Here is a 110,239-nt window from a genome sequence, read left to right as displayed (position 1 = left end):
GGGACGTGATCGGCCGCACCGCCAGCCACATGCGGGCGGGTGCGGACGTGCCCGGGCGCATCACGCGCCTGCCCGGCGGTGTCGCGATGAACATCGCCATGACGCTTAAACGCTTTGGCCTGACTCCTGCCCTGCTGACCGTCATTGGACGCGACACGGACGGCGAGGCGCTGGTGGCCGAGGCGCAGGCCATGGGCCTGATCTGCGACCACATCTACCGCTCTGACGATCTGCCGACGGACGTCTACATGGCGATCGAGGCCGCGAACGGCCTGATCGCCGCCATCGCCGACGCCCATTCGCTGGAGGCTGCGGGCGACAAAATCCTGCGGCCCCTGTCGGACGGACGGCTGGGATCGACTGACGCCCCCTATGACGGGTGCGTCGCCCTTGACGGCAACCTGACAGAGGATCTGCTGCGCAGCATCGCCACCTCGCCGCTGTTTGCGCGCGCTGACCTGCGTGTGGCCCCCGCGTCCCCCGGCAAGGCGGAGCGGTTGCTGGCCTTGCAGGGTCACCCCTCTGCCACGCTTTACGTGAACCTCGAAGAAGCCGGACTGCTCTGCCAGTCGCATTTCGCTGATAGTGCAACTGCTTGTGCTGCACTGTTAAAGCGCGGGGCGCACCGGGTGCTAGTCACCGACGGTGGCCGCGCCGCGTCAGAGGGCACCGCAGGCGACGTCATCACCGCCCAACCGCCACAGGTCCTCGTCACCCGCGTGACTGGTGCCGGCGACACCTTCATGGCCGCGCATATCGCGTCCGAACGGCAGGGCTTTGATCGTCCCGCCGCCCTCGCGCGCGCCCTCGACGCCGCCGCCACCTACGTATCCGGAGAGACTCCCCTATGATCCCCATGACCTACAGCGCCGAGGTGCAGAGCGCACTAGACGCGGGCACCGCCATCGTGGCGCTGGAAAGCACCATCATCACACACGGCATGCCCTATCCGCAGAACGTGGAAACGGCGCGGCTGGTCGAACAGGACGTGCGTGACGCTGGTGCGACACCCGCGACCATCGCCGTGATCGACGGCATGCTGCATATCGGTCTGGAAGAGGAAGAGTTGACCGCCCTTGGTCAGGCAGAACACGTCGCCAAGCTGTCCCGCGCAGATATCGCCGCCTGCATCGCCATCGGCGGCACCGGGGCCACGACAGTCGCGGCCACGATGATTGCCGCGCATCTGGCGGGCATCGCTGTCTTTGCCACGGGTGGCATCGGCGGCGTCCACCGCGGGGCGGAGCTGTCATTCGACATCAGCGCCGACCTGCACGAGTTGGCACAGACGCCGGTGACGGTTGTGGCTGCGGGCGCAAAGGCGATCCTTGACCTGAACAAGACCTACGAAGTGCTTGAAACCCTTGGCGTTCCCGTCATCGCCTACGGTCAGGACACCCTGCCCGCCTTCTGGTCGCGCGACAGCGGCATGGCAGCGCCCCTGCGCATGGACACCGCCCGCGACATCGCCACGGCGCAGATCGTGCGCAACGTGATGGGCTTGCCCGGCGGGCAACTGGTCTGCAACCCGATCCCGCAGGCGGACGAGATCCCGGCCGACGACCTGTCACGGATGATCGCGCAGGCCCTTGTGGATGCAGAGGCGCAGGGGATCAGCGCCAAGGCCGTGACCCCCTTTCTGCTGGACCGCATCTTTACCCTGACCGACGGCCGGTCCCTGACCGCCAACATCGCGCTCGTGCGCAACAACGCACGTCTGGCCGCCGCGATTGCCATCGAAATGGGCACCGCTGCCGGTTAAGGCCCCCAGCGTGCCGCCCGCGCTTGTGAAGCGGCACGCCGCCGCCTATCTGTGCGGCATCTTCGCACGGACCCGTTCATGAGCCTCGACCCCCATCCCGACGACCACAAGCGCCCGCGCCGCCCCAGCCTGATCGGGCGGCTGCGTAGCAATTTTCTGGCCGGTCTGATCATCATCGCGCCCATCGGGCTGACCTTCTGGCTAATTTATACGGTCGTGGGCTGGATCGACGGCTGGGTCTGGCCCTTCGTCCCGGGCCGTTTTCGCCCCGACGCGCTGGTCAACCGCTGGTTCGGCACCGACGGCGGCCCGCCCATCGCCGTCAACGTGCGCGGCATCGGCGTCGTGATCTTCCTCGTCTTTACCGTGATCGTCGGCTGGCTGGGCAAGGGGTTCATCGGGCGTGCCATCATCCGGTTCGGCGAACACCTGGTCGACCGCACCCCCGTCGTGCGCAGCATCTACAACGGCGTGAAGCAGATCGCCGAGACGGTGTTCAGCCAGCGCGACACCTCCTTCGATCATGCCTGCCTTGTCGAATATCCAAAGGAGGGGATCTGGGCGATCGCCTTCATCTCGACCGCCGCAAAGGGAGAGATCGCGGCCAAGCTGCCGGGCGACGAGGAGATCGCGACCGTGTTCCTGCCTACGACGCCAAACCCCACATCGGGCTTTCTGCTGTTCCTGCCCCGGTCCAAGGTCATCATCCTCGACATGAGCGTGGAGGATGCGGCGAAACTCGTGATTTCGGCGGGCCTCGTCTATCCCAATCCCAAGGATCCGAAACTGCCGCCCGTGACCGCGTGATCGCGGCGGCGCTGACCGGATTTGCGACGGGGTTTTCCCTGATCCTCGCCATCGGCGCGCAGAATGCCTTTGTCTTGCGGCAGGGACTGGCGCAGGCGCATGTGTTCTGGCTGTGCCTGTTCTGTGCCGCCTCCGACGCGGTGCTGATCGCCGCGGGCGTGCTGGGTTTTGGCGCCATCGTCGCCCTGTGGCCTGACCTGCCGCGCGTCATGGCGCTGGCAGGGGCCGCGTTCCTTGCGGTCTATGGGTTGCAACGTCTGATCGCGGCCTGGCGCGGGGATTACGCGTTGCAATTGGGCGGTCAGACCCGGGCACTGTGGCCGACGCTGGCCACCGCCGCCGCCTTTACCTGGCTGAATCCGCATGTCTATCTGGACACACTGGGCCTGATCGGTGCGATTTCGACGGATTTCCATGGGTCGGCGCTGAAGACCGCCTTCGGGGCCGGCGCTGTCCTCGCCTCTTTCGTCTTCTTCTTCAGCCTCGGCTACGGCGCCCGTTTGCTGGGGCCAGTCATGCAATCGGCGCGGGCGTGGCGGGTGCTGGATACGGGAATCGGGCTGGTGATGTGGGCGCTGGCGGTCAAGCTGCTCAGCTGAACATCGCCCGCAGGTCGACGCTGTCGCGCTTGCCCAGATCGGCCTTGTGATCCACCAGAAACGCATCCATCGCCGCGCGCCCCGCCGCTTTCAGCCGCGCGAGGATGATCGGCACCGGAATCGTCTTGGTCGCCACGTTCAGCTCGTTCATCAGCGCATCGTCGTCAACCATGTGGATCAGCACGCGTTTCATCGTGCCGGGCGTAATCTTGTGATCGTCCAGCAGGCGGCGCACGAACTCGACCGCCCGCAATTCGCGCAACAGCGATGTGTTGAACCCGATCTCGTTGATCCGGTTGGCGATGGCCTCGGGCGTTTTCGGCAGGTCGTCGCGGACGATGGGATTGATCCCGACGATCAGGATGTCGTCAGGCAAATCCCTTTCGAACAAAGGAAAAAGTGCGGGGTTGCCGGTATAGCCACCGTCCCAGAACGCCTCCATCCGGCCGGTCACGGGGTCATGGATTTCGACCGCCTGAAACAGCGTCGGCAGACAGGCCGAGGCCAGCAGCGCGTCGTCCGTAATCTCGGTCCCGGAAAAGACGCGGATCTTGCCGGTCCGCACGTTGGTCGCCCCCACGAACAGGCGGGGGCCTGCGTCGCTGCAGACATGTTCGAACCGCAGATCGCCCAGAATCCGTGACAGCGGATTGCGCAGCATCGGCCCGTAAACATAGGGCGAGGTCATCCGCGTCATGCTGTCGAAGGCGCGGTAGCCCGGTGACAGTTCCAGCGCCGCAGCCCATCCCTTGATCGAGGGGGCCAGCGCCGCGAACCAGTCCTGCAGAACCGGCGCATTGACCGCACCGACCTGTTCCCAGAACCAGTCCAGCGTCTCTCGCGCGCCGGTTCGCCCACCCGAAACCAGCCCCGCCTTGAAGGCCGCCGCGTTCATCGCGCCGGCCGAGGTGCCGGAGATCGCCGCGATTTCAATATCATCCTCGTCCAGCAGACGGTCCAGCACGCCCCATGTGAATGCGCCGTGCGCGCCGCCGCCCTGAAGGCCCAGATTGATGCGGATCATGGTCGAACCTCTTCATGCTGCAGGTGCAGCATGATCGCACGAACGGCCCGAGGATGCCAAGGCCGTGCGCCGCCGCCCATTGGCAGGGTCACGATGCTTTGAGAAAAAATCGTCCACTGCCAAAATGGGTCGGACAACCCTGATTCGCAAAAAACCGACTCAGGCCAGCGGGTTGCGGACCGTAATGAAAAAGACCTGAGTCGCCCGCCTCGGTCGTCTGCGGCAGACCCGTCCGATTGACCCTTGCACCGCGATTCGCCCCGCGTTAACCCCTGCAAAACCTCGAAATATCGCCGCAGATCCTGACGTCGGGCCAAAAAAAACCCCGGCACGAAGCCGGGGTATAGTTATTGAGGCAGGTTTCATACAGGCAAGAAACCTATCGAGCAGTGAGTTCTGTATAATCCTTTCCACGCAGGTATCCAAGGCAAAAGTTTGAAAAACCTCGAAACCTTCATTAGCGTCTTTGGAAACAACCGGACCCACAGGGATATCACCGACATGACACACGACCCGCGCAGCCTGTTGCGTCCGCTGACGCTTGCCGCGATCCTTGGCCTGGCCGCAGGTGCGGCATGGGCCGAACCGCAGCACGGCATCGCCATGTACGGTGACCCCGCCCTGCCCGACGGGTTCACCGCCCTGCCCTATGCCAATCCTGACGCGCCCACCGGCGGGCGCATCGTCACGGCAGAGGTCGGCAGCTTTGACAGCCTCAATCCTTATGTCCTGAAAGGCAGCGTGCCATGGCAACTGCGGTTCCTGATCGGCGAAAGCCTGATGGTCCGGTCCCTGGACGAGCCGTTCACCGAATACGGCCAGATCGCGCAATCGGTCGAAACCGGGCCGAACCGCGAATGGGTGGAATACGTGCTGAACCCGCAGGCCAAATTCTCGGACGGCACGCCGGTCACCACCGAAGACGTGATCTGGTCATTCCAGACGCTGGGCACCGAAGGCAACGGCCGCTACCGCGGGTTCTGGGAAAAGGTCGACAAGATCGAGGAAACCGCCCCCGGCACCGTCCGCCTGACCTTCAACACACCCGACCGGGAACTGGTGATGCTGGCAGGCCTGCGGCCGATCCTGAAAAAGGCGCAGTGGAACGGCGTCGATTTCGCGCAAAGCGGCCTCGACATGGTGCCGATCACCACCGGTCCTTACGTCATCGACGATTTCGAGGCGGGGCGTTTCGTCAGCCTGAAACGCAACCCCGACTACTGGGGTGCCGACCTGCCGACGGAAAACGGGTTGCACAACCTCGACGAGGTCCGCATCGAATTCTTCGCCGACGAGACCGCAGCCTTCGAGGCCTTCAAGACCGGAGAGGTCAATTCCAACCGCGAATTCAACGTGGCGCGCTGGGACAGCCAGTACGACTTTCCCGCCGTCCAGTCCGGCGATGTGGTGAAATCCGTGCTGCCGCAGGAACTGCCGTCCGGCATGACCGGCTTCGTGATGAACACCCGCCACGACCAGTTCAAGGACTGGCGGGTCCGCGACGCCATGCTGCACGTCTTCAATTTCGAATTCATCAACGAGGCGATGACCGGCAGCGCGCAGCCGCGCATCACCTCCTACTGGTCGAACTCGCCGCTTGCGATGGACGCGGGTCCCGCCACGGGCCGCGTGGCCGACATGCTGGCCCCCTTTGCCGCCGACCTGATCCCAGGCACGCTGGACGGCTACACCCTGCCCGTGGCCGACGGGACAGAGCGTAACCGCAGCGGCACCCGCGCCGCGCTGAAGCAGATGGAAGCCGCGGGCTGGACCGTGCAGGACGGCGTGATGAAGAACGCGGCGGGCGAACCCTTCACCTTCAACATCCTGCTGCAAAGCGGCGGGTCCGAAAATCAGGCGATCGTCGACATGTTCGTCGAAAGCCTCGGCCGGATCGGCGTGACGCCGTCGGTCGAGGTCACGGACCCCGCCCAATACAAGGCCCGCACCGACGCGCTCGACTTCGACATGACCTACAGCCGCCTCGCCCTGTCGCTGTCCCCGGGGAACGAGCAGTATCTTTATTTCGGATCGCAGAATGCCGACACACCGGGCACGCGCAACCTGATGGGGGTGAAATCGCCCGCCGTCGACACGCTGATCGGCCAATTGCTGACCGCGACCGATCAAGAGGACTTCGTGGCCTCGGTCAAGGCGCTCGACCGGGTGCTGACGGCAGGCCGCTTCTATATCCCGATCTACCAGTGGAACGTCAGCCGCCTCGCCCATGCAAAGCAGCTGAAATACCCAGAGGTGATCCCGGTCTTCGGCGATTCCCCCGGCTGGCAGCCTGACCTGTGGTGGTGGCAGGAGTGAGTCGCCTCCTCATGCTCGCAGCCCTCATCGCCGCAACCGCCTGCACCCCGGCACGCATCGCGGGCAAGACCGCCATTGGCGCCGGCCATCTGGCCTTGGGCGCCGCCGACGTGGTCATCTGACAGGTGCGCACCGTCCCCTTCTTCTGGTCATAAATACTTCGGGGTCCGGGGCAGAGCCCCGGTCCTGCCCCCGCCACCCGTACTGTCATGAAACCGTTACGCATCCGTCATAGCTGCAGCCCATGACCCAGCCCCCACTGCGCGCCCGCCTCATCGCCGAAATCCTTGGCACGACATTCCTGCTGATCGGCGTCGTGGGATCGGGCATCATGGCCGACCGTCTGGCGCAGGGCAACGACGCGGTTGCGCTGCTGGCCAATGCCATCGCGACGGGCTGCATCCTGCATGTCCTGATCACGACCCTTGGCCCCGTCTCTGGCGCGCATTTCAACCCGGCGGTCACCTGGGCCTTCTGGTGGCGGCAAGAGATCACCACCCCGCAGGCCCTGTCATACACCTTCTGCCAGATCATCGGTGCGATTCTCGGCGTCTGGCTGGCGCACCTGATGTTCGCGCTGCCGGTGATCCAGTTTTCCGTCACCGCCCGCTCCGGTCCCGCGCAATGGCTGTCGGAATGCATCGCGACCTTCGGTCTCGTCTTCGTGATCTTTGCGGGCGTCCGGCACAGGCCCGACACGGTGCCGACACTGGTTGCACTTTACATCACCGGGGCCTATTGGTTCACCTCATCGACCAGCTTTGCCAATCCGGCAGTCACGCTGGCCCGCGCCCTGACCGATACCTTCGCGGGCATCAATCCGGCCAATGTGCCGATGTTCATATTTGCGCAATTGTGCGGCACAGGGCTGGCCCTGCTGCTGCTGCCGCATTTGTGGGGACCGGGCGCGGAACAGAAGTGACGATCGGGCCGTTGGTCCCGCAACGAACAACAAAAGGAGATTTCCCATGCAATGGAGAGACGTTTCTCAGAACTGGGCCGCCTACACGCCGCGCATCATGACGCAATGGCCGAACCTGAACGAATCCGAGGTCCTGTCGATTGACGGCGATCAGGATGCCTTCCTCGCCTACCTGTCCAAATCCAAGGGCGAAGACCGCGTCGCCGCTCAGATGGAACTGGCCGACTGGCTGATGGGCGGAGAGCCGATCGACGTCAAGATGGCCGAGCAGAACGACAACGCCAACATCAACGGCAGTGCCGCCAATGTGCCCGCCGGTGAAGACGTGACCGACGACGACGCCAAGTTCGGCGACGACAACAAGACCGCAGCCCCCATCGGCCGCGCTTCCTGATCCGACGACGCACCGCCAAGGGCCTTCGACCTGCGGCGGTGCTTCACCGATCCGATACCCCCCCCAAATGATATTTTCCCGATTCCTGCGCCGCGCGAGGGATTTCCTGTTGCGCTGTGTCATCGCGATCAACTGCGGTGGTGTCATGCCTGCGCGGGCGTGATAGAAGGCCCCCGATCCTGCAATTTGCGCAAACCGGCGCAAATGCATATGGGCCGCTGCACGGGCAAGGTCCACGACAACAACGACGGCGACGCCAAGGGCCGCGCCGCAAACGGGAGACCGCACATGGTCAAGCTTGATATTCTCTCTGATCCGATCTGCCCTTGGTGCTACATCGGAAAGGCAAACCTTTTCAAAGCGCTGGAGGCGGTTCCTGACCATCCTTTCGTGCTGGAATGGCATCCTTTCCAGCTGAACCCGGACATGCCCGCCGCGGGCATGGACCGGCGCAGTTACCTTGAGCAGAAATTCGGCGGCAAGGAGGCGGCAGTCAAGGCCTACGCCCCCGTGGTGGACCGGGCCGAGGCTGCGGGTCTCACGCTGAACCTCGACCGGATCGCGCGCACGCCGAACACGCTGGACGCGCACCGCCTGATCCACTGGGCCGGGATCGAAAAGCAGCAGACGCCGATGGTCGACCTGCTGTTCAACGCTTACTTCGTCGAAGGCCGCGACATTGCGGATCACGAGGTGCTGGCGGATCTCGCCGATGCGGCGGGTCTGGATGCGGCTATCGTGGCCCGCCTGCTGGACAGCGACGCCGACCTGCAGGACATCCGCGACCGTGACGCCCACAGCCGCAAGATGGGCATCAGCGCCGTCCCGACCTTCATTGTGGCCAATCAGCATGCCGTGCCCGGTGCGCAATCGACCGAAATGTGGACCCAGACCATCGCCGACATCATGTCCCAGATGGCCGAGGCGGATTGATTCTGGCGGTCTGCAACGGGCGGAACCCCGCCTGACCGGCCTTTTCAGGCGCGCGCAGGGAACAACTCGCCGCACCACCCGTTGGTCAATGAGTCAAAAAATAAATACTGGAGATTTCCATGCGCCGTTCACTTTTCGCTCTTGCCCCTCTCGCTCTGGTCGCGGCCTGCGCCGGGTCCGGCATGACGCCAGCCGGTGGCATGGCGCCCGTTGGCGGCGCAGGTTCGACGATCGCAGCCACGACCGTAACGATGTCCGACAGCCTGCAATTCACGCCGGCCGCCGTCACGGTTCAGGCGGGCCAGACGGTGCGTTTCCAGAACATCTCGTCCTTCGCGCAGACGGTATCAACCACGGCCGATACCCCGGCTGAAACGAAGGTCGTTCTGCTGCCCGTCGGCGCTGCACCCTTCGATTCGGGCGAAATCGCGCCGAACAGCAGCTACGACCAGACCTTCTCGATCCCCGGCACCTACCGCTACTTCTCGAACGGGCACGCCGAAGAGGGCATGGTCGGCACGGTCAACGTCACTCCGTAAATCGTCTTGGACCAAAGTCGTTTGGGCGGCACCGCAAGGTGCCGCCTTTTTCATTTGGCAGCGGCCAGTTTTGCAGCCAGATCGCGGGCGATGTTGAACGCGCCCTGGATCTTGTCACGCTCGCGCGTCCAGTCCTGCATGACGACGATCTTGTTGTCCTTGACCTTGGCCTGCCCTTTGTAATCCCCGATGAAGTCCACCAATCCCGCGGGATTGGCGAACTTGTCGTTGTGGAACCGGATCGTGCCGCCCTTGGGGCCTGCGTCCAGCTGGCCGATGCCGGCCTTCTTGCACATCGCCTTGATCCGTACGACCAGCAGCAGGGTATTGACCTCTTTGGGCAATTTGCCGAAACGGTCGATCAGTTCGGCGGCAAAGCCTTCCAGTTCCACCTTGGTCGTCAGATCGGACAGACGACGGTAAAGGCCAAGACGCACGTCCAGATCGGGCACGTAGTCTTCGGGGATCAGGACCGGCACGCCCAGATTGATCTGCGGCGACCATTCGCTGTCGTCCTGCAGACCTTCGGCGGCACCTGACCGGATCGCGTTGATCTGATCCTCCAGCATCTGCTGATAGAGCTCGTAGCCGACTTCGCGCATCTGTCCGGATTGTTCCTCGCCCAACAGATTGCCGGCGCCGCGAATGTCGAGGTCTTGCGACGCGAGGGTGAAACCCGCGCCAAGGCTGTCGAGGCTCGCCAGCACACGCAGCCGCTTCTGCGCCGTGTCGGTCAGTTTCTGGCGCGGCATCGTGGTCAGATAGGCATAGGCGCGGGTCTTGGACCGACCCACGCGGCCCCGGATCTGGTAGAGCTGTGCGAGACCGAACATGTCGGCGCGCCAGACGATCATCGTGTTGGCCGTCGGAATATCGAGGCCCGATTCCACGATCGTCGTCGCCATCAGCACGTCATACTTGCCGTCGTAGAAGGCGTTCATCCTGTCGTCGAGCTCGCCCGCCGCCATCTGGCCTGTGGCGGTGATATAGGTGACTTCAGGCACCTCGGTCTTCAGCCAATCCACCATCTCGTCCATGTCGCTGATCCGCGGCACGACAAAGAAGCTCTGACCGCCGCGATAATGCTCACGCAGCAAGGCTTCGCGAATGGTGATCGTGTCGAATTCGCTGACGTAGGTGCGGATCGCAAGGCGGTCGATGGGCGGCGTGCCGATGATGCTCAGGTCGCGAACGCCGGACAGTGACAGCTGCAGGGTGCGCGGGATCGGCGTGGCGGTTAGGGTCAGGACGTGGACATCCGTGCGCAGCGATTTTAGACGTTCCTTGTGCTGCACACCGAATTTCTGTTCCTCGTCAATGACAAGCAGGCCGAGGTTGCGGAATTTGACGGACTTCGCCAGCAGGGCGTGGGTGCCGACGACAATGTCCACGGTGCCGTCGGTCAGACCGGCGCGCGTCGCTGCGGCATCCTTGGCCGACACGAAGCGCGACAGGGGCCGCACGGTGACGGGAAATCCGCGGAAACGCTCTGCAAAGCTTTGATAATGTTGGCGGGCAAGCAAGGTCGTCGGCGCGATGATCGCGACCTGCACGCCGGACAGGGCGGCGACAAAGGCGGCGCGGATTGCGACCTCTGTCTTGCCGAAGCCCACGTCGCCGCAGATCAGCCGGTCCATCGGCTGGCCGCTTTCCAGATCCTGCAGCACGTCGTCGATCGCGGCCAGCTGGTCACCGGTTTCCGAATAGGGAAAGCGCGCAAGGAACTGGTCCCAGATCCCCTCCATCGGCTCTAACACAGGGGCTTTGCGCAGGGCACGCTCTGCCGCGACGCGGATCAGGCGTTCGGCGATCTGGCGGATGCGCTCTTTCAGGCGCGCCTTCTTGGCCTGCCATGCGCCGCCGCCCAGCTTGTCCAGCAGACCCTCTTCGTGGCCATACTTGGACAGCAGTTCGATATTTTCGACCGGCAGATAGAGCTTGCTGCTTTCGGCGTATTCCAGCGCCAGACATTCGTGCGCTGCCCCAAGTGCGGTCACGACCTCCAGCCCGATGAAGCGGCCGACGCCGTGATCGACGTGGACGACCAGATCGCCGGGGCTGAGAGCGTTCGCCTCGGTCAGGAAGTTGTCGGCGCGGCGCTTGCGTTTGGTCTGCCGGATCAGCCGGTCGCCCAGCACGTCCTGTTCGGAAATGACGGTCAGCGTGCCGTTCTCGACCGGCCCTTCAAAGCCCGCATCCAGTGCCCAGACCGCCAGATGCACGCCGCGCTTGCCGACGCGGGACCAGTCGCTGACGGGGATCACCTCGCCGATGCCCTCGTCCTCGATCAGGCCCGTCAGGCGTTCACGCGCCCCTTCGGAGTATGACGCGATGACGACCGGGCCAAGCGCGACCCGTGCCTTCACATGGGCCGCCAAAGCGCCGAAAAGGCTCAGGTTTTCCTGCTGACGTTCCGGCGCGAAATTGCGACCCGGACGCCCGCCCGCATCCGTGACGCCAAGCCCCGTCGCCTGCGGCAGGGGGTGGAACTGGACAACGCGGTGGTCCGCCACAGCGGCATCCCAGGCGGCATCGTCCAGATAGAGCTGCTGCGGCGGGGCCGGTTTATAGACGGAATCCATCCGCCCCTTCTGCGTCAGGGCGTGCATCCGGGTGCTGTACTGATCGGCAATCGATTCCCACCGGGCCAGCCGCTGCGGGCTGGTCTGGTCGTCCAGCGTGACCGTGCAGCGCGGCAGATAGTCGAAGAGGGTCTCAAGATCGTCCTGAAAGAAGCCCAGCCAATGTTCGATGCCCGCATGCTTGCGCCCGGCGCTGACCGCTTCATAGAGCGGATCGTCGGTGCCGGCGGCGCCGAATTCGATGCGATAGCTTTGCCGGAACCGGGTGATTGCGGCCTCGTCGAGGATGACCTCAGACACAGGCGCCAGTTCGATGTCGAGCAGTTTTTCCGTCGTGCGCTGGGTCGCCGCGTCGAACCGGCGGGCCGCGTCCAGCGTGTCGCCGAACAAATCCAGCCGGATCGGGCCGCTTTGCCCCGGCGGGTAGATGTCGATGATCCCGCCGCGCACGGCGTAATCCCCCGCCTCCATCACGTTGGCGGTCTGGCTGAAGCCCATGCGGGTCAGGAATCCGCGCAGGGCGGCCTCGTCGATGCGGTCACCGACGCGGGCGGTAAAGGCGGCCTCTCGCAATGTGGCGCGGGCTGGCACGCGCTGGGTCGCGGCGTTGACCGAGGTCAGCAGCACGAAGCGGTCCGGCATCCCGTGAACCAAGGCCGCCAGCGTGGCCATCCGGGCGGCGGACACATCGGCGTTGGGCGACACCCGGTCGTAGGGCAGGCAGTCCCACGCCGGAAAAGTAAAGACCGGCAGGCCGGGCGCAAAGAACGCAAGCGCCGCCTGCATCGCGGCCAGACGCTTGTCGTCGCGGGCCACGTGCAGAAGGGGCCGCGCAGAGCTTTCCAGCTCCTTGAGGATCAGACGGGCGTCAAAGCCTTCGGGCGCGCCGCTGACGGCGATATGAGAGGGTGTGGCCATGGCCGCTGACCTATCCGCATCGCGGTCCGTGTCAAGCGCCCGCCGCGTCACAACCCGCGCAACGTGCCCAGCAGCTGGAACATGCCGTACATGGCGGTCACGAAAATCGCGACCATGCCGATGATCTGCGTCCACAACCGGTGCCGCATCAGCATGGCATATAGCTGCTCCGGCTCCGGGTCGGCGGCACGGATCCGGCGCGCGCTCGACAGGCTGATCGCGCCGACGATGGACAGCGGCAGTGCCACGAGGAACGTCGCCTGTGCCAACTCGATCCCGTAGACGAACCCCAGCAGCGCCAGCGTCGTCAGGATGAAGCTGACGACACCGATCATGATTGGACCGGTGGTCTGTGCGAGGTTCAGCAGACGGTTCACGTTGATGCGGACCAGATCGACCATGTCGTCCTGTTCCTGCCCGCCGCGCCGGCGCGCCTTGGTGATCAGATCGAAAGGTACGCCCAGCACGTAATAGCTCATCGAGGACCACAGGACCGCCAGCATGATCCAGTACCAGACCGACGAAAAAGACCTCAGGTCGATGACCTGAAAGAGGATGTTGTTCCAGTCCAAACCGCTTGTCTTTCTGTCGTTCCGTTCTGCGGCGGACCCTAGTCGCGCCGCCCGGCAATGCCCAGCCTTGTCGTGCGTGATTTTCCGTGCAAGGTCTGACCTGTGACCAGAAAGGCCCTGCCCCATGAAACCGACCGTCGCCCCCTTCCCCGCCACCCGCCTGCGCCGCCTGCGCGCCATGCCCGCCGTGCGCCGCCTGTCGCGCCAGCACCGGCTGAGCGTGGATGACCTGATCTGGCCGATCTTCGTGATGGCGGGCCGCGATGATGAACACGCCATCCCCTCGATGCCCGGTGTCACGCGCAAGACCGTGGACCGCGCCGTGCAGGCCGCACAAGAGGCGCACAAGCTGGGCATCCCCGCGATGTGCATCTTTCCCTATACGGGCATGGCGGAACGGACCGAGGATTGCGCGCTGGCTTGGTCGCCGGACAACATCAGCAATCAGGCGATCCGCGCCATCAAGGACGCGGTGCCCGACATGGCGATCATGACCGACATCGCGCTGGACCCCTACAACATCAACGGCCACGACGGGTTCGTCGAGGATGGGCGCATCGTCAACGACCGCACGGTCGAAGCGCTGGTCAAGATGGCGCTGGCGCAGGCCGAGGCCGGCGCCGATATCCTTGGTCCGTCTGACATGATGGACGGCCGCATCGGGGCGATGCGGACAGCGCTGGAGGCCGCAGGCCACATCGACGTGGCGATCCTGAGCTATACCGCCAAATACGCGAGCGCGTTCTACGGCCCGTTCCGCGATGCGGTCGGTGCCTCGACGGCGCTGACCGGCGACAAGAACACCTATCAGATGGACCCCGGCAACGCGGACGAGGCGCTGCGGCTGGTCGAGCGCGATCTGATGGAGGGCGCCGACATGGTCATGGTGAAACCCGGCATGCCCTATCTGGATATCTGCAGGCGGGTCAAGGACATGTACGGCGTGCCGACCTATGCCTATCAGGTCAGCGGCGAATACGCGATGCTGCAGGCCGCCATCCAGAACGGCTGGCTGGACGGGCCCAAGGTGATGATGGAAAGCCTGCTCGCCTTCAAACGTGCGGGTTGCGACGGGATCCTGACCTATTTTGCGCCAGAGGCGGCGAAACTGCTGGGCCGGCTGTAACCGGCCCCGCCGTCAGCTGCGCCTGCGCCGGATACCGATCGCGGCAAGGCCGGTCAGACCCATCAGCATGAAAAGTCCTCCCGCCGACAACGGCACGGGGCTTGGGGAGTCCGGCGGCGCACTGCTGGGATAGGTCAGGCCGCTGATCGCGTAGCTGACGTTGCCGTAGGTCGTGTCGAGCGCCACGAAAAGACTGCCCGCAAAGGTGTCGCCCAAGGCGAGCGTGAAGCGCGAGGTGCCCTGGCTCGCCGGATTGGCGGCATCCCACGGGTCGTAGGTGACGCCGAAGGTGCTGTTGTAAAGTCTCTCCTGCGCCGCGGTCGCCGCACTGGATGGGGTAATGTAATAGCCGCCGGTGAACGGCACGAAGCTGTAGTAGAGGGTGCCGCCACCGTTCGCATAGTCACCGCTGCGATAATTGCCGGCAACCGCGAAATCGAAGGTGATCGCGGACGCGCCGGGACGCAGCCCGGTGAATTGCAATACGTCGGTCCGGTCGGCCCCCAGCGCATTGCCACCTGTCACCGTCGTCGTGCCGCTCGCCACGACCGTCGGCGCGGCCCAGATGTCGGAGTAATTGCCGCCATCCTCGCTGAGCGTCGCGGCCGGGGCGGCGTCTGCAAAAACGCTGATCGCGAAGAAAATAAAACCGAAAACTGTCCGAACCGCCATCGCGATGATCCTGTGTATGCATCCGCTGCGACTCGCCCTTCGTCGATTGACGGTCGGCGCGCAGGGATGTGACAGCCTGCCATTGACACGCCAAGCGCAGCCAAATTGTGACCGTTTCAGGACGAACTGCGGAAAGGCTGCACGATCTTCGACCGGCCCGCCACGGTATCCCGGCGCCGTCACGTCTGCGTTTACGCGCTGACTCGCATTTAACGTGTGACAGATTCGCTTGGCATGCCTATAGTTTCACGCACAAAAGGGCGGCAAACGTCCCCACGGCAGTATAGGGCAGACAGCTATGACACATTTGACCAGACGGCACTTTGTGCTGGCAGCCGCGGCCATCCCGCTGGCCGCCTGCGGCAACGGCGTGAATTCGAACGGTGCGGCGACCATCGACGCGCGCGTCGCCTCGACCCTCAGCTTCATGTACGACACCTATCCGGGGACCAAGGATCTGGGCGACAAGGCCGCCGGTGTCCTAGTGATGCCGCTGGTGACCGAGGCGGGGCTGGGTCTTGGCGGATCCTTCGGGCGCGGTGCGTTGCAGATCAACGGATCGACGGTCGATTATTACTCTGCCGCCTCCGGCTCTGCCGGTCTGCAGATCGGGGCGCAGCAATACAGCCACGTGCTGTTCTTCATGACGCAGAACGCGCTGGCGGATTTCCGGTCCTCGATGGGCTGGGCGGCGGGCGCCGATCTGGAATACGTCGCTGCCGATCAGGGCGACGTGCTGCGGGCCGAGACGATCACATCGCTGGCCCCCGTCATCGCGGTCGTCTTTGCCCAATCCGGCCTGCGCATCGGCGCCACGCTGAAAGGCACCAAATACACCCGCATCATCCCGTAGGGTCCGTGCGCGGGTCGCTGCGATGATCCCGATCCTGATTCTGGCTGCCGGGCAATCGCGCCGCATGCGCGGCGCCGACAAACTGGCAGAGGTCGTGGGCGGTCAACCCCTGCTGCGCCGCGTGGCGTCAGAGGCGGCCAGCGTCGCGCCGACCTTCGTGGCCCTGCACCACAACGCCGCGGCGCGTCTGGCGCTGATCGACGGTCTGGCCGTGACTCCCCTGCTGGTGGCCGAGGCGGCAGAGGGGCAGTCAGGCACATTGCGCGGCGCTGTGGCCGGCCTGCCCGCTTGTGACGCGTTTCTGGTCGTGCTGGGCGATCTGCCCGATATCACCGGACAGGATATGGCAGCGGTGATCGCGGCGCGCACGGCACAGCCCGACGCGCTGATCTGGCGCGCTGCCACGCCCGACGGTCGTGCCGGGCATCCCATCCTGTTCGATGCGCGCCTGCGCCCGCAATTCGCCGATCTGACCGGCGACGAGGGTGGTGCGGCGCTGGTCAAGCCGCTGCAGGACAAGACGGTGCTGGTCCGTTTCGACGATGACCGTGCGCGACTGGACCTCGACACGCCGGAGGCCTGGGCGGCCTATCACGCCCGCCACAACTGATATCCCAACATTTACAATCGACTACAGCGCGATCTTCATGCGTCACATGAAAAAAGCGGGCCGCATCAGCGGCCCGCTTTCCTTTGTCCCCGTCACAGCCCCCTGATCGGGGGAGGGCTGCAAAGGTGTTATTTCATCAAAAGCCGGGCTTCGTGCTTTTTCAGCGCCTTGCGGGCGGACTGATAGCCTTCGAGACCTGCTTCGGTCTGCAGCTCGGGGAAGAGTTCGAAGATCTCGTTCCGCTGGCTGTTGCCAAGACCGTTCAGCGAGTAGTCGCCGGGGTGGAAGGTTTCGGTCCAGGCCCCGTTCGACAGCACGACTTCGTGACGCTCGCACATGAAGTGGATGTAGGTCGTCCGCATCACGTCAAGTGTATGGATCCCCTGCGCGCCGGTCATGTGCTTGGCCGCCGCCAGAACCTCGCGCTCTTCAAAGTAAAGCTGCGTCTTCTCGCTTGCGACCAGCACCCGGTGGTTTGGCGACAGCAACATGTCACGTTCCGGCAGACCGTGGCCCAAGGCACCCGCCTTGATCAGGATCGGCTTCATGTGCGGCTTGGCGGCCAGTTCCTTGCCGGTCATCTCTTTCGATCCGACCCAGGCAATTTCCTGGATGCCGTTGTCACGGGTGATGATCCTGTCACCCGGACGCAGATCCTCGACCAGCCGCTCGCCCTTCGGCGTGGCGATCGTGGTGCCCGGCGTAAAGCAGGGTGCCTCGATCTCCTTGAAGGTCGCCGTGGTGCCATCCTTGAAATAGATGGTCCCGGATTCCCGCAGTTCCTCAGTCGCGGTGGCGCCACCGTTGCGCACGATGCGGTCGATCTTGTCCAGCGTCGCCTGATCAAAGTTGAACGTGTCGATATCGCTGTCATCGGGGTCTTCACCACCGATGATCACGTCGCCCGAGGAGGCATCGGTGAAGCGATCGCTGCCCAAGCCGCCGCGCACGATGTCCGCACCGTCACCAGACGACAGCGTATCCTGACCGTCGCCACCATCGAGCGTGTCATTGCCGGCGCCACCGAACAGGGTATCGTTGCCCTGATCGCCATACAGGGTGTCGTTCCCGTCGCCGCCGGACACGATATCGTCGTCGATGCCGCCGTAGATCAGATCGTTGCCGGCACCGCCATCAATGCTGTCGGCATCGTCTCGGCCAAAGATCGTGTCGTTGCCGTTCCCGCCAAAGATCGTATCCTTGTTGTTGTCGGGCAGCTTGTCGACCGGGGTCCCGTTGGCATCGAAATCGACAATGTCGAGCGTGTCGTTGTCCAGACCGCCATAGATCAGGTCGTCGCCGTCGTCGCCGTAAATGATGTCGACGCCTTCACCACCGATGATGGTGTCGTTGCCGTCACCGCCTTCGACGTAGTCATTGTCGGACCCGGTATCGATGAAGTCGTTACCGCTGCCGCCGTAAACGCTGTCGGCATCGTCACCCGTGGTGATCCGGTCATTGCCATCCCCGCCGTAGACGACGTCGCGGTCATCGAACGGATCGGTGTCGGCCTCACCGGCCGGCGCCGGAATGCCGGGATAGGGGTTGTCGAACCGTGCGTCGATGCCGTTTCCGGTGTCGATCACGTCATCGCCGTCGCCGCCGTAAACCATGTCGCTGCCGCGACCGCCCGCGATATTGTCGTTGCCGGCACCGCCGGACAGGACGTCGTCGCCGCCTTCGCCGTTGATCGAATCGTCGCCATCATCGCCAAAGACTGCGTCGTTGCCGGCATTGCCGTTCAGCGTGTCGTTGCCGGCACCGCCATAGAGCGTGTCATTGCCGTCGCCACCGAACTCGGTGTCGTCGCCATTGCCGCCAAAGACCGTGTCGTTGCCCGCGCCACCGCGCAGGGTGTCGTTGCCGTCGTCACCGAAGACGGTGTCGTTGCCGGCCCCCCCGGTGATCGAGTCGTTGCCGGTGCCGCCATAGACTTCGTCATTGCCGTTGCCGGCGTTGATGGTGTCGTTGCCGCCCAGACCGTAGATCAGGTCGTCGTCGACTTCGTCACCCGGCAGGATCGCGTCGTTGCCGTCGATAATGTCGCCGTTGGCGTCGACATAGTCGGGGTTCATCACGTCGTCGCCATTCGTGCCGAACACGGTGCCATCGTTGATGCCGCCGACCTGAAAGGTCACTGTCGCCGTGTCAAAGCCGCCCTTGCCGTCGCTGACGGTGTAGGTGACGCTGGTTTCACGGGTGTCGTTCAGACCCAGATCGTTGAAATCGCCGTTGGCGTTGAAATCGACGTCGCCGTTGGCCTTGATCGTGATCAGGCCGCCGTTGCTGCCCGCAATCGGCGTCCCGACACCGGTGTTCGCCGCACCGACGCCGACAACCGTCAGCGTGTCGCCGTTCGGATCGCTGTCGTTGGCCAGCACGTTGCCGTCGATGTCGCCGCCCAACTCGGTCGATTGGACCGGGAAAGCGTCGTTCATCGCATCGGGTGCGCCGTTGGCGGGTGTGCCGCCTTGGATCTTCTCGATCTCGGTATAGTCGATCACGCCACCGGTCGGGTTGCCCTGCGCATCGGTAAAGATGATGCGCCCGGTAAAGCTGTTGCCGTCGGCATCAGCAACGGGTGCGCCCGTGCCGCCCGGTCCAGTGTTCTGGTAGAACGTGCCGTCCGGCAGAACCAGCGTGTCGAAATCGTTGCCACCGGCACCGCCGTCGACCGTATCGCCAGCACCACCGGTAAAGGTGTCACGATCGTCGCCGCCATAAAGGAAGTCGTTGCCAGCGCCGCCGTCGATCGCATCGTCGCCCGTGCCGCCATAGACATGGTCAAGGCCAGCGCCGCCGTTCATCCGGTCATTGCCCGCATCGCCGTACAGCTTGTCGTCGCCACCGGCACCCAGCACGATATCGTCGCCGTCGCCGCCGTAGGCCACATCGCCGGTCACGCCGGTCTGCGTGTCGCCCAGCCCCTGCTCGCCGTCAGCCCAGCTGCCGGTGTGGATCTCGTCGTTGCCCTTGCCGCCGTAGATGACATCGCGGCCATCTGCGCCTGCATTGAAGGCTTCGCCGGTCTTGCTGCTGGCGCGGCTGTCGTCGTCGCCGGTGATGATGTCATCGCCGTCGCCGCCGATGATCGTATCATCGCCCGCGCCGCCGGCCAGCACGTTCTGGTAGCTGGCAGCCGGACGCGCACCGCTGGCGGCCCCGGTCGAGGTCGCACCGTCACCGCTGGCGTCGATCGTGTCGTTCCCCGTCCCGCCGGTCGCCACGTCGCGCCCCGTCCCGGTGAGGATGCTGTCGTCCCCGCCCTGACCCGCAATGATGTCATCACCGGCGCCACCCACCAGATAGTCTTTGCCGTCCGGTCCGGTATCGCCGTTGCCCGACAGGGCCACCAGCGACACGCTGTCGATGGACGCGCCGTAGTTGTCCAGACGACCGCCGCCGACGAATTCCAGACGGTTGGACCCGTCTCCGGCCCCGCCCGTGACATTGAATTCATAGTGCGACATCGATCCGTCGGTCGGGTTGATCGTGGCCACAATCTGGCCGCCCCATTTGACCGTGATCGTGTTGTCCTGCGTCGTGCCATCGTCGCTGCTGACGTTGTCGCCCGCATCGAACGCCAGCGTGTACGTCGTGCCGGCCGTGACGCCAGCGACGTTTTGGCCGACGACGCTGTTGGACGGCGACGCCGCCATGTCCAGCCAGTTCTTGCCGTCCGTCGGCTTGACGCCACCGCGGTCATCATAGTGGACGTCGATGTCCTTGCCGTTGGTTTCGGTCCACTGCGGGATCGAACCGTGGCCGGTATAATGGCCACCCATGTTCGTGGTGCCGGTCGTATCCTCGAAAGAGCCGTTCTTGATCAGGTTCGGGCCTGTCGGGCCCGCGGTCGTGTTGACGCCGCGGTCACCATAGATGATGTCGTTGCCGTTTCCGCCGTAAACCTTGTCGTCACCGCTGCCGCCGAACAACGTGTCGTTGCCGTCTTCGCCAAAGATGGTGTCGTGACCGGCACCGCCCAGCAGTGTATCGTTGCCAGCGGCACCGGTATCGTCGGGGATCGGCGTGCCAGCGTCGAAATAGACGTCCGTGACGTTGACGCCAGAGTCGTTGTACCCGTCTTGGCTGTGGATGATGACGATCTTGGACACCGGACCGGGGACCGTGACGGTCACCGAATAATTGGCCGATGTGTCGGACTCGTAGCCGCCGTTGCTGTCCGCCGTATCGACACCGAACTTGCCGTCCGTGTCCTTCAGCGTCACCTTGCTGCCACCGGTCAGATCGACGTTGATTTCGTTGCCCTGTGCGTCATAGGCCAGAACCTTTACGACGCCGTCGCCGTCGATGTCGTTGATGTTGAACGACACATTCGACACGGGCTTGTCGAAACCGAGCTTGTATTCAATCTTGTCGCCACTGCTGTCCAATTCGCTGGCCAGAGAGCTGTTGTCCGCCACGGGCGACCCGTCGGCCACGATGCCGGCGATGTTCTGCTTGTCGGTCGTGAAGGTCGTGTCGATGCCGTAGCCGGTCGTCTTGACCACACCGAAGCTTACGTTGACGCTGCCGGTGTTCTGGGTAAAGCTGCCAAGGTGGTCACCATTATCGATGGTGCCGCTGTTGTTGTAATCGTACCAACCCTGCGACTGGTCCGCCGCCTTGTCCCACTCGAAGCTTTCGCGCGTAATGACGGTCTTGGGTGCGCTGCCGCCCTTGTCGCCATAGATGACATCATTGCCGCTGCCGCCGTCAACATAGTCGTTGCCGCTGCCTGCATAGACGTCGTCGTTGCCCTTGCCCGAAAAGATCTTGTCGTCGCCGCCGAGGCCCAGAACGATGTCGTCGTTCACGCCTTCGCCGGCCAGGATCTGGTCGTTGGCATCGATCCGGTCGCCCTGTGGGTCGCCGGAGTAGGCCGTATCGATGATATCCGCGCCACTCGTCCCCTGAACGATTCCGTCAAGAACCGCCTGTCCGCCCGGCGTCGTGGGGGTGTTGTTCTGGCATTCCGGCGGCGTGCAGTCGTAATAGTCGGTCTTGCCCGACTCGCAATATTCGATCTTCAGGCAGTTCTGAATGCTGTTTGGGTATCCGTCATGCCAGGAACCGCCCAGATCGCACCATTTGTAAGAATAGCTGCTCGTCGTCATTATACAGAACTCCAAAACGCCGCAAAAGGCGTCATCCCATGCTTCAACAGCACCGGCAAAAAACCGGCGCGACATAAATTGCAGCGCGACACAGGCCGCATTGCATTCATCTCAGCGTGGGAGAACCCTTCGCCGCAGACACCAAAATTCGCCAACGCGCCTTAGCATCGACCCGACCGCCCCAATCGGCCGGTTTTGCCCCCCAGTTGGGCATGCTCACCAATAGACAGACTCTTGGCCGCGAAAAAGAAAAATATTGGTGAGAATGAGGCAAAACGATCAGTAATTTTCGATCTTCGGGTGATCTTGCTGCATCTGCACAACTCTAAGGCACATCATTGTTGCACATCTGGAAACAATATCCTGCAGAGCACCACGCCTAAACGTTCAAAATCGCCCATAAATCCGTATTTTAGCCGTTGCGTCACAAGATCGCACAGATCAAGGTGTGACACGTTGGTAGTATTTCGAAACAATCGCCCGGACATTCAAAGCTGCCGCGAATTGTGGCGAAATTGGACGAGTTCCGATCGGGTTTGTTGCCGTGTCGTCGACAGGCCGTCTCGATCGCCACCATTGACCGCGTTTTGGCGACACCCGTCCGCGCCAAACCGGAATCGATGGCAAAGACGCGATGTCAAGCAGGACGACCTTGCCACGGCCATGACGCACAGTCTGCAAGTCTCAAAATGTATAATCAGGCGCGATGTCAGGGCATGTCATCACATCGCCTCATGCCGCGCCTACGGACGCGCGCATTGGTACCGGTGGTCGGACTCGAACCGACAAGACCTTGCGATCGGGGGATTTTGAATTCCTTCGACCAGCAGTGTTAACAGCCCCTTAGAAGAATTAGCTCCCAAGACAAGACGTGAACGAAACGGGAAGGTGGGAACTTCGATTCCTAGCCTTTCAAAGCGCTTGATAGGGAAGCATGAGACGGACATTCGCCGCGGCCGGCAATAACGTCCGCTAAGCGGACAAAGTTACATTTCGCTGAAATTGCTTAAATGGCTGCTTTGAAAGACAGCCACAACAAAAACCATCTCTGAATGACGTGTAAATCACTAAGTTAAATTGCGAGGTCCTTGCTCGGCTCACAAGCTCATTCAACGTTCACTTGCATGCTTGTAAACGAAGTCAAAGGCCAAAAACCTTTTTCACCATCGATAATCATTTGTTCTGAAGTTTAGCTCGCGCTGCGCACCTCGACGAACCCCCGTTTCAATTGCGATTCAGTATCCAAAGTTTCCATCGCGTCAAAGAGCACGGCTACGGGAACCCATGTTTGTGGATATTTATAGCCCGCAGTATCCATGATCAGGACCATATCGGTTTCTAGATCTTAAGCTGAAAGCGGTGATATATGCCCGACCCTGTCTTGCCCCAAGACCTCGCGCTGATAATTGACAACAAAATAGTCGCCATCATTCGAAAAGTTTCGCACAATTATTTCTCGAAATTCATCTAGAGTGAAAGAGCCTCCGTGCCGAACTGACGCGACTGCACCATGCGCTTGCAGTAGAGCGCCAAAAGCCTCCAAGGTCATCCCTGTAAATGTAACCTTCCAACGGGACCTGACAGATGATGTATCAGAGTTGAAGAAAGTTGGCTGTGTCACCTGCACATCCATGGCATTCAGAACCGCGACAGCGCTTGCAACGCCGCAGTAGCTCTTAAGCCATTGCGTTTTAAAATTTTCCGCCAATTCGTCAAAATCTGATTTGGCATCAGCATTGACAAAGAGGTTTTGCCCTTGAGGCGAAGCAAAACTAATCAGACTGTCAGGCAACGGCTGCAAGTCGGTTCGCGGGTAAAGCAGGAGGGTGAAAGCAGCAAGACCACAAATGAACGGAAGAATAATTAGCGATAACAAAATTTTCTTTTTCATGCGAGCCCTTCAAGTTCAGACGTAGCTTAATCTTTTCGCGAGGCTACCTCACTTTGATTGGCAAAGCATGAATTGTAAAATGTCATCATTCAAGACTTTGCGATGCGCCGACGCTGAGAAAAATTCGCAGTTCTACATTTCAGCGTAGCCGAAATTCGCTGCGCTGCGGAAAGATGTAGGTCAGGCTCGAACCGGACATTCGCCGCAGGTAGCACGAACGTCCGGTGGGATTCGGGAACGGTTAAACTGCCCAGGGCCGGCACCCAAGACTTACTAATAACGAAGTGGTGCCCCCTGCCGGACGCGTATTAAACGAAAATTGTCCGATACCATGTGGCGCATGTGGTCCCCGCCCATGCGCAATTTGGCGAGGTAGAAGAAGCGGTTACGGGGACTGTGCCCCCCGCTTTTGGGCAAGAACTTGGTAAGTCTATGGATCTGCACCAAAGGGGGCCAAAACATATCTTTCCGCAGTAAACGGTTCAACGCAGCGGATTGCAAATTCGCTTCGCCACGTTGAAATTCCATAACATTATGTGTTCCGTATGGTTGGACAGACCGCGAACAAACACGGAATGTGTGCTGCCGGACTTTCGCAGAGACATCGCTTGAACCGCGTCGGAATGCGAGCGCGGTCAACCCCTCCCAGGCCGCCGACTGACGGCGCCCCTTACAACGAAGTAGTGCTCCCGGCCGGGCCAGCACTTTCGCACGAAGTCCGTTGAAGCGTTGACGCATGTGGCCCCCGCAACGGCCGAATTGGTGGCAGGCGAATCAATAGGTTATAAGCAATGTGGCCCCCGCCCCGCTCCCCCTCATTCTTATCCCGACAGGACTGCGCAAACAGAGCCAATTTAACGCAGTAGTACGGAAGCCGCTCCGATAATGTCGTACGGTCTACTAATGGGTTACATTGAGCTTTGGAAACTTCAGCGGCCGCCCTGAAGAGTGATATTGATGGACATTGCTGTAGGCGAGATTGCTGATGGGAGTCATGGATAGTCTTAACCGGAAGAGCTTCGGGGCTTGCAACAGGCGGACAGACTAAGTCCACTATGGCTCCTTATTGCCGTCAGCATGAGCGCAGACAATCGGGACTAGAAGCGGCCTCAGCCCGTATAAGTATGACCACAGCGAGGATCAAATTTCGCCCGGCGGAATTGTCCTGCCGATTAGAGCGCAGGCAAGCTGATGTTCGACGAACATTTAAACAACTTCTGACGCAGGTCCAAGTTTTTTTGCGTCAGCGTGCCAGTCAGCTCGCCAAAGGTCTGGTCGGAGGTACTCTCCAAGCTAACCGTGCTTCATTGCACGATTAAATCCTGAGGCTGGAGATACTCCTGACGCCATCATTTTACCATTCGTTAACCATTCGCCTCTATTTCAAAATTGAAGTAAATAGGGTAATAAAATGACTGACAAGCGTTGGATCCTGAATGTTCTACACGATCTGCAGCAGTTTTCCCAAAAAAACGACCTCGATGAAATCAGCGAAATTCTATTGGCTGCCACCGCTCAAACGTCCACGGCGCTTGCCAAAATAGAAATATTTAATAGAGATAACGGCGTCAAAATTGGGAATAAATAGTAAACATTACGCATTCTAATAAAATTCAAGAAGTCTCTTCTTTTTAATTTCCAATCCTATTTAGGAGTTATTGGAACTCACGCAGCATAACCCGGCCATCGACTTGAATGGAGGGTTAGCAAAATGTCAAACACCGAGATTTCTTATGTTCTGCATGCTGGCAGCCATGATGAGCACCCAGCTGATCCCGAGATGGAATTTTTTATTGCACAGGATGGTGTCTCACAAATTCACATGTTTTTTGGAGACGCTAATACGAACCTTATCTTGGGCTTTGAAAACATCACGAAGTTCTCGCACGGCCATCACGCGAGAAGTGGCGGAGGAATGGACACTTTCCAGTTTCAAAACCTCGACAACATCAACAACATGATTGTCGGTCGACTGGAGGATTTCGACTTTTCCAGAGACTCCATCCTGATTGAAGGTGAGGTTCTCAATCTAAGCAAACTCCCTTCTAATGTTCGAGTAGTGGAATTCAACGGCGCACACAACGATGCCGGGACAGAACCTCAGCAGTGGCTATCAATCAAGACCAATGGCGGTGAAATCTTCTATGCGCTCGAAGGAGCAAGGGTGGATCTGACCGGAAACGGCGGCGCGAACAACGGCGACCACGAAAGTCATTTCATCATTGCTCCGGTAGATACGTCTAAGCTGAGAACGGTAGCCTACGTCGATCCGGTAAATGTGGTTCCTGCGGGCTACCGCCCGAATGGTGGCGTCATTATCAATGATGATGATGTAAACATCGCTGATGTTTTGCAAATCGTCTACGGTACGGCTTCTGGTGATCTGATCGCAGGCGGTCTTAACGGGGATACCATCAGAGCTGGCGATGGGTTCGATCGTGTTTGGGGCGGCAGCGGGCATGACACAATTTACGGCGAGGTCGGAAATGATGTCCTTTTCGGGAACAATGGAAACGACTCAATCTATGGCGGCTTCGGTGACGACCGTATCCAAGGTAGTTTCGGTAATGATTGGATCGGTGGCGATGATGGCTCGGACATCCTCATGGGCGGCGACGGCGCTGATCGGCTGACGGGCGGTGATGGGAAAGACAGTCTCTATGGTGGCTCAGGGAATGATGTATTGGATGGAGGTAATGACAATGACACGGTTTTTGGCTACGGCGGCTCTGACCTGATCTACGGCCGGTCTGGCGATGACACGATCAGGGCCGGAAAGGAGAATGACCGGATCTTCGGAGGACTCGGCAATGATTTCATTAACGGGCAAAGGGGCGATGATAGTGTGTCCGGCGGTGGTGGGAACGACCAGATTTACGGAGATTTTGGACGTGATTGGCTCTCTGGGGCCGGCGGAAATGATTTCCTGTTCGGGGGAAGCGACAATGATCGATTGTTTGGCGGCGGAGGCAATGATGCCCTTGCCGGCGGCAACGGGGCTGACAGGCTAGTTGGCGGAGCGGGTGCCGATCAGTTGCGAGGAGGCTATGGCGCAGATGTCTTTGTCTCTACTAAGTTAACGGATAGCGGACTGACAAGTTCAACGCGGGACGTCATCCAAGATTTCCAGCGCGGATTGGACAAGATCGATCTTGCGTCGATCGACGCCGACCGGCGGCAGGCAGGCGACCAGAGTTTTGAGTACGTCGGCAATCGGTCGTACGACTTGGATAACCGCGGGGACGTGCGATGGGACAAGGTCAGCGACGGAATCCGGGTGCTCGTCGATATTGATGGTGACGGTCGGGCTGACATGACTATCCACTTGGACGGCCTCACTGGTCTGTCGTTCAACGATTTCATTCTTTGATCTGCCACCAGACCAAAGCGATCCGAGATCAACATTTTCGCATGGTAACAGGAAGTTAAGGATGTCGTCCTAAAACATTCTTACCTCAGACCACTGGTGAGTTTAAATGTCCGCTAGATTTCTTACTTCTGATTCAATATCGATATATAGTGGATGCTTAAAATGTGATGCATTAATATGTACTTACGCAACGAGGGTTGAGACCCGGGATGAGATCGATAGCGCCAACTGCGAAGATCTGCTTTTGCGGCTCGTTTTTTATCCTTCATACGGTAGTGAAGGAATGCCCTGTCAGACTTTCCCTGTTGTCGATGGTTAGTGTATCAAAATAAAATTTGATCCTGCGGTGCTTGCGACGACGCTTCGCAGACCGTCAAGTTTGTCATTCCACAAGCTTTGGCTGCCAAAGTCTCGCATTCCATCCTGCGAACGGTAAATATTGACGACGCGAAAGTTGAATAGTCCCTCTCGCGCAAGGCAAGGAGAGCCCCCCCTCCTAAGGGATAGGTTACAGGTTCAAATCCTGTCGAGGTCACCAAAATTCCCTTTAAAATATGGGCTTTTGCGCCGTGTGATTTTGGAGAGTTGTATCAGGTCTGCAAGAAAATGCAGAACATGACAGCAACATTCAGGATACCCACGTACAAATCCTGTACAGCATGTTCAGGAACCGTTCTTATGCCACGACGCACCAGTGCCACAGCCAACGAGGTCGATCGCAAGTTTCCGATCCGGGTGAAGGTGCGCGTGCCGCCCACCGGCCTTGGCACGATGCTCGTCGAGATGGAGGTGTGGCTGGAGGCAACCTTCGGCGTGAACGGCTTTGGCCAGGGTCCGGCCGTGGCGGCAGGGATGGATGCCGCGGCCTATAATTTCATGTCGATCGATGATGCCCAGGCATTCTTAATGACGTTCCCGATGGTGGATCTGGCCGCGGGGTTCATTCCGCCCAAACCGCTCCACAACGGTTCATACAACTGAGCTTCCCAAGCCTCAGTAACGGGTTCGATTCCCGTTACCAGCTCCACATGATCGACATTGCCCCTCGATCAGTGATCTCTGCCGACCCTACCGCCTCATCCCAGACCGTCTTGATTTCCTGCGACTGTCAGTAGTTATTATCACCTATAGAAATATTCCCTCCAAATGCGTTGTGAACAGAACAGAAAAGTAAGGGCCGTTCGACATCGATGCCGCTCGCAATTTTCGAGTAGTTTCAATGAAAAGCCCATATAGAGACCACGTCAGTCAGTCCCCAGCAAGAGCTGGCCGGAACAATTCCTTCAGACTTATCGCCGTTGTTCTACTGATATGATTATCATCAACATACAGCGGCAGATTGTGAGATACGCCAGAACAGCTTGATGCCGTGCAAAGCGCATCAGCCACATTTATAATATCGGCATCGTATTTGTCGGCAAAATTTTCCAAGATATCATTTGCAAACTCGTAGCGAGCATTGACGGCATCGCGAGAGACAGATGGCGCAGCTTTCCAACCCATAAGCAGGCTGATACCAACAGTCCGCGGCACGTTGACGGCCTGTTCTGGAATACTTGTAACTAAATGAATATCCTTATCACTAATTTCGCCCAGCAGCCTGTCCAACCCATTGCGAACAACGATACGGTTAGTGTCGACTGAAGGGAATTGATGCTCTTTATCAGTCACAAACATATCTGACTTCATATTTTCTCCATACCGAGATGCTTCAAATGCGGAGCTCCATCTTGCAATGAAAAAAACTCCAGCGATTTGTTCGTTAGTCAAAACTGCGTCTGCCGCTGCTTGATAAAACTCATCGCATACGCCATTTTTCTGCAAGGTTCCGAGAAGTGGATAGCATCCGCTGTAGGTGAGGACTAAGCCTGACACACCGGCCTGAGTTGCTGCAGCCGCTAGTCCAGGCATGAATGCATCGGCGAAACTATCACCGATGACCGCAAAACTAGGTACGGAATCCTCAGTACCAATCTGACAGATGTTCCCGTTACCGATCTCTTCCACACTGCGACGGTCACAAGCGTTCCGGTTCGGGTTAATATCTGAGGTGCCCCCCGAAAACTGGACACTGACGTAAGCTCCGATTTGCTGTCTGTTGATCTTCACCACGAAGGAGATCGAAGATGTCGAAACGAAAGCAGCACGCCCCTGAGTTCAAGGCGAAGGTGGCGCTTGAGGCGCTGAAAGGTGAGGCGACGGTGTCGGAGCTGGCGAGCCGGTTCGGCGTGCATCCGACGATGATCAACCAATGGAAACGTGCGCTGCTGGATGGCGCGTCCGGTGTCTTTGAACGCGGCGGCCGCAAGACGCCGGTCATCGATGAAGACCAGGTCAGGGATCTGCATGCCAAGATCGGGGAGCTGGCGGTGGCCAACTCTTTTTTGGAAAGAAAGCTCAAACCTTGGGGCGGGAAGTGAGGCGCAGCATGGTCGAGCGCGACCATCCGGACCTGTCGATTGGCCAGCAGTGCGCGCTGCTACAGGTTTCTCGGTCGTCGTTTTACTATACGCCGCAGGGTGAGACGGAGCAGAACCTCGCGCTGATGCGGCTGATCGACGTGCAATTCCTGGAGACGCCCTTCTTCGGCGTGCGCCAGATGACGTGGCACCTGCGCAACGAGGGACACGCGGTGAACGAAAAGCGCATCCGTCGGCTTATGCGCCTGATTGGTTTGATTCCAATCTACCAGAAACCCAACACCAGCAAGCCGGCGAAGGGGCACAAGACCTATCCCTACCTCTTGCGCGGGCTGCGCGTAGAGCGGCCCAATCAGGTTTGGTGCGTGGACATCACCTACCTGCCGATGCGCAGAGGGTTTCTCTATCTGGTGGCGATCATGGACTGGCACACCCGAAGGGTTCTGGCCCGGCGGATCTCGAACACGCTGGACGCCGACTTCTGCGTCGACGCGCTGAACGAGGCAATCTATCGGTTCGGGCCACCTGACATCATGAACAGCGATCAGGGATCGCAGTTCACATCGTTTGCTTGGACAGACCGCCTGCGGCGGTCGGGCGTCCGTATATCGATGGATGGCAAGGGCCGCTACTTGGACAACATCTTCATCGAGCGCCTGTGGCGCACGCTGAAATACGAGTGCGTCTATCTGCATGTCTGGGAGACCGGGTCTCAGGCCCGCGCGGGTGTCCGGACATGGATGGGGTTCTACAATCACCGCCGCCCGCACAAAGCCCTTGGCGGCCAACCACCGGCCGTAGTCTACTCGCTGAAAGTCGAAGCAACGCAACCCGATCAGCAGGAGCAGATCAGAGCTTAGAAAGCGCCAGATCCTGTCCAAGGGAAGGGGAGCACCTCAAGGTTTGGGTCATCGTAGGTTACCGCGACCCCACCCAATCCAATCGCATCTCGCAGCGCCTTCGCGTTCGCTGGGTCTTTACCAATGGCACTGATGATCCGAAGGACGGCGAGCGCACTTGGGCCAAGAGTGGAAGTATCGACTTCCAGCCATGTTCGCTGCTGCGCCTCGTCTGTAAAAGCAATCAGAATGTTTGGATCGTTTGTCGGTCCAGCGCCGATACCGAGAGTCTTAAGCAGCGTGAAAAGCGTATCAATCGCCGAAGCGGTGGCCGTCGCTTGGGGAGTGCTGACCGGAAGGCTCTCGGTGGCAAAGGTTGCAGCGCTACCAAGCCCGAGGTTCGCCCTCGCGGCGGTCAGATTTGTCAGACCCGCGAAATTGCCGGTTTTCGTCAGCACCAGCGCTTCATCCGAAACCTGAATCGCCAGCGCCGACACGAAATCACGCAAATCCTTCTTCGTCGGCACATAGGCGCCCGACGCCGGATCGCCGATTGGTAGTGGTGCGCCAATCGGTGCATTGGGCTTGCCGTCGCCGGTGTAGCGATTGAAGTCGCGCAGAAAAATCAGTGGGTCGGCCATCTACGGCGCCTCCGGATCAAGGATTTCGATGGATGCGGGATCCGAATAGGCCCCGCCGTTATACTTGACGCGCACGTCGTAGGTATTGCCGATCGTGCGGCCGACGCTCTCGGCCTCGAAGTCGGTTGCGACCATGGCGGACCAGCTACCGCTCGGGGCCAGCCGGATCTGGGCCGCGAACACGAGGTCGGGGCGACTGATATCGGCCACGGTGACGCGAACCCCCTGCCCCGCACCGGCCGCGAACTGGGCGAGTTCCGAGATCACCGGCACCGGGATACCTTCGGTCTCCAGGACGGCTGGTGCTATCGGCGCGTCGCCCTCTTCGGTGATCGCGTCCCAGGCGTTCCAGGCGGGATCGATGCCGACCAGTTCGATCTGGCAGCGCCACTGCAGCACCCCGTTGCCGTCGGCCTCGGCGTAAGTCTTGTGCGAGACCACCTCGCAGACCTCGTCGAAGTCCATGTCGGGGTTCTGCACGCGGATGACGTGGTAGCTCGTGCCGCGCGGGAAGCGGGCCTTGATGCCGACGAGGTTCGTGGTGATCGACAGGCTGAACGGCCGGTTCTGCCGGTAGAGCTCGAGCTTCATCAGCTGCCGCATCTGGCCATGGTCCGGCACCATGTCGGCGTCGAACTGGATCGACCGCTCCGGCTCGGTCAGCAGTGCCGTGATGTCTTCCCAGGGCTGCGCCTCGGTGTCCTGGTAGTCGTGGTCGGCGCTGGTGTAGATCCCCTTCACCACATTGAAGGCATCAAGCTTCTCGGTCCCGTCGATCAGCACGAAGCGGAAGATGTCGTCGGCCGTGATCGTGACGTCCGGTGCGGCATAGACGCCGCCCATGATGCCCACCTTGCCTTCAGCGGTCTGGTAGACCGTCGCGTTGCAGGTGGTCAGCATCCGCGCCAGGACCGACTTCGGCTCCTCGGTCAGGCTGTACGTGCCCCAGAGGCGGTAGAGCGGCCGTGTGCCCCCGGCCCGTCGCACGATCTCGGTGTCGGACAAATCCGCGTGCGCCGACCAGATGCCGGCATCCATGTCGCTGCGCGCGATCCGGAAGCCATCGCCGTTCGATACATAGTCGCCGATGCAGAGCGTCGCGTTGTCGCTGTATCCCGTGGTACCAGTACGAAAGTCGTAGACCCGTGCCCCCCGCGCCGCGATTTGCACATCGGTGTTGGCGCCCTTCGGGAAGGCGCGGTTGAACTTCTCGGCGCCGGGGGCGAGGAACCGCGTGAAGACCGTGGCCTGATCCAGCAGCTTGTGGTCGTCAGTCCAGAGTGTCGGGAACGTCTCCTTCGGCAGCGCATAGTCGCCGCCTTCTGACCCTGCTGACCCGTTCTTGAAGTCGATCAGGACGTTGTTGTCGTAGATGCTGTCGGTGACAAAGCCATCCACGACCGTCACCGGCTTACCGTCCAGCCAGTAGCTGATCAGCCCGTCGAGCCTCCCGTGGTTCATCACGATGATCTGGTAAAGGCCGTTCCCCAGCACCTCCCAGAAGGCCCGCGTGCCGCCCAGCAGGCCCTGACCATAGAGCCGGGTGCGTGGACCGGTCGCTTGGTTGATCGTGGCACGGATCTGCTGCTTCGGAATGCTGGGCTTCGGCGTGAGCGCCCGCAACACGAGCGAGACGGCGAAGGACCGCGCGAGGTTGGCGGCACCCATTCTGATCGCCGTGGCGGCGGCGACGGAGAAGCCGGCCGACGCCGCAAGGTAGGCCGCGCCGTAGGCGATTGCCGAGAAGATCGCCATTATCTGTACCACGCCAGTTCTGCGGGCCGATAGCCGCGCCGCTCAAGGATCCGGGCCGCCGCAGCATGCGTGGGCCCGGTGCTCATCTTGATGCCTTTGCACCCCATGCTGGCCGCCCAAATCTCGAAGGCGGATAGTAGGCGAAGCCCCGATCGGTCCGTTGCGAACCACCCGTGTTCGATGGCCACCAATTCGGGGGTGATGATCGTGGTGCCCACCTCGCCGGCGATGAACCCGCCAGGGCTCACGTAGACGACGCCAGTGGGGCTCTGCATGAGGCGGAGCACATGAGCGCCAGTGTGGGCGACATCGACGCGCTGCGGCCCCTCAACGGCCGCCGTCAGGGCCAGCACCAGCCTCACCACATGCGACACGTCCGCCCCGTCGGCGGCCAGCCTCACACGGTCCAAATCGGGCTGTATCCTGCGTAGAGCGGCATGCGAGCGGCCCCCTTGTCGCCGGGATAGCGGCGCTGGGTATCGCTGTCGGTCCAGAGGCCGTTCGCCGGCGCGTTGCGATTGGTGAACAGGTTGTAGGTCGAAAGCTCGATCGTGCGCAGGTAGGCGGCGTCGCCGTCCCGTTCCGCGCTGTAGGTCATGCGGTCCATCTTGCCGCTGTAGACGGCGAAGGCCGGCATCAGTGGCGACCAGGGCTGCTGGTTCACGTCGATCGGCGTGACGTCGAAGAACTGCTGGTAGATCACGATCGACCGGTCCCGCACCCGGGAGGTGGCTGCCCGCGCCAGCTCCTGCATCTCGCTGGTCGCCCCTTCCAACGTCAGGGTCACACTTTCGGCTGTGGCCATCATCGAGGCCGGGATCTCCGACACGCCGATCAGCGAGCCTACTCCTTGCCAGGTCTGGCCCCCGGTCACCAGATCACCCCAGCCCGTCCAGACGCGGCGCGGTGCGCCCAGGTTAGTCCATGAAGATCAGGTAGTCCGCAGCGATCGGCGCCGTGCGCAGCTTCTCGTCCGGGATCGCGATGATGTCGTCGCGGACGGTCATGGCTTCCCCCCTCTGTGATGATGTCTTTTTGAGGCGCTCCAGCACGCGCTCGAGGCTGGTGATATTTTCGGCCATCGTTCTCACCAAAGCCCGCGTGTTCGCTCTGGTGAGCCTGCCCGTGGCTGAAAGGTTGTACATTTCTTCGCTGTCTGAACGCATCACACCACCTCCCTGAAGTTCACGGTGACCGACTGACGGAATTCGGTCGTGTAGGGCAGAATACCTTCGCCTTCGGTCTCGAACCGCATCCGGCAGACTGGCCGGTCGAGGACGAGGTATGTTCCGCCCGGATAGGCCTGCCGCATGAGCGGCTGGACCCTGACGTGAGCCTTGTCGTTCCCCATATCCACGACACTCATCACGTCATGGCAGCGCTCACCGATGCCAATCCGATGCCCGGGCCGCAGACCGTTGGTGTTGTCGTAATCGACACGGATCTGCCCATCGCGCAGCGCAGCCGCCACATCCAGCGAGGCGTGCTTGATGACGGTCTGGCCGAAGCCCGTGTCGTCGCCAAAGCCCTCCGCCGGCAGGCTCACAGCCGCCGTGCGTGACAGGGCGCGGCCTTGACCGTCCCACGGCAGAACCCGGGACCACGCCGGCACCAGCGTCTCGCCCAGCACACCCTGCATCTGCGCGACGAACCCCTGCAACGCCAGATAAGCCTCCTCGCCGCGGATCCGGAACGTGGCCTCGGCCTTCCAGTGCGCGGAATTGCTGGCGACGCGGGTCGTGGCACCGGAGAGGCCGACGCCACCGCTGGCGCCGCGCCCAACAAGCTCGAACCGCACGGACTGGTAAAGCGCCTGGTGCGGGAAGGTCGCGAAGATCATCCCGCCACCTTCGTGTGGCGCTCGATGATGCCGGGCACTTCCCTGCGAATCGCCTCGTTGCCCTGCTTTACACCGGCCGCCACCATGGCGCGGATCTCCGCATTGCCGGTCGCGCCGTTGACGACGATGTTCTGCGTCATCGATGTCGGCGCATTGCGCTGGTACCGGGTGTGATCGAGGACGGTCTCATTCGGGTGCAGCAGCGAGAGGAAACCGCCGCGTCCGTCCAGACCGCCGGACCGCGACCCGGTACCGGTGCCGCCACCACCTTCGAAGGACGGCAGGTTCAACGCCGCTTTCAGCAGGCTGCCCGGGCCACCCCCTTTGGCCTGGCCTCCGGTGGCGCCCGGGAAGAAGATGGCCGTCGCAAGCTGATCCAGCCCGGATGTCAGCAGGGATTCCGCCATGCGCTGCAACTGGCTGGTGAAGACATCACCCAGATCACCGGAGGTGACGATGGCGCGGGCGATCTCGGCATTCACCGACTGCATGCCCTTGAGCATCGGGCCGAACTTGGCGTCGTTCAGCTTGCCATCGAGGTCGGCCACTGCGCGGGCGTAGGCCTCGGGCGCGTCCTTGAAGTAGCCGAGGGTGTTCAGCTCGGCCAGGTCGCGCAGCTCGTCGTTGTATTTCTCCGTCTCCGTCCGCATCGATGCGATGACCCGTTCGGCCTCGCGCCCCATGCGGTTGCGCTCCTGCTCCGCCTTGCGCTCCGCGTCGGACACCGCCGGGGTGCGTCCGCGACTGCCGCCGCCACCGGTACGCCCGGTCACTTTCGGCGGCGTCGTCAGCCGGATCAGGTTGTCGACGGCGGAGCGGTTCTGCGCCCGTGTGCTGCCATCAGGCGTGACAGACACGCCCATCGCCGCATCTTCCGCCGCCATGGCCGAGGTCGTCCGCGAGATCTCCAGCGCCCGCGACAGAGAGATGCCGAGCCATGCCGCGAGCCGTTCGGCCTCCGAGGCGCCCTGCGCGATACCGCCCGCCATGTCGGCCGAGGCGATGCCGTTCGCCGCATCATAAGCCGCGATCATCGAGACCTTCATGGCATCGGTCTCACCGCCAGCCGCCACGATCTCGATGAACGCATCGCGCTCGGCCGCCGCGCGGGCGCGCGTCACCTGCACGCTGTCTTCGCCGTACTGCGCGATCAGCGCCTGCATCGCGACCTGGGATTCGAGTTCCGCCGAGGTGGCTGAGACCGCAGCGGCGCCGTCCTGGTTCGCCGCTTCGATGGTCCGCAGGCCGATCTCCAGCAGGGTCAGCTCGGCGTTCTGCTGCTGCAGCTCCAGCGTGACCGATTCGTTGGCATCCAGCACCCGCTGTGTCGCGGCCAGAGCCGCATCCGCTGTCTGGGACCGAACGGAATCCGGCAGACCCACTTCCGGCGTCAGGCCCAGCGTGGCCGCGTCGATCTGCGACTGCAGGGCGGCACGGTTGTCGGCGATCTGCTGACGCAGTTGCGCTGCGCGGTTGTTCATCCGCGCCTCTTCGACCCGCAGCAAAGCGCGCTGCGCCTCCAACTCCTGCCCCAGCATCAGGACGGCCTGACTGGAGACGGCGTCCTGCGCTACGCCCCGCGTCCGGACGGCGAGCGCGTAACGGTCCTCGAGGTCCGCGAGCGCCGAGATTGCCGAACGCGCGCCGTCGAGGGTGAGCGCATCGATCTCCTTGGCCGCATCGGCGGTCTCGAACATCATCGGGACCAGCGCGCCGAGGATGGCGGCCACGGCACCGGCTGCCGCCCCGACCACACCGAATCCCCCGAGCAACTGCGGGAGCTGCATCGCCAACGCCCGGCTGGCGGCGGTGCCACCGGCGACCTGCACGAAGAAGTCGCCGACCTGATAGCTCGCGTTCTGCACCTGGAATCCAATCCTCCCGGTCCCGCGCGCCGTGGCCGCCATCATCTGCTCCGTCGCGGCCCCTGTGGTGCGGTACTGCCGCTCCAGCAGTTCCAGTGTGTTCTCGGCCTCGGCGTTGGTGGCAATGCCGAGGCGCTGCGCGCGCTGGACCTTCTGGACGGCGGACTCGTAGCGGATCTGCGCGGCATAGGCCGGATCAACCGCGGCCTTCAGCGACTTGAACTGTGCGGCTTCCCGCCCCAGCGCCGCCGTGAAGGCCTGCGCGCTGCTGCTGGCGCTCTTCTGCTCCGTCTCGATGCCGGCAAAGCTGGCGATGGCCTTCTGCATGTCCGTCGACATCCGGGTCGCATCCTGACCCACAAGACGCAGGTCGGCCCCCATCGCCTTCGCGGACCGGCCGACCGAGACGAACTCGGCGCGCACGGTCTCCCCGCCCTCGGCACTCAGCCGGACGATCGCTCTCTTCTCGACCATGGTCGGTTACCTCAGCTGTTCATTCATCTTGGCGACGGCGACGGTCTCGATCCGCGGCAGCAGGTCTGCGGCAAGGGCGGCCGGCAGGCCCATCGCCCGGGCCAGCGCCAGCGCCGCGGTCATGTCGAAGGCCACGTACCCCGTGGCGGTCTGCCCGCTGACGATCCGCATCTGGCCCTGCAGCGACTGCACGAGGTCCCACATCCGCCGCCCCTCCCAAGTCACCGGTTGCTGGGCGCGGCCTGGGCACTCTTCGCAGAGGCCGTCGCATCCGGCACAGTAGCTGGCGCCGCCGCCGAAGTGCCATTCGGCGAGGGCGCAGAGACGTTTCCCTCCGCGGCCAGGGTCAGGGCCGGCGTGATGTAGGCGTCGCGGAACGCGAGGTAGCACTGGTAGATGTCCATCAGGGCCGCGACGTTCTGCGGCGTGACCGGCGCCGGCTGATCGTCCTCGCCCACGACGCCCTCCCAGTCGGTGATCGCCGCCACGGCGAGGGCCTTGCCGTAGGCCAGCACGAAGGCAGCGTTGCCGATGTCCGCCTCGCCATCGCCCAGATCGATGGTCTCCCGGACCTCCAGCATCAGCCGCGACGAGGGCGGGACCACCTCGACGCGGACACCACCAGCCAGATCGATCCAGGTGGGCGCGCGGTTCAAACGCAGGCGCAGCATCAGTAACCCTCCACCGTGTTGGTCAGAACGGCCGTGCACATCCGGCCAGGTACATCCGCCATGGCCGCCTGCCAGTCGAAGGTCACCTGCACGCCCTTGGGCCCATCGATCGTCACCTTCGGCTTCGGCAGGTAGACCGCATGCGCCGTGAAGGTGAACTTCGCCGAGGCCGAGAGGCTGTATGCGAAGACGAGCTCGCAGGGATCGCCGGCGGTGGCCTGATCGATCAGGACCGTATCGGCGAACCGGCTGGTCAGCCGCCCCGACAGCATGGCCATCGACGGATCGACGCCGTCGATCTTGCCGTCGGCGCGGATGACCTCGACCGGGTCGAGGTTGTTGCCGTAGGCGATATCTGCGGTGATCAGGTTGGCCAGCACCGTGCCGCCCCGCTTGATCTGACCGTTGAAGTTGCCGAACCGCTGGACCGGGATATCCGCTACGCTGCCGGCGTTGGACACCGTCGCCGGCGTCTCGCCCTGCGCAATCAGATCGACCGTCGCCGTCAGCTGGCCACCGCGTGCCATCGTCCAGGACAGCTTGTCGACGACAGCGCCGGTGAACATCGGGAAGTATGGTACCTCCGGCATGGCCTTCTCGATCGAAAGGCTCGGCAGGTCCCAGGCGCCGGACTGGAACGTGTGCACGGCCGGTGGGCCATCGACCGTGACCGGATCGCCGAAGGCGCCCTTCAGCCAGAAGCCGAAGGCTGCAACGTCGATGGGGACCACGATGCTGCCGGAGGTCGTCACCACGTCCTTGATCGGGGCCAGCGGATCGCGACCGTAGCCCAGCAGTTCGTTCTCCAGCAGCGGCTGCTCGGATCCCAGCGTCTCGCTGGCGAAGGGCAACCGCGAGAACCCTGTCGCGGGTGCGGTGCCGTATGTCGTCTCGAAGGCCGCAGCAAGCTGCGACCGCGCGCCTTGGGCACGTGCCATGTCGGTCTCCTTGGAGTGAGGGTCAGGAAAGGGGTGACGTCGTCGTGTAGGTCAAATCAATCTGGACCGTGACGGCCCGGATCGTGGCGGCGCCGTCGATCGGCAACTCATCACCATCGGGTGCTGCGGCCTCGACCCACTCGCAGGCGCCGCCGAGCGTGCAGTCCCCGGTGAGGGCCAGATCGATCTGCACGCCGATCGCATCGAAGAGCGCCGCGCGGTCGGTGTCGGACTGCACGAAGACTTCGGCCAGGGCGGCGTGGGTGTAGGTGTAGGACAGCGGCGACAGCAGGATCTCCGGCTCGCCCGGGTTTCCGTCGCGCAGGATTACGACGCCCGCCGGGGGAATGACCGACGGCAGGACATCGTCCCGCAGCACCTTGACGGATAAATCCGCCTGCAGCCGATCGAAGAGCGCCTGCATCACGGTCTCGCGCTTGCTGGGCATCTCAGTCGCTCCAGTTCTGGATGATCATCGACGGCAGCGCCGCCGCTGCCCGGTTGATCGCCGCGTTGAAGTCCAGCCGCTTGCGCAGCTTCACCTGCGGGACGAGGATGAAGATCGGCACCGTGACGCGGGCCTTCCCGGTCTTTGATCGAGACTTGACCGCGATGCCGCGGGTGTTGATGCGGGCCTCGCTGATCAGCAGGCTCGGACGCCCGGGCCGATAGATGAACGTGAGCTTCAGCCCGGTCTTTTGCTCCCACTGGGACGGCGTCAGGCGTGATCCGCCGCGTCCCTTTCCGGCGGCGTCCGTCGGGATCGCCATCCAGAAGCCGCTTTTCGACCGGATCAGGGGACCCTTCAGATGGGCGTTGATGATCTCGGGCGCGTTGGTCCAGACCAGCGCCGCGGCGCTGATGCTCTTGCCGCTTTCAGGATAAGCACGTGACCTGATCGAATTCGCCAGCTTGTTGCCGAGCCCAGCTCGTCGGACTTCGGCGCGCATCTCATTCTTGATCGTCATGCCGGCGCGGCGCATCGCCGTTGTCACGGCGGTCTGGGCTCGACCATAGACCTGCGGAAAGCCCCGCAGCGTGTCTTCGTCGAGGTTCATCTCAATCCCGGCCTTCATGCGATTGGCCGCACGTCGAGGGTCCAGACCAGCTGCAGGCGATCGAGCATCGGCTCCGACTGAACCACGTAGCGCGCCATGCCGACAACAAAAGTATCGCCCTTGGCAGGAGCATCGATCTCCGACTTGCGCAGATCGAACATGTTCGATTCCGACTGGAACTGAGCCCCGCCGAACCCTTGCAGCACGTCGGGCGATTTGCGGATGACGCGCACCGGGATGACCTCGGAGGTCGCGGCCGTGGTCCAGACGGCATTCGCCGCCACGTGGGGATCCGCGAAGATCACATCGATGGCGGCGGCGAAGGCGGTCATCAGACCGGCCCCGTCAGACCGAGATGCCGTTCAGGCGCACGCGACCGATATCGGACGGGTTGGCCGCGATCTCGATCGCCACACCGATCAGGCTGTTGCCGGTCGCGACCGAGGTCACCAGCTTGGCGGTGTCATCCCAATATACCTTCTGGCCGACCGTCCAGGCCTGAGCCGCGAGCTTCGGCAGATCGAAGGCACCTTGCGTGATCAGGACAAGGTCTTCGCCGACCGCGGCGGCGTTCTGGCAGACGCCGAACATCGCACCGATCAGCATGGCCGCGCCGGACACGGCGGTGACGGGGGCGGGAAGATCGATCTTCTCGCCAGAGTAGACGTAGTTTTTCATGGGGTGATCCCTTCAGGGTCAGAGGATGGGGCGACACGGCCGGGGGTGGCCGTGTCCAGTCAGAGCGAGGCTCCAATCAGGCGGCGTTAGGCGCCGGCGTTCTTGTAGAAGGTGCGCCAGTCGAGCGGGCTGACACCGGCGTCCATGCGGACCTTCATTTCGACACCGTCGCTACCCCACCTGTCTTTCTCTTCCAGGTACGGTTCCTGCTCGCCATCGAGGTAGGCCACCTCGATCGTGTCGTAGGCTGCAGGATCCGCTACAAGGTACCAGGCGGTGCCTTCGAGCCGCGCGTCGACGATCAGTTCCAGCGCGCCGGCCACGGGGTTCATCGCCATGCCCTTGGTGGCCGTCGGATCGACGGCGGAGAGCAGCAGCTGGCGGGCGACCATCTCGAGCCCCGCGCCGACGATCAGGTAGCGCGGCCGCACGTTCAGCACCTCGTCGCCAGACTTCTGCGTTTTCATCGCAGCGATCGCCGCCGACAGGGATGCCACTGACAGCGCGGCACCGGCCGCGGCAAGGTTGCCGTGATCGGCACTGAACAGGGCCTTGCCGTCGCTCATCAGCGGGTTGCCCGACAGCACGCCGTAAACCAGCCCGCCGATCGTGCGGCGCGCAGCGCGGCCCATCTTCATCGGGATCCGGTCCAGCACAGACAGATCGTCGTTGATGATCGCCTGCCGGGTGATCCGGAAGAGCTTGCCATAGGTCGCGAGCGCAATCTTCTCGGCGCGGTCGCCGACGGTGCCGTACTTGTAGTCGGCCCCTTCCGGCACCTTCGGCAGCCGCTCGAAGAAGCCCGCATCGATGCGCTTGGCCTCCTTGAAGTCCGGCAGCGTGCCGGTGACGGTCCAGGCCTCGAACGTCTCGTCCGCCTGCTCCCAGCCGCGCAACACCGAGGCCTGCGCCACGTTGGACAGGATGTTCGCGAAGTCGCTCGTCGTGTGCGCGCCCGCCATCGTCAGCGCGCGGCCGCCATCGTCAGCGCGCGGCCGACCATGTCCTGACGGCTGCGGTAGGTCTGCCGGTCGCCCGCGGCGGCCAGCGATTCCTTGGCCATCTCCGACAGTGTCAGGCTGCTGAACTCGTTGCGCTCGCCGTCCTTGTTGTGCGCTTTGGCCAGGAGCGCCTTGGTCACGCCGGTGACGAACTTGTCGCGGGCGTCGGCGGTAATCGTGGCCGACGTGCGGCCCGGCATCGGCGTGTCGGTGTCACCCTTCGCCTTCCAGGCGGCGGTGATCTTGTCGGAGGCCTGCTCGAAGGTCATGTCGGACTCGATGAGCTCGTCCGCCATCTCCGCCGGCAGGCCGGCAGCAGCCACAGATGCCGTGATCCGGCGGCCGCGGGCACGTTCCGCCATGATGGCGGACTTGCTGTCGGGCGCAGGCGGCGTCTGGCTCTGGGTATCGACCGGGTTGGGGCTCGTATCGTCGACCACTGCTGTGGCGCCGGGCTTGGGGGGCATGATGGGGTCCTCTTGTGTTGCGCGGGGCATGCCCGCAAAAATGGCCAGCGCGGCCGCTTTGCTCTTGCTTGAGGCAAGAGGTTTCGATGCCTCGCGCAGCTCCTGCGGCGCGTGGGCGTAAATCCGGTAATCGAAGGTCGCGGCGATCGCCGATTCCGTCGCGGCGTCATGTTCGGTGGCAAAGCCTGCCGCGACGGCTGCGGGGCCGTCGTAGACCGTCTCGGCGGACATGATCGCCCGGGCGGCGTCGCGGCTGATGCCGGCCCGCTTCCCGTAGATGTTGGCATAGGCGCCACTGACAACGCGGAGTTCAGACGCGAGGCGCACATGATCGGCCTCGGTACCGCGACCGTCGGTAAAGGGCTGCGCCGGATCGTGGATCAGCATCCACGCCCCCAAGCGCATGGTGATCGTGTCGCCGGCCATAGCGATCAGGCTGGCCGCAGACGCTGTGACGCCATCGATAATGATGTGCACGGCATCCGGATAATCGACCAGCATCGTGTAGATCGCCTGCCCTTCGGTAGCGTAGCCACCGCCCGAGTTCAGCCGCACCGTCAGCGGGCCGGACCGGTTCGCCAGCATCGTGCGGACGTCCTGAGCATTGAAGTAGTCTTCATCCCAGAAGTCGCCGCCGACGCTGCCGTAGAGGTGGATTTCGTTCTCAGGCATTTTCGCCCTCCTGTGTGGGGTCGCTCTGGCCATCTGTGGTCGGCTGGCCTTGGGGTTCAGGTGACGCGGTTTGCGCCACACCGGAGATCGAGACGTGGCGCGGGTCGGTGTCGAAGATCATGCCGGCCTTGTCCGCCGCCTCGGCGTCCGCGATCTGCTCTTCCAGCACGCGCTCCGGATCGTATCCCATCTCGCGGATGCCCTCTGACCGGCTGGCGAAGCCGCCGCGCACCTTGTCGCGTAGGGCGGTGATCTCGCGGTTCGGGTCGATCAGCATGCGCCGCGGCGGCACCCATTGCAGCTTGACCTGCCGGGCCCGGACCGGGTCGGCGATGGCCCAGGCCTCGTCGAACCAGGCCGGCCAGCGGCTGCATCATCTGCGGGATCAGTAGCAGCCACTGCCAGGCGCTGACGTTGCGATCCATCTCGAGCCGTCCGATGCGGGCTGAGGAAAAGTTCACCCCAGTCAGATCCCCGGTCAGTGCTTCGTAGGTGACGCCGATGCCGGCGGCGACTGTACGCGACACCGAGCGCGTGAACTCGTAGTAGCCCTGCACGCCCGGGGGTTCGGCGAAGCGGATGTCCTCACCGGGGGCGAGGTTCTGGATCCTGCCCGGCACCAGCGTGGACAGCCCGCCCGGATCCGCAGTTGCCGCCGGCGTTTCGCCGTCGAGGTTGACCCGGAACGCCGCAAAGCAGGCGGCGATCTTCTGGCGCATCAGCTGCGCGTCCTGATGATCCGCCATGTCCTGCAGCGCCAGCGCCACGGGGGCGAACCAGCTCACGCCGCGCATCTGCCCCGGACGGTCCTGCCGGTAGATGTGCAGGATCTCTGACGCCGCCACACGGCGCGACGCCCGGCTGAGGTTGCGCCAGCCGCGGGCGCCTGGATGCTCGCTCAGCAGATGATAGGCCACACGCCGGCCGATCGCGTCGTACTCGATGCCGTCGCGCACCACGTTGCCAGCCTCACCCTTGCCGAAGGCGAAGGAGTCGAGGAAGTCGATCTCGATCACCTGGATCTGGAACGGCAGGGCGAACCCGTCGCGCCGCTCGCGCCGCCGGCGCCGGATCAGCACCTCGCCGGAGGCCACGAGCGCGTTCACCACCAGCCGCTGCAGGCCGTAGAGATTGTTGCGACCGTCGGCGTTGATGTCCGTCGTGTCGAAATGCGCCTCAATCAGCCGCAGGGCGGCCTCTCGCTCGCCCTTCTTCTTGGCGATCACCTTCGGGATGATCCCGTCGCCCACCACGTTGGATGCGATGACCTGCTGTGCCCGGGTCGCCAGTGGAGAGTTGCGCACCATGTCGAGGGCAATGCCCGACAACCGCTGCCGGCTGGCCGCCGCGGCATCCGCATCGGTGCGGGTCGCCCGCCAGGACGTGCCACGGTTGCCCGGCTGCGTCGCCTCATAGTGCGCAGTCAGCCGCGTGATGGCCGCACGCGCAGCGATACGGCGCGCACCCGAGACAGGTGCGACGCTCATGATGGCCCGATCCAGCCAGTTCATCTGTACGTGGACCTCTGGAATGTCGGATTCACATGGGTCACGCGCCGCGGCGTCAGCTGGGCCTCGACCAGGCGGATCATCTTCAGAAGTTCATCGACAGACCGATATTCCACGGTCTGGCCGTCGTAGGTCACCCGCGTGACACCGCTGGCCGCAGCGGCGCGCAGGGCTGTCAGCTGGGCAGCGGTGTAACTCATAGCCAGTCCTTTCGGGTCTTGATCCATGCCCCGCCGGTGTCGGCGGCATCAGGTTTGGTTGGCGCAGGTGCCGGCGCGTTGATCTGGTCGACCGTCGGACCCATCCGCTCCGGTTCAGCAGTGGCGGCTATCGTCGTATTGGCAGGTGCGGTCGCAGCTGGCACTGGCACGACGTGCAGCGTGGTATCGAAGAGGTCGCCCTGCGGTACTGCGGGGGCCGCGGCACGCTCACCCTCCAGCACCGCCCACTGCTCGTCCGTCATCGTGGTCCAGCCTTTGCGGCGCGCGGCGGCTTCGGCGTAGTTCATCGTGTCGAGGCCTTCGTTGCGCCGGCTCGGTTCCACGAGGTCCCACCTACTGGTGACCACGCCGCTCGGCGTGCGCTTCAGCACGCGGATCTCCGACGTGATCATCCGGAAGAACTCGTCGCCCAAGCCCGCCGCAACGTGGCAATAGCCCCGCTCGAGGGGGTCTTCCTTGGCCAGCCAGGCGTAGAAGTCCGCCTTCATCTGGCTGACGTTGAGGTTGAACGCCCGGTTCTGCGCCCGCTTGGCCTTGCCGTCCTTGCGCCGCTCGAACCGCATCGGCCACATCACGGGGCCGGTCTGTGACCCCGACCCCTTCACCAGGATGACCCGGCTCCAGGGGTGCCGCTTGCCGTAGGCCCAGACGGCTTCCGTATAGGTGCCGACGTCGATCGCCATCATGTCCAGCGGCACCGTCAGTCCGGCCTCGGTCCGGTACCCGGTCTTCAGGATCGCATCGAGCGCCACCCGGCATTCATCGTCGTCGATGTGGTGCGGGATCACCACGTAGTCGATCGACCAGCGCTGGTAGTTCCGCCCGAAGGCGACAAAATGCACCTCGGTCCGGTCGAGCTGGCAGTCGACGCCCGCCGTGAAGATGAAGCCGCGTGCGGGCAGAATGCCCCGCGGCAGCACCTCGCCCGCGGGCGCATTCTCGACCCGGTCGCGCAGGATCTCCCAGTCCGGCCCCTTGCTCGCCTGCACGTGCGGCAGACCGAGGACGTCGTTGAAAAAGGTCTGCTCGGTCTCGGCCTCGACCGCGTCGCGCAGCGACTCTTCGCCCTCGCCACTCAGGGCGACCGAGGTCCAGCCCATGACGCGGGCATACTCAATCGCGATCGAAGCCCAGTCCCGCTGCGGCGCATAGGCCCGCCACAGGTGGAACCCCGGATGATCGCCGCCCGGATTGCCCGCGATCCAGCGACCCGCGCCGACCATCGCTTCCTTGTGCGCGTGACTGATCACCGCCCCGCAGCTGTCGCAGGAGAATCCGGCCGCATGCAGCCGCGCGGGATCGAGGTTGCGCTTGAAGTTCTCCCAGGTCAGCGGTGCTGCGTGGCCGCAGTGCGGACACGGCACGTAGTAGAGCCTGCGATCACTGCGGGCGTAGGCCTTGCTGATCCGGCAGGTGCCGTGGATCTGCGGCGTCGAGACCCGCAGGATCTTGGCGTCCTCGAACCCTGAGGCCCTTGAGGTGGCCATCGCCTCCGGGTCGCCCTTCTGGCTCATCTCGAACTTGGCCAGATCGTCCATGATCACCAGCCGCCGCGACGTGCCGGCCAGGTCATCCGGCGATCCGGCCGAGGTCACCTTCAGGCTGCCGTTCCGGGTCAGGGTCTCCTGGTTGAACTTGGCGTCCTTCTGGTCACCGCCGCGCCCGTTGCCGAAGACCGCGATCAGCCCCGGGGCCTGCCGGCGCATCGGCAACCATTTGTTGTCGACCCACTCAGTCGCCGAGCTCGACGTCGGATGCACCACCAGGCTGTCGAGCGGTCCGTATTCATGCCAGGCCCCGATCACGGGGTTTACCACCGAGACCGTCTTGCCCCACTGGGCGGATCCGCGCAGCGTTACCTCCCGGCTGGGGTGCTCCGGCGACAGGACCTCGTGGATCTCGCGCAGGAACGGAAACCGATCGATCCGGAACGGCCCCGGCATCGGCGAGCGCTCGTCGAAGACGATGTTGTCCTCGCACCACCGCGTGATGTCCGGCGGCGGTGGCGGACGCAGTGCCTCGGCCACCGCCTGCGTGACGATGGATTCGGCAGACCTCAAAAAACCCATCTCAGAAGTCCGCGGCCCGCTCGGCGTCGGTCATCGGAGCTTCCTCTGCCTCCTCTGCCAGCGCCTCGGACCGCACGGCCCGGTGGCCGCGCCAGGTGTCGAGCAGGATCTTGCGGGCCACCTTGTAATCCACGCCCATCGTGTCGGCGATCTTGCGCGCCGCCTCGCGCAGGACGGTCTCGAAACCCGCGATCTCCTGCGCCACGATCCGCGCCGTCTGCCGCGCCGCTTCCGCTGCCAGCACGAAGCTGCCTTCGTCCAACTCGTTCTGCCGCCGGGCCCGCCGCGCTTCCTCGGTGACCTTCTGCGTCCGGGCCAACTCGTAAAGGTCCGGATCGTTCGGTCGCAGGGGCGTGTCCGATCGCTGGCGTGCCACCGGCGCCCGGTCATCGTCGCCATCGTCGCCCGCTCTGACAGCCTGGATGGCAACCTTGGTCCGCGACCCGTTGCCCAGCATCTGCCCTTGGTCGAGGCGGCGGCCCAGAGCATCGGCGCATTTGCTCAGATCGAACCGGCGCTGCCGTCCGGACCCGGTGTAGCAGCCCTCGAGCTTGCCTTCAGACACGTACTGACTGACCCGACCGGTCGTCACCTTTAGCGTCCTGGCAAGATCAGTGGTGCTCAGCAGGGTCATGATCTCCAGTCCAACTGGCTAAAGTTGAGGATAGTTGAGGCTTATCGGTTAGTTGAGCCGCGCGAAACACATGCGCTCCGCCCGCCCGTATACGCTCCGAACCCGGGAAGGACCCAAGGGCCGGGGGTATGCGGTGGGCTGAAACGAGACGCGCCCGCACGGTTAGTACCGGCGGGCGCAGATGTTCTATTGGGTTCTTGGCTAGGGGGGATGAATTTCCCGGTCAACAAGTTTTTCAAAACTGAACCCCCAGCGCTCCGTTTTGGCTGCTTCCGAACTCAGATGGAGGTCAACTACGCGGATAAAGTTACCGTTATAGTTCCGGTCTCAATCTCGGCTACGGGAAGGGGAACGAGAAAACAGTTGCAAGCAAGGCTTTACCGGTTTGCCACATGCAGCGAAAACAAAACAGCGGTAACACGCGTTTCTGATAAGGGCCCCGTGGAAATAGAGATTATTATGCAACTCTGAGAGCCTCGTTATCTACAACATTTAGTAGATAATTTGGATTCGAGACCCAAGCGGCCACTGCATCCGCAATCTTTTGAGCCTGTAGTTGGGTAAGAGTCTGGTGTGTCAACATGACTTCCTGAGTGCCATAGTTCACACCAACCGCGTTCTCTGACCTAGCTTTCTCATCTGCAATAGATTGCCTAACTTTTCGCTGTGCTTCGCTTTTGTAAGTAAAGTTTGTATCCGCTCCCTGCCAAAAACTGCCCTCAATATCTATGCGTGAAAGCAACGAATTAGTTGTTGTCTGCACTGTGTCGCGATTGAAGATCAAACGGGTAAACTGCGAACCTTTTGCCCTCAGCTTTTTATCGCTTCGCCTTGAGAAAAATATTGGAATAGCAATAGAAGCGCCCCACCCAACCAACAATAAAGGGACATTTATATCTCCACCTGTAAGAATCATCGAAAGTGCCGCGCCGGGCCACCATCCCAAAAATATCATCCATGCTGCGAGTAATGGCCCAGCTGCGGCCCATCCGCCGACCGCAGGTGTCGCGTGAATCCTAAAGTGCATGGTCACTTCGTCGTCCTTGGTTCTCTCAAGAATAAATGGTTTTTCAGCTAAAATTGATTTCGCCATGGGAATCTCTAAAGGACTGGGAGCACTGATGTTTGGTCAATAACTCGCACCAAATATCTTGTCCAGACTATTACTGGCGGCTCGAAAGAACAAACAGCATGCTTCAGTGACATGGTAGCACAATCTTAGAGCTGACATTCATTCAGGTAGCACCAAGCGACCGCTTTGATCATGCGGTTACCTTCCAGGGTTCGCGAGGCGGCATCGTTGCCGTCACGCTCCAGGCCGAAAGATCACCGCCAAGCTGGAAAGTATTGCGCAGCTCGAGCAGGGCAGACCACCACAGCAGCCAGGCACGGCGCTTTGCTGTCACTTCAGCCACCCCGCCGCGGATGTTAACCGGGCAATATCTGACCTCTTCAAATCGGTTGCCGCCCTTGCGGGTGGTATATGGCTGGTGTGGCCAGCCCCCTGCACCCAGCTCTGCCGCATCCGCCGTGACAGCGTAGCGTCCGTATCTGCTGGTCCCCCACTTCAACGGTTCGATCCACGTCGGCACGTGCCACTCCGGCATCATCCCCGCTCGCGCCAGCTCCGCGATCGTCACTGCCATCCGCGCACCGCCACACCCTTCCGGCAGCACCGCCACTGCCGCCGCCACGAGGTCGGCATCCGGATGTGGATCTGACCGGCCACCGCCGTCAATGCGGCAGCCGAGCTGCTCGTGCTGGGCGATGATGCTGGTCATGCTGGCGTAGCCGTAGCCATGGCCCAGCCGATCGCGTCCGCCCCCGAGATCGAGCTGCGCGCATTCGGTGCGGAAGGCCCAGACCAGCAGCGGCCAGATGCCGATATCCTGTGCGGCACCGCGCGACGCCCTCGTGAAGTCCCGTGCCATCATCATGCGCTCTGCTCCAACCGCTTGTCCTGTCCTGCTTTGACGATTTGTGCCACCGCCTGGCGGTCGCGCTGGTAGGCTTCCAGCCAGGCGCGATCCTCCGCCGTCGCCGTGTCCCGGTCGATCCGGCTCTGCACCAGCTCGATCTGGCGGTTCGCCTCGATCCCATCCTCGCGGATCTTGTGCATGTCGTAGGGCAGCGGCGGGCGACCCGTGCGGCGTAGGTGCCGGAACAGTTCGACCTCGAAACCGCCGGCCACCGCGGGTGGTCCCTCGATCGACGCCAGCCAGCTGGTTACGATCGGCATGTCTGTCACCGGTGGTGTCTGCAGTGCCTTCGCCTCCGACAGGATCGCCGCCTCCGGCCAGACGCCATGGCGGGGGCGACCGGCACCGGCCGCGTTGCAGATCATCAACTCGGCCAGGGTCAGCAGGTTGTCAGGCTCGAGGTAGGCCAGCCGGTCGCAGAGCCGCCGGCGCATTGCCTGGTAATCTTCCAGCGTCATCAGCGACCCGCCATGCCGGGGCCGCTGCATCCCCGCCTCGTCGATCCGGTCCCAGAACAGCGCCTGCACCCGCGCGCGCGCCTCAGCCCGCTCCACCGCCGCCGCACTCAGTCCCGCTCTCGTGGTCGTCGTGCTGACCGTATCACTCGCTTGTGTCTGCATCATCGGCCCTTCTTTCTCTCAGCCCTGCTTCACCTGCCACCTTTTCCGTCCCGCCGTTTCGTGGCGGTTTCGTATCTATCTTTTCATTTCATATCTTCTCTTCTCCTATACGCAGAACTGTTCCAATCCGTGCGGAACTGTTCCGTTCTGTTCCATTCCGTTATTGGAACGTGTCAATCTGTGGTGGTAACGGAATGACGGTCTAAGCCGCTGTTATCTAACGCCTCGGGTTGAACCATCCCTGCGCGGCGGCATGCTCCATCACGCGCTGGAAGGCGGGCGTGCGTCGCTGGCCCTTGTGATGATCCGCGAGCCACTGATCCATGCGCTCGATCAGGACGTCGTCGGACAGCACCGCCTTGTGCACGCCGAGCTTGGCCAGCTGCTCGCGCATCCGCACGAGCCGCATCGTGACGGCCTTTTCCGCGTTGCTGGCCTCTCGCGCCTGCCGCCGCCCCAGCGCATCGAGGGCGACCTCGAGCACGACCGGATGGAACAGGCGGACCTCGTCGTCGCAGAGGCACTTTTCCCAGTGCCGCAGGGGACCGAACTTCATCCGCCGCAACTCCATCCACCGGTCCGGATGCAGCCGGAGCATGTGCGCGAGTTCGCCGTCGTCGGCCGGCAGCGTGCCAACCGGGCGCTGGGACTGGGCCATGAAGCACAGGTTCATGAAGTAGCACTGTGATTCCGGCGTGGCCTTGCGGTACATCGTGCTGTTCAGCCAGCGGACATGGTCCCACATCGTGAAGAAGTGCCCGGCCATGCGGACCTCGCGCCCGATCGGGTAGTCCGGCAGACCGGTCTCAGGGACGGCATGAAAGTTAAGGGCGTTCATACCGTCACCATGCTTTCCACCGCGGTCCAGACGCCTGTCTGAGCGGCGGCCTCAAAAATCCGCATCCGCGCGGCGCGCCAGGCCGGGTGGTTGACCACATGTGGCACCCGGTGCCGTGCGAAGAGGTAGGCGTCGAGCTTATCCACGAGGTGCAGCCGGACCCGGTCATCGTCGTCCAGCGGCACGAGAAGGCCCATCGCCGCCAGCGCGCGATGTTCCGCAGCGGCATGGTCTTCGATCAGGTCCCCCGCCTCTTCCTTCAGCCAAGCCGGCAGATCGCCAACACGGAATTCGCCCATATCGTGGGTCACAGCTGCCCGGAGCAGCTCAGAGGAATGATCCGGCCACAGGACGATAACCAGCAGCGCGCAGCGGCCTTGATGGCCGCAAATCGGATCGTCGTGCACCGCGAGGTCCGGGTGCGTGTGCCAGCGGCGCGTGAACGATCCGCGCCAGATATCGAGGGGTTCCATCACGCCGCAGCCTCCCGCGCTTCAAGGCGCCGGGCCAGCGTTTGCAACCGGCTGCGCACCGACACCAGCTTACGCCCGAGCGCCCGCGCAATCTCAGTGATCGAAGCGCCGGAAATCCGCAGCGCCTCCGTCTTCCGATCTTCCGCCGCAGTGAACAGGCGCACCAAGTGATTGCCGCGTCGCACGACCTTCGTGCGGTTCAGCCACACGATCGATCCGCCATCAGGCACGACGCCCTGAGCCAGACAGTGATACTCGACAGCACCGCGCGTCATCCCGAGATCCTTTGCGATGCGCGACAAGCCTTGCCCTTGCCACCGCCGATCGACCGCGGCTGCGATCGTCGCGTCGTCGTACTTGCGGCCCGGCATCAGACGACCTCCACAGACTGCGCTGCGGCGGCGGAGGCGAGCACCGCCTTGATCCGCGAATTCCGCGCTGTGGCGCGGCCTGCGACATGCGCAAAGTCGCATTCGATCTGCAGCGGCAGCGCCTGCCCCGTGGCGTCGATTGCCCCCAGAAAGCAGCCATACGCGCCCGGCGTAGACGGGTTGCCGTCAACCACTTCCAAGATCCGAATGCACTGTCGGTCAGCACCATGCGCAGACACCCAGGCGCGGGCAGCGTGAATTCGGCAAGAAGGCCCCGGTCCGGCTTCCGTCGATCGTCAGTCATGAGTGATCCTCCCTGTTCACGTCCAGTTCGCATGTCGTGGTGAAGGCTTCCGCCAAGTTGGAGACCGGCGCGTGGCCATTGGCCCGCTCTGCCAGCGCCACGCCGTATCGATGGGCGTTCATCGCGTTCGCCGCTGCCCGCCAGTCATGCCATCGGAGCCCGGCGTGCAGCACGATCAGCCCCGCCCGACCTCGGACGCAGTCGCTCAGATCACCCCGGACGGTGGTGAGGATCTGCAAGCTTCCGGTCGCAACCGACAGAATGCCGAACTTCTCACTGGCCACTCCGACGTCGTCGCCCAGTGCTTTCGAAACGCCCCAAGCCTCGCGGCGGGCATCCACGGAGGGCACAAGGTAGATCACCGACTGACCCTCGCGGGCCAGCAAGACGGCGCGTGCTAGGCAGGGCAGGATGACACCGATCATGCGCGCACCGATGCGGGTGTTATCGCAAGCGGTTCGGCCGCAATCGCGCGCAGCTGCGCCATTGCATCAGGCCGCTTGACAGCATAGGCCACCACACGGCCGCAGAGATCTCCATTCGGAAAGGCCGCGAGCCAGTTGCTCCACGTCCAGGCAGCACCAGCGACGCGGACGACCTCGACGACGGTCTGGTAGTCTTCCGGCCACATTTCTACCGTCACGCGGATGACGGTGCCGAGCGGTATCGGGCAACCTTTGCCGTCGTGCATGATAATGGGACCGAACTCCTCAGACATGCCGCGCCCCACGCAGAAGGTCCGAAAGATCAAAGAATCCGGCGGCGCGAAGCCGGGGATGTGCGTCGCCGCCGCCGGTGCCGATCGAGGGGTGGGACCCCGACCAGCTGCCAGAGACCCTGCCACGTGCTGCTATCGCACGGCGGGTCACCTGAGAGGTTCCCAAGCTCAGCACGCCATAGACGTCACCGACCTCGGAAAGGAAAACTGGGGCAAAGTTGCGTTCGAGGTCAGACATTGGCCCGCACCTTCAGCTCACGCACCAATGCATTGATTGCCGCCTTGTCGTTCCGGTTTGGGCACAGCGCCTGCCAACGATCTGTGACGTCCGCCGTGTCGAGCTTCATCGCCGCACCAATCTTTGCGGCGCTTTCGCCGCGCACGAAAGACAGCGCAAGGATCAGGTCGCGCTCGAGCGTCCAGACCTTGCTCTTGCCGAGCTGGTCGAGCCGCTGCGCGATCGTCTGGTTCGGTTTGCTCTTGGCCGTAAGTTTTGGGGTGGCATGTGCCGTCGAGCGTGACGGCACCGACGCTACTGGCAGCGCTTGGTCGCACGGCACTTTGCCGCGGCGCAGGCCGAGGCGGAACGTCTTGTTCGACACCTGCTTGGCCGACTTGTTCAAGGCCCGCGCAATATCGGCGGGGCTTTCGCCTGCGGCAAAACGGCGGCGGAGATCGATGATCTCTTCAGGCGACCACTCCCGGGCCAGCGCCGCCCGGTTGTCGATCACGGGCGCTGGTCCTGCATCGGATTCGGGTTCCTCCGCCGGCGCGTGATCATCCTTCTCGACAGGATCGATGGACGGCACCGCGTCAGCGCCGGCGGAAACATCGGCCGCAGCAACATCCTGCGCGACGTCATTCAGCAGCTCGGCAGCAATTCCGGCCTGCGCCCCGCCCTGCATCTGCACGACCAGCGAGACGCTGGCGGGATCTACCTGCAGCGCCACGGCATAAGGCGCATCGGCGGCGCCGCCCTTCAAAACGTGCCTCGCCAGCAGCAGCACCTCAAGCCGAAGGGCCGCAGCGGCGCAGATCTCCGATTGCCGCTCGATATGGCCTTCGAGGATGTCCAGATTCGTCATGCCTGTTCCTCCGGTGAGGGCGACGTCGCAAGGGCAGCGCGCACGCGGGCCACGGCGACGTCAAAATGGTCGGGGTTGATCTCGATGCCGACGCCGTGGCGCCCTGCCTGTGCGGCCGCGACCAACGTGGCGCCGGTGCCCATGAACGGGTCCAGCACCAGATCGCCGGGCGGCGTCGAATTCAGGATGTACTGCGCCATCAGGGCGACCGGTTTTTCGGTCGGGTGCTGCGTAGCCTTGGCGGCGTTCAGCGCGAATGACTGCTTCGACCCGCAGTCGTTGATGACCTTGGCGCGCCCCTTCCAGAGGTACAGCGTGAACTCGAGGTTCTTCATGTACCAGCGGTTGCGGGTCACGCGGATCTTGTCCCAGACCAGCAGGTTGTGGAATTTCCAGCCGGCCCCGGTGAACCCGCCGTGGGCGGCGAACAGGTTCTTGTCGTTCGACATGATGTAGGCATCGGCGTCCGCTTTGCAGGCGCGGAAGATCGGCCCTCCGATCTCCGACCAGCGCACCGTGTCCATCAGGTTGCCGCCGTTATCATAGGCGTCCTGGGCAAAGATGCCGCCCATGACCTGCACGGCATTCCTGCCAGAGGTCAGGACATAGGGCACGTCGGTGACGACACAGTCCGCGATGCCCGGCAGCGTCGGCAGGATCTGGCGTGCATCGCCGAGGTAGAGCGTGATCGGGCCGACCTCGACGCGCTGCAGCCAAGGCGCAGTCGGGGCAGATGCAGTGACATCCGCCGAAATAGGAACCGTACCCGTCATACTCGAGCACTCGGAATGCGGGGGGCACGTCGATGCGACAGCTTGGCCCCCCGGTCAGGCCCCGGACCTCTGGGTCTTTTAAGGACGTCGCGACGTGGGGTTTGCCGAAAAAAGCGGATGCGGCGGCGGGTAGACGCCGACCGCATCCGTCAGGTTGGGGCGCGAACGCCCCCGGCAGACGCACACCAGGCACTGGCAGCGCCGACACGAGAGGGACCGCCGCACTGGTCCCGATAACGGGGAAAAGGGTGCAGCTCATGCGGCACCCCTTCCGGAAAGTTTTCTGAGGCGACGGGCGGCCGAAGCCGCCCACCCTTCCCCGGCTCTGACCAGCAGCACCATCGACCAGCGTTTGCCAATCGTCGCGACATGCGCCGCAGCCCAGAATTCGGCGCCGTAGAGCCGCCCCCAGGCGGGACTGGTCACCTGCCAGAACTTGCCGATGATCACGCGCCACCACATCAGTGCCCACCGAATGCGGACCAGTCCGCGTCGCGCAGATCGGGGTCCGTCATCGCGCGAGCCACGACCCAACCCTGCGGCGCGTTCGATCCCGTCCACCAGTTTTCGGCAGTGGATGGATCGACGCGAAAGATGGTGGCAACCTCGGCCGCGCTGTCGAAATTCGCCCTGACAAACAGGCTCCAGGTCGCGGCGAATTGCTGGCGATAGGTCAGTGTGTCGGCCTTCTTCGACCGTGCGGAAAACTTTCGGCAAGACATTCCGGTAGATCCTTTCCTATGTCTGGGGTGCAAGTCAGACACGGAAAAACATAAGGATCGGGCGGCGTCGGTCATGACGCCACCCGATCGGGCAATTCAACAGGTGCAGGTTTGAACGTGAACAATTTAGCAGGGCATTCGATGCCCTGCTCCTTGCAAAGTTCCGACAGGACAAGCCACCAGCTCGATGGGCAGCGATTGCTGACAGCCGCAGCAGACAGCGACTTGCCGGTCACGCCAAGGGCGGTCCCCACAGCGTCACGGCCCAGCCGGTCTAAGATTTCGCGCACATTGGTCATGCGGCATAAAATCTATCAAATTTGGATAATGTCAATCCTATGCCGACCGGATCGTCTAAGTTTTTGCGACATGATACGGTAAGCGCATGATAGAGAAGAAAGTTTCAGGGCGGTTTGCCGACATTGCGCATCGTCTGCGCGCGGTGCGCGCTTACTACGGCTACTCCTCGATCGAGTACGCCCAGCAAGCCGACGTGAACCCTAAGTCCTACTCACAATGGGAAAGCGGCGATCACAGGATATCTATCGACGGCGCCATCCTGCTTCGAGAAAGATATGGAATTTCTCTTGATTTCATATACTTAGGTAGCGTTGATACGTTGCCCGCGAAAATAGCGAACGCGGTATCATCAAGCCCTCTGCTCAAAAATTCCAACGCATCGACAGTCAATCCCGACTGATCCGCCAAGTTGATCAGGGCTGATAGTCTGCCGTCCGTCACCCACTTCGCCTCAGAAATTACAAAGAACAATTAAGGAACATTCGTAGCCATTGGCGCTGCACCCGTCAATCCATGCTCATCCAACAGTTGCGGCGCACGATACCGTCATTCAGTATCCACCCACCGCCACGTTATAGCATTGAAAGACCATTACAGATGCCAAGCTACACCACTGCAAAGATTTTAACCGGCTTTCAGGAAATCGCCGGAATCGGCCTGACCATCGTCGGCGGCGTCGTTGCCGTCCTGGCATTCAGCAACGGCGTCGCGCTGCAGACCTACGTTCTGCCCGCGACGGCGATCGCGATCGGCCTAACACTGACGACTGCCGCCCAGTTGACCCGAACGATGATCGCCACCGCCGAAAACACTGCAGCGATGCTGGCTATCATGCAGCGACCGGCCCCCGATCAACGATCTAGCGGCGAGCTCGGCGCACCGCTTTTACGGGCAGAGCCTCGTATGTCTAGCAAATGAAATCTATGTAAATTAGACGAAACTTCTTGACCGTCTAAGTTTGATAGATTTATCACTCCTGCATGAACCGCAGGAGTGATCCCATGTCAGACCCGCAGACCCTTTCTGAATTCTTCCTTCTTCGCTACACTGTCGCGACCCCGGAAAAGCGGGCCGACGCGATCCGCGCTGGTGTCGCAACCGGCTTTGGCACATGGCTGTCAGCAACCAACGCCAGCAGCCGCCCCGCAACCCACCTCCACGAAATTGACCTGTTCGGTGTGACCGCCACCGGCGACACAGCCGAAAGCGCCGTCGCCTACTGGTTCACCGTCGCCGCCCGCGTCCTGACCGCCGACACCGGCCCGCAGGTGGCGGCATGATCCCCGGCAGCTTCGGCGATGCGGTGGGCCTGTTCTTTTGCATCGCATCCCTCACCTGCATCGCGATCGGCATCGCCTCCGCGACACGCGGCATCTGCGAAATCGTCCACGCGATCCGAACCGGCGTCGACACGGAAAGCGACAGCGGCACGACCGCCGTCCTGTTCGCGCTCGCCTTCGTGATGTTCATGCTGATGCGGGTCGCCGTCGCATGATCGTCGTGGCTGTCCAGATCGCTCTGATGTTCGCGGCAGCCCTGATGTTCGCGGGCATCCTGATCGCGTCGCCGCGCCCCAATATCGTCGGCGCGGCCCTGATTGTCGTGCCGCTATATTGGATCGCCGCGACCGCCGCGACGTTCGCCCTGATTTGACCCCAGCCCGAAAGGATCTGCAGTGACCAAGACCACCCCGCAAGAGCTGTCGCCGCAGGCTAAGATCTATGCCGACAAACAGCGCGCCGCCAAGCCCATGAAGGAAGACGACGCCGACCGGGAGACCCGGGAGAATGCCTTCCGCGTCACCGCCGACGAGCTGATCGGTTTCATCGAGCGGCAGGAACGCTTGATCGCCGAGATGGGCGACCTGCGTGACGATCGCAAAGAGGTCCAGAAAGAGGCCAAGGGGCGCGGCTACAACGTCGGCGCCATCAACCAGATCATCAAGCTCCGCGCGATGGACAAGGCCGGCCACGCAAAGCGGCGCAGCAACGCCGAGGATCTGGAGCTCTACATGTCGGTGACGGGAATGGACGTATGACCAAGAACAAGCTGTCCGACCTGAACGATCACCTGTTCGCGCAGCTCGAGCGGCTGTCCGATGAGGACTTGTCGCCCGAGGATCTCGATAAGGAGGTCAAGCGCGCCGGCGCAATGGTCCAGGTCGCCGACAAGATTACGGGCAACGCCGATCTGCAGCTTAAGGCCGCCAAGCTCTTCGCCGAGCACGGTGAGAAGCTGCTGCCGATGTTGCCGCAGGTGGGTCAGGCTTCGCTGCCGAAGGAGGCATCATGAAGGGCCGCCAGATCCCCTACAGCGATGCGGAATTGTTGTTCATCGAGAAGCTGGCACAGATGCCCCGGCGCGACCTGCACGCGGCGTTCTGCAAATGGACGGGTCGTACGGACGTGTCGATCGACGCCATCAAGCACCTGTGCCATCGCAAGGGCTGGATGACGGGCCGCACCGGCTGCTTCACGAAAGGTCAGGTGCCACAGAACAAGGGCAAGAGGATGCCTTTCAACCCGAACAGCGCCCGGACCCGGTTTAAGAAGGGGCAGACCCCGCACACCTACCGTGGCGCCGGCCACGAGCGGATCGACAGAAAGGACGGATACGTCATCCTGATCGTCGACGAACCGAACCCTTGGACGGGCGCCGCGACCCGGCCGGTGCACAAGCACCGCTGGCTCTGGGAGAAGCAGAACGGTCCAGTACCGGAGGGCATGCGCCTCAAATGCCTGGACGGCGACAAGGCGAACACGGATCCGTCGAACTGGGAGGCGATCCCCAAGGCCCTCGGCCCGCGGCTGAATGGCCGCTTCGGCCGCGGCTACGACGCCGCGCCGGCCGAGTTGAAGCCGGTCATCATGGCGACGGCGAAGCTCGAGCATCTGCTTCGTGAGAAGACAAAGACCACGAAGGTGAGGGCCGATGGTTGACCAGCCGGACCGCATCCAACTGTCCCGCAAAAAAGGCTGGCGCAAGCCGGCGAACACCGTCGTCGTGGCCCGGCCATCGAACTGGGGCAATCCCTATCAGGGTGGGGCAGACGGGGGTGGGGATCGCGCCTACCTGGTGCAGCTCTATCGCGCCCATCTGGAACGCCCCGAACAGGTAGATCTGGTCGCCAGTGTTCGCGTTCAACTGCGCGGTAAGAACCTCGCCTGCTGGTGCCCACTGGATGGCCCTTGCCATGCGGACTTACTGCTGGAACTGGCGAACGGGCAGCCGGATCAAGTCGGGTCGAAGGTTCGCGACTGATGGGCATGGCGAAACCCCTCTTTGCCAGCGAACGGACTGCGGCTTTGCTTCTGGACATGAAGCCGATCGAATTCCGCAGGTTGGTCGACGATGGGGCTTTGCCGGGTCCGTGCCGTCTGAATAGATGGGACGTGCAGGAGCTGGAAGCCATCATGCGTGGCGATGCTGCACGGCACATGGAAGGGCTGGATCTTTGAAGAAGGAATCGAAGCCGAACACGGTCACGAAGCACCGCAACGGTCGAGCCTATCACTACTACCGTCAGGCCGTGATGGAGGATGGGCAGCGCAAAGAACGATACATTCCGATCAATGCGGAGCCAGGTACCCATGAATACGACCGCATCTACTGGGCAATCCGGTCTGGCAAACATGCGGCTCCAAAGCCGAAGCGGAACTGGGCGGCGCTGATCCAGAGCTACAAAGCCAGCCGCAGGTTCCGCCAGCTGGCCGATGGTACCAAGCGCAAATACCTGCCCGTTCTGGACGAATTCGGGATCAAGAACGGCCACAAGGATGTCACCGCTACACGCCGCGGGCACATCGTGGCGATCCACGAGAAGTATGCTGACACTCCGCGCAAGGCTGATTGGTACGTCCAGATCAGCAGCATCCTGTTCCGCCATGCCATCGAGCTCGAATGGATGACAACGAATCCGGCCGCCGGCATCGAGCTCTTCGGGGCGCAGCGCGAATTCCAGCCGTGGCCCGCATGGTTTCAGGCCGAGTATCTTGCCCGGGCCGAGGGTCATGCTCTCGCGGCATTCTACGTCGGCGCCGGCACCGTACAGCGCCCGGGTGATGTCGCCAAGATGGAGTGGTCTCATTTCGATGGCGAGTACATGAGCGTCGCCCAAGACAAGACGGATGCCCGCCTGACCATCTACTGCCCCAAGCTGCTGCGCGACTATCTGGAGACGCTGCCTAAGCGTGGCAAATTCATCTCCGCCAAGAACCTAACACAGGGCATCAGCTACGACGGGATCGAAAAGGTGTTCCGGGCCTTGCGCGCCAAGATCATCGAGGAGAAGCCCGAGGCGAAGATCTATACCCTGCACGGCCTCCGCTACCTTGCCGCGGTAGAACTGGCCGAGGCCGGCTGCACCGACTCGGAGATTCAGGCGGTTACCGGTCACAAATCGCTGGAGATGGTCGCGAAGTATCGATCGGCCGCACGGCAGAAGAAGCTGTCGAAGACGGCCCAACAGCGACGAGAACAGAACGGGGACAGAACGTGAAAGTGGGAAACAATGTGGGAAACATTTCGCACTGCCATCCCGGATGATATGAAAAAAGCCCCGCTAAGGGGCTGATTTCATTTGGTACCGGTGGTCGGACTCGAACCGACAAGACCTTGCGATCGGGGGATTTTGAATCCCCTGCGTCTACCATTCCGCCACACCGGCCGGTGGGTTCAGGTAAACAAGCTACGGGCCCGCGTCAATCGGGCCCGTAGATCGAAATGCGTTAAAGTTGGTCGGCCGAAAAGGTGTCGCAATCGGTCATGTCGCCACTGTCGAAACCGCGCTGGAACCAGCGCTGGCGCTGCGCGCTGGTGCCGTGGGTAAAGCTGTCTGGACTGACGGCCTGGCCCGCGTTGCGCTGCAGGGTGTCGTCGCCAATCCGCGATGCCGCGTTCATGGCTTCCTCGATGTCGCCCGGTTCCAGCGTACCGTTCATCGCCTGCGTCCCCTGTGCCCAGATGCCCGCATAGCAATCCGCCTGCAGTTCGGTCCGGACCGACAGCGCATTGACATCCGCCTCGTTCATCTGCGACCGCATCCGGTTGGTCTCTGCCAGGATCCCGAGTTCGTCCTGCACGTGATGCCCGACCTCGTGGGCCACGACATAGGCAGCGGCAAAGTCGCCGCCGGCCCCCAGCTGTTGCTGGAGCGTGCGAAAGAAGGCCGTATCAAGATAGACGTCCTGATCCGACGGGCAGTAGAACGGCCCCGTGGCCGCATTTGCCGTGCCGCAGGCCGACCGGGTGATGCCATCGAACAGCACCAGCTTGGGCTGGTTGTAGGCCTCGCCCACCTGCTGTTGAAAGATCGCGCCCCAGACATCCTCGGTATCGGCCAGCACCACGCCGACGAATTGCTCTATCTCCGGATCCTGCGCGTCGATGGTGCTGTTGTCGACCTGCTGGGTGCCCGTGCCGGCGCCGCCGTTGCCGACGATGCCGGACACATCGACACCGAAATACCAGCCCAGCAGCAGGATCACGATCCCGCCGATGCCACCGATCCCGCCGATGGCGCGGCCACCGCCACCACCGCTGCGCCGTTCCACGTTCCGGCTGACCCGCCGCCCCTGCCACTTCATGTCATGATCCTCTCGCTGAAAACCGGGCAGCACCCGGCCTGATCGCTGCTTTGTGATCATCAGGGTAGTGCGGCAATCGGACGCTGCAATGCGCAAAAAAGCGGTTGCGCGGCGGATGGCTTGACGCCTGCCTGTCTTGTATGGCCTAAGCGCGCCAGAAACTACGGGATCGCGTCCATGCTCCGCCGCCTTTATGACTGGACAATGTCCCTGTCACGATCGCCTCATGCGCTTTGGGCGCTGGCCATCGTCAGTTTTGTCGAAAGCAGCGTCTTCCCGATCCCGCCCGACGTGTTGATGATCCCGATGATCATCGCCAGGCCCCGCCGCGCGTTTCTGATTGCCGCCGTGGCAACCGTGGCCTCGGTTCTTGGTGCGCTGCTGGGCTATTACATCGGTGCCGCCCTGTTCGAGACGGTGGGCCAGCCGGTGCTGGACTTCTACGGCAAGGGTGCGGAATTCGACGCTTTTGCCGTCAAGTATAATGACTGGGGCGCCTGGGCCGTGCTGATCGCCGGTGTCACGCCCTTTCCGTTCAAGGTCATTACCATCGCCTCCGGTGTGACCGGCCTGTCGCTACCGATCTTCATTCTGGCGTCGATCGTGGCGCGCGCGCTGCGCTTTTTCATCGTGGCCGCACTTCTGTGGCGGTTCGGCGCGCCCATTCAGGAATTCATCGAGCGGCGCCTCGGCCTCGTCTTTACCGTATTCGTCGTCCTGCTGGTCGGCGGCTTTGCCCTGCTCAAGGTGGTCTGATGCGCAACACGCTGATCCTTGTGGCCGCCGGCGGCTCTGCCCTGCTGCTGGCGGGCGCCTTTCTGTTTCAGTTCATGGGCTACCTGCCCTGCGAGATGTGTCTTTGGCAGCGCTGGCCCCACGCCGCCGCCGTCGTGATCGGTGCGCTGGCGCTGGCGATCCCCGGCGCCGCCCTGCCCGTGCTCGGCGCGCTTGCCGCCGCGATCACCAGCGGCATCGGCGTCTTTCACAGCGGGGTGGAGCGTGGCTGGTGGCCCGGCCCCTCCTCCTGCACCGGCGGCGGTGGCGGCGCATTGTCCGGCGATCTGCTGTCGACCGAAGGCCCGCGCCTGATCATGTGTGATCAGGTCAGCTGGGAGCTCTTCCATCTCTCCATGGCCAGCTGGAACGCGCTGTTCTCGGCGCTGCTGGTCCTCGTCTGGATTGCCGCCGCCCGCGCCCGCACCTGAAAGGTCAGCCCATGTCCAAGACCCACTGCATCCTGATCGGCGCCCCGGTCGACTGCGGCAAACGCCGCCGCGGCTGCCTGATGGGCCCCGACGCCTACCGCACCGCCGGTCTGGCCGAGGCGATCACGGCGCTGGGCCACACGGTCGAGGATCTGGGCAACCTGTCCCCGGCACAGGTGAATGTCGCGCCCCACGCCAATCCCAAAGTCCACGCGCTGGCCGAAAACGTTGGCTGGACCCAGACCCTGATGGCCGCAGCACAGGAAGCCGCCCCGCGCGGCCTGCCGATTTTCCTTGGCGGCGATCACGCACTGGCGCTGGGCTCCGTGGCCGGCATGGCAGCCCATGCCGCATCGCAGGATCGCCCCTTCTACGCCCTCTGGCTTGATGCCCACAGCGACATCCATACGCCGAACACCACCGACAGCGGCAATCTGCACGGAACGCCCGTCGGCTACGTCATCGGCCGCGAGGGTTTTGGGGCCTTCCCGCCCCTGCCCGCCCGCGTCGATCCCGGCAACATCTGCATGATCGGCCTGCGGTCCGTGGACGGCGCCGAACACGCCGCCCTGCTCGACATGAACGTCGACGTCGTCGACATGCGGGTGATCGACGAGACGGGGATCCGCACGCCCCTCGCTGCCTTCCTCGACCGAGTGCAGGCCGCAAACGGCATGCTGCACGTCAGCCTCGACGTCGATTTCCTCGATCCCGGCGTCGCCCCTGCCGTCGGCACCACCGTCCCCGGCGGCGCCACCGTGCGCGAAGGCCATCTGGTGATGGAGATGCTCTGCGACAGCGGCCTCGTCACCTCCCTCGATCTGGTGGAGCTCAACCCCTTCCTCGACGACCGCGGCAAGACGGCGTCCCTGATGGTCGACCTGACCGCCTCGCTTCTGGGCCGCCGGGTCTTCGACAGACCGACCCGCAGCCACGCCTGACCTTCTTCTGGTCAAAAATACTTCGGGGTTTGGGGCAGAGCCCCAAGCCGATTTTTCCACGAAAAATCGGAAAGCCCGGCAGCCAGCGTCAGTGGTAGTGAAATTCACCCACGACGTTACGCCATTCGCCGGGCGCGATCAGCTTGCGGTGGCAGTAGCGCACGGACCGCAGCGGGCCGTCTAGGGTGTCCCGCCAGAAGCCAATGAATTTCAGTAGACGGTCGTGATCGGGGGCCAGATCGTAATCCTGCCAGATGTAGGTGTTCAGCACATGCGGGTAATCGGGCATGTGGTAGGTCAGTTCGGCCGTGGTCAGCCCGTAGCCCTTCAACATCAGTTCCGTCTCGGTTGTCATCGCCTGTCTCCTGCTCTGTTGCGCCTCCATGATCCCAGACTTTCATCGGACACTTAAAAGTCAATGAAAACATGCTGTTGGCAATCACGACCAGCGGCTGCCAAGGCAAGCAGGCATCAGGCGTTGCACACCAGATCGGGTATCTGTTATGTTGGCTTAACCCAAATCTAGGTTCGGCATCCAGCAAGGCAGTCACGTGAACGATACACCGGAAACCCCTGAAAACGATGACGAAAATGCCACGCCAAAGTGGACCTATGACGGCCCGTCCGTCACCATCGAACACGAGCTGAAGACGGCCTACCTCGATTACGCAATGTCGGTCATCGTCAGCCGGGCGATTCCGGACCTGCGCGACGGGCTGAAGCCGGTGCACCGGCGCATCCTTTACGCGATGCACGACACCAACAACACCTTCGACAAGCCCTACCGCAAATCCTCGCGCCCCGTGGCCGAGACGATGGGCAAATACCACCCGCACGGCGATTCCGCGATCTATGACGCCCTCGTGCGGATGGCGCAGGATTTCTCCATGAGCCTCGTGCTGCTGGATGGTCAGGGCAACTTCGGGTCCATGGACGGCGACAAAGCCGCGGCCTACCGCTATACCGAAGTGCGGATGCGCAAGGTCGCGAACTACCTGCTGGACGACATCGACAAGGATACCGTCGATTTTCAGTTCAACTACGACGGCAAGGACCGCGAACCCACGGTTCTGCCTGCCAAATATCCCAACATGCTGGTCAATGGCGCTGGCGGCATCGCCGTCGGCATGGCGACCAACATCCCGCCCCATAACCTGGGCGAGGTCATTGATGCCACGCTGGCGCTGATCGACAACCCGGACCTGACCTCCGAAGACCTGATCGACTACATCCCGGCCCCCGACTTTCCGACCGGCGGCTTGATCCTTGGCCGCTCCGGCGCGCGCAAGGCCTACCTGGAGGGGCGCGGTTCGGTCATTATGCGGGCCCGCACCCATACGGAGGAAATCCGCAAGGATCGCTGGGCCATCGTCATCGACGACGTGCCCTATCAGGTGAACAAATCCGCGATGATCGACCGCATCGCCGAAGCGGCCCGCGAAAAGCGGATCGAGGGCATCGCCCACGTACAGGACGAATCCGACCGCAACGGCGTGCGCGTCGTGGTCGAGCTGAAGCGGGACGCCACCGCCGACGTGGTCCTGAACCAGCTGTTCCGCTTCACGCCGATGCAGACCAATTTCGCCTGCAACATGCTGGCCCTGAACGGCGGCCGGCCGGAAACGCTGACCCTGCGCCGCTTCCTCACGGCCTTCGTCGATTTCCGCGAAGACGTCGTCGCCCGCCGCACCGCGTTCGAATTGCGCAAGGCGCGCGAGCGGTCGCACATCCTGTGCGGTCTGGCCGTGGCTGTCACGAACATCGACGAAATCGTTGCCACCATTCGTAAATCTGCCGATGCGGGCGAAGCGCGCGAGGCGCTGATGACCCGCCGCTGGCCCGCGCGCGACATCCTTGAATACATCGCCCTGATCGACGATCCGACCCATACGGCGAACGACGACGGCACCTACAACCTGAGCGAAGCACAGGCCCGCGCCATTCTGGAACTGCGCCTGCAGCGTCTGACCCAGATCGGCGTCAAGGAAGTCACCGACGAGCTGAAAGAGCTTGCCGCCAAGATCCGTGACTACCTCGAAATCCTCGGATCGCGCGACCGGATCATGCAGATCATCCGCGACGAATTGAACGAGGTGAAGGACCAGTTCGCCGTCCCCCGCCGGTCGGAAATCGTCGACTGGGCCGCCGACATGGACGACGAAGACCTGATCGAGCGCGAGGACATGGTCGTCACCGTCACCTCCGGCGGCTATATCAAGCGCACGGCACTCGCCGACTTCCGCCAGCAGCGCCGCGGCGGCAAGGGGCTATCGTCGATGGCGACCAAGGAAGAGGATGTCGTCACGACCCTCTTCGTTGCCAACACCCATACCCAACTGCTGTTTTTCACAACGGACGGCATGGTTTACAAGCTGAAGTGCTGGCAGCTGCCGCTCGGCAGCCGCACCGCCAAGGGCAAGGCCGTCGTCAACATCCTGCCGATCCAGCCCGGCGTCTCCATCGCCGCGATCATGCCCGTCGACCGGCCAGAGGCGGACTGGGACGATCTTCAGGTGGTCTTTGCCACGTCCAAGGGGACCGTGCGCCGCAACAAGCTGTCTGATTTCACCAACGTGAACCGCGCCGGCAAGATCGCGATGAAGTTCGAGGACGAACAGGCCGACAACACCCTGATCAACGCCCGCATCGCGTCCAACGACGACGACGTCATGCTGGTCACGAATTCGGGTCGCGCGATCCGCTTTCCGGCGACGGATGTGCGGGTCTTCAACTCCCGCGCCTCGGTCGGTGTGCGCGGCATCCGCCTGAGCGGCAGCGACACGGTCGTCTCCATGTCGATCATCAGCCACTTCGAAGCGGAAGCGTCTGAACGCGCAGCTTATCTGAAGATGCGCCGCGCCATGGCGGGTCTGGCCGACGACGCCGAAGTTTCCGATGACGAGGACGACGTGGCACCGGGCGCGATCAGCCAAGAACGCTATGCCGAAATGTCCGCGGCCGAGAATCTGATCCTCACGATCACATCAAAAGGGTCAGGCAAGCTCAGCTCCAGCCACGATTATCCTGTCCGCGGCCGTGGCGGCATGGGGGTCACGGCGATGGACAAGGCGATGCGCGGCGGCGACCTCGTGTCCTCCTTCCCGGTCGATCTGTCGGACCAGATCATGCTGGTCACCTCGACCGGCCAGTCGATCCGCGTCCCCGTCGACGGCATCAGCTTCCGCTCGCGCGGGGCTGGCGGCGTCAAGGTGTTCGACACCGCCAAGGGCGAAGAGGTCGTCAGCGTCGCATGGATCGCCGATCAGGGTGACGCCGACGGAGAAAGTGTGGAAGAGGCGTGATGCTAATGCCACTGCAGCGCATTTAATACGCGCTTTGTCCTCCGGCATTTTCGGCCGCTGTTCATTTCGCTTAAGAGCATAATCAGGCCGCCACTCACGCGCGGCCAGTTATGAGGTAAAGCATGAACACCAATTTCTGTGCCATTATCGGCATGGTTCTGACATTTTGCGGCTCGCAAAGTTACGGACAGACTTTTTCCGGCGGAGATATTTCGCTCGGGTATGCCGGTTTGACTGACAGCGATTTGAAGACGTCCGGATATGCTTTGAATGCGAGCGGCGAAGCTGCACTGACTCGTGAACTCTCGGTTCAAGGCGATTTCGGCTATACGAATGGCGAAATTGGCGGGTTTGACGGCGATATCCTTTCACTCGCCGCACATGGCATCTACAACGCCAGCGAAAACGCTTCATTCGGCATTTATGTAGGCCAAGACTCCTCGGACGGAGACAGCATCAAATTCTATGGTGTGGAAGGCGGTTACGGCTACAATCAAATCAAGGTTGACGGCTACTTCGGTGTCACGGCAATTGACAGTGGCCCTTTTATCGACGGTGGCGTGGGTGATGTCGACCTGAATCAGATCGGTATGTCTGCCACCTTCATGGTGAACGACATCTTCACGGTCAGCGGACGCTATGACCGTATTCGCCTGACCGACGCTATCGGTGCAAATCGTATTGGTGCAGGTGTTGGTGCCACACTCCGTAACGATTTCGAACTGGCTGCAGAAGTTGGTCGCATCGAAGGCGATGTCTTTGGCTATTCCGATAACGCGACATACGCCAATGTCTCTGCTACCTATTCATTTGGCGGGCCGCGTGGCGCGACATTCGAGCAGCGCGGTATTGCCAAAACCCTTCTTGGCTTCTGATCCGCTGAAACCCTGACGCAACAGATTGTGGCGCGCGCCAGCCGCGCGCCACGCCGCGTCTTGCCATAGGACTTCGTGCCGGATAATTTCGACGTGCAAGAGGCAGCAAGCCTTGGAAACAATAATTGAGGCGTGTAACATGATCTATAAAGCAGCACTTGCTGCCACCGTTCTGGTGGCCGCATCATCCGCCGCCATGGCGCAGGAGGTTACCGGCGGTGAACTGGGCATTGAATACAATGCTCCCACCAACGGGTCCGACTTCGGCGGCACCACTTATTCCGGCGGGGTCGAAGTGGGGTTCATGCAGACCTTCAGCCTGTCCGCCAATGCGGCCGGCTACAAGCCCGAAAATTTCGACACGACCGCCAGCAACGTCACGTTGCACGGCACGTATCACCTGTCCTCTGCCACATCGGTTGGCGGTTTCTATGCCTACGACAGCGCGGACGGCGGCGACGCGAGCCTGATCGGTATCGAGGGGTCCAGCGCGTTCATGGGCGGCGACGTCGGCGGCTACCTTGGCCGCACCGTCAGCGAGGATGAGAACGGCACGCTGCTCGGCGTCGACGGCAGCTATGCGCTGCGGAACGGCTTCTCGCTGCTGGGCAACGTGGATCTCTACAACGTCGAAGGGGCAACGCTCAGCCAGGTATCCGTCGGCGCGGAATACCAGATGGAGGTCGGCCCCCAATTCTATGCGCAGGTCGGCCGGATCACCGGCAACTACGACGGGCAATCCGACGGCGTCGGGTTCTTTACCGTCGGCGCCAAAGTGGCTTTTGGTGCCTCGCGCGGCACCACCTTCACGAACCGTAGCATCTTCGAGGTCCTGCCGGGCTTCTGAGCCTTTGCAAATCGGCCCGCGGTGTCCTACATCGCGGGCATGACACATGAATTGCACATCATCGGCGGCGGCATGGCCGGATCAGAGGCCGCCTGGCAGGCCGCAAATGCGGGCCTGCGGGTCGTCATCCACGAGATGCGCCCCAAGGTCGGCACCTTCGCCCACCGCACGGGTGATTTGGGAGAGATGGTCTGTTCCAACTCCTTTCGGTCCGACGACCACGAGCAGAATGCCGTGGGCCTGCTGCACTGGGAAATGCGTCAGGCAAACGGCCTGATCATGCAGACCGCGGCGCAGCATCGCCTGCCCGCTGGCGGCGCCTTGGCCGTCGACCGCGACCCCTTTGCCGCCAGCGTGACGGCTGCATTGAAATCGCACCCCAACATCCTGGTTTCATACGAGGAAATCACGTCCCTGCCGGATGACGGCCAATGGATCATCGCGACCGGCCCGCTGACGTCCGGCGCGCTGGCCGAGGCGATCCGGGTCGAGACCGGCGCCGACCAGCTGGCTTTCTTCGACGCCATTGCCCCCATCGTCTACGCCGAGACGGTGAACATGGACGTGGCCTGGAAACAGTCCCGTTATGACAAGGGCGAGAGCGAGGACGAGCGCACCGCCTACCTGAACTGCCCGATGACCAAGGACCAGTACGAGGCCTTCATCGACGCCTTGCTGGAGGCCGAAAAAACCGAATTCAAGGAAGGCGAGACCGCCGGCTACTTCGACGGCTGCCTGCCGATCGAGGTCATGGCCGAGAGGGGGCGCGAAACCCTGCGCTTTGGCCCGATGAAACCCGTCGGCCTGACCAATGCCCACGATCCCGCGACCAAGGCCTATGCGGTCGTGCAGCTGCGCCGCGACAATGCGCTTGGCACGCTCTACAATATCGTAGGCTTCCAGACCAAGATGAAATACGGCGCGCAAAAGTCTGTTTTCAAGATGATTCCCGGGTTGGAGGATGCAGAATTCGCGCGTCTGGGCGGCATTCACCGGAACACTTTCATCAACTCTCCGACGCTGCTCGACCACCAGATGCGCCTGAAATCGCGGCCCAACATCCGCTTTGCCGGCCAGATCACCGGTGTCGAAGGCTACGTCGAATCCGCCGCGATGGGTCTGCTGGCCGCGCGCCTTGCCATCGCACAGGCGCATGGCATCGACCTGCCGCCGGTGCCAGAGACCACGGCGATGGGTGCGCTCGTCACCCACATCACCGGTGGCGCCGATGCCAAGACGTTCCAGCCGATGAACGTGAACTTCGGCCTGTTCCCCCCGTTGGAGGGTACTGGCATCAAGGGTGGCCGCCGCAACCGCAAGGACCGCTACAAGGCCTATACCGACCGCGCCAAGGCCGACTGGACCGCGTGGCTGGCACAGACGGAAACCGTTCCCGCTTGATCACCCGCTTCGCCCCGTCGCCGACAGGCCCGCTGCACCTGGGTCACGCCTATTCGGCCATGCTGGCCCACGACATGGCACGGGACGCGGGCGGGACCTTCCTGTTGCGGATCGAGGATATAGACCAATCCCGCGCCCGCCCCGCGTGGGAGGTGCAGATCACCGAGGACCTCACCTGGCTTGGTCTGACATGGCCTACGCCGGTCATGCGCCAGTCCGACCGCTTGGCCGCTTACGCCACAGCCCTCGACACGCTCTGGAACCGCGGCCTGCTCTATCCCTGCACCTGCAACCGCCGCGACATCCTCGCCGCCGCCAGTGCGCCGCAGGAAGGCGCCGCGATGGGCCCAGACGGCGTCATTTACCCCGGCACCTGCCGCCACAACCCGCGCAGTGGGCCGCGACCGAGCGACAGGGCCTTGCGCCTCGATATGAAGCTCGCTCTCCAAACCACTGTTAAAAGTGACTCATCTGCAGATTTGGTTTCGACGATTGGCGATGTCGTCCTCGCCCGCCGCGACATGGGGACGTCTTACCACCTCTCCGTCGTCATCGACGACGCCGCGCAGCACATCACCGACGTCGTGCGCGGCGCAGACCTGCTTGAGGCAACCCCGATCCACGTCCTGCTACAACACCTTCTCGGCTTGCCAACGCCCACCTACCACCACCACCGCCTGATCCGCGACGCGGCCGGCAAACGGCTTGCCAAACGCGACGACGCCCGCGCCATCGCGACCTACCGGGCCGAGGGCGCCACACCGACCGACATCAGACAGATGGTCGGGCTTCCCCTTGCATCACCAGGATAGACCCATCCGCCGCACGCGTTTCACTCCCCCAAACACCATGAGGTCCGCTGCGACGCACCCCTCCTCGCTTTTTCCTCAAATACTCGCCCGCCGCAGGCGTCCTCAGTCCACCATCGGCGCATCGGTGACGATTTCCGCCCCATCCGTGACCTTCGTATAAAAGCACGACCGCCGCCCGGTATGGCACGCCGGCCCGGTCTGATCGACCTCGACCAGCAGACAATCCCTGTCGCAGTCCAGACGGAATTCCACCAGCTTCTGCACATTCCCCGACGTCGCACCCTTCACCCAGAACTCCGACCGCGACCGCGACCAGTAGGTCACATCGCCGGTCTCCAGCGTGCGCGACACCGCCTCTGCGTTCATCCAGGCCAGCATCAGGACTTCGCCCGACTGTGCGTCCTGCGCAATCACGGGGATCAGGCCTGCATCGTTATAGCGCAGCGTGGCGGGGTCGAAGGACATGGGCGCAACCTTTTCTTTGAACGCGTGGCGCCCTATCTAGGGATCATCCAGCGAAAGGGCAAACCGGTGAGCGCCGAGACCGACATGATCAAACTCTACTCCACGCGCATCCTCGCCCTGGCGTCAGAGATTCCGCATACCACCCGCTTGCCCGCCCCCGACGGCACGGCGCGCAAGCGCTCTCCGCTGTGCGGATCGACCGTTACCGTCGACGTGGCCGTGACCGACGGGCGGATCAGCGGCTTCGGTCAGGACGTCAAGGCCTGTGCACTGGGTCAGGCCGCAGCGTCGGTCATCGGGCAGGCCATCGTCGGTCAGGACCGCGCCACCGTGCAGCGCGGCCGGGACGAGCTGAACGCCATGCTGAAATCGGACGGCCCTGTGCCCACCGCACCCTTCGACGGTCTGGCCGTGCTGGAACCGGCGCGCGATTACAAGAACCGCCATGCCTCGATCATGCTCGCCTTCGATGCGACGCTTGCGGCACTGGATGACGCGAAGGTTACGTCGTAAGCACCTGTTCCGCCTAAAAAAACCGCCGCGCACCCAATGGGTGGCGGCGGTGAGTGATGCATCCCAGGCGACGGGCAATCGGGGCAGGCAACCCTAGATCGCGCATGGAACAGGCAGGCTGGCGTCCACGAGGTGGGACAGGTGGCGCGCCGGGATCGCCGGGATGCGAGGCAGGTCAGATCATCGCAGGCAACGACAACCCGACGAACAGCATGACAACCAGTGATGCGACCCCGATCGCGTCGGCCAAAAGGGTCTCTCGGCTGCGGTGGATCGCGGTCTTGATGTCCTTGGCCATGGGGTCTCTCCTCTGGTTAACTTCTGTTGCCTCTTTGTTCTCATTTCATTAACCACCTGTAAAGAACTTTTTAAGAACATTCGTGAACAAAAAGTTACCGAAGGGATCAACCCACTGAAATCAAACGGATCGCGCGATCCTGTTCCATCAGCCACAGCAGCACGCGGGCCGCCCGGCCCCGGTCGCTGGTCAGGTCTGGATCGTCGTGCAACAGCTTGCGCGCGTCCGATTGCGCCAGCGCCATCAGCGCGCCCTGCCGTTCGAGGTCCGCGATTCGGAACCGTGGCAGGCCGGATTGCGCGGTCCCGATCATGTCGCCGGCCCCCCGGATCGCCAGATCCTCCTCTGCGATGCGGAACCCGTCCTCGGTTTCGCGCAGGATCGCCAGCCGCCGCTGCGCCGTCTCGCTCATCGGAGTCTGATAAAGCAGCAAACAGGTCGAGGCCGCGGCCCCGCGCCCGACGCGACCGCGCAACTGATGTAGCTGCGCAAGCCCGAAACTCTCGGCCCGTTCGATCACCATGATCGAGGCATTGGGGACGTTGACCCCGACCTCGATGACCGTCGTGGCGACCAGCACCTTGGTCTGTCCCGCGACGAAGCGCGCCATCGCCGCGTCCTTCTCTGCCGGCGGCATCTGACCATGCACCAGACCGACGACACCCTCTCCCAAAGCCGCGCGCAACAGCTTGAAACGCTGTTCCGCGGCGGTCATGTCGACGGTCTCGCTCTCCTCGACCAGCGGGCAGACCCAGTAGGCCTGCCGCCCGTCGGCCACCGCGCCGCGCAGTTTGGCGATCACCTCGTCCATGCGGTCCGTGCTGATCAGGGCGGTGGTGACGGGGGTGCGGCCGGGCGGCTTTTCATCCAGCACGCTCAGGTCCATCTCGCCATATTGCGCGAGGCTGAGCGAGCGTGGGATCGGCGTCGCGGTCATCACCAGCACGTCGACGGCGCGCCCCTTGGCGCCCAGTTCCATCCGCTGGGCCACGCCAAAACGGTGCTGTTCGTCGATCACCGCCAGCCGCAGGTCGTGAAAGACGACGTCCTTCTGGAACACGGCATGGGTGCCGACGAGGATCTGGATCTCTCCGGCCGCAAGGGCGGCCAGTTTCGCCTCACGCTCGCGCCCCTTGTCGCGGCCGGTGAGGATATCGAGCACGACACCCGCATCGGCGGCCAGCGGGCGCAACCCGTCCAGATGCTGGCGCGCGAGGATTTCCGTGGGCGCCATCATCACGCCCTGCCCGCCCGCTTCGACCGCGACCAGCAGCGCCATCAGCGCGACCAGCGTCTTGCCGGCACCCACGTCGCCCTGCAACAGGCGGTTCATGCGGTGGGGGGCCGCCAGATCGGCGGCGATTTCGGACACCGCACGGGTCTGCGCCGCCGTGGGGCTGTAGGGCAAGGCTTGCAGGACGCGGGTTTGCAGCGCACCCGTGCCCTTGGTCGCCCGGCCCGCCTTGCGCCGCTGCGTCGACCGCGCCAAGGCCAGCGTCACCTGATGGGCGAAGAATTCATCGTAGGCCAGCCGCACCCGCGCGGGCGCCAGCGGCGACAGATCGGTCGTGGCCCCGGGCGCATGCGCTGCCAGCAGCGCCGCGCGCCAGCCGGGCCAGCCTTCGCGTGCCTGAAGTGGCCCATCGATCCACTCGGCCAGATCCGGCGCGAGGTCCAGCGCACCCCGCGTCGCGCGAAACATCAGCTTTTGCGTTATGCCTGCGGTCAGCGGATAGACCGGCTCGAAGGCCGGAATGGCCTCTGCCTCGGCCACCGGCAGGATGTGGTCAGGATGCGCCATCTGGCCGATGCCGTCGAAAAGTTCGATCCGGCCAGAGACGACGCGACGCTGCCCGGTCGGCAGCAATTTCTGCAGGTAATCGCCCTTGGCGTGGAAGAAGATCAGCTGGAACGTAGTCTCGGCGTCCGTGACGACGATGCGGTAAGGGCGTCCCTTCACCGTGGGCGGCTGGTGCGGTCCGACCGTCACTTCGACCGTGACGACGGCGGGTGCCACGACCTCGCGAATCGAGGCGCGGCGGTGCCGGTCGACACCGCCCTGCGGCAGCGTCAGTAACAGATCGCGCGGGCGCGTCACGCCCATCTGCGCCAAAAGCGCCTCTGTCCGCGCGCCGATGCCGGGCAGTTGCGTCAGCCCCGCGAACAGCGGGAACAGGATTTCAGGCCTGCCGGTCATGCCTCGCCGATCAGGGCGATCCAGGCGTCTTCGTCGATGATCTCGACCCCCAGTTCGGCGGCTTTCGTCGCCTTCGACCCGGCGCCCGGCCCCGCGACCAGCAGGTTCGTCTTGGCGCTGACCGATCCGGCCACCTTGGCGCCAAGCGCCTCGGCCCGCGCCTTCGCCTCGGCGCGGGTCGTGCGTTCCAGCGTGCCGGTAAAGACGATGGTCTTGCCGGCCACCGGGCTGTCTGTCTGCGTGGGCGCTGCGACCGCCTGCACGTTCAACTGCGCGACCAGCCGGTCGATCGAGGCGCGCTCGGCCGTCTGCTGAAACGTTGTGACGAGCGAGACGGCCACGGTCGCGCCGATCCCCTCGATCCCGGTGAGTTCGTCCCAGGCTGCCACGGCGTCCGGTGGCACGTCGGCCCAGGCGGCATCGCGGACGGGTTTCAGGCTGGCGCGCTTGCCCGCATCGGCGGCGGCGGCACGCGCGGCAGCCTCTGCCGCATCGGCGGCACGGTGGGCGCTCGCGGCAGGGCCTGCAGCATCGACGACGGCGACAAGTGCCTCCCACATTCCGAAATGCCGTGCGAGGTCGGCGGAGGCAACTTCGCCCACGTGGCGGATCCCGAGGGCGAAGAGCAACCGGTTGAGGGGGATCGTCCTTTTCTCGTCAATCGCTTGGAAGAGGTTCTTGACGCTGGTCCGACCGAAGCCGTCACGGTTTTCCAGCTTGGCAACGGCCTTGTCGTCGCGGGCCTGCAGGGTGAAGATGTCGGCGGGTTGCCGGATTGGCAGCGTCTCGTCGCCGAAGAAGTATTCGACCTGTTTTGCGCCCAACCCCTCTATGTCGAAGGCCGCGCGACTGACGAAATGCCGCAGCTTTTCAAGCGCTTGCGCTGGACAGATCAGACCGCCCGTGCAGCGGCGTACGGAATCGCCGTCGTCGCGCACCGCGGCAGATCCGCAATCGGGACAAAGTGTCGGGAAATCATAGGGCTGCGCGTCGCTTGGACGGCGCGACAGGTCCACGTCGCGGATCTTGGGGATGACGTCGCCGGCGCGATAGATCTCAACCCAGTCGCCGATGCGGATGTCGCGCCCGTCGCGGATCGGCGTCCCGTCGCTGCTGCGCCCGGCGATATAGTCTTCGTTGTGCAGCGTCGCGTTCGAGACGACGACGCCACCCACCGTGACCGGCATCAACCGCGCCACCGGCGACAGCGCACCGGTGCGCCCGACCTGAATGTCGATACCCGCAAGCTGCGTCCAGGCGCGTTCGGCCGGGAACTTGTGCGCGATGGCCCAGCGGGGAGTCGAGGACCGGAACCCCAGCCGCCGTTGCAACGCCAGATCGTCGACCTTGTAGACGACGCCATCAATGTCGTAGCCCAAGGCGGCGCGGTCGGCTGCGATCCGGTCGTAATGCATGATCAGCGCCTCCGTCGTCTTGCAGACCTCCGTCAGCGGGTTCGTGTCGAACCCCAGCGCGGACAGGCGGGCGATCGCACCGCTTTGGGTCTCGGCCAGCGGTTCCGACACCTCTCCCCAGGCGTAGGCGAAGAAGTGCAGCGGACGCGCGGCGGTGATCGCGGAATCAAGCTGGCGCAGCGATCCGGCGGCCGCGTTGCGCGGATTGGCAAAGGGGCGCAGGCCTGCGTCCTCTTGCCGCGCGTTGAGGGCGGCGAAATCGGCGTGGCGCATGTAGACCTCACCGCGCACCTCCAGCACCTGCGGGGCGTCGGTCAGATGCTGCGGGATCGTGGCGATGGTGAGGGCGTTGGCGGTGACGTTTTCGCCGACGGCCCCGTCGCCCCGGGTCGCGGCCTGCACCAACGCGCCATCCTCGTATCGCAGGGACAGGGACAGGCCGTCGATCTTGGGTTCGGCCGTGTAGGACAGCGGGGCATCGCCGGTCAGCCCGAGGTAGCGCCGGATACCCGCGTCGAAATCGACGATATCCTCGGCTGTAAATGCGTTCGCCAAGGACATCATGCGCTGCGCGTGGGTAATCTTGCCAAAGCCGTCCGCCACATCGCCGCCGACCCGGTCTGTGGGCGAATCCGCCCGTTTGAGATCGGGAAATGCGGCTTCCAATGCCGTGTTACGCCGCTTCAACCGGTCATACTCCGCGTCAGAAAGCGTTGGCGCATCGTCCCTGTGGTAGGCCGTGTTCGCAGCATTGATCGCATCAGCCAGTGACGCGAGTTCATCTGCCGCCGCCTGCCGAGTCAGTGACGGGATGTCGTCGCGCGGATCGGTCACAGGCATACCGCCGTCAAGAATGCAAAGCATCCTCTTAATCGCACGCAGTGGCCTGACGCGGTTCGCGAGACGGGACGCATGCCGTCTGCAATCCATGGCGATCCGGCGTGCGGTCCCTTGCGCTGATGATGGACCGCCGGCCCAGTGTCCGTCAGATCGTTGCGGTCGCAGGTCATGTTCATCGCGCAGCCTTTGGTTCGGTCGTCCCGTCAAAGCGGGTTGATCGTAATTTAGAGCCGCGTCCAGCCAAGGTCCAGCATCGCCGCGCGTCTGAAAGGACTTGATATCGTATCCCCGGTCGCCCGCGTGGCAGACGACCCGACGATCGCACCGGCTTTGCGACGGTTTCTTCGGCGCAGGCGCGCCGCGTTCAATTCAAATTGAGGGCGTTGACCGGCGGCAGCAAATCCATGCGGCCCGCATAGGGCCGCATGCAGATCAGGCGCCGATGGCGATGCGGGCCTTACCGGTCTGCACTTCCGGGTCGCGCAGCACGTAGCCCCGGCCCCAGACCGTTTCGATGAAATTGTCACCGCCCGTCGCTTCTGACAGTTTCTTGCGCAACTTGCAGATGAAGACGTCGATGATCTTCAATTCGGGTTCGTCCATGCCGCCGTAAAGATGGTTGAGGAACATTTCCTTGGTCAGCGTCGTCCCTTTGCGCAGGCTGAGGAGTTCCAGCATCTGGTATTCCTTACCCGTCAGATGCACGGAATTGCCGTCCACCTCGACCGTCTTGGCGTCCAGATTGACGGCAATGCCGCCAGTCTTGATGATGGATTGGGCATGCCCCTTGGAGCGGCGAATAATGGCATGGATCCGGGCGACCAGTTCTTCGCGGTGGAACGGCTTTGTCAGGTAATCATCGGCCCCGAAACCGAAGCCCTTGAGCTTGTTTTCGGTATCGTCCTCGCCGGACAGGATCAGGATCGGCGTGTCGATGCGGGCCAGGCGCAATTGCCGCAGGACCTCGTGGCCATTCATGTCCGGCAAATTCAGATCCAGCAGGATCAGATCGTAATCATAAAGCTTTGCCAGATCGATCCCTTCTTCGCCCATGTCGGTCGAATAGACGTTCAGGTTCGCATGACTTAACATCAGCTCGATGCTTTTAGAGGTTGTGGGATCGTCTTCGACCAGCAATACACGCATCGGGCTACTCCGCTAAATGTTGATAAACACAATCTCGCCGGGAAACGTTAACTCTCCGTTACCACGATATCGAAATGTGATCAATCACCCTTAGGTTGTCTGTAGCGTTGCAGCGCCGTGGTTTTCAAGGCCTCTTGTCCATGCAGCCGGACGGCAGTTTCCCACTCGGCGAATTCGTCCTCTGACAAGCCATACGTGTCCAGCGCGGTTGCGCGCGGCAACAACCCGTGCAGCACGGCCATCACCACAGCCCCCTTGCGCGATGCGACCCAGCGGCGGGTCCGCGCGGGCGGCAGGTCGGCACGGGTCATGACGGTGCCATCCGGAAGGGTCACGGACCGCGGTCCATCGATCTTTTTCAAAAACATGCTCAACCCTCTTTCCGGCGTCCCCATGCCGATTGGTCGTCGAAATCCTTTAAAGACTGGTAAGCAGCCGGCCATAGGTATATCGGGCATTTTCGTTTATATTGCCTCAAATCCCATCTGACGGTGCATGATGTCCCTCGATCACCCTTTGAATTCGCTTGGTTTTGCAAAGCCGCCTGCCCAGACCCGCGTCGTCGTGGCGATGTCCGGCGGCGTGGACAGTTCTGTGGTGGCGGCGCAGCTGGCCAGCGAAGGTTACGATGTCGTCGGTGTGACGCTGCAGCTTTACGATCATGGTGCGGCGCTGGCGAAAAAGGGCGCCTGCTGTGCAGGCCGCGACATTCAGGACGCCGCGCGTGTGGCCGAAACCATGGGCTTTCCGCATTACGTGCTGGATTACGAAAACACCTTTCGCGAGGCGGTGATCGACGAATTCGCCGACAGCTATCTGGGTGGTGCCACCCCCGTGCCCTGCATCCGCTGCAACGAACGGGTAAAGTTCAAGGACCTGTTGGCCACCGCAAAAGATCTGGACGCCGACTGCATGGCAACGGGGCATTATATCCAGCGCAAGATGGGCGCGGCCGGCGCGGAACTGCACGCCGCTGCCGATTCGCAACGCGACCAAAGCTATTTCCTGTTCTCGACCACCGAAGAGCAGCTGGATTATCTGCGCTTTCCGCTGGGCCATCTGTCGACCAAGGCCGAAACCCGGGCGCTGGCCGCGCAATTCGGGCTGACCGTGGCTGACAAGCCCGACAGTCAGGACATCTGCTTTGTGCCGAACGGCGATTATGCGGCCGTGATCAAGAAACTGCGCCCCGGTGCCGCTGTCCCCGGCGATATCGTGGATAACGAAGGTCACGTGCTGGGCCACCATGACGGCGTCATCCACTACACCATCGGCCAGCGCCGGGGTCTGGGCATCGGCGGCCTCGTCGATCCGCTTTATGTGGTCAAGCTGGACGTTGAAGCGCGGCAGGTCGTCGTCGGCCCGAAGGCGATGCTCGCCACCCGCCGTGTCCCCCTGCGAGAGATCAACTGGCTGGGCGACGGCGGTTTCCTTGCGGGTGGAACGCGCCAGATCGCGGTCAAGGTGCGATCCACCAAGCCGCCGACCGAGGCGATCCTGCGCCCGATTTCCGACACCGAGGCGGAGGTCGAGCTGCTGGCCGCCGAAGAAGGCGTCAGCCCCGGGCAGGCCTGCGTGTTCTATGACCCCGCCAGCACCCGCGTGCTGGGCGGCGGCTGGATCTGGCGCGGGCACTGACGCCGCGATCGCCGCCCCTTACGGCTGTTCGCAGATGCCAAGGTCAATGCGCTGGCACACCGCCATCAAGAAGATCAGGGCTTCATTCCCGTTCGCGTCTTCGGGCCGACTGCGACCGTAGATGTCATTCAGGAAATCCGCAAAACACATGACCGAGCGGGCCGAATAACCCATGCGCCAGTCGTGAAAACGTCGGCGCTTGATTGTGCCTTCGGCGAGCAGTGTCAGATTGCGGTGACGCGCGTCGTGATGCAGGTGATCGTACAAGGCCCAAAGCGCCAATGACGGCCCTTCGAGGTATTGTATGAACATGCCATCCTCGGCGTGCAGGAAACCCGTAAGATCCGTCGCGGCGTTCCTGATGACGGACAGCGACACGATCTCTCGGACGGCCTCTGACGGCGTTGGGACGAGGGCCTTGCTTCGATAGAGCAGAAAATCCATGTGCGCTTCCCTTTCGTGTGGGCTGTGACTGACCTTGAACGCATGAACGCCCGGTCAGCACCACACGGGCCATGGCCGCAGGGTCTTGCCGTCCTGCGCCCGACAAAGGTGCGGCGCGACGGTCCGGCCCCTGAAACACAGGGCTCGCATGAATATGGACGTGATGCCCGGCGGTTCGGCCGGCACACGTTATAGTATATACCAGCGGCGCCCGAGAACCAAGAAGATGTGACACGTCGTTCGCAAGCGGCGGCAAGGTGCATCGCCCCGTGCCTTGCGGTCGCGACTGAAATGGCGCAGATCGGTCCATCCGCGACAATCATCGTGAAATGGTCTGGAATTTCCCCGGCCTTGACCCTACTCCTCTGGTTCATGATTTACAGCTCTCCCGCCGACTGGCTTGCCGCCCCGCAGAAACGCGTCCTGTTCTTTGGCATGTCCGGGCTGGGCAAGACTCATGTTGCCAGCCTGCTGCGCCGCACCGGCGACTGGTTCCACTACTCGGTCGATTACCGCATCGGCACCCGCTACATGGGCGAGTTGATCGCCGACAACGCCAAGGCCGAGGCGATGAAGGTGCCGTTCCTGCGCGACCTGCTGCTGTCGGACAGCATCTACATCGGGTCCAACATCACCTTCGACAACCTCGACCCTGTCTCGACCTACCTTGGCAAGCCCGGCAGCCCTGACAGGGGCGGCCTGCCTTTGGCCGAATACACCCGCCGTCAGGACCAGTTCCGCCGGGCCGAGGTCGCGGCCCTGCTGGACACCGGACATTTCATCGACCGCGCGGCGTCGCTTTATGGTTATCCGCATTTCGTCTGCGACACCGGCGGGTCGATCTGCGAATGGGTCGATCCGGACGATCCCGACGATGCGGTGATGCAGCACCTGGCCGCGCGCGCCCTGATGATCTGGATCGAAGGCACCGACGCGCATACCGCCGAACTGGTGCGCCGGTTCGATGCGGCGCCAAAGCCGATGTCCTACCAGCCCGGTTTCCTGCTGGACGCCTGGACCGCCTACCTCGCCGGCCACGACTGCACCGAGGCGGAGGTCGATCCCGATGCCTTCATCCGCTGGACCTATGCCCGCGCCCTCGCCCACCGCCAACCACGCTATCGCGCCATGGCCGACCGCTGGGGTCTGACCATCCCCGCCACCGAGATCGGCGCGATCCGCACCGCTGCCGATTTCGACGCCCTTGTCGCAGGCGCGCTGACCCGGGTTGAGATGCGCAGCTGACGCGCCTATCTGTCAGCCCCGCCTGCAAGGAACACGCCCATGCCCATCAAACTGCCATCCACCCTGCCCGCCTATGCCGTGCTGTCGCGCGAAGGGGTCATGGTCATGGCAGAGGATGCCGCCGACCGTCAGGACATCCGCCCCCTGCGGATCGCGCTGCTGAACCTGATGCCCAAGAAGATCCAGACCGAAAACCAGTTCGCCCGCCTGATCGGTGCGACCCCTCTGCAGATCGAGTTCAGCCTGATCCGCATGTCCGAACACCAGACCCGCAACACCGCGGCCGAGCATATGGAGGAATTCTATCGCCCCTTCTCTGACGTTCTGGCCAGCGGCGAGAAGTTCGACGGCCTGATCATCACCGGCGCGCCGATCGAGCATATGCCGTTCGAGGAGGTGACGTACTGGGACGAGTTGAAGCAGGTCTTTGACTGGACCCAGACCCATGTGCAGTCGACCTTCGGCGTCTGCTGGGGCGGCATGGCGATGATCAACTACCTGCACGGCGTGGAAAAGCACCTGCTGGACGCCAAGGCCTTCGGCTGTTTCCGCCATACGGTGATGGCCCCCGCTTCGCCCTACCTGCGCGGGTTTTCCGACGACATCGTGGTGCCCGTCAGCCGCTGGACCGAGATGAAGCAGGCCGAGATCGACGCCCATCCGACGCTGAACACGCTGATCACCAGCGCCGAATCGGGCCCCTGTCTGGTCGAGGATCCATCCCACCGCGCGCTTTATGTCTTCAACCACTTCGAATACGACAGCGGCACGCTGAAGCAGGAATATGACCGCGACGTGGCCTCTGGCACGCCGATCAACGTGCCCTGCAACTACTATCCCGATGACGATCCCGCGAATCCGCCGCAAAACCGGTGGAGAAGTCACGCGCACCTTCTATATGGCAATTGGATCAACGAGATTTACCAGACCACGAAGTATGATTTGAATGAAATTGGCACGTAGAACCGTCACCGTTTCCATCCTGACCCTTGGCGTGGCTGCAGTCCTGACCGGCTGCACCACGACCTACCGCACACAGCAGGCGGAACGGGAGTTTCCGCCCATCGGCAAATTCGTCACCGTCGATGGCGGCGCTCGGGTGCATTACATTCAGGCGGGCGAAGGGCCTGACGTCGTGCTGATTCACGGCGCGGGCGGCAACCTGCGGGATTTCAAGTTCGACCTGTTCGACAGGCTGACCGATCATTACCGCGTCACCGCCTTCGACCGGCCCGGCCTTGGCTATACCGACCGCTATCCGGGCATCGCCGACGGTCCGCTTGCCACCGCAGGCGAAAGCCCATTGCAGCAGGCCACGATGCTGCGTCAGGCAGCGGGGCAACTCGGAGTCACCCACCCGATTGTCGTCGGCCACAGCTTTGGCGGCATCGTGGCCTATGAATGGGCGGTGATGGGATTGGATGAGGACAGCCCTGTAAACGCCTCTGCCATGGTCTCTTTTGCCGGCGTCGCCATGCCCTGGCCAGGAGAGCTCGGTCCTTATTACCAGATCAACGGCAGCGCGTTTGGTGGCGCCGTGACGATCCCGCTGATCTCGGCCTTCGTGCCGACATCCAAGGTCGAGGATGTGATCGAAGGCACCTTTGCGCCGCAGGTGGCACCGGAAGGCTACGCCGAATATATCGGCGCGCCGCTGGCCCTGCGGCCAGAGACCTTCCGCGCCAACGTGCGGCAGGTCAACACCCTGCGCCCCCACGCAGTCGAGATGGCAAAGCGCTATCCGGAATTGACCCTGCCGATCGAGATCCTGCACGGCACGGCGGACACCACCGTGCCGATCCAGATCCATTCGGAAAAAGTGATCCAGCTCGTGCCCTCCGCTCATCTGACGCGGATGGAGGGTGTCGGCCACATGCCGCACCACGTCGACCCGCAAGCGGCCATCGCCGCCATCGACCGTGCGGCGTCGCGCGCCGGATTGCGCTGATCCCGGCCCCCGCCCATAGTGTTGCAAACGCCGGAGGTCAGGATGAAGAAGCCCTTTGATGGCGGCATCAGCCGCTATTTCGAACAGCACGCCACGCCGTCCGTGCGCGACACGATCCGCAACGCCAAGCGGGGCGAGATCCTGAACCCCGATTTTCCCTACGATGAAAAGTGGGGCCGCAAACCCTACGCGGACGCGCTGGCGAAGTTGCAGATCGAACTCGCCAAGCTGCAAGCTGCAGCGCAGGGGGACGGCCAGCGCATCGTCGTCGTGTTCGAAGGCCGCGATGCCGCCGGCAAGGGCGGCACCATCGCGCGCTTCCGCGAGAACATGAACCCCCGCCACGCCCGCGTCGTGGCCCTGTCGAAGCCGACGGAGACGGAAGCCACGGAATGGTACTTCCAGCGCTATATCAGGCATTTGCCAGCCGCAGGTGAAGTCGTTTTCTTTGACCGCAGCTGGTACAACCGCGGCGTTGTCGAACATGTCTTCGGCTTCTGCACACCGGAAGAACGCGAGATCTGGTTCAGACAGGTCACGGCCTTCGAGGCCATGCTAGTCGATGACGGCATCCAGCTCTTCAAGCTCTGGCTGAACGTGGGTCGGGCCACGCAGTTGCGACGCTTCCTTGACCGCGAAAGCGATCCGCTAAAGCAGTGGAAGCTAAGCCAGATCGACGTCGACGGGTTGGGTAAATGGGACGCCTATACCGCCGCCATCGAGGAGACTCTGGCGCGCACCCATACCAAGGCCGCCCCCTGGACCGTGATTCGCGCCGACGACAAGCGCCGCGCGCGGGTAAACGCGATCCGCGCCGTGCTGACTCCCCTGTCCTATGCCGGCAAGTCCAACGACACCATCGGCACGACCGACCCAAAAATTGCCGGAGACCCCGTCCCGCGTCATGGTTAAACGCGGCTATCACCACGGCAATCTGGCGCAAGCGCTGGTCGAATCCTGTCTGAACCTGATCGAGGAACGCGGCCCCACCGGCTTTTCCCTGTCAGAGGCGGCACGGGATGCCGGCGTCACGCCGGCTGCGGTCTATCGACACTTTCAAGGCCGCGAGGACCTGATCGCAGAGGCCGCCCTGCAGGGCTACACGATCTTTGCCGACCGGATGGAGGCGGCCTATGCCGACGGTCAACCCTCTGATCTGCGGGCATTTCTGGCGACGGGTGCGGCTTACCTCGACTTTGCCCGTGAAAAACCCGGCCATTACGTCGCAATGTTCGAAAGCGGCATCTCGATCAACCGGTCATCGGCGCTGAACGCCGCAGCGACCCGCGGGTTGGGCGTGCTGGAACATGCGGCGGACAAGTTGTCCCAGCACATTCCCCCGAACCGCAGACCGCCGCCGCAGATGTTCGCCGCCCACATCTGGGCGCTGTCGCATGGCGTGGTGGAACTGTTCCAGCGCGGCAGCCCCGGCACCAAAAGCCCCTATCCCCCCGACGATCTGCTGGAAACCGGCATCGGCATCTACCTGCGCGGGTTGGGCATCCTGCCGCCCGACGCGTGACGCCTCCCGTTTATCTGACCTGGAAAACGCCCGCCAGAGGCGCCGCGCATCCCGCGGATCGCGCCTTGCCAGTCGTGCGACGAAGACGCACAACAGGCCGAACCGCCCCACAGGAGCCACGCCCATGAACGGAACCCTTGCCGCGATCTTCGTGATCACCAGCCTGACGGATATGGGGCTTCACGACTGCAAGACCGGGTGCGTGGCCCGCAAGGACGCGCCAGCGCGGCTGTCGTTCCAACTGGGACAGGCCCAGCTGGACGAGAATGATCTGGGCGCCGAAGTCTACCTTGGCTACGACCTTGGGTACCGGGCCGGGCCGTTCCAGCCGACGATGGGCGCCTCGATCACGGAAAACGGCGCAACATGGGTCGGGATCGGCGCCAAGTGGACGTCGACGCGTCTGCTGCCGGGGCCTGTGTTCTTCGAGACCAGCCTGATGCCGGGCCTCTATGCGGCGGGCGCTGATTCGGACCTTGGCGGCAATCTGCAGTTCAGATCCAGCGTCGGCGTCGGCTATGCCTTCGACAACGGCGCGACGCTGACCGTGGCCTATGACCACCGGTCGAACGCCGATACCAACCGGACCAATCCGGGGCTGGAAGTCGCCTCGATCCGGTATGCGATCCCGTTCTAGAAGACGACCAGCGCCCGCTCGTCCCAGGCGATGCGGGTGCTGACGCCGACGTCCAGCACCGGGCGGCCGATCAGGTTTTTCATAGCAATCGTCAACGGTTCCGGCACGTCCTTCACGCGGACGTCGTAATAGGTCATGTCACCGTAATAGACGACCTCGTCCACGATGGCGGGTGCTTCATGGCGGCTGGCGGTTTCACCGTCGAAAAGGATCGCGAGCGTTTCCGGCCGGATACCCACCGCAGCTTCGCCCGGCGTGGCACCTTCCGGCGCCTGCGCCTGCGGCACTTCGGTCTTGCCAAAGCCTGCAATGTCGAGGCCGATGGTTTCGCCCACGGATGTCACCGTGGCGGGCAAAAAGTTCATCTTGCCGATGAATTCCGCCACGCGGCGTGATTTCGGGCGACGGTAGAGCGTTTCGGGATCGTCCATCTGGCCGATCTCTCCCGCGAACATGACGGCGATGCGGTCTGACATGACCAACGCCTCTTCCTGATCGTGGGTCACGAGGATGAAGGTGATGCCGACGGCGCGTTGCAGGCGGATCAACTCCACCTGCATGTGTTCACGCATTTTCTTGTCCAAGGCGCTCAGCGGTTCGTCCAGCAGCAGCACCTTGGGCTTCAGGATCAGCGCCCGGGCCAGCGCCACACGCTGCCGCTGACCACCCGACAGCGCATGCGCCGCGCGCTTGCCGTAACCGTCAAGGCCGACCATCTTCAGCGCCTCGGCCACGGCATCGTCTTTTTCGGTCTTGCTCATCTTCGATTTGCGCAGACCGAAGGCCACGTTTTCGGCGACGGTCAGGTGCGGAAAGATCGCGTAGGACTGGAACACCATGTTGGTCGGGCGCTGGTTCGGCGGCACGTCCTTCATGTCCTTGTCGGAAATCATCACCGACCCGTCCGACACGCCCTCGAACCCCGCGATGACGCGCAGCAGCGTGGTCTTGCCACAACCGGACGGGCCCAGCAGGGAAAAGAACTCTCCCGCCCGGATCGTCAGGTTGATGTCGCGCAGGGCGTGGTAGTCGCCATAGTATTTCTGCACGCCGCGCAGCTTGATCAGGTCGGTCAAAGGAAGCCCCCGGTATCGGTGCCGCCGGAGCGTCGCACGCCCCGCCGGCGGAAAATTTCGGCAATGGTCAGCAGCACGATGGACAGCGCCACAAGGATCGTCCCCAGCGCCATGATGACCGGCAGTGACGACGGAAACCGCAGCAGGCCCCAGATGTAGACGGGCATCGTCGGGTTCGATCCGGTAAGGAAAAAGGCGATGATGAACTCATCAAGGCTGATCGTGAAGGCGATCAGCATCGAAGAGATGATGCCCGGCATCACCAGCGGCAGGGTGACCAGGCGGAAGGCGCTCCACCGCGTCTCGCCCAAGTCCAGCGCCGCTTCCTCCATCGCGGGGTCCAGCGCGCCGAAGGCGCCGTTCAGGATCGCGATGGAAAATGGCGTGCAGATCAGCACGTGTGCGAGGATGATCGTCCAGTTGCCTAAGGAAAGGCCCAGCACCTGTCGCAGGATCACCAGCAGCGAGACGGCGATGATGATCTCGGGCAGGACCAGCGGCAGCATGATGAAACCGGTGATCCCCTTCTTGCCGGGAAAGGTTGGCATGGCGCCGGCGCGCGCCGCGCACAGGCCAAGGATCGTCGCAAAGATCGCCGTGCAAGCCGCGATGATCAAGGAGTTCTTCACGGCCGCGTGCAGCGCACCGTTCTGCGTCAGCTCTGTGAACCAATGCGTCGTGAAGCCCGAGAGCGGAAAGGCGATGATCGTCGCATCGTTGAAGGCAAAGATCGGCAGCAGCACGATCGGCGCATAAAGGAAGATCAGGTAGGCGATAGCGTAAATGCGCAGCTTCATGACCGGCCCCGCAGATATTTGCGGTTCAGGAACACGAAGATCAACGAAATGGCGGTCACGCAGATCATCGCCACGATGGCCAGCGCCGCCCCCAGCGGCGCATTGTTCAGCTGCAAAAACTGGGTCTGGATCATGTTGGCGATCAGCTTGCCGCCGGCACCGCCCATCAACTCTGGCGTCACGTAGTCGCCGATGGTCGGGATGAAGACGATCAGCACCGCCCCCACGACGCCGGGCATCGACAGCGGCAGGGTGACGCGCAGGAAGGTGGCGAACTTGCTCTCGCCCAGGTCCTGGCTCGCTTCCAGCAGCGACCGGTCGATCTTTTCCAGCACGACGAAGATCGGCAGGATCGCGAAGGGGGCAAAGGCGTGGGCCAGCGTGATGATGACGGCGTTTACGTTATAAAGGATGAAGGTCAGCGGTTCGTTGATGATCCCAAGCTCCAGCAGGCCGGAGTTGATGACGCCGTTGTAGCCAAGGATCACCTTCCACAGGAACACGCGGATCAGGTAGCTGGTCCAGAAGGGAATCGTGATCAGGAACAGCCAGAGGCTTTTCTTGCTGGGCTTGACGTGAAAGCTGATGAAATAGGCTACCGGATAGGCCAGCAGGACGGTCACCGCCGTCACGATGCCAGACACCATCAGCGACCGGCCCAGCAGTTGGCCGTACATCGGGCTGTTCCAGATTTCCTGATAATTCTTGGTCGTGAACGTCGTGTCGACGGTCATGAAATCCTGCGTCCAAAAGCTGAACAGCATGATGGCCCCCAGCGGGATCGCCAGCAGCAGCAGCGCATAGGTGAACGGCAGGCCCAGCAGCTTGATGCTGCGCCCCTGATCCTGTGTCATATTGGTGAGAATCGCCATAAGACCAATCGTTTCGCTGTTGCAGAAAAAGATCAATGGGGAATCGTCCGGCGGAACCGGGGCCCGTGCGTCACGTTGATGATCCAGCAACGCTTCACAAGGATCACCCGTGCAAAACCCTGTCACATATAGCCCTTCGGTTGAAACCCTGATGGAGGATGAAACCGAGACGATCGCAGGTCTGAAGGACACGCTGACCGACATCATGGATATCACGTCGGAAAACGGCGGCCATGCGATCCGGTCGGTCCATGCGAAAAGCCACGGGATCATTCAGGGCACGCTGAATATCATGCCAGACCTGCCGACGGACTATGCCCAGGGGCTGTTCGCCACCCCCGGCGCGCACCCCGCCGTGCTGCGAATCTCGACCAATCCCGGGGACATCCTGCACGACAAGATCTCCCTGCCCCGCGGCCTCGCGCTGAAGGTGCTGAAGGTGGAGGGTCCGCGACTGACCGGCAGCGAAGGCAACTGCCAGGATTTCGTGATGATCAACGGCCCCGCGTTCGCCGCACCCGATCCAAAGGCCTTCCTTGGCAGCCTGAAGCTGCTGGCCAAGACCACCGACCGGGTGGAATGGGCCAAGAAAGCCGCCTCTGCCGTGCTGCGCGGCGTCAACAAGGCGCTGCACGCCGTCGGGACCGAGAGTGCCACGGTAGAACTGATGGGCGGCGCGCCGAACGTGCATCCGCTGGGCGAGACTTATTATTCGCAGACCCCCTACCGCTTTGGCGACTACATCGCGAAATTCTCGCTGGCACCATCGTCCGACACCCTGCGCGACCTGACCGGAGAGATCATCGACGCCTCTGACCGGCACGACGCGATCCGCGAAGAGGTGGCAAGGGACGCGCAGAAAGGCCCGATGGTCTGGCACCTGCGCGTGCAACTGTGCCGCGATCTGAAGACCATGCCGATCGAGGATGCCACGGTCGTCTGGGACGAGCAGGCCAGCCCCTTCGTCACCGTCGCCACCCTGACGGCAGACCCGCAGACCGGCTGGTCAGAGGCGCGCGCCGATACGGTGGACGAGGGGATGCGGTTTTCGCCCTGGACCGGCCTTGCAGCGCACCAGCCACTGGGGTCCGTGAACCGCGCGCGCAAGGACAGCTATCGCACCTCTGCCGACTACCGCGCGCGGGTGAACGGCTGCCCTTACCACGAGCCGCAATCCCTCGACCTGACGGGCTGATGTGGGGCGGGGGACGCTGATATGGCGTCCCCTTTTCCATTAAAATCGCCATAAGGTTGTAAAAAACACTGATCTGCTTTTAACGTTCAGGCAAAAACAGGCCGTCAAGCGTTTACTCTGCGCCTGATCACACTCCGATCAAGATCACCCGCCGGGACGTCAACCCCGGTTCTGTTCAAGGTCATATCGGAGAAGACATGTCGGATAATGCTCAATTCAAACGCATTCTGGGACGCTGGGATATCCTCGCATTGGCCTTCGGCGCCATGGTCGGCTGGGGCTGGGTGGTGCTGGCAGGCGAACAATTGCGGGTCGGCGGCACCGTCGGGGCGTCGCTGGCCTTTATAGGCGGCGGTTTTGCGGTCTTTCTGATCTCGCTCACCTATGCCGAACTCTGCGCTGCCATGCCGATGACGGGGGGCGAGCACATCTACAGCTACCGCGCGCTGGGCGTCGCGGGGTCGTTCATCTGCACCTGGGCGATCATCCTGGGCTATGTGACCGTCGTCGCGTTCGAGGCCGTGGCCCTGCCGACCGTCCTTGACTACATCGTGCCGAACTACGCCGTGGGTCATCTGTGGACCATCGCGGGCTGGGACGTAAAGCTGACCTGGGCGCTGACCGGTGTGGCCGGCGCCGTGTTCATGACCTGGGTGAATTACCGCGGGATTTCGTTCAGTGCGGCGCTGCAAAAGATCTTCGTCTTCGCCCTCGCCCTCGTCGGTCTGCTGCTGATCATCGGCAGCGTCTTCACCGGAGAGGTCGCGCACACGCAGCCTCTGTTTGTCGACGGCTTCGGCGGCTGGATGGCGGTTCTGGTGATGATCCCCTTCCTGCTGGTCGGCTTCGACGTGATCCCGCAGGCGGCCGAGGAGATTGATTTGTCACCCAACGCCATCGGCAAGGTGCTGTTGTTGTCGGTGCTGCTGGCCGTGGTCTGGTATATCCTGATTATCGTCGCGGTGTCGCTGATGCTGGACGGCTCCGCGCTGGAAAATACCGAACTGGCCCCGGCAGATGCGCTCAGCGCCGTGGTCAACGCCGGATGGGGTGGCACGGCGCTGGTGCTGGCGGGGCTGTGCGGCATCCTGACCAGCTGGAACGCCTTCTTCGTGGGCGGCAGCCGCGCGATCTATGCCATGGCACATTCCGGCATGCTGCCCAGCTTTCTGGCCAAACTGCACCCGGAACACCGCACGCCGGTCAACGCGATCCTGCTGATCGGCGCATTGTCGGCGCTGGCCCCCTTTCTGGGCCGCAGCGCGCTGGTCTGGCTGGTGGACGCCGGCGGCTTTGGCATCGTGATCGCCTACGGCCTTGTCGCCGTGTCGTTCCTGATCCTGCGCCGCAAGGAACCTGACATGCCGCGCCCCTACCTTGTGCCCTACGGCCGCGTCGTGGGCTGGGCGGCGGTCATCCTTTCGGCGGCACTCGGCGTGCTTTACCTGCCCGGCATGCCGTCCGCCCTGATCTGGAAGGCGGAGTGGCTGATCGTCGGCGGCTGGACCATCGCCGGCGTGATCTTCTGGGCGATCGCGCGGTCCCGCGTCGGCAGCGCGGAACAGAACCGCCGGTTGCGGGACGATCTGACGCAGGCTGCGAAAGAATCAAAGACCGCTGGCTAAGGCGCCGGCCAACACGAAAAAGGGCGGCCCACGAGGCCGCCCTTTTCAAAAATCCGTCTCTGAAACTTAACGCTTCGAGAACTGGAAGCTCTTACGGGCTTTCGCCTTGCCGTACTTCTTACGCTCGACCACGCGGCTGTCGCGCGTCAGGAAGCCAGCAGCCTTCAGGGCCGCGCGCAGGGTCGGATCATAAAGCTGCAGCGCCTTGGAAACACCGTGCTTGACCGCACCGGCCTGACCGGACAGGCCGCCGCCGGCGACCGTCGCCATCACGTCGAACTGACCGACGACGCCGGCAATCTGGAACGGCTGCTTGAGGATCATCTGCAGCACGGGACGGCTGAAGTAATCGTCGATCGGCTTGCCGTTCACGGTGACCTTGCCGGAACCCGGCTTGATCCAGACGCGGGCGACCGCGTCCTTGCGCTTGCCGGTCGCATAGGCACGGCCAAGGCTGTCACGGACGGGCTCGCGCGGGGCCATTTCGGTCTCGGTGCCCTGCACGCCGCCGATGTCGGCAGTCACAGCGCCGCCAAGCTCTTCGAGAGAGTTGATCTGATCGGCCATTATGCGGTCCTCGTGTTCTTCTTGTTCATGGACGCGACGTCCAGAACTTCGGGCTTCTGGGCTTCCATGCCATGCTGGTCGCCCGCAAAGACGCGCAGGTGCGTCATCTGCTGACGGGACAGCTTGCCGCCGGGCAGCATCCGCTTGACGGCCTGCATGACGACCCGCTCGGGGTGCTTGCCATCCAGGATCTCGCCGGTGGTGCGGAACTTGATGCCGCCGGGGTGGCCGGTGTGCCAGTAGTTCTTTTCTTCGCGCTTGTTGCCGGTGATCTGCACTTTTTCAGCGTTGATCACGATGACATTGTCGCCCATGTCCATGTGCGGCGTGAAGGACGGCTTGTGCTTGCCGCGCAGACGCATGGCGATGATCGACGCAAGACGACCAAGGACGACGCCTTCAGCGTCGACGATGATCCACTTCTTGTCGATATCCGCCGGGGTAGCGGTAAAGGTTTTCATATCTCACCAGAGTTATTCGGGGGCCATCACTGACCCGTCATTCGGATGAGCGGGTTATAGCGACGCTGAACCTACGGTCAAGCGCACTGATCGCGAATTAACGACGCGAAATCAATGGCCTGCAATTAAGGTATAATAATACCCCATAGTCAGACGGCGATTCTGGCGGGTGGCGCGTCCAGCAAGCCCCGCAGGCGCAGCATGGCGTTGCGAAAATCCGCATGGCTGATCTCTCCGTTCACGGCGATGCGGACGGCGTGGACCATGCGGCTGTCACGCTGAACGAAGGCCTCTGCCGATTTCAGCACGACACCGCTGGCTTTTGCCGCATCGGCAAAGGCCCCGGCCCGCCAGGGCGACGGCAAGGTTAGCCAGACAAAGGGCGCGCCATCGGCCCAGGTCAGATCGTAGCCGCGCAAGATCTCGACCGCGCAAGCGATGTCCTGCGCGATCCGCCCGGTGACGGCCGCCAGAATGCCCGGCAACGCGGGGTCCGCCATCATGGTGGCATAGGTATGACAGATCATCTGAGAGATGCCGAAACTGTGCCCCGTCGCCGTCCGGACCAAGGCGGGCGCGCAGGACGACGGCGCCACGGCAAAGCCGATCCGCAGCGACGGCGTCAGCGACTTCGACGGAGAGGTCACGTACCAGCCAAGTTCCGGCAGCAGCGCGCGATAGCTGGGGCCAAGCCGCACGGTCCGGCTGTAGCAGTCGTCGTCAATGACATGAACGCCGTGGTGCCGCGCGATCTGCGCGATCTGCGCGCGGCGGGCGGCGGATGTGGCGCGGGTCGTCGGGTTACAAACCTCGGCCGCGGTACAATAAAGCTGCACCCGGTGTTCCCGGATCAACTGGGCAAAGATTGCGGGATCCGGCCCCTCGGCGTCCCACGGCACGGAGTGCACCTCGGCGCGGCACAGTTCGGCCGCACTGCGGAACCCGTTATAGCTGAGTTCATCCACGATGATCGCCGGAGTCGGACCGTGCAGCACCGTCTGCATGATCATCACGACGGCATTCTGGCCGCCATGGGCCAGCACGATATCGTCCACCTGCACCGGCCCGACGGCCTCTGGGTCCAGCGTCGCATGAAAGGCCGCCCGCGCCACACGGTCCGTGGTGCGGCTGGGATAGCGCATCAGCATCTGCACCGGCTGGCTCGCCAGATCGCCCATGACCCGCGTCATCAGGGCCGCCTGACCCATATCCGGCATCCGCGGACTGACGAGGTAGCCCAGATCAGGCTCCTCCAGCGCCGGATCGGCGGTCAGCTGCGGCATCTGCGCCAGATCGCTGCTGAGGCCTACCGGGATATGCGCAGGACGGTTGGCGACAAAAGTGCCGCGCCCGACACCGGCAACCAGCACCCGGTCATCCACCAACAGGCGATAGGCGCGCGCCACGGTCCCGGGCGTCACGCCGATCCGGTAGGCCAGATCGCGCACGGGGGGCAGTTGCGCGCCGGGCGGCAATTGCCCGTCGGCGACGCCATCGCGAATGGCCGAAGCGAGGGCTTCGTACTTCGACCGTGTGGCCGCAGACAGATCGGGCGTCCATTTTGTATCAGGTACAATCATTCTCTGGACGCCCCCGTACTGGCTTTGTATCCATACAGCATAGCAATCACGCTATATTGTGTCAATACAATCCAAGGACTGGACCCATGGCAGCCGCACTGCACACCGCGCAACTCACCCTTCTGAACAACCAGCAGGCCCTGCCCAAGCTGGCGCAGATCTGCGTGATTGCCGCCGTTGCGGTGACCGTCTGGGACATGCGCCGCCGCACGCGCAAGTCCCTGTCCCGCCTTGACCCGCACGAATTGCGCGACGTCGGCCTAACCCCCGGTCAGGCCGGACGCGAGGCCGCCAAGGCCTTCTTCCAGCGCTGACCCTTCGACCCGAGCGACTGGGCCAGCCTGCGGGCTGGCCTTTTTTCTACGCGGGCGGGATCGCATAGGTCAGCCCGGCCCGCGCCACCGGCTGATCCTGCCCTTCGGAATAAAGCAGCGCATCGCCCACGGCGAGTTGCCGCCCCAGCTTCAGCAGGCGGCAATCGCACACAAGGTCCGCGCCGCTGGCCGGCTTGCGCATGAAATCGATGCTGCAGTTCGTCGTGACCGCCAGTGCCACCGGCCCCAGCCGCGCCAGGATCGCGAGATACAACGACACATCCGCCAGCGCGAACATCGACGGCCCCGACACGGTGCCGCCGGGCCGCAGGTGCCGGTCGGCCACCCGCAGACGCACCCGCAGGCCCTGCGCATCCAGCCGGTCGATCGCGAAATCGTCGCAGACCTGCGGGAATTCGCGCGCCAAAAACGCCATCAGCGCGCCCTCGTCCATCTTCGGTTCCAAAAGCGGCCTCCCTGCCCTAACCTTGCCCTAAGACAACAGAGAAGGCCGCCCATGACAATCCTGACCCGCGCCGATTCCGCCCATGTGGCGACCCTGACGCTGAACGCGCCGGACCGGCTGAACGCCCTGTCGACGCAGATGTTGTCAGCCCTGCACGGCGCCCTCGACACGATTGCCGAAGACACGACAGTCCGCGTCGTGATCCTGCGCGGCGCCGGCCGTGCCTTTTGCGCCGGCCACGACCTGAACGAATTGCGCGACCTGCGCGCCCAGCCCGACCGCGGTGCCGCCGGCCTCAAGACCCTCTTCGACCGTTGTGCGGCCGTCATGGCGCGCATCCAGTCCCTGCCGCAGCCGGTCATCGCACAGGTGCAGGGCCTCGCCACCGCCGCCGGCTGCCAGTTGGTCGCGACCTGCGACCTCGCCGTCGCGGGTGACGAGGCGCGGTTCGGCGTCAACGGCGTCAACATCGGCCTGTTCTGCTCGACCCCGATGGTCGCGTTGACCCGCAACATCGGCACCAAGATGGCGTTCGAGATGCTGACAACGGGCCGTTTCCTGACGGCAGAAGAGGCGCAGTTCCAAGGCCTTGTGAACCGGGTCGTGCACACCGACCACCTCGACCGCGACACCCGCGCACTGGCCGATCAGATCGCGGCTAAACTCTCTGCCGCCGTCCGGATCGGCAAACGCGCTTTTTATGCCCAAAGCCAGATGACCACGACCGAGGCCTATGCCTACACCGGCGAGGTCATGGTGGAAAACATGGCCCTGGACGCGACCGCCGAAGGCATCGACGCCTTCCTGACCAAGCGCAAGCCCGACTGGCCGGCCTGAGCCCCTCTCTGTTTTGGAAATATCCCTGGGGGAGTCCGGCACGGACGGGGGGCTGGCCCCCCGTCGATTTTTCACAGAAAAATCGAATGCGGCTTCACACACCATAGATCGCGCGGAACTTCGTCTCCAGATAGTCCAGCAAGGGCGCCTCACTGGGCGCGGCCCCGGCTGCACGGGTGATGACCTCGCGCGGCTGATAGAGTCCGCCATGGCGCTGCACGTTTTCGCGCAACCAGCCCGTGGCCCGCGACGTGTCGCCCCGCGCCAGATCCGCATCAAGGTCCGGCACGGCGTCGCGCAGGGCGGCGTGCAGACACCCTGCATAAACGTTCCCCAGAGAGTACGTCGGGAAGTAGCCGAATAGCCCCTCCGACCAATGCACATCCTGCAAGACACCGTTGGAGGGCCTGTCGACGGCAAATCCGAAATCGGTTGCAAAGCGGTCGTTCCAGGCCGCCTCCAGATCGCCCACGGCCAGATCGCCGCTGACCAGTGCGCGTTCCAGATCGAACCGCAGCAGGACGTGCAGGTTGTACTGCACCTCGTCCGCTTCCGTCCGGATATAGCCATCGGCGACACTGTTCACGCAGGCAAAGAAGTCATCCTCCGACGCGATCCCGATATCACCGAAGGTGTCTTTCATCCGCCCGAATAGCCATCCCGTAAAGGCGCGGCTGCGGCCCAGTTGGTTTTCATAGATCCGGCTCTGGCTCTCGTGCACTCCCATCGATACGCCGCCACCCAGCGGTGTCAGCAGATAGGCGCGGTCGATGTTCTGCTCGTAGCAGGCATGCCCGACCTCGTGGATCGTGGAATAAAAGCAGTTGAACGGATCGACCGGATTGGTCCGCGTCGTGATCCGCACGTCGAGGCCGGAGCCCGAAGAGAACGGATGCACTGCCTTGTCGATGCGCCCCATTCCCAGATCGTAACCGAAGGCCAGCGCCAGGTCCCGCGACAGCGCCATCTGCGCGGCCTCGGGAAAATCGCCGCGCAGCACGGGGGCTGACGGCTGCGCCCGGACGGCATCCCGCAGCGCCACCAGCCGGGGCCGCATCGCGCCGAACATCGCGCTCACCTGCCCCGCCGTGGCACCGGGTTCATAATCATCAAGCATCGCGTCGTAAGGATCGGCGTCACCGGCGATCGCCTGCGCCTCCTCGCGCTTCAGCGCCAGAACCCGCGCAAGGGCCGGCAGAAAGGCCGCGACATCCTCGTCGGCGCGGGCCTGCGCCCATGTCCGATGCGCGCGGCTCGTCTCGCGCGCGATGGCACCGGCCAATTGCGCAGGCACCCTAGACGCGCGGTCGAAACTGCGCCGGATCTGGCGCAGCTGTGCCGCAGCCACGTCACCTTCGGCCACCGCCTGTTCCAGCCAGCCGCCGATCCGCGGGTCGATGCGCCGGGCGTGCAGCACAACGGCCATGGCGCCCTGCTCCTCGGCCCGCTGTTCCACCGCACCGTCCGGCATCATGGTTTCCTGATCCCAACCCAAGCGACCCGCAACCTGGGCCAGCGCCTCGGTCTCGCGCGTGAAATCGAGCAGATCGTGATAGGCGGTGGTCATGGGCGGGCCTCTCTGACGGATTGGGCGAAGGGATAACGTGACAGGAATCGGGCGCGCAGGATCAGCACCCAGAGCAATACCGCACCCAGCTGGTGAACGATGGCGACATGGGCCATGGCCATGGTCATGACCGTTGCGATGCCAAGCGCCAGCTGCACCACCAGCATCCCCATCACCATGGCAAAGGCGGCCCGCGTCCGCCGGTTCGCGCTGCCACGGCTGCGCCACCAGACATAAAGGCCAAACAGGAACAGGACATACCCGCTCATCCGGTGAATGAACTGCACCGTGCCGTCATTCTCGAACAGGTTCCGCCAGATCGGTGTCAGCTGCCACATGTCGGGGGGCAGCCAGCCGCCCGCCATCAGCGGCCAGTCCGGATAACCGCGCCCGGCGTCGATACCCGCCACCAGCGCGCCCAGCACGATCTGCAGGAAGGCCAGCCCCATCAGCGCGTTCGACAGCTGCCACAGCCGCGCATCGCCCGCCCGCCGCGCAGTCAGCAGATCCGCCGAGCGGCGCCCGATCTTCAAGATATGCCACGTGATCGTGCCAAAGATGATGAAGGCCAGCCCCAGATGCGTGGCCAACCGATAAGAGGCGACATCCGTCATCCCGCCCTTCAGGCCCGAGGACACCATCCACCATCCAATCGCGCCCTGAAGGCCGCCCAGCACGCCCACAAGGAACAACCGCCCGGTCCACCCCTTCGGGATCTTGCGGGTCACGGCAAAGCCCGCGAACCCCAGCGCCCAGACCAGACCGATCACGCGGCCCAGCTGCCGGTGGCCCCATTCCCACCAGAAGATCTGCTTAAACGCCGCCATGTCCATGCCGACATTTTGCAACTGATACTCGGGGCTCGCCTGATACTTGGCGAACTCCGCCTGCCACGCGGCATCGTCCAGCGGCGGCAGCGCGCCGGTCACGGGCCGCCATTCGGTGATCGACAGCCCCGAATCCGTCAGACGCGTCAGCCCGCCCACGGCGATCATCGCCACCAGCAAGGCGAAAAGCACCATCAACCAGACCCGGATCGCGCCCCGCGCGCCCTGCCCGCGGCTGTCGATGCCACCGGGCTTGGCTAACGGCTTGGCCGTCGTGCCGACTTCTTCAAAGATGCTGCGGGATTTCGTTGCCATACAGAGGCCTCCTGATCGTTGCGCGCAACCTAAGGCCGCCCCGTGGCAGGGGCAAGCGACACACCGTCACGTCAGGCGCGCCGACGCGTCGCCTTCTTCTGGTCGAAAATACTTCCGCCGGAGGCTTGCCGTGCACCGCACGGCAAATCAGCCCGCCAGCGCGCGCAAGGCCCGCGCCCGGGCCGGCGGCACCGCATCGACGGCGACGGCTGTAAAGACATGAACCGTATCCATCACGTCATCCACCACCGCGTGATCGCCGACCCAGCCGCCCATCCCCAGGTAACTGCGCAACAGCTGCGGCAGTCCCGCCAGCGCCGCCCGCCGGTCCGGCACGGCACCGGCCAGTGACACGGTCCGCGCGGCCCGGCGCAAGGGTCGCAGCGCATCAGGCCCCTGATGATGCGCGCCGAGCAGCGCCAGCGCCGGCGCGTGGCGCTGCGGATCGGCACCGGCAAAGCTGGAACAGCCGATCAGCATCCCGGCCCCGTGCGCGTCCACCAGCCCTGTCAGCGCGCCCCAGGCCAGCCGCAGGACGTCCACCGTGCCCGCGGTGGGGGTCACGCAAAAGCGCCCGATCTCCATCACCGGCCGTTCAAAAGCAGCCAGAGGTGACAAGTCATAGGCGGTCGCGGCATAGCTGGCGGACAGGGCCGCACCGTCTTGCAACACCATAACCCGGCAGGTGCCGACCAGACCGCCCTCTCCTCCGATCATGATGTGCTGACAGACGGCATCGAAATCATCCGCATCGACGCCGGGCTTGCCGAAGAAACAGGCGTGCCGCAGGGCCTGACACGCGGCCAAGTCCGCGGCATCCTGCGCCAGCCGGACGCCCAGACGCCCCTTGTGAAATGATGCCGTCATCTGACCCCGACTTGGCGAGCTGCGAACCGCGCCCTACATGTAAACCAACACATTGCAGGAAAGATGAGACTCATGGACAAAGTCAACAAAACCGACGCCGAATGGAAAGAAGAACTGTCACCGGAGGCCTTCAAGGTGCTGCGCAAGCACAGCACGGAGCGGGCGGGCACCCACGACGACTTTCCCAAGGATGCAGGCACTTTCCTGTGCAAGGGCTGCGGCAACCCGCTGTTCACGCAGGACACCAAATTCGAATCCGGCACCGGCTGGCCGTCCTTCTATGCCCCCATCGACGATGATGCCGTGGGCGAGCAGACCGACCGCAGCCTGTTCATGCGCCGCACAGAGGTGCATTGCGCGCGCTGCGACGGGCATCTGGGCCACGTCTTTCCGGACGGTCCGGCGCCCACGGGCCTGCGCTATTGCATGAACGGCGTCGCGATGACGTTCGCACCGGACGAGGACTGATCCGGCCGGATCAGCACAGCGGGCGGCGAGCGCCGCCCGACCCTAGCTTACGGCGCGCCGCCGCTCTCGCCCAAAAAGTCGCCGGCGTTGAAGCGGCCGACGCTGCCCAGCAACTGGCGCAGGAACGTGCTGTCGCGCACGTTGTCGGTGGTCACACGGCGCGACAGGGCGATCACGCGGCCGTCCTGCAGGCCGAACTGTTCGACGTTGGACACCGTGCCGTCGCTGGCAAAGCTGACGGCCAGCACCTGACGGTCGACCTCGACCGGCGCACGCGCGCCGACCGTCTCGAACCGGCTTTGCACATAGAAATAGGCGTCCGTCCCCAGCATGCCCGTGGTTGTCGGCGGGCCGATCAGTGTCGTGACGCTGTCGCGGGTATCCTGACCGACGGTGATCTGCGCCAGATCGTCCGGGGTCGGCACATAGCCATAGTTGCGCACGATCGGCGTGCAGGCCATCGTCAGGGCCAGCCCGCCCACCATGATCAGGCTGCGCAGGCCCTTCGTGATGCTGTCTGTCATGGACCGCTCTTCCCCGTCTTCTTCGGACCCGCGGCCCTTGCCTTGGCGCGATACGCCTTTTAACTCACCTACAACATGCGATGCCCCTTGTTCAAGAATGGAACCGCCCGATGAACGGTCATAGTGACTTACCGACCAAGATCCTGCGGCTGGCCGATCTGACCAACCGCCACGCCACGACCTTTGCGCTGACCACGACGCAAGCCGAGCGTGATGCGGTGGCCGCCCACCTCGACATCCTTGGTGTGAAAAAGCTGACCTTCGCGGGCGAGATCACGCCGCAGGGGCGCGGCGACTGGCAGCTGACAGGGGTGCTGGGCGCGACGGTCGTGCAGGCCTGCGTGGCCACGCTGGCGCCGGTCACCACGCGGCTGGACGAGGATATCCGCCGCGTCTACGCCCGCGATTTCACCTATCCCGAAGGCGCCGAGGCCGAGATGCCGGAAGACGACGCGGTGGAACCCCTGCCGCAGACTCTCGATCTGGGCGCCGTCATGGTCGAGGCGCTGAGCCTTGGCCTGCCGCCGTTCCCTCGTGCCGACGGCGCCGAACTGGGTCAGGTGCTGGCCGCCGCCGAAGGTGTGACCCCGATGACCGACGACGACGCAAAGCCGTTCGCGGGCCTTGGCGCGCTGCGTGACAAGCTGTCAAAGGACGACGCGGACGAGGCCTGAGCCCTGCATTACAAAAGGGTTGCACAAATACGCTTTCGCAGTATGTTCGCGACCTCTTCAACACCCCCTCGACAGGGCCGCCGTGATGGCATAGGTGCCCCTTCGAGAACATGAAACACGGGCCATTCGTGCCCATCATTAACAGATAGGTTGCGACATGGCCGTCCAGCAGAACAAAGTCTCCAAATCCCGCCGTAACATGCGTCGTGCACACGATTCGCTGACGGCAGCAAACCCCAACAACTGCACCAACTGCGGCGAGCAGAAGCGCCCGCACCACATCTGCCCGTCCTGCGGCCACTACGCGACCCGCGAAGTGATCGTGGCCGACGCGATCGAGATGGACGAAGACGCAGCGTAAGGCCGCGCGTTAATATCTTGATCAGCGGAAAGGCGTGACCATGACCCAGACGGGGACGACCCTGACCGGGACAGATACGTCGCGCGTTCTGTCGATCGACGCCATGGGTGGCGATAACGGGCCTGCAACTGTCGTTGCGGGCCTCGCCCTGTTTCTGAAGAAGAAACCCGGCACGCAGGTCATCCTGCATGGCCGCGCGAGCGAGTTGACCCCCCTGCTTGCGAAACACGGGCTGGCGGGCAAGGTGACGCTGCGCGATGCCACCGACGTCGTCACCATGCATGACAAACCCAGCCTCGTGCTGCGGCAGGGCAAAGCCACCTCCATGTGGTCCGCGATCGAGGCCGTGCGTAACGGCGAGGCGGGCGTCGTGGTCAGTTGCGGCAACACCGGCGGGTTGATGGCCATGTCGATGCTGCGCCTGCGCAAGGTGGACGGCGTGAACCGCCCCGCCATTGCCTGCCTCTGGCCGTCGCGCAACCCGCAAGGCTTCAACGTCATGCTGGACGCGGGCGCCGACATCCGCGCCGATCAGGACGATCTGCTGATCTATGCGCTGATGGGCACGTCCTATGCCCGCAACGCCTTTGATCTGAAACGCCCGCGCGTCGGGTTGCTGAACGTCGGCACCGAGGAACACAAGGGCCGGGCAGAGCTGAAGGTCGCGCACGAACTGATCGGGACAGCGGCCACCAAGGGCGATTTTGAATACGTGGGCTTTGTCGAGGGCGGCAACCTGCCCGGCGACGTCTGCGACGTCATCGTGACCGACGGCTTTACCGGCAACGTCGCGCTGAAGACCGGCGAGGGAATCGCCAACCTGATCTCCGACCTGCTGCGCAGCTCGCTGCGCAAGACGCCGCTGTCGATGCTGGGCGCACTGCTCGCCCGCGGTGCGCTGCGCGCGCTGAAAAAGCGCGTCGATCCGCGCAGGGTCAACGGTGGCGTGTTCCTCGGCCTGACCAAGACCGTGATCAAGAGCCACGGCTCTGCCGATGCCACCGGTGTCGCGGCGGCGATTTCACTGGCCTACCGTCTGGCCGAACAGGGATTCTCGGAAAAGCTGGCCGCCCGGCTGGCGGGCGCCCTGCCCCACGATACCGGCACCAGCCCCAAGGGAGAGTCCGCATGACCCGCCGCGCCGTGGTAGAGGGAGTCGGGCATTATCTGCCGGACCGGATCGTGCCGAACAGCTGGTTCGCGGAATCGCTCGACACCAGCGACGAGTGGATCAAGAGCCGGTCCGGGATCGAGCGGCGTCATTTCGCCGCCGACGGTCAGACCACTTCCGATCTGGCGTCGCGTGCGGCCAAGGCTGCCTTGGCCGACGCCGGTTTGCAGGGGTCCGACATCGACGCGATCATCCTCGCGACCTCCACCGCGGACATGACCTTTCCCTCTGCCGCGACCATGGTGCAGGAAGCGATCGGCAACACCACCGGTTTTGCCTTCGATGTGCAGGCCGTCTGCGCGGGATTCGTCTATGCGCTGGCCAATGCGAATGCGCTGATCATCTCGGGTCAGGCAAAACGGGTGCTGGTGATCGGGGCCGAAACCTTCAGCCGGATCATGGACTGGACCGACCGCAGCACCTGCGTGCTGTTCGGTGACGGTGCCGGTGCGCTGATTCTGGGCGCCGAGGAGGGCGATGGCACGCCTGCCGACCGTGGTATCCTCGCGACGGACTTGAATTCCGACGGGCGCTACCGCGATCTGCTTTATGTCGACGGCGGTGTCGCGACCCAGAACACCGGCAAGCTGCGGATGGAAGGCAAGGAAGTCTTTCGCCACGCGGTCGAGAAACTGGCCGCCACCGCAGAGGCTGCGCTGGACAAGGCGGGCCTCGCGGCCCCGGACGTCGACTGGGTCGTCCCCCATCAGGCCAATATCCGCATCATTCAGGCGACCGCGAAAAAGCTGGGCGTCGGCATGGACCGCGTCGTCGTCACCGTTCAGGATCACGGCAATACCTCTGCCGCGTCGATTCCGCTGGCCTTGTCCGTCGGCCGGGACCGCGGTCAAATCAAGCGCGGCGACGTCGTCGTGACCGAGGCGATCGGCGGCGGTCTGGCCTGGGGATCAGTCGTTTTACGCTGGTGATTCCACGCCGTTATAAACACCGCGCAACTGCCTGTTATTGACTTTCAATTTCCCCCTCACATACTGTTCACGAAATCTTTGGGGGACGACATGACTGACAAGACACTGACTCGGATGGATCTGTCCGACGCCGTGCATACGCAGGTGGGCCTGTCGCGCAACGAAAGTGCCGAGCTGGTCGAAAGCGTCCTGCAGCATATGTCCGACGCGCTGGTCGAAGGCGAACAGGTCAAGATCAGCTCTTTCGGGACCTTCTCGACCCGTGACAAGGCGGCCCGCGTGGGACGTAATCCCAAGACCGGCGAAGAGGTGCCGATCCACCCGCGGCGGGTTCTGACCTTTCGTCCCAGCCACCTGATGAAGGACAAGGTCGCTGCGGGCAACAAATCGTAAGGGAGACCCGCGTGGCCAAGGCCCCAGACGCCTTTCGCACCATCTCTGAAGTGGCCGACCAACTGGACACGCCGGCGCATGTGCTGCGCTTTTGGGAAAGCAAGTTCACGCAGGTCAAACCGGTGAAGCGGGCCGGTGGTCGACGCTACTATCGCCCCGACGACGTGGCGCTGCTGGGCGGGATCAAGGCACTGCTGCACGATCAGGGCATGACCATCAAGGGCGCGCAGAAGATGATGCGCGAACGCGGCATCAAGGTCGTGATGGCACTTGGCCAGCCCGACGATGACGGAATGGTCGATGCGATCGACATGATCGCAACACCGTCCCCGCCCGCCCAAGTGACCGAAGCCGAGGCGCTGCTTGACGATCCGTTGACCCCTTTCGACGGCGTCGACAATGTCGTGTCACTGGCCGTGACCACATCGGACGAATCGCCAAGCGCCGCACCCGACACTGATACGGATACGGATACGGATACGGATACGGATACGGATACGGATACGGATACCGGGGACGATCTGCCTGCGGCGATGTCAAGTGCGACCGAACCGATGGCCCTGCCACCGGCCCCGTCGCCGCGGCCGCCGGTGCCGTCGCGGGTGCTGGCCGATCTGGCCCGCATGGACCGCAATCTCTCGGTCACGCGCGCGGCATCGCTGGCCGCCGTGCTGGTCCGGCTGGAACGGGTTCATGCCGCAATGCCGGGACGCTGAAAATACCCGGCCAAGGGCGCAAATCGGGCCTTGCCCTCTGCCCCATATCGGGTAAACAGCCCTCAGTCGGGCTATAGCGCAGCCTGGTAGCGCGTCCGTCTGGGGGACGGAAGGTCGCAGGTTCGAGTCCTGCTAGCCCGACCAAACAAACCGCCCGCTGGCCTCGCGCCGCGGGCGTTTTGCTATGTGATGCAAGGGGATGGCGCATGACAGAATTTGCATCCGGCGTGCTGGCCGATCATCAGATCGCGCAGCTGATCGCCTCCGGCGCGATCACTGCCAGCCATCCGATTGCGGAGGGACAGATCCAGCCGGCATCGCTCGACCTGCGCTTGGGCGATGTGGCCTACCGGGTGCGGGCGTCCTTCCTGACCGGCGCCGCGCGCACCGTGACCGAACGGTTGGCCGATTTCACCATGCACGCCGTCCCCCTGACCGGCGGCGCCGTGCTGGAAAAAGGCTGTGTCTATGTCGTGCCCCTGCGCGAGGCGTTGTCTCTGCCGCCGGGGATGACGGCCGCCGCCAGTGCCAAATCGTCGATCGGGCGCCTCGATCTGCTGACGCGCATCATCACCGACCGCGGCACGGCCTTCGATCGCGTGCCCGCAGGCTATACCGGGCCGCTTTATGTCGAAATCTGCCCACGCAGTTTTTCCGTCGTCGCAGAGCCGGGCCAGATGCTGAACCAGATCATCTTTCGTCAGGGCCAGACGCTGATGTCGGATGCCGAATTGCTGGATCTGCACCGTCAGACGCCCATCGTGAACACGGATCCGGTGATCTCGGACGGCCTTGGATTTTCGGTCGATCTGCGCCCCGCCACCGGCACGCTGATCGGCTACCGCGCTAAGCCTCATACCGGCGTCGTCGATCTGGCGAAACTGGGGCATTACACCCCGTCGGATTATTGGGAAGAGGTCCACACGGACACCGGCTGGATCATCCTCGATCCCGGGGCCTTCTATATCCTCGTTAGCCGCGAGGCGATCGTCATCCCGCCCCTGCAGGCCGCCGAGATGGCGCCCTATCTGGCCATGGTTGGCGAGTTTCGGGTGCATTACGCCGGGTTCTTCGATCCCGGCTTCGGCTGGGCAGACGCGGGCGGCACCGGGTCGCGCGGCGTGCTGGAGGTGCGCTGCCACGAAGCCCCCTTCGTGCTGGAACACGGCCAAATCGTCGGGCGGCTGGTCTACGAGCGGATGTCGTCGCATCCGCGCGCGCTTTATGGCGCCGGGATCGCCTCGAATTACCAGGGCCAGGGCCTGAAACTGTCGAAGCATTTCGCACAGAGCTGAGCGGTCAGGCCGCCTTGTCGTAGGCCAACGCAAAGGCCACGCAGTTGCGACCGCCGTCCTTGGCCTTGTAAAGCGCCAGATCGGCCCGCTTGATCGCCTGCTCGAAGGATGTATCGGTCTCCCGCAGCGCGCTGACCCCGAAGGACGCGCTGATGTTGAAGGGACCGGTCTGGCAATGCGCCGCCGTCTGCCGCGACAGGTCGCAGATCGCGACACGCAAGCGCTCGACCAGTTGCTTCAGCTCCTCCTCCTGCCGCGCGTCGGCGATCAGCATGAATTCTTCGCCACCCCAGCGACCCAACACGTCGCCCTGACGCAGCAGCGGCGGCAGGGCGCGGGCGACGTTGCGCAGCACGCGGTCGCCTTCGTCGTGGCCGTGGGTGTCGTTGATCGTCTTGAAATGATCGAGGTCGAAGATCACGACGCAGGCGGCCTTGCCGGTGGTGCGCAGCTCGCTCATCCGGCGGCGCAGGATCTGCATCAGGCCGACCCGGTTGCGCAGGCCCGTCAGACCATCCGTGACCGCCTGTTCCGCCAGACGTTTTTCGACTGATCGGCGCATCTCGTCCGCGATCTGGTGCTGAAAGCCAGAGGCGATCGACAGCAGGATCGTCGTGGCGATGACGATGGCGATCACCACCGCCTCGATCTGAAAGCCTTGCCGCGGCACGCCCCAGATGCGGTAGAGGAACATGCCCGCTAGCCACGGAATGCACGTGCCGACCGCTGCCATCACCCGCGTCCTGACGCCGACCTGAGACGTCAGCATGATGATTCGCACCACCGGATGCACGGCGTGCAGCGCAATCGCGCAGACCGCCCCGCTGCACAGGGCCGCCAGCGTCATGCCCGCCATGAGCCCGCCGAAATGCCGGACGCCAAAGGTCATCGACAGAAGTGTGTTCAGCACGATCGCAAGAAGCCCGACAAGGCAGGCGATCCCGGTGCAGGGCGCCCGGTAGCGCAGTCCGATGGCAAGCGACAGCAGCACGATGGCACCGCCTGTATCCACGCTCATCCTGCCGCGCACCGGCAAGACCATGGCCAGCGGGTCAAGCCCCATGGCCCCCAGAACCGTCCAAGCGACTGCGATCAGCCCGGCGGCGGCCGTCAGGCCGGTCGCGCCAGGCGCCCCGCGGTCGGCGAAAGGCGTGCGGAACATCGCCACGGCCAGTGCGATCAGGGCAAGCGCCGTCGCGGGATGCGTCGCGGCACCGGACGCCGCCTGGGGTGGCTGCCAGGGCCCGTGCATCGCGACGTTCAGCGCCACACCGACAACGGCGCAGGCGCCCATGACCATGGCGAACAATGACTTGCGCGCCTGAAGCCATATCACCACCCCCAAGCGATCGTCGATCGGGTCGAACTGGTCCCTGATTTTCAGCATCCACGCACCTCGTCTGGCTTTATGCTGACAGAGGATGGGGGCGAATTGGTCAAGACCGCCTTAACATATAAAATGCCACTCAATTTGTCGGATCCGCACCAGAGGAGCGGATTCGACTCAGGCGTCGTCCTCGAACAGGTCGTCCTGACCGTCCTGATCCGTGTCCTCCGACTCGGTCCCCGGCACCGGGCGGCTGTCCAGCAGCCCTGCGGCGCGCAATTCCTTCAGACCCGGCAGGTCGCGCGCGGATTCGAGGCCGAAGTGATCGAGGAAGTGCTGCGTCACGATGAATGTGACCGGGCGGCCGGGCGTCATGCGGCGCCGGCCAAGGCGAATCCAATCCAGTTCGATCAACTGGTCCAACGTGCCGCGGCTGACACTGACGCCGCGGATCTCCTCGATCTCGGCGCGGGTGGCTGGCTGGTGATAGGCGACGATGGCCAGCGTCTCGATTGCGGCGCGAGACAGCTTGCGGGTCTCGACGGTCTCGTCGCTCATAAGAAAGCCAAGGTCTGGCGCCGTGCGAAAGGCCCAGGCTTCGCCCACGCGGACCAGATGCACGCCGCGCCCGGCGAACCGCTTGCGCACCAGCGCCAGCGCCGCGGCGGGATCGCAGCCGTGCGGCATCCGGCCAGCAAGCTGCGGCACGGTGACGGGTTCGGCGGTGGCAAACAGAATCGCCTCAACCATGCGTTCCTGATCCGCCATGGGCGGCGCCTCGAACAGGCTGTCGCGGGGTTCAGACATCGCGGGGTAGCCGTTTGCGGATGTGGATGGGCGCAAAGGTATCGCCCTGCCGGATCTCGATCCGGCCTTCCTTGGCGAGTTCCAGCGAGGCCGCGAAATGCGCCGCGGTAGCGGTGCGGCGGCGGACCGGGTCGTGGTCCCAGTCTGCGGGCAGATAGCTTGCGATATCCGTCCATTCGCCCGCAAATCCGATCAGGTGGCGCATCCGGTCCAGCGCCTGTTCCATCGTCATCAGGTTGTCGCGGTCCATGACGAAGGGACGAAAATCGTCGCGGGTGCGGATGCGCGCATAGCCCTGCATCAGGTCCAGCAGCGTCGCGGTATATGTCACGCGGCGCACGCGGGTCACGTCCTGGGTGATGCCGCGGGCAAAGATGTCGCGGCCCAGCTGATCTCGCCCCATCAGGCGGGCGGCGACATTGCGCATCGCCTCCAGCCGTTCCAGCTGGAACGCGAGGTGGGCTGCGAGTTCCTCGCCAGACGGCCCCTCGTCGGCGGGATCGGGCGGCAACAAGAGGCGGGATTTCAGAAAGGCGAGCCAGGCGGCCATCACGAGGTAATCCGCCGCCAATTCCAGCCGCAGGCGTTTCGCCTGTTCGACGAAGGCGAGGTATTGCCGCGCCAGTTCAAGGATCGAGATCTTGCGCAGATCGACCTTTTGGGTGCGCGACAGCGTCAGCAACAGGTCGAGCGGCCCCTCAAAGGCACCGACGTCGACAATCAGCGCCTCGCCGGCGATGCGGTCGGCGACACTGTCAGGCGACGCCGCGTGCTGATCCTGTGCCATGTGCCGCGTCCTCAGCCAAGAAGGGCTTCAAGTTCGCGAACGGCGGCGTCGATGTCAATCGGCTGAGGGGGCCTGCGTTCGGCCAGCGCGTGTAGGGCGCGGGCCTGTGCGGCGGGGCTCATCGGCCCTGCGGCCTTTGCCACGGCGGGCATTTCTGACAGATCGCCGTTGCAGTGCAGGACAATATCGCAGCCCGCGGCGGTGGACGCTGCGGCCCGTTCCACGGGTGTGCCCGACAGCGCCTCCATCCCGATGTCGTCGGTCATGATCAGCCCGCCGAAACCGATGTCGTCGCGGATCACCCGCATCATCGGGGCAGAGGTCGTGGCGGGCGCCTGCGCGTCGATGTCGGAAAAGACGATATGCGCCGTCATGCCCATGCGGATATCGTTCAGCGCCCGGAAGGGCGCGAAATCCCGCGCCTCCAGATCCCCGCGCGGGGCGGTGACGGTGGGCAGGCTCAGGTGGCTGTCCACGCTCGCGCGGCCGTAGCCGGGGATATGCTTCAGCACCGGCAGCACGCCACCGGCGACGAAGGCATTGGCACAGACGCGGGCGGCCTCGATCACGACCGGGGCCGTTTCGCCCGACAGGCGGTTGCGCAGGACAGGGTGGGTCTGCGCCTCGACCAGATCGGCCAGGGGCGCGCAATTCACGTCGATCCCGACGTCGTGCAGTTCGGCGGCGATCAGACGGTTGCGCAGGTAATGCGCCCGCATCGGGTCGGCGGCGCGGGTCATCTGGTCGAGTGCGGGCAGGTACTCGCGCCAGTGCGGGCTGCGCATACGCTGGACGCGCCCCCCCTCTTGGTCGATCAGGATCGGCGCTGCGCGTCCCACGGCGTCGCGCAGATCTGCGGTCAGCGCACGCAGCTGGTCGGGGCTGTCCACATTGCGGGCGAAGAGGATGAAACCCCAAGGGTCCGCATTGCGAAAGAACGTGCGTTCAGCCTCGGTCAGTCGCAGGCCGGACAGGCCGAAGATCGTGGCGTTAGCGGACAACGACGGGGGTGCAGACCGTGCGGCCCGCTTCCATCGTCTGGCAGAAGGCGCGCGCGCCTTCCAGCCCGTCAAACCCGCTGGCCCGCAGCCGGTAGAAGGTCGATCCACCGGTCGTCGCAGGCTCGATCACGCGGCCCTTGACCGCCAGCACCTCGCCGAAACGTTCGACAAGGCGATCCCATTCCTTTGCCGCCTCTGCAGGCGAGGGAAAGGCGCCAAGCTGCACCAGTTTCGTGCCCACGGGCAGCGAGTCGGTCAGCAGCGCCTCTGATGGGAGAGCGGCCGGCGTCTGAACCGCTGCCGGCTGCGCCGCCAGGTCCTGCGGCGCGACTGCGGCGACAGTGACGACGGCCGGGGCCAGATCGCTGGCCGTGGCGACGGCGGGCGTGGCGCGCAGCGGACGCAGCATCGGACGGACGGTCGACCGCAGGCCGCCGGTCGGCACCGTGGCGGCGGGGGCGGCGACGTCTGAATTCATCGCCTCGGCCAAGGCCATGGCGATCGGGTCTTCGGCGTCGATGTTTGCGATCTCGCTGGCGTCCACTTCCTCGCCGTCAACGGTCATGACAGGGTTTTCACCTGCGTCATCCTCGGCGTCCGCGACCGGCTCCAGCGCCGCCATCGGCGTGATACCGGCCGAAATCTGGTCAGCCAGCGCCAGAATGTCGTCCGCCGTCATTGGCCCGGTCGGTGCAGCAGGTGCGGCAACAGCCTCTGCGGCCGCCAGTGGATCGGGGGTCGCGGCCGACAGCGGTGCGGTTTCCAGATCTTCCTCGGCCAGCTCGAAGGTGCGCGGCGCGAGGGTCAGGGTATCTTCGGGGGCCGCAGCCTCGCCCACAGCGGCGACGGCGTTGACGGCCAGACCGCGATGGTCGGCCACATCGCCGCCGGGATCGTCGGGGGCCACGCGCATGTCGCCCTGCATCGCGCGTACGACGGGCACGCCGCTGACGTCGCGCAGGATGGTCTGGGTGCCCCAGACGGCGACACCGATCATCAGCGTCAGGCTGACGGCCGCGCCCGCGTATTGCGTATAGCGTCCGGCCACGTCCGCCAGACGGCCGGGTGCATTCACCTCGTCATATACTGCCATTACTGCCTCGTTTTTCGCGGGTTCGCGCGACCCACTTTTGCCTCTGGTCATCTTGGATGCTTAGCGCATCTCTTGGACCGGTGTGACGCCAAGAATACCCAAGCCCGCTGCGATCACAACCTGCACGGCGCGGATCAGGGCGATCTTGGACTGCGATGTGGCATTGTCGCCATCCTGAAGGAACCGCAGGCTGGTGTCGCTGTTACCCAGATTCCACAAGCCATGCAGGTCGGATGCCAGATCGTAGAGGTAGAAGGCGATCTTGTGCGGCTCGTGACCCTTGGCCGCGATCTCGACCATGCGGGGCCATTCGGCGACCTTGCGCGCGATGGCAAGCTCTGCCGGATGGGCCAGGCCGGACAGATCGGCCCCCGCCAGCGTCGCGTCATCCACAGCGATCCCAGCCTCGCCCGCCTTGCGCAGAACAGAGTTCACGCGGGCATGGGCGTATTGCACGTAAAAGACCGGGTTGTCCTTGGACTGCTCGGTCACCTTCGCAAAGTCGAAATCAAGCGGCGCGTCGTTCTTGCGGGTCAGCATGTGGAACCGGGTCACATCGGCGCCGACCTCGTCCACGACGTCGGACAGGGTGATGAACGTCCCTGCCCGCTTGGACATCTTGAACGGCTCGCCGTTCTGGTAAAGCTTCACCAACTGCGTCAGCTTGACGTCCAGCGGCACGCGACCGTTCGACAGCGCGGATACGGCGGCCTTCATCCGCTTGACATAGCCGCCGTGGTCGGCGCCGAAGACGTCGATCAGCGCGTCAAAGCCACGTTCGATCTTGTCATAGTGATAGGCGATGTCGGGCGCGAAATAGGTCCAGGCGCCGTCGGATTTCTGCACCGGCCGGTCCACGTCGTCGCCGTGGGCGGTGGATTTGAACAGCGTCTGCTCGCGCGGCTCCCAATCCTCGGGCATTTTGCCCTTCGGCGGTTCCAGCGTGCCGCGATAGATCAGGCCGGCCGCATCCAAGCGCGCAATCGCCTTTTCGATCTTGCCGGTGCCGTAAAGGGACTTTTCCGAATAGAAATTATCCATCGTGATGTTCAGCTTGGAGAGGTCCGCGCGGATCAAATCCATCATCGCCTCGGTGGCGAACAACCGGAC

At 63.4% G+C, this 110,239-nt stretch carries 123 protein-coding genes, 2 tRNA genes and 1 pseudogene (2 of these 126 cut by a window edge); 57 read left to right on the top strand and 69 right to left on the bottom strand.

Annotated features, from left to right (window positions below; translation table 11 throughout):
* The 4 genes from GLR48_RS14965 to GLR48_RS14950 form a co-directional block, all read left to right on the top strand.
* On the top strand, positions 1-851 hold the 3' portion of the coding sequence (locus GLR48_RS14965; protein WP_237062612.1) for a PfkB family carbohydrate kinase. Its footprint begins 43 nt before the window's first position; 851 of the gene's 894 nt are visible here — the last part of the coding sequence; its start codon lies off the left edge, out of view; the stop codon is at positions 849-851.
* A complete protein-coding gene (locus GLR48_RS14960) occupies positions 848-1,762 on the top strand; it encodes a pseudouridine-5'-phosphate glycosidase (protein ID WP_237062611.1) in 915 nt (304 codons plus the stop codon). The genes GLR48_RS14965 and GLR48_RS14960 overlap by 4 nt, the downstream gene beginning before the upstream one ends.
* Positions 1,763-1,840: 78 nt before the next feature.
* Positions 1,841-2,569, top strand: a complete 729-nt coding sequence (locus tag GLR48_RS14955; protein ID WP_237062610.1) for a DUF502 domain-containing protein — start codon at positions 1,841-1,843, stop codon at positions 2,567-2,569.
* Positions 2,566-3,168 (top strand): LysE/ArgO family amino acid transporter, encoded by a 603-nt coding sequence (locus GLR48_RS14950; RefSeq protein WP_237062609.1) that lies wholly within the window; start codon positions 2,566-2,568, stop codon positions 3,166-3,168. Before GLR48_RS14955 ends, GLR48_RS14950 begins: the two co-directional genes overlap by 4 nt.
* Here GLR48_RS14950 and GLR48_RS14945 read toward each other — a convergent pair.
* A complete protein-coding gene (locus tag GLR48_RS14945; RefSeq protein WP_237062608.1) occupies positions 3,161-4,192 on the bottom strand; it encodes a patatin-like phospholipase family protein in 1,032 nt (343 codons plus the stop codon). The genes GLR48_RS14950 and GLR48_RS14945 overlap by 8 nt on opposite strands.
* Positions 4,193-4,693: 501 nt before the next feature.
* Here GLR48_RS14945 and GLR48_RS14940 point away from each other — a divergent pair.
* From GLR48_RS14940 to GLR48_RS14920, 6 genes are all read left to right on the top strand, one after another.
* Positions 4,694-6,508, top strand: a complete 1,815-nt coding sequence (locus GLR48_RS14940; protein WP_442915801.1) for an extracellular solute-binding protein — start codon at positions 4,694-4,696, stop codon at positions 6,506-6,508.
* Positions 6,505-6,630, top strand: coding sequence for a hypothetical protein (locus GLR48_RS25705; RefSeq protein WP_272911418.1), 126 nt, complete (start codon positions 6,505-6,507; stop codon positions 6,628-6,630). Before GLR48_RS14940 ends, GLR48_RS25705 begins: the two co-directional genes overlap by 4 nt.
* 122 nt (positions 6,631-6,752) lie before the next feature.
* Positions 6,753-7,430 (top strand): aquaporin, encoded by a 678-nt coding sequence (locus GLR48_RS14935; RefSeq protein ID WP_237062607.1) that lies wholly within the window; start codon positions 6,753-6,755, stop codon positions 7,428-7,430.
* A 46-nt stretch (positions 7,431-7,476) separates the two neighbouring features.
* A complete protein-coding gene (locus GLR48_RS14930; protein WP_237062606.1) occupies positions 7,477-7,824 on the top strand; it encodes a hypothetical protein in 348 nt (115 codons plus the stop codon).
* 288 nt (positions 7,825-8,112) lie between these two features.
* Entirely contained in the window at positions 8,113-8,757 is a 645-nt protein-coding gene (locus GLR48_RS14925) for a DsbA family oxidoreductase (RefSeq protein ID WP_237064563.1), read from the top strand.
* Between the two features lie 119 nt (positions 8,758-8,876).
* A complete protein-coding gene (locus GLR48_RS14920) occupies positions 8,877-9,296 on the top strand; it encodes a cupredoxin domain-containing protein (protein WP_237062605.1) in 420 nt (139 codons plus the stop codon).
* A 50-nt stretch (positions 9,297-9,346) separates the two neighbouring features.
* Here the strand turns inward: GLR48_RS14920 and mfd are convergent, their stop codons facing one another.
* Together mfd and GLR48_RS14910 are read right to left on the bottom strand one after the other, a co-directional pair.
* Positions 9,347-12,796, bottom strand: coding sequence for a transcription-repair coupling factor (gene mfd / locus GLR48_RS14915; RefSeq protein WP_237062604.1), 3,450 nt, complete (start codon positions 12,794-12,796; stop codon positions 9,347-9,349).
* Positions 12,797-12,843: 47 nt separating this feature from the next.
* Positions 12,844-13,368, bottom strand: a complete 525-nt coding sequence (locus tag GLR48_RS14910; RefSeq protein ID WP_237062603.1) for a component of SufBCD complex — start codon at positions 13,366-13,368, stop codon at positions 12,844-12,846.
* A gap of 124 nt (positions 13,369-13,492) precedes the next feature.
* On the opposite strand from GLR48_RS14910, the gene hemB reads away from it, so the two are divergent.
* A complete protein-coding gene (gene hemB, locus GLR48_RS14905) occupies positions 13,493-14,494 on the top strand; it encodes a porphobilinogen synthase (protein ID WP_237062602.1) in 1,002 nt (333 codons plus the stop codon).
* Between the two features lie 12 nt (positions 14,495-14,506).
* Here hemB and GLR48_RS14900 read toward each other — a convergent pair whose 3' ends face one another.
* On the bottom strand, positions 14,507-15,166 hold the full coding sequence (locus GLR48_RS14900; RefSeq protein WP_237062601.1) for a hypothetical protein: 660 nt from the start codon (positions 15,164-15,166) through the stop codon (positions 14,507-14,509).
* 298 nt (positions 15,167-15,464) lie between these two features.
* Here GLR48_RS14900 and GLR48_RS14895 point away from each other — a divergent pair, with 298 nt between their 5' ends.
* A complete protein-coding gene (locus GLR48_RS14895) occupies positions 15,465-16,019 on the top strand; it encodes a YSC84-related protein (protein ID WP_237062599.1) in 555 nt (184 codons plus the stop codon).
* Positions 16,020-16,041: 22 nt separating this feature from the next.
* On the top strand, positions 16,042-16,629 hold the full coding sequence (locus GLR48_RS14890; protein WP_237062597.1) for a nucleotidyltransferase family protein: 588 nt from the start codon (positions 16,042-16,044) through the stop codon (positions 16,627-16,629).
* Positions 16,630-16,757: 128 nt separating this feature from the next.
* Here GLR48_RS14890 and GLR48_RS14885 read toward each other — a convergent pair whose 3' ends face one another.
* Positions 16,758-21,746, bottom strand: coding sequence for a Hint domain-containing protein (locus GLR48_RS14885; RefSeq protein ID WP_272911417.1), 4,989 nt, complete (start codon positions 21,744-21,746; stop codon positions 16,758-16,760).
* A gap of 1,189 nt (positions 21,747-22,935) precedes the next feature.
* Positions 22,936-23,637, bottom strand: a pseudogene (locus GLR48_RS14870) (phytochelatin synthase family protein).
* 1,411 nt (positions 23,638-25,048) lie between these two features.
* Here GLR48_RS14870 and GLR48_RS14865 point away from each other — a divergent pair.
* From GLR48_RS14865 to GLR48_RS14855, 3 genes are all read left to right on the top strand, one after another.
* On the top strand, positions 25,049-25,225 hold the full coding sequence (locus GLR48_RS14865; protein ID WP_237062595.1) for a hypothetical protein: 177 nt from the start codon (positions 25,049-25,051) through the stop codon (positions 25,223-25,225).
* Positions 25,226-25,348: 123 nt separating this feature from the next.
* The gene (locus GLR48_RS14860) at positions 25,349-27,007 is read left to right on the top strand and encodes a calcium-binding protein (RefSeq protein WP_237062593.1); all 1,659 of its coding nucleotides are present in this window, start codon (positions 25,349-25,351) and stop codon (positions 27,005-27,007) included.
* 678 nt (positions 27,008-27,685) lie between these two features.
* Positions 27,686-27,988 carry a hypothetical protein gene (locus GLR48_RS14855; protein ID WP_237062591.1) on the top strand — a complete coding sequence of 101 codons (303 nt, stop codon included), beginning with the start codon at positions 27,686-27,688 and terminating at the stop codon, positions 27,986-27,988.
* 267 nt (positions 27,989-28,255) lie between these two features.
* Here the strand turns inward: GLR48_RS14855 and GLR48_RS14850 are convergent, their stop codons facing one another.
* Entirely contained in the window at positions 28,256-29,014 is a 759-nt protein-coding gene (locus GLR48_RS14850; RefSeq protein WP_237062589.1) for an SGNH hydrolase domain-containing protein, read from the bottom strand.
* A 119-nt stretch (positions 29,015-29,133) separates the two neighbouring features.
* On the opposite strand from GLR48_RS14850, the gene GLR48_RS14845 reads away from it, so the two are divergent.
* Positions 29,134-30,287, top strand: a protein-coding gene (locus tag GLR48_RS14845) for an IS3 family transposase (RefSeq protein ID WP_237062587.1) whose coding sequence is annotated in 2 segments (ribosomal slippage) — positions 29,134-29,386 and positions 29,386-30,287 — 1,155 coding nt in all. Because the reading frame shifts where the segments join, the coding sequence is not laid out codon by codon here.
* Here the strand turns inward: GLR48_RS14845 and GLR48_RS14840 are convergent.
* The 35 genes from GLR48_RS14840 to GLR48_RS14670 all read right to left on the bottom strand — a co-directional run bounded on the left by GLR48_RS14840 (position 30,284) and on the right by GLR48_RS14670 (position 54,940).
* Positions 30,284-30,907 (bottom strand): hypothetical protein, encoded by a 624-nt coding sequence (locus GLR48_RS14840; protein ID WP_237062585.1) that lies wholly within the window; start codon positions 30,905-30,907, stop codon positions 30,284-30,286. The two genes, GLR48_RS14845 and GLR48_RS14840, sit on opposite strands and share 4 nt — an antisense overlap.
* On the bottom strand, positions 30,908-32,674 hold the full coding sequence (locus tag GLR48_RS25955) for a phage tail protein (protein ID WP_237062583.1): 1,767 nt from the start codon (positions 32,672-32,674) through the stop codon (positions 30,908-30,910). It abuts the gene before it with no gap.
* Positions 32,662-33,072, bottom strand: coding sequence for a hypothetical protein (locus tag GLR48_RS14830; protein WP_237062581.1), 411 nt, complete (start codon positions 33,070-33,072; stop codon positions 32,662-32,664). Before GLR48_RS14830 ends, GLR48_RS25955 begins: the two co-directional genes overlap by 13 nt.
* Positions 33,060-33,536, bottom strand: coding sequence for a hypothetical protein (locus GLR48_RS14825; protein WP_237062579.1), 477 nt, complete (start codon positions 33,534-33,536; stop codon positions 33,060-33,062). The genes GLR48_RS14830 and GLR48_RS14825 overlap by 13 nt, the downstream gene beginning before the upstream one ends.
* 43 nt (positions 33,537-33,579) lie before the next feature.
* Positions 33,580-33,828, bottom strand: a complete 249-nt coding sequence (locus GLR48_RS14820) for a hypothetical protein (protein WP_237062577.1) — start codon at positions 33,826-33,828, stop codon at positions 33,580-33,582.
* Positions 33,828-34,502: a hypothetical protein gene (locus GLR48_RS14815; RefSeq protein WP_237062575.1), complete on the bottom strand. Its 675-nt coding sequence runs from the start codon at positions 34,500-34,502 to the stop codon at positions 33,828-33,830. The genes GLR48_RS14820 and GLR48_RS14815 overlap by 1 nt, the downstream gene beginning before the upstream one ends.
* Entirely contained in the window at positions 34,499-36,841 is a 2,343-nt protein-coding gene (locus tag GLR48_RS14810) for a hypothetical protein (RefSeq protein WP_237062574.1), read from the bottom strand. The genes GLR48_RS14815 and GLR48_RS14810 overlap by 4 nt, the downstream gene beginning before the upstream one ends.
* Before the next feature lie 6 nt (positions 36,842-36,847).
* Complete coding sequence (locus GLR48_RS14805; RefSeq protein WP_237062573.1) at positions 36,848-37,045, bottom strand: DUF7697 family protein; 198 nt, start codon at positions 37,043-37,045, stop codon at positions 36,848-36,850.
* Between the two features lie 17 nt (positions 37,046-37,062).
* Positions 37,063-37,512 (bottom strand): hypothetical protein, encoded by a 450-nt coding sequence (locus GLR48_RS14800; protein ID WP_237062572.1) that lies wholly within the window; start codon positions 37,510-37,512, stop codon positions 37,063-37,065.
* Positions 37,512-38,450 carry a phage tail tube protein gene (locus tag GLR48_RS14795; protein WP_237062571.1) on the bottom strand — a complete coding sequence of 313 codons (939 nt, stop codon included), beginning with the start codon at positions 38,448-38,450 and terminating at the stop codon, positions 37,512-37,514. Before GLR48_RS14795 ends, GLR48_RS14800 begins: the two co-directional genes overlap by 1 nt.
* Before the next feature lie 22 nt (positions 38,451-38,472).
* Positions 38,473-38,898, bottom strand: coding sequence for an acyl-CoA transferase (locus GLR48_RS14790; protein WP_237062570.1), 426 nt, complete (start codon positions 38,896-38,898; stop codon positions 38,473-38,475).
* A 1-nt stretch (position 38,899) separates the two neighbouring features.
* Positions 38,900-39,526 (bottom strand): DUF6441 family protein, encoded by a 627-nt coding sequence (locus tag GLR48_RS14785; RefSeq protein ID WP_237062569.1) that lies wholly within the window; start codon positions 39,524-39,526, stop codon positions 38,900-38,902.
* Positions 39,523-39,840 carry a head-tail joining protein gene (locus GLR48_RS14780; protein WP_237062567.1) on the bottom strand — a complete coding sequence of 106 codons (318 nt, stop codon included), beginning with the start codon at positions 39,838-39,840 and terminating at the stop codon, positions 39,523-39,525. The genes GLR48_RS14785 and GLR48_RS14780 overlap by 4 nt, the downstream gene beginning before the upstream one ends.
* A 13-nt stretch (positions 39,841-39,853) precedes the next feature.
* Complete coding sequence (locus GLR48_RS14775) at positions 39,854-40,186, bottom strand: DUF2190 family protein (RefSeq protein WP_237062565.1); 333 nt, start codon at positions 40,184-40,186, stop codon at positions 39,854-39,856.
* 86 nt (positions 40,187-40,272) lie between these two features.
* Complete coding sequence (locus GLR48_RS14770; protein WP_237062563.1) at positions 40,273-41,148, bottom strand: phage major capsid protein; 876 nt, start codon at positions 41,146-41,148, stop codon at positions 40,273-40,275.
* Between the two features lie 2 nt (positions 41,149-41,150).
* Positions 41,151-42,326, bottom strand: coding sequence for a Clp protease ClpP (locus tag GLR48_RS14765; RefSeq protein WP_237062561.1), 1,176 nt, complete (start codon positions 42,324-42,326; stop codon positions 41,151-41,153).
* Between the two features lie 56 nt (positions 42,327-42,382).
* Positions 42,383-43,837 (bottom strand): phage portal protein, encoded by a 1,455-nt coding sequence (locus GLR48_RS14760; RefSeq protein ID WP_237062559.1) that lies wholly within the window; start codon positions 43,835-43,837, stop codon positions 42,383-42,385.
* On the bottom strand, positions 43,834-44,034 hold the full coding sequence (locus GLR48_RS14755; protein ID WP_237062556.1) for a phage head-tail joining protein: 201 nt from the start codon (positions 44,032-44,034) through the stop codon (positions 43,834-43,836). Before GLR48_RS14755 ends, GLR48_RS14760 begins: the two co-directional genes overlap by 4 nt.
* Positions 44,031-46,124 (bottom strand): phage terminase large subunit family protein, encoded by a 2,094-nt coding sequence (locus tag GLR48_RS14750; protein WP_237062554.1) that lies wholly within the window; start codon positions 46,122-46,124, stop codon positions 44,031-44,033. Before GLR48_RS14750 ends, GLR48_RS14755 begins: the two co-directional genes overlap by 4 nt.
* Before the next feature lies 1 nt (position 46,125).
* The gene (locus GLR48_RS14745; RefSeq protein WP_237062553.1) at positions 46,126-46,758 is read right to left on the bottom strand and encodes a hypothetical protein; all 633 of its coding nucleotides are present in this window, start codon (positions 46,756-46,758) and stop codon (positions 46,126-46,128) included.
* A gap of 457 nt (positions 46,759-47,215) precedes the next feature.
* Positions 47,216-47,851: a hypothetical protein gene (locus tag GLR48_RS14740; protein ID WP_237062552.1), complete on the bottom strand. Its 636-nt coding sequence runs from the start codon at positions 47,849-47,851 to the stop codon at positions 47,216-47,218.
* A 169-nt stretch (positions 47,852-48,020) separates the two neighbouring features.
* Positions 48,021-48,695, bottom strand: a complete 675-nt coding sequence (locus tag GLR48_RS14735) for a hypothetical protein (RefSeq protein ID WP_237062549.1) — start codon at positions 48,693-48,695, stop codon at positions 48,021-48,023.
* Complete coding sequence (locus GLR48_RS14730) at positions 48,692-49,360, bottom strand: hypothetical protein (protein WP_237062548.1); 669 nt, start codon at positions 49,358-49,360, stop codon at positions 48,692-48,694. The genes GLR48_RS14735 and GLR48_RS14730 overlap by 4 nt, the downstream gene beginning before the upstream one ends.
* A 214-nt stretch (positions 49,361-49,574) precedes the next feature.
* The gene (locus tag GLR48_RS14725; protein ID WP_237062546.1) at positions 49,575-50,195 is read right to left on the bottom strand and encodes a hypothetical protein; all 621 of its coding nucleotides are present in this window, start codon (positions 50,193-50,195) and stop codon (positions 49,575-49,577) included.
* Entirely contained in the window at positions 50,192-50,668 is a 477-nt protein-coding gene (locus GLR48_RS14720; protein WP_237062544.1) for a hypothetical protein, read from the bottom strand. Before GLR48_RS14720 ends, GLR48_RS14725 begins: the two co-directional genes overlap by 4 nt.
* On the bottom strand, positions 50,668-51,039 hold the full coding sequence (locus GLR48_RS14715; RefSeq protein ID WP_237062542.1) for a hypothetical protein: 372 nt from the start codon (positions 51,037-51,039) through the stop codon (positions 50,668-50,670). The genes GLR48_RS14720 and GLR48_RS14715 overlap by 1 nt, the downstream gene beginning before the upstream one ends.
* A complete protein-coding gene (locus tag GLR48_RS14710) occupies positions 51,039-51,239 on the bottom strand; it encodes a hypothetical protein (protein ID WP_237062540.1) in 201 nt (66 codons plus the stop codon). The genes GLR48_RS14715 and GLR48_RS14710 overlap by 1 nt, the downstream gene beginning before the upstream one ends.
* A 100-nt stretch (positions 51,240-51,339) precedes the next feature.
* Positions 51,340-51,768 carry a hypothetical protein gene (locus tag GLR48_RS14705; RefSeq protein ID WP_237062539.1) on the bottom strand — a complete coding sequence of 143 codons (429 nt, stop codon included), beginning with the start codon at positions 51,766-51,768 and terminating at the stop codon, positions 51,340-51,342.
* Positions 51,765-52,061 (bottom strand): hypothetical protein, encoded by a 297-nt coding sequence (locus GLR48_RS14700; RefSeq protein ID WP_237062538.1) that lies wholly within the window; start codon positions 52,059-52,061, stop codon positions 51,765-51,767. Before GLR48_RS14700 ends, GLR48_RS14705 begins: the two co-directional genes overlap by 4 nt.
* Positions 52,054-52,299, bottom strand: coding sequence for a hypothetical protein (locus GLR48_RS14695; RefSeq protein WP_237062537.1), 246 nt, complete (start codon positions 52,297-52,299; stop codon positions 52,054-52,056). Before GLR48_RS14695 ends, GLR48_RS14700 begins: the two co-directional genes overlap by 8 nt.
* Complete coding sequence (locus tag GLR48_RS14690) at positions 52,292-53,146, bottom strand: helix-turn-helix domain-containing protein (RefSeq protein WP_237062536.1); 855 nt, start codon at positions 53,144-53,146, stop codon at positions 52,292-52,294. The genes GLR48_RS14695 and GLR48_RS14690 overlap by 8 nt, the downstream gene beginning before the upstream one ends.
* Entirely contained in the window at positions 53,143-53,919 is a 777-nt protein-coding gene (locus GLR48_RS14685; RefSeq protein WP_237062535.1) for a DNA-methyltransferase, read from the bottom strand. Before GLR48_RS14685 ends, GLR48_RS14690 begins: the two co-directional genes overlap by 4 nt.
* 255 nt (positions 53,920-54,174) lie before the next feature.
* Positions 54,175-54,369 carry a hypothetical protein gene (locus GLR48_RS14680; protein ID WP_237062534.1) on the bottom strand — a complete coding sequence of 65 codons (195 nt, stop codon included), beginning with the start codon at positions 54,367-54,369 and terminating at the stop codon, positions 54,175-54,177.
* An 11-nt stretch (positions 54,370-54,380) separates the two neighbouring features.
* Positions 54,381-54,641 (bottom strand): hypothetical protein, encoded by a 261-nt coding sequence (locus tag GLR48_RS14675; protein ID WP_237062533.1) that lies wholly within the window; start codon positions 54,639-54,641, stop codon positions 54,381-54,383.
* 71 nt (positions 54,642-54,712) lie between these two features.
* A complete protein-coding gene (locus GLR48_RS14670) occupies positions 54,713-54,940 on the bottom strand; it encodes a hypothetical protein (protein ID WP_237062532.1) in 228 nt (75 codons plus the stop codon).
* An 86-nt stretch (positions 54,941-55,026) separates the two neighbouring features.
* Between GLR48_RS14670 and GLR48_RS14665 the strand changes: the two genes are divergently transcribed.
* The 11 genes from GLR48_RS14665 (at position 55,027) to GLR48_RS14615 (ending at position 59,439) form a co-directional block, all read left to right on the top strand.
* Positions 55,027-55,341: a helix-turn-helix domain-containing protein gene (locus GLR48_RS14665; protein ID WP_237062531.1), complete on the top strand. Its 315-nt coding sequence runs from the start codon at positions 55,027-55,029 to the stop codon at positions 55,339-55,341.
* Between the two features lie 197 nt (positions 55,342-55,538).
* Entirely contained in the window at positions 55,539-55,859 is a 321-nt protein-coding gene (locus tag GLR48_RS14660) for a hypothetical protein (protein WP_237062530.1), read from the top strand.
* 83 nt (positions 55,860-55,942) lie between these two features.
* Positions 55,943-56,221, top strand: a complete 279-nt coding sequence (locus tag GLR48_RS14655; protein ID WP_237062528.1) for a hypothetical protein — start codon at positions 55,943-55,945, stop codon at positions 56,219-56,221.
* Positions 56,218-56,436 (top strand): hypothetical protein, encoded by a 219-nt coding sequence (locus GLR48_RS14650; RefSeq protein ID WP_237062527.1) that lies wholly within the window; start codon positions 56,218-56,220, stop codon positions 56,434-56,436. Before GLR48_RS14655 ends, GLR48_RS14650 begins: the two co-directional genes overlap by 4 nt.
* Positions 56,433-56,594 (top strand): hypothetical protein, encoded by a 162-nt coding sequence (locus GLR48_RS14645; protein ID WP_237062525.1) that lies wholly within the window; start codon positions 56,433-56,435, stop codon positions 56,592-56,594. The genes GLR48_RS14650 and GLR48_RS14645 overlap by 4 nt, the downstream gene beginning before the upstream one ends.
* A gap of 22 nt (positions 56,595-56,616) precedes the next feature.
* On the top strand, positions 56,617-56,979 hold the full coding sequence (locus GLR48_RS14640; RefSeq protein ID WP_237062523.1) for a GapR family DNA-binding domain-containing protein: 363 nt from the start codon (positions 56,617-56,619) through the stop codon (positions 56,977-56,979).
* On the top strand, positions 56,976-57,233 hold the full coding sequence (locus GLR48_RS14635) for a hypothetical protein (RefSeq protein ID WP_237062521.1): 258 nt from the start codon (positions 56,976-56,978) through the stop codon (positions 57,231-57,233). The genes GLR48_RS14640 and GLR48_RS14635 overlap by 4 nt, the downstream gene beginning before the upstream one ends.
* Positions 57,230-57,880 (top strand): HNH endonuclease signature motif containing protein, encoded by a 651-nt coding sequence (locus GLR48_RS14630; RefSeq protein WP_237062519.1) that lies wholly within the window; start codon positions 57,230-57,232, stop codon positions 57,878-57,880. The genes GLR48_RS14635 and GLR48_RS14630 overlap by 4 nt, the downstream gene beginning before the upstream one ends.
* Positions 57,873-58,202, top strand: a complete 330-nt coding sequence (locus GLR48_RS14625) for a DUF4326 domain-containing protein (RefSeq protein ID WP_237062517.1) — start codon at positions 57,873-57,875, stop codon at positions 58,200-58,202. Before GLR48_RS14630 ends, GLR48_RS14625 begins: the two co-directional genes overlap by 8 nt.
* Positions 58,202-58,399 (top strand): hypothetical protein, encoded by a 198-nt coding sequence (locus GLR48_RS14620; protein WP_237062515.1) that lies wholly within the window; start codon positions 58,202-58,204, stop codon positions 58,397-58,399. The genes GLR48_RS14625 and GLR48_RS14620 overlap by 1 nt, the downstream gene beginning before the upstream one ends.
* Complete coding sequence (locus tag GLR48_RS14615) at positions 58,396-59,439, top strand: tyrosine-type recombinase/integrase (protein ID WP_237062513.1); 1,044 nt, start codon at positions 58,396-58,398, stop codon at positions 59,437-59,439. The genes GLR48_RS14620 and GLR48_RS14615 overlap by 4 nt, the downstream gene beginning before the upstream one ends.
* An 82-nt stretch (positions 59,440-59,521) precedes the next feature.
* Here the strand turns inward: GLR48_RS14615 and GLR48_RS14610 are convergent.
* Both GLR48_RS14610 and ypfJ read right to left on the bottom strand, forming a co-directional pair.
* Positions 59,522-59,607 (bottom strand) — tRNA-Leu (locus tag GLR48_RS14610).
* Positions 59,608-59,668: 61 nt separating this feature from the next.
* On the bottom strand, positions 59,669-60,526 hold the full coding sequence (ypfJ, locus tag GLR48_RS14605) for a KPN_02809 family neutral zinc metallopeptidase (protein ID WP_237062512.1): 858 nt from the start codon (positions 60,524-60,526) through the stop codon (positions 59,669-59,671).
* A gap of 177 nt (positions 60,527-60,703) precedes the next feature.
* Between ypfJ and GLR48_RS14600 the strand changes: the two genes are divergently transcribed.
* From GLR48_RS14600 to rocF, 3 genes are read left to right on the top strand one after another with little or no spacing between them, the layout of a single operon-like run.
* Complete coding sequence (locus GLR48_RS14600) at positions 60,704-61,282, top strand: YqaA family protein (RefSeq protein WP_237062510.1); 579 nt, start codon at positions 60,704-60,706, stop codon at positions 61,280-61,282.
* Positions 61,282-61,731 (top strand): disulfide bond formation protein B, encoded by a 450-nt coding sequence (locus tag GLR48_RS14595; RefSeq protein ID WP_237062508.1) that lies wholly within the window; start codon positions 61,282-61,284, stop codon positions 61,729-61,731. Before GLR48_RS14600 ends, GLR48_RS14595 begins: the two co-directional genes overlap by 1 nt.
* An 11-nt stretch (positions 61,732-61,742) precedes the next feature.
* Complete coding sequence (rocF, locus tag GLR48_RS14590) at positions 61,743-62,672, top strand: arginase (protein WP_237062506.1); 930 nt, start codon at positions 61,743-61,745, stop codon at positions 62,670-62,672.
* Positions 62,673-62,760: 88 nt separating this feature from the next.
* Here the strand turns inward: rocF and GLR48_RS14585 are convergent, their stop codons facing one another.
* A complete protein-coding gene (locus GLR48_RS14585; protein WP_237062504.1) occupies positions 62,761-63,027 on the bottom strand; it encodes an usg protein in 267 nt (88 codons plus the stop codon).
* Positions 63,028-63,223: 196 nt separating this feature from the next.
* On the opposite strand from GLR48_RS14585, the gene gyrA reads away from it, so the two are divergent.
* The 5 genes from gyrA to gluQRS all read left to right on the top strand — a co-directional run bounded on the left by gyrA (position 63,224) and on the right by gluQRS (position 69,909).
* Positions 63,224-65,974: a DNA gyrase subunit A gene (gene gyrA / locus GLR48_RS14580; RefSeq protein ID WP_237062501.1), complete on the top strand. Its 2,751-nt coding sequence runs from the start codon at positions 63,224-63,226 to the stop codon at positions 65,972-65,974.
* A gap of 122 nt (positions 65,975-66,096) precedes the next feature.
* Complete coding sequence (locus GLR48_RS14575) at positions 66,097-66,849, top strand: hypothetical protein (RefSeq protein WP_237062499.1); 753 nt, start codon at positions 66,097-66,099, stop codon at positions 66,847-66,849.
* A 139-nt stretch (positions 66,850-66,988) separates the two neighbouring features.
* Positions 66,989-67,696 carry a hypothetical protein gene (locus GLR48_RS14570; RefSeq protein WP_237062497.1) on the top strand — a complete coding sequence of 236 codons (708 nt, stop codon included), beginning with the start codon at positions 66,989-66,991 and terminating at the stop codon, positions 67,694-67,696.
* Between the two features lie 39 nt (positions 67,697-67,735).
* On the top strand, positions 67,736-69,097 hold the full coding sequence (trmFO, locus tag GLR48_RS14565; protein WP_237062496.1) for a methylenetetrahydrofolate--tRNA-(uracil(54)-C(5))-methyltransferase (FADH(2)-oxidizing) TrmFO: 1,362 nt from the start codon (positions 67,736-67,738) through the stop codon (positions 69,095-69,097).
* Positions 69,094-69,909, top strand: a complete 816-nt coding sequence (gene gluQRS / locus GLR48_RS14560; protein WP_237062495.1) for a tRNA glutamyl-Q(34) synthetase GluQRS — start codon at positions 69,094-69,096, stop codon at positions 69,907-69,909. The genes trmFO and gluQRS overlap by 4 nt, the downstream gene beginning before the upstream one ends.
* Positions 69,910-70,011: 102 nt before the next feature.
* On the opposite strand, the gene hisI is transcribed toward gluQRS, so the two are convergent.
* Complete coding sequence (hisI, locus tag GLR48_RS14555) at positions 70,012-70,374, bottom strand: phosphoribosyl-AMP cyclohydrolase (protein ID WP_237062494.1); 363 nt, start codon at positions 70,372-70,374, stop codon at positions 70,012-70,014.
* A gap of 66 nt (positions 70,375-70,440) precedes the next feature.
* Here hisI and GLR48_RS14550 point away from each other — a divergent pair, with 66 nt between their 5' ends.
* Entirely contained in the window at positions 70,441-70,887 is a 447-nt protein-coding gene (locus GLR48_RS14550) for an iron-sulfur cluster assembly scaffold protein (RefSeq protein ID WP_237062493.1), read from the top strand.
* Positions 70,888-71,062: 175 nt separating this feature from the next.
* Here the strand turns inward: GLR48_RS14550 and GLR48_RS25695 are convergent, their stop codons facing one another.
* From GLR48_RS25695 to sciP, 5 genes are all read right to left on the bottom strand, one after another.
* Positions 71,063-71,185, bottom strand: a complete 123-nt coding sequence (locus GLR48_RS25695) for a hypothetical protein (RefSeq protein ID WP_272911416.1) — start codon at positions 71,183-71,185, stop codon at positions 71,063-71,065.
* A gap of 106 nt (positions 71,186-71,291) precedes the next feature.
* A complete protein-coding gene (gene recG, locus GLR48_RS14545) occupies positions 71,292-73,382 on the bottom strand; it encodes an ATP-dependent DNA helicase RecG (RefSeq protein WP_237062492.1) in 2,091 nt (696 codons plus the stop codon).
* The gene (gene ligA / locus GLR48_RS14540) at positions 73,379-75,637 is read right to left on the bottom strand and encodes an NAD-dependent DNA ligase LigA (protein WP_442915800.1); all 2,259 of its coding nucleotides are present in this window, start codon (positions 75,635-75,637) and stop codon (positions 73,379-73,381) included. The genes recG and ligA overlap by 4 nt, the downstream gene beginning before the upstream one ends.
* A 432-nt stretch (positions 75,638-76,069) precedes the next feature.
* Entirely contained in the window at positions 76,070-76,783 is a 714-nt protein-coding gene (ctrA, locus tag GLR48_RS14535) for a response regulator transcription factor CtrA (protein WP_237062490.1), read from the bottom strand.
* 80 nt (positions 76,784-76,863) lie between these two features.
* Positions 76,864-77,151, bottom strand: coding sequence for a CtrA inhibitor SciP (sciP, locus tag GLR48_RS14530; RefSeq protein ID WP_237062489.1), 288 nt, complete (start codon positions 77,149-77,151; stop codon positions 76,864-76,866).
* Between the two features lie 130 nt (positions 77,152-77,281).
* Here sciP and mnmA point away from each other — a divergent pair, with 130 nt between their 5' ends.
* Positions 77,282-78,421, top strand: a complete 1,140-nt coding sequence (gene mnmA / locus GLR48_RS14525; RefSeq protein WP_237062487.1) for a tRNA 2-thiouridine(34) synthase MnmA — start codon at positions 77,282-77,284, stop codon at positions 78,419-78,421.
* An 18-nt stretch (positions 78,422-78,439) separates the two neighbouring features.
* On the opposite strand, the gene GLR48_RS14520 is transcribed toward mnmA, so the two are convergent.
* A complete protein-coding gene (locus tag GLR48_RS14520; RefSeq protein WP_237062485.1) occupies positions 78,440-78,865 on the bottom strand; it encodes a BLUF domain-containing protein in 426 nt (141 codons plus the stop codon).
* Positions 78,866-79,237: 372 nt separating this feature from the next.
* On the opposite strand from GLR48_RS14520, the gene GLR48_RS14515 reads away from it, so the two are divergent.
* From GLR48_RS14515 to GLR48_RS14490, 6 genes are all read left to right on the top strand, one after another.
* A complete protein-coding gene (locus GLR48_RS14515; RefSeq protein WP_237064561.1) occupies positions 79,238-80,110 on the top strand; it encodes an ATPase in 873 nt (290 codons plus the stop codon).
* A 39-nt stretch (positions 80,111-80,149) separates the two neighbouring features.
* A complete protein-coding gene (gene metA, locus GLR48_RS14510; RefSeq protein ID WP_237062483.1) occupies positions 80,150-81,073 on the top strand; it encodes a homoserine O-acetyltransferase MetA in 924 nt (307 codons plus the stop codon).
* Positions 81,057-82,058 carry an alpha/beta fold hydrolase gene (locus GLR48_RS14505; protein WP_237062482.1) on the top strand — a complete coding sequence of 334 codons (1,002 nt, stop codon included), beginning with the start codon at positions 81,057-81,059 and terminating at the stop codon, positions 82,056-82,058. The genes metA and GLR48_RS14505 overlap by 17 nt, the downstream gene beginning before the upstream one ends.
* A gap of 42 nt (positions 82,059-82,100) precedes the next feature.
* Positions 82,101-82,970, top strand: coding sequence for a polyphosphate kinase 2 (ppk2, locus tag GLR48_RS14500; protein ID WP_237062480.1), 870 nt, complete (start codon positions 82,101-82,103; stop codon positions 82,968-82,970).
* Positions 82,963-83,580: a TetR/AcrR family transcriptional regulator gene (locus GLR48_RS14495; protein WP_237062478.1), complete on the top strand. Its 618-nt coding sequence runs from the start codon at positions 82,963-82,965 to the stop codon at positions 83,578-83,580. Before ppk2 ends, GLR48_RS14495 begins: the two co-directional genes overlap by 8 nt.
* A gap of 124 nt (positions 83,581-83,704) precedes the next feature.
* Positions 83,705-84,217 (top strand): acyloxyacyl hydrolase, encoded by a 513-nt coding sequence (locus GLR48_RS14490; RefSeq protein WP_237062476.1) that lies wholly within the window; start codon positions 83,705-83,707, stop codon positions 84,215-84,217.
* Here the strand turns inward: GLR48_RS14490 and GLR48_RS14485 are convergent.
* The 3 genes from GLR48_RS14485 to GLR48_RS14475 are packed head-to-tail and all read right to left on the bottom strand — an operon-like array spanning position 84,214 to position 86,962.
* Entirely contained in the window at positions 84,214-85,293 is a 1,080-nt protein-coding gene (locus tag GLR48_RS14485; RefSeq protein ID WP_237062474.1) for an ABC transporter ATP-binding protein, read from the bottom strand. The two genes, GLR48_RS14490 and GLR48_RS14485, sit on opposite strands and share 4 nt — an antisense overlap.
* On the bottom strand, positions 85,290-86,090 hold the full coding sequence (locus GLR48_RS14480) for an ABC transporter permease (RefSeq protein ID WP_237062473.1): 801 nt from the start codon (positions 86,088-86,090) through the stop codon (positions 85,290-85,292). The genes GLR48_RS14485 and GLR48_RS14480 overlap by 4 nt, the downstream gene beginning before the upstream one ends.
* Positions 86,087-86,962 (bottom strand): ABC transporter permease, encoded by an 876-nt coding sequence (locus GLR48_RS14475; RefSeq protein ID WP_237062471.1) that lies wholly within the window; start codon positions 86,960-86,962, stop codon positions 86,087-86,089. Before GLR48_RS14475 ends, GLR48_RS14480 begins: the two co-directional genes overlap by 4 nt.
* Before the next feature lie 109 nt (positions 86,963-87,071).
* Here GLR48_RS14475 and GLR48_RS14470 point away from each other — a divergent pair, with 109 nt between their 5' ends.
* The gene (locus GLR48_RS14470) at positions 87,072-88,157 is read left to right on the top strand and encodes a catalase family protein (RefSeq protein ID WP_237062469.1); all 1,086 of its coding nucleotides are present in this window, start codon (positions 87,072-87,074) and stop codon (positions 88,155-88,157) included.
* Positions 88,158-88,354: 197 nt separating this feature from the next.
* Entirely contained in the window at positions 88,355-89,782 is a 1,428-nt protein-coding gene (locus GLR48_RS14465; RefSeq protein WP_237062467.1) for an APC family permease, read from the top strand.
* 66 nt (positions 89,783-89,848) lie between these two features.
* Here the strand turns inward: GLR48_RS14465 and rpsI are convergent, their stop codons facing one another.
* The 3 genes from rpsI to GLR48_RS14450 form a co-directional block, all read right to left on the bottom strand.
* A complete protein-coding gene (gene rpsI / locus GLR48_RS14460) occupies positions 89,849-90,349 on the bottom strand; it encodes a 30S ribosomal protein S9 (RefSeq protein WP_237062465.1) in 501 nt (166 codons plus the stop codon).
* Positions 90,349-90,810 carry a 50S ribosomal protein L13 gene (gene rplM, locus GLR48_RS14455; protein ID WP_237062463.1) on the bottom strand — a complete coding sequence of 154 codons (462 nt, stop codon included), beginning with the start codon at positions 90,808-90,810 and terminating at the stop codon, positions 90,349-90,351. The genes rpsI and rplM overlap by 1 nt, the downstream gene beginning before the upstream one ends.
* 149 nt (positions 90,811-90,959) lie before the next feature.
* Positions 90,960-92,390, bottom strand: a complete 1,431-nt coding sequence (locus tag GLR48_RS14450) for an aminotransferase-like domain-containing protein (RefSeq protein ID WP_237062461.1) — start codon at positions 92,388-92,390, stop codon at positions 90,960-90,962.
* A gap of 86 nt (positions 92,391-92,476) precedes the next feature.
* Between GLR48_RS14450 and GLR48_RS14445 the strand changes: the two genes are divergently transcribed.
* Entirely contained in the window at positions 92,477-92,704 is a 228-nt protein-coding gene (locus GLR48_RS14445) for a DUF1127 domain-containing protein (protein ID WP_237062459.1), read from the top strand.
* A 46-nt stretch (positions 92,705-92,750) separates the two neighbouring features.
* Here GLR48_RS14445 and GLR48_RS14440 read toward each other — a convergent pair whose 3' ends face one another.
* A complete protein-coding gene (locus tag GLR48_RS14440; protein WP_237062458.1) occupies positions 92,751-93,170 on the bottom strand; it encodes a PaaI family thioesterase in 420 nt (139 codons plus the stop codon).
* A gap of 51 nt (positions 93,171-93,221) precedes the next feature.
* Here GLR48_RS14440 and GLR48_RS14435 point away from each other — a divergent pair, with 51 nt between their 5' ends.
* On the top strand, positions 93,222-94,007 hold the full coding sequence (locus GLR48_RS14435) for an enoyl-CoA hydratase (RefSeq protein ID WP_237062457.1): 786 nt from the start codon (positions 93,222-93,224) through the stop codon (positions 94,005-94,007).
* A gap of 94 nt (positions 94,008-94,101) precedes the next feature.
* On the opposite strand, the gene GLR48_RS14430 is transcribed toward GLR48_RS14435, so the two are convergent.
* From GLR48_RS14430 to GLR48_RS14420, 3 genes are all read right to left on the bottom strand, one after another.
* Complete coding sequence (locus tag GLR48_RS14430) at positions 94,102-95,574, bottom strand: carboxypeptidase M32 (RefSeq protein ID WP_237062456.1); 1,473 nt, start codon at positions 95,572-95,574, stop codon at positions 94,102-94,104.
* Positions 95,571-96,716, bottom strand: a complete 1,146-nt coding sequence (gene ctaA / locus GLR48_RS14425; RefSeq protein WP_237062455.1) for a heme A synthase — start codon at positions 96,714-96,716, stop codon at positions 95,571-95,573. The genes GLR48_RS14430 and ctaA overlap by 4 nt, the downstream gene beginning before the upstream one ends.
* Positions 96,717-96,863: 147 nt before the next feature.
* The gene (locus GLR48_RS14420; RefSeq protein WP_237062454.1) at positions 96,864-97,583 is read right to left on the bottom strand and encodes a GNAT family N-acetyltransferase; all 720 of its coding nucleotides are present in this window, start codon (positions 97,581-97,583) and stop codon (positions 96,864-96,866) included.
* Positions 97,584-97,655: 72 nt separating this feature from the next.
* Here GLR48_RS14420 and msrB point away from each other — a divergent pair, with 72 nt between their 5' ends.
* Positions 97,656-98,051: a peptide-methionine (R)-S-oxide reductase MsrB gene (gene msrB / locus GLR48_RS14415; protein ID WP_237062453.1), complete on the top strand. Its 396-nt coding sequence runs from the start codon at positions 97,656-97,658 to the stop codon at positions 98,049-98,051.
* A 47-nt stretch (positions 98,052-98,098) separates the two neighbouring features.
* Here msrB and GLR48_RS14410 read toward each other — a convergent pair whose 3' ends face one another.
* On the bottom strand, positions 98,099-98,575 hold the full coding sequence (locus tag GLR48_RS14410; protein ID WP_237062452.1) for an outer membrane protein assembly factor BamE: 477 nt from the start codon (positions 98,573-98,575) through the stop codon (positions 98,099-98,101).
* Positions 98,576-98,685: 110 nt separating this feature from the next.
* Between GLR48_RS14410 and GLR48_RS14405 the strand changes: the two genes are divergently transcribed.
* The 8 genes from GLR48_RS14405 (at position 98,686) to GLR48_RS14370 (ending at position 104,114) form a co-directional block, all read left to right on the top strand.
* Positions 98,686-99,249 (top strand): YceD family protein, encoded by a 564-nt coding sequence (locus GLR48_RS14405; RefSeq protein ID WP_237062450.1) that lies wholly within the window; start codon positions 98,686-98,688, stop codon positions 99,247-99,249.
* Positions 99,250-99,406: 157 nt separating this feature from the next.
* Complete coding sequence (gene rpmF, locus GLR48_RS14400; RefSeq protein ID WP_237062448.1) at positions 99,407-99,610, top strand: 50S ribosomal protein L32; 204 nt, start codon at positions 99,407-99,409, stop codon at positions 99,608-99,610.
* A gap of 40 nt (positions 99,611-99,650) precedes the next feature.
* On the top strand, positions 99,651-100,742 hold the full coding sequence (plsX, locus tag GLR48_RS14395; RefSeq protein ID WP_237062445.1) for a phosphate acyltransferase PlsX: 1,092 nt from the start codon (positions 99,651-99,653) through the stop codon (positions 100,740-100,742).
* Positions 100,739-101,710 carry a beta-ketoacyl-ACP synthase III gene (locus GLR48_RS14390; protein WP_237062443.1) on the top strand — a complete coding sequence of 324 codons (972 nt, stop codon included), beginning with the start codon at positions 100,739-100,741 and terminating at the stop codon, positions 101,708-101,710. The genes plsX and GLR48_RS14390 overlap by 4 nt, the downstream gene beginning before the upstream one ends.
* A gap of 90 nt (positions 101,711-101,800) precedes the next feature.
* Positions 101,801-102,103, top strand: coding sequence for an integration host factor subunit alpha (ihfA, locus tag GLR48_RS14385; protein ID WP_237062442.1), 303 nt, complete (start codon positions 101,801-101,803; stop codon positions 102,101-102,103).
* An 11-nt stretch (positions 102,104-102,114) separates the two neighbouring features.
* Positions 102,115-102,819, top strand: a complete 705-nt coding sequence (locus tag GLR48_RS14380) for a MerR family transcriptional regulator (RefSeq protein WP_237062440.1) — start codon at positions 102,115-102,117, stop codon at positions 102,817-102,819.
* A gap of 67 nt (positions 102,820-102,886) precedes the next feature.
* Positions 102,887-102,963: transfer RNA gene (locus tag GLR48_RS14375), tRNA-Pro, on the top strand.
* Between the two features lie 62 nt (positions 102,964-103,025).
* Positions 103,026-104,114: a 2'-deoxycytidine 5'-triphosphate deaminase gene (locus GLR48_RS14370; protein WP_237062438.1), complete on the top strand. Its 1,089-nt coding sequence runs from the start codon at positions 103,026-103,028 to the stop codon at positions 104,112-104,114.
* A 4-nt stretch (positions 104,115-104,118) separates the two neighbouring features.
* Here GLR48_RS14370 and GLR48_RS14365 read toward each other — a convergent pair whose 3' ends face one another.
* The 6 genes from GLR48_RS14365 to argS all read right to left on the bottom strand — a co-directional run.
* The gene (locus tag GLR48_RS14365; protein WP_237062436.1) at positions 104,119-105,501 is read right to left on the bottom strand and encodes a GGDEF domain-containing protein; all 1,383 of its coding nucleotides are present in this window, start codon (positions 105,499-105,501) and stop codon (positions 104,119-104,121) included.
* A 117-nt stretch (positions 105,502-105,618) separates the two neighbouring features.
* On the bottom strand, positions 105,619-106,248 hold the full coding sequence (scpB, locus tag GLR48_RS14360) for an SMC-Scp complex subunit ScpB (RefSeq protein WP_237062434.1): 630 nt from the start codon (positions 106,246-106,248) through the stop codon (positions 105,619-105,621).
* Positions 106,241-107,035, bottom strand: a complete 795-nt coding sequence (locus tag GLR48_RS14355) for a segregation and condensation protein A (protein ID WP_237062432.1) — start codon at positions 107,033-107,035, stop codon at positions 106,241-106,243. Before GLR48_RS14355 ends, scpB begins: the two co-directional genes overlap by 8 nt.
* An 11-nt stretch (positions 107,036-107,046) precedes the next feature.
* Positions 107,047-108,036 carry a glycoside hydrolase family 3 N-terminal domain-containing protein gene (locus GLR48_RS14350; RefSeq protein ID WP_237062430.1) on the bottom strand — a complete coding sequence of 330 codons (990 nt, stop codon included), beginning with the start codon at positions 108,034-108,036 and terminating at the stop codon, positions 107,047-107,049.
* Entirely contained in the window at positions 108,026-109,129 is a 1,104-nt protein-coding gene (locus GLR48_RS14345) for an SPOR domain-containing protein (RefSeq protein ID WP_237062428.1), read from the bottom strand. Before GLR48_RS14345 ends, GLR48_RS14350 begins: the two co-directional genes overlap by 11 nt.
* Positions 109,130-109,189: 60 nt before the next feature.
* A protein-coding gene (gene argS / locus GLR48_RS14340) for an arginine--tRNA ligase (RefSeq protein WP_237062426.1) crosses the window boundary here: on the bottom strand, positions 109,190-110,239 show its 3' portion. Its footprint extends 693 nt past the window's final position; 1,050 of the gene's 1,743 nt are visible here — the last part of the coding sequence; the start codon falls outside the window, past its right edge — the gene reads right to left on this strand; it ends in the stop codon at positions 109,190-109,192.

The sequence above is a fragment of the Loktanella sp. M215 genome, assembly GCF_021735925.1.
Lineage (GTDB): Bacteria > Pseudomonadota > Alphaproteobacteria > Rhodobacterales > Rhodobacteraceae > Loktanella.
The sequence above is the reverse complement of the archived record's forward strand: the minus strand, read 5'-3'. Positions and strand labels throughout refer to the sequence as shown.

Excerpts from the sequence above, each read along its gene's own strand:
- GLR48_RS14365 (WP_237062436.1), bottom strand. The coding sequence starts at position 105,501 with ATGCTGAAAATCAGGGACCAGTTCGACCCGATCGACGATCGCTTGGGG.
- GLR48_RS14935 (WP_237062607.1), top strand. The coding sequence starts at position 6,753 with ATGACCCAGCCCCCACTGCGCGCCCGCCTCATCGCCGAAATCCTTGGC.
- sciP (WP_237062489.1), bottom strand. The coding sequence starts at position 77,151 with ATGTTTTTGAAAAAGATCGATGGACCGCGGTCCGTGACCCTTCCGGAT.
- GLR48_RS14345 (WP_237062428.1), bottom strand. The coding sequence starts at position 109,129 with ATGGCAGTATATGACGAGGTGAATGCACCCGGCCGTCTGGCGGACGTG.
- GLR48_RS14730 (WP_237062548.1), bottom strand. The coding sequence starts at position 49,360 with ATGATGCAGACACAAGCGAGTGATACGGTCAGCACGACGACCACGAGA.
- GLR48_RS14635 (WP_237062521.1), top strand. The coding sequence starts at position 56,976 with ATGACCAAGAACAAGCTGTCCGACCTGAACGATCACCTGTTCGCGCAG.
- GLR48_RS14885 (WP_272911417.1), bottom strand. The coding sequence starts at position 21,746 with ATGACGACGAGCAGCTATTCTTACAAATGGTGCGATCTGGGCGGTTCC.
- GLR48_RS14775 (WP_237062565.1), bottom strand. The coding sequence starts at position 40,186 with ATGAAAAACTACGTCTACTCTGGCGAGAAGATCGATCTTCCCGCCCCC.
- GLR48_RS14600 (WP_237062510.1), top strand. The coding sequence starts at position 60,704 with ATGCTCCGCCGCCTTTATGACTGGACAATGTCCCTGTCACGATCGCCT.
- GLR48_RS14665 (WP_237062531.1), top strand. The coding sequence starts at position 55,027 with ATGATAGAGAAGAAAGTTTCAGGGCGGTTTGCCGACATTGCGCATCGT.
- GLR48_RS14705 (WP_237062539.1), bottom strand. The coding sequence starts at position 51,768 with ATGATCGGTGTCATCCTGCCCTGCCTAGCACGCGCCGTCTTGCTGGCC.
- GLR48_RS14675 (WP_237062533.1), bottom strand. The coding sequence starts at position 54,641 with ATGTCTTGCCGAAAGTTTTCCGCACGGTCGAAGAAGGCCGACACACTG.
- GLR48_RS14840 (WP_237062585.1), bottom strand. The coding sequence starts at position 30,907 with ATGGCCGACCCACTGATTTTTCTGCGCGACTTCAATCGCTACACCGGC.
- GLR48_RS14480 (WP_237062473.1), bottom strand. The coding sequence starts at position 86,090 with ATGAAGCTGCGCATTTACGCTATCGCCTACCTGATCTTCCTTTATGCG.
- GLR48_RS14670 (WP_237062532.1), bottom strand. The coding sequence starts at position 54,940 with ATGACCAATGTGCGCGAAATCTTAGACCGGCTGGGCCGTGACGCTGTG.
- GLR48_RS14760 (WP_237062559.1), bottom strand. The coding sequence starts at position 43,837 with ATGAACTGGCTGGATCGGGCCATCATGAGCGTCGCACCTGTCTCGGGT.
- GLR48_RS14815 (WP_237062575.1), bottom strand. The coding sequence starts at position 34,502 with ATGATCTTCGCGACCTTCCCGCACCAGGCGCTTTACCAGTCCGTGCGG.
- recG (WP_237062492.1), bottom strand. The coding sequence starts at position 73,382 with ATGACCGGCAGGCCTGAAATCCTGTTCCCGCTGTTCGCGGGGCTGACG.
- GLR48_RS14420 (WP_237062454.1), bottom strand. The coding sequence starts at position 97,583 with ATGACGGCATCATTTCACAAGGGGCGTCTGGGCGTCCGGCTGGCGCAG.
- GLR48_RS14410 (WP_237062452.1), bottom strand. The coding sequence starts at position 98,575 with ATGACAGACAGCATCACGAAGGGCCTGCGCAGCCTGATCATGGTGGGC.
- msrB (WP_237062453.1), top strand. The coding sequence starts at position 97,656 with ATGGACAAAGTCAACAAAACCGACGCCGAATGGAAAGAAGAACTGTCA.
- GLR48_RS14495 (WP_237062478.1), top strand. The coding sequence starts at position 82,963 with ATGGTTAAACGCGGCTATCACCACGGCAATCTGGCGCAAGCGCTGGTC.
- GLR48_RS14435 (WP_237062457.1), top strand. The coding sequence starts at position 93,222 with ATGACAATCCTGACCCGCGCCGATTCCGCCCATGTGGCGACCCTGACG.
- ctaA (WP_237062455.1), bottom strand. The coding sequence starts at position 96,716 with ATGGCAACGAAATCCCGCAGCATCTTTGAAGAAGTCGGCACGACGGCC.
- ligA (WP_442915800.1), bottom strand. The coding sequence starts at position 75,637 with ATGCCTGTGACCGATCCGCGCGACGACATCCCGTCACTGACTCGGCAG.
- GLR48_RS14575 (WP_237062499.1), top strand. The coding sequence starts at position 66,097 with ATGAACACCAATTTCTGTGCCATTATCGGCATGGTTCTGACATTTTGC.
- rpsI (WP_237062465.1), bottom strand. The coding sequence starts at position 90,349 with ATGGCCGATCAGATCAACTCTCTCGAAGAGCTTGGCGGCGCTGTGACT.
- rpmF (WP_237062448.1), top strand. The coding sequence starts at position 99,407 with ATGGCCGTCCAGCAGAACAAAGTCTCCAAATCCCGCCGTAACATGCGT.
- GLR48_RS14780 (WP_237062567.1), bottom strand. The coding sequence starts at position 39,840 with ATGACCGCCTTCGCCGCCGCCATCGATGTGATCTTCGCGGATCCCCAC.
- GLR48_RS14720 (WP_237062544.1), bottom strand. The coding sequence starts at position 50,668 with ATGGAACCCCTCGATATCTGGCGCGGATCGTTCACGCGCCGCTGGCAC.
- GLR48_RS14450 (WP_237062461.1), bottom strand. The coding sequence starts at position 92,390 with ATGATTGTACCTGATACAAAATGGACGCCCGATCTGTCTGCGGCCACA.
- rocF (WP_237062506.1), top strand. The coding sequence starts at position 61,743 with ATGTCCAAGACCCACTGCATCCTGATCGGCGCCCCGGTCGACTGCGGC.
- GLR48_RS14790 (WP_237062570.1), bottom strand. The coding sequence starts at position 38,898 with ATGCCCAGCAAGCGCGAGACCGTGATGCAGGCGCTCTTCGATCGGCTG.
- GLR48_RS14700 (WP_237062538.1), bottom strand. The coding sequence starts at position 52,061 with ATGTCTGAGGAGTTCGGTCCCATTATCATGCACGACGGCAAAGGTTGC.
- rplM (WP_237062463.1), bottom strand. The coding sequence starts at position 90,810 with ATGAAAACCTTTACCGCTACCCCGGCGGATATCGACAAGAAGTGGATC.
- GLR48_RS14860 (WP_237062593.1), top strand. The coding sequence starts at position 25,349 with ATGTCAAACACCGAGATTTCTTATGTTCTGCATGCTGGCAGCCATGAT.
- GLR48_RS14940 (WP_442915801.1), top strand. The coding sequence starts at position 4,694 with ATGACACACGACCCGCGCAGCCTGTTGCGTCCGCTGACGCTTGCCGCG.
- GLR48_RS14785 (WP_237062569.1), bottom strand. The coding sequence starts at position 39,526 with ATGAAGGCCGGGATTGAGATGAACCTCGACGAAGACACGCTGCGGGGC.
- GLR48_RS14810 (WP_237062574.1), bottom strand. The coding sequence starts at position 36,841 with ATGGTCGAGAAGAGAGCGATCGTCCGGCTGAGTGCCGAGGGCGGGGAG.
- GLR48_RS14855 (WP_237062591.1), top strand. The coding sequence starts at position 27,686 with ATGCCACGACGCACCAGTGCCACAGCCAACGAGGTCGATCGCAAGTTT.
- GLR48_RS14770 (WP_237062563.1), bottom strand. The coding sequence starts at position 41,148 with ATGGCGGGCGCGCACACGACGAGCGACTTCGCGAACATCCTGTCCAAC.
- GLR48_RS14865 (WP_237062595.1), top strand. The coding sequence starts at position 25,049 with ATGACTGACAAGCGTTGGATCCTGAATGTTCTACACGATCTGCAGCAG.
- GLR48_RS14715 (WP_237062542.1), bottom strand. The coding sequence starts at position 51,039 with ATGCCGGGCCGCAAGTACGACGACGCGACGATCGCAGCCGCGGTCGAT.
- ctrA (WP_237062490.1), bottom strand. The coding sequence starts at position 76,783 with ATGCGTGTATTGCTGGTCGAAGACGATCCCACAACCTCTAAAAGCATC.
- GLR48_RS14660 (WP_237062530.1), top strand. The coding sequence starts at position 55,539 with ATGCCAAGCTACACCACTGCAAAGATTTTAACCGGCTTTCAGGAAATC.
- GLR48_RS14890 (WP_237062597.1), top strand. The coding sequence starts at position 16,042 with ATGATCCCGATCCTGATTCTGGCTGCCGGGCAATCGCGCCGCATGCGC.
- GLR48_RS14820 (WP_237062577.1), bottom strand. The coding sequence starts at position 33,828 with ATGCGTTCAGACAGCGAAGAAATGTACAACCTTTCAGCCACGGGCAGG.
- trmFO (WP_237062496.1), top strand. The coding sequence starts at position 67,736 with ATGACACATGAATTGCACATCATCGGCGGCGGCATGGCCGGATCAGAG.
- GLR48_RS14955 (WP_237062610.1), top strand. The coding sequence starts at position 1,841 with ATGAGCCTCGACCCCCATCCCGACGACCACAAGCGCCCGCGCCGCCCC.
- GLR48_RS14795 (WP_237062571.1), bottom strand. The coding sequence starts at position 38,450 with ATGGCACGTGCCCAAGGCGCGCGGTCGCAGCTTGCTGCGGCCTTCGAG.
- GLR48_RS14625 (WP_237062517.1), top strand. The coding sequence starts at position 57,873 with ATGGTTGACCAGCCGGACCGCATCCAACTGTCCCGCAAAAAAGGCTGG.
- GLR48_RS14390 (WP_237062443.1), top strand. The coding sequence starts at position 100,739 with ATGACCCGCCGCGCCGTGGTAGAGGGAGTCGGGCATTATCTGCCGGAC.
- GLR48_RS14735 (WP_237062549.1), bottom strand. The coding sequence starts at position 48,695 with ATGATGATGGCACGGGACTTCACGAGGGCGTCGCGCGGTGCCGCACAG.
- GLR48_RS14800 (WP_237062572.1), bottom strand. The coding sequence starts at position 37,512 with ATGCTGCGCCTGCGTTTGAACCGCGCGCCCACCTGGATCGATCTGGCT.
- GLR48_RS14650 (WP_237062527.1), top strand. The coding sequence starts at position 56,218 with ATGATCCCCGGCAGCTTCGGCGATGCGGTGGGCCTGTTCTTTTGCATC.
- GLR48_RS14505 (WP_237062482.1), top strand. The coding sequence starts at position 81,057 with ATGAAATTGGCACGTAGAACCGTCACCGTTTCCATCCTGACCCTTGGC.
- GLR48_RS14630 (WP_237062519.1), top strand. The coding sequence starts at position 57,230 with ATGAAGGGCCGCCAGATCCCCTACAGCGATGCGGAATTGTTGTTCATC.
- GLR48_RS14725 (WP_237062546.1), bottom strand. The coding sequence starts at position 50,195 with ATGAACGCCCTTAACTTTCATGCCGTCCCTGAGACCGGTCTGCCGGAC.
- hisI (WP_237062494.1), bottom strand. The coding sequence starts at position 70,374 with ATGTCCTTCGACCCCGCCACGCTGCGCTATAACGATGCAGGCCTGATC.
- GLR48_RS14475 (WP_237062471.1), bottom strand. The coding sequence starts at position 86,962 with ATGGCGATTCTCACCAATATGACACAGGATCAGGGGCGCAGCATCAAG.
- ihfA (WP_237062442.1), top strand. The coding sequence starts at position 101,801 with ATGACTGACAAGACACTGACTCGGATGGATCTGTCCGACGCCGTGCAT.
- GLR48_RS14515 (WP_237064561.1), top strand. The coding sequence starts at position 79,238 with ATGATTTACAGCTCTCCCGCCGACTGGCTTGCCGCCCCGCAGAAACGC.
- GLR48_RS14755 (WP_237062556.1), bottom strand. The coding sequence starts at position 44,034 with ATGAGTTACACCGCTGCCCAGCTGACAGCCCTGCGCGCCGCTGCGGCC.
- GLR48_RS14370 (WP_237062438.1), top strand. The coding sequence starts at position 103,026 with ATGACAGAATTTGCATCCGGCGTGCTGGCCGATCATCAGATCGCGCAG.
- GLR48_RS14960 (WP_237062611.1), top strand. The coding sequence starts at position 848 with ATGATCCCCATGACCTACAGCGCCGAGGTGCAGAGCGCACTAGACGCG.
- GLR48_RS14945 (WP_237062608.1), bottom strand. The coding sequence starts at position 4,192 with ATGATCCGCATCAATCTGGGCCTTCAGGGCGGCGGCGCGCACGGCGCA.
- GLR48_RS14585 (WP_237062504.1), bottom strand. The coding sequence starts at position 63,027 with ATGACAACCGAGACGGAACTGATGTTGAAGGGCTACGGGCTGACCACG.
- mfd (WP_237062604.1), bottom strand. The coding sequence starts at position 12,796 with ATGGCCACACCCTCTCATATCGCCGTCAGCGGCGCGCCCGAAGGCTTT.
- GLR48_RS14520 (WP_237062485.1), bottom strand. The coding sequence starts at position 78,865 with ATGGATTTTCTGCTCTATCGAAGCAAGGCCCTCGTCCCAACGCCGTCA.
- GLR48_RS14930 (WP_237062606.1), top strand. The coding sequence starts at position 7,477 with ATGCAATGGAGAGACGTTTCTCAGAACTGGGCCGCCTACACGCCGCGC.
- GLR48_RS14465 (WP_237062467.1), top strand. The coding sequence starts at position 88,355 with ATGTCGGATAATGCTCAATTCAAACGCATTCTGGGACGCTGGGATATC.
- plsX (WP_237062445.1), top strand. The coding sequence starts at position 99,651 with ATGACCCAGACGGGGACGACCCTGACCGGGACAGATACGTCGCGCGTT.
- mnmA (WP_237062487.1), top strand. The coding sequence starts at position 77,282 with ATGTCCCTCGATCACCCTTTGAATTCGCTTGGTTTTGCAAAGCCGCCT.
- GLR48_RS14920 (WP_237062605.1), top strand. The coding sequence starts at position 8,877 with ATGCGCCGTTCACTTTTCGCTCTTGCCCCTCTCGCTCTGGTCGCGGCC.
- GLR48_RS14445 (WP_237062459.1), top strand. The coding sequence starts at position 92,477 with ATGGCAGCCGCACTGCACACCGCGCAACTCACCCTTCTGAACAACCAG.
- GLR48_RS14655 (WP_237062528.1), top strand. The coding sequence starts at position 55,943 with ATGTCAGACCCGCAGACCCTTTCTGAATTCTTCCTTCTTCGCTACACT.
- GLR48_RS14620 (WP_237062515.1), top strand. The coding sequence starts at position 58,202 with ATGGGCATGGCGAAACCCCTCTTTGCCAGCGAACGGACTGCGGCTTTG.
- GLR48_RS14805 (WP_237062573.1), bottom strand. The coding sequence starts at position 37,045 with ATGTGGGACCTCGTGCAGTCGCTGCAGGGCCAGATGCGGATCGTCAGC.
- GLR48_RS14895 (WP_237062599.1), top strand. The coding sequence starts at position 15,465 with ATGACACATTTGACCAGACGGCACTTTGTGCTGGCAGCCGCGGCCATC.
- scpB (WP_237062434.1), bottom strand. The coding sequence starts at position 106,248 with ATGTCTGAACCCCGCGACAGCCTGTTCGAGGCGCCGCCCATGGCGGAT.
- GLR48_RS14645 (WP_237062525.1), top strand. The coding sequence starts at position 56,433 with ATGATCGTCGTGGCTGTCCAGATCGCTCTGATGTTCGCGGCAGCCCTG.
- GLR48_RS14685 (WP_237062535.1), bottom strand. The coding sequence starts at position 53,919 with ATGACGGGTACGGTTCCTATTTCGGCGGATGTCACTGCATCTGCCCCG.
- GLR48_RS14570 (WP_237062497.1), top strand. The coding sequence starts at position 66,989 with ATGATCTATAAAGCAGCACTTGCTGCCACCGTTCTGGTGGCCGCATCA.
- GLR48_RS25695 (WP_272911416.1), bottom strand. The coding sequence starts at position 71,185 with ATGGCCAAGGACATCAAGACCGCGATCCACCGCAGCCGAGAGACCCTT.
- metA (WP_237062483.1), top strand. The coding sequence starts at position 80,150 with ATGCCCATCAAACTGCCATCCACCCTGCCCGCCTATGCCGTGCTGTCG.
- GLR48_RS14765 (WP_237062561.1), bottom strand. The coding sequence starts at position 42,326 with ATGCCTGAGAACGAAATCCACCTCTACGGCAGCGTCGGCGGCGACTTC.
- GLR48_RS14595 (WP_237062508.1), top strand. The coding sequence starts at position 61,282 with ATGCGCAACACGCTGATCCTTGTGGCCGCCGGCGGCTCTGCCCTGCTG.
- GLR48_RS14690 (WP_237062536.1), bottom strand. The coding sequence starts at position 53,146 with ATGACGAATCTGGACATCCTCGAAGGCCATATCGAGCGGCAATCGGAG.
- GLR48_RS14925 (WP_237064563.1), top strand. The coding sequence starts at position 8,113 with ATGGTCAAGCTTGATATTCTCTCTGATCCGATCTGCCCTTGGTGCTAC.
- GLR48_RS14740 (WP_237062552.1), bottom strand. The coding sequence starts at position 47,851 with ATGGCGAAATCAATTTTAGCTGAAAAACCATTTATTCTTGAGAGAACC.
- GLR48_RS14355 (WP_237062432.1), bottom strand. The coding sequence starts at position 107,035 with ATGGCACAGGATCAGCACGCGGCGTCGCCTGACAGTGTCGCCGACCGC.
- GLR48_RS14900 (WP_237062601.1), bottom strand. The coding sequence starts at position 15,166 with ATGGCGGTTCGGACAGTTTTCGGTTTTATTTTCTTCGCGATCAGCGTT.
- ppk2 (WP_237062480.1), top strand. The coding sequence starts at position 82,101 with ATGAAGAAGCCCTTTGATGGCGGCATCAGCCGCTATTTCGAACAGCAC.
- ypfJ (WP_237062512.1), bottom strand. The coding sequence starts at position 60,526 with ATGAAGTGGCAGGGGCGGCGGGTCAGCCGGAACGTGGAACGGCGCAGC.
- hemB (WP_237062602.1), top strand. The coding sequence starts at position 13,493 with ATGAAACCGACCGTCGCCCCCTTCCCCGCCACCCGCCTGCGCCGCCTG.
- GLR48_RS14745 (WP_237062553.1), bottom strand. The coding sequence starts at position 46,758 with ATGACCCTGCTGAGCACCACTGATCTTGCCAGGACGCTAAAGGTGACG.
- GLR48_RS14750 (WP_237062554.1), bottom strand. The coding sequence starts at position 46,124 with ATGGGTTTTTTGAGGTCTGCCGAATCCATCGTCACGCAGGCGGTGGCC.
- GLR48_RS14490 (WP_237062476.1), top strand. The coding sequence starts at position 83,705 with ATGAACGGAACCCTTGCCGCGATCTTCGTGATCACCAGCCTGACGGAT.
- GLR48_RS14405 (WP_237062450.1), top strand. The coding sequence starts at position 98,686 with ATGAACGGTCATAGTGACTTACCGACCAAGATCCTGCGGCTGGCCGAT.
- GLR48_RS14430 (WP_237062456.1), bottom strand. The coding sequence starts at position 95,574 with ATGACCACCGCCTATCACGATCTGCTCGATTTCACGCGCGAGACCGAG.
- GLR48_RS14695 (WP_237062537.1), bottom strand. The coding sequence starts at position 52,299 with ATGTCTGACCTCGAACGCAACTTTGCCCCAGTTTTCCTTTCCGAGGTC.